This is a genomic window from Loktanella sp. D2R18 (assembly GCF_003318235.1).
GTDB lineage: Bacteria > Pseudomonadota > Alphaproteobacteria > Rhodobacterales > Rhodobacteraceae > Yoonia.
Map to the genome: position 1 here is coordinate 114063 of NZ_QOCG01000032.1, position 109752 is coordinate 223814.

Genomic DNA, 109752 nt, shown 5'->3' on the forward strand with positions numbered 1-109752 from the left:
AATAAACCGATCAAGTTCGGATACGATTTCGCGGGGGGTCAGGTCTGTCATGTCAGTCCTTAAGCATGAGATGGAGGAAGACGATGCAGCGGGATAAATCCGGGCATCAGTTTAAGCACACGGGCACGGATCCGTTCCCAGAGCGCACCAAGCAATAGCAGCACAATTCCTAGGATTAGAACCGTCAGGGCGGCCCCGTCCCCATCAAGGATTGTGGCGGCCAATGCAACGATATAGCCAATTGCGGCAATCAAGAATGACCGTCTGTCGATGACAATGGCGACAATTGCAAAAAGCGCAAGGAATGCAAGAAGCACAAGATTTGCCCCCGATGAATCGCGGTCCAACAGTGAAAGCGCGACAGTGTTTACCAGCGCGGGCGCTGCAACAACATGCAGCCAAAACCCATTGGCGCTGCGCCGGGTGACCCGGTGCGGGTCGCTCATGTCGAATATCATTGCGACGGCAAAGACCAGTAGCCCCAACGCAAGCGTGATCCATGCAAACGGGCCGCCTGCGGACAAAAGGAAGAAATCACTGATGTCATTAACCTGCCCACCGCGGCTGGCTGCATAGACAATTGCCACTATAAACAATCCGACGGCGATCATCGCCATCGCAAAAGGCACGCGGAAACGCCTCCAGTAGATAAATAGTGCAAGCGTCGCGATAAACAGCGGCAAGGGCACGCTAGAATAATCATTCTGCGCGATCATAAACGGTTCGGTCATCACGGCGATGAATCCAAAGGCCGCGTTTGACGCAAACATAACCGACAGCGCGATCGCCGGGGCAACCATGCGGCGTTTGCGCACGAAATATTCAGACAGCAACCACAAAAGCCCCGCGCCAATGAGCGCAACAACTGCAGCGTATTCCTGCAGGTCAACGATACTGTCACCAAGCGCGAGCGAGACAACACCCATCCATCCAACCGATAGGATCAGCATCCCGATCACTATGAAGATTTCGTTGAAACCTTTGAACAGCTCAAACGGTTCATCACCGGGATCAAGATTTTCTCGCGCGCCACGACGGCTATCAGTCAGTGTAATGAGTCCCGCGGCCTGCTTTTCATTGATCAGTCCGCTTGCTACGGCAGCGCGAATATCATCATGTTCAATCATCGGCATTCCTTTGGTTGGGCCATACCTAAGCGTTGTGATGGATAACGCCAAGTGTGCCGCGTTTCTTTTGCTGTAAATTGCAAAGCTTCACAAACGCGTGGGGGTGATTGTGTGAAAGTCTGGGGTCTGTACGATCATGCGAAATTTTGATGGGAGAACACCAATGAACAGACGTCACTTTATCGCCGCCCTCCTTAGCACTGCCGCTGCCCCTGCTTTTGCGGGTGGTCATGGCCGTTTGGGCACATGGGAAGGGATCAACGGGCATACGGTCACAGGTACGGCCGAGATTGCGGGTAGTTCCGTGAACCTTCTTTCTGATTTTGTCTTTGATGGCGCGCCTGATCCTAAAATAGCGCTGGGCAAGGATGGCGTGTTTGACCCGGCAACGATCATGGGGCCGCTTGAAAACTTTGCTGGCGCGTCGCAATTCACGGCACCAGAAGGCATCAATACTGCAGATTACAACGAAGTCTGGGTTTGGTGCGAAGAATTCAGCGTCGGCTTAGCAATCGCGCCGATCGGTTAACCGATGCTTTCGACCGTCAATTTGCCGTTGGTATAAACACAAATATCAGCGGCAATTGCCATCGCTTTGCGGGCGACCTCTTCGGCGTCTAGATCGGTATCCATCATCGCGCGCCCTGCTGCCAAAGCAAAGTTTCCGCCTGATCCGATTGCCGCGATGTCGTGCTCTGGTTCTAGAACATCACCCGCACCCGTGATCACAAACAGATCTTTGCCATCGGTCACGATCAACATTGCCTCAAGTTTTTGAAGGTACTTATCGGTGCGCCAATCCTTGGCCAAATCGACACTCGCACGGGCCAATTGACCGGGGGTCGCTTCGAGCTTCTTCTCAAGCCGTTCTAGCAGGGTAAATGCATCGGCGGTGGAGCCTGCAAAACCCGCAATTACATCCTGGCCACCGGGGGACAGGCGGCGCACCTTGCGTGCTGTGCCTTTGATTACAGTCTGACCAAGACTGACTTGCCCGTCGCCCGCGATCACAACTTTACCATTCTTGCGGACGCCAATAATTGTGGTGCCGTGCCAACCGGGGAATTCTTCGCGGGTCATAATCGTCTCCTTGCGGGTTGGCTTCTATATGGCTGCACGTGTTCATGCAGACAACCCCAACAGCTTGTTCAGATGATGATGTGGTTGTAGCGTCGGGATTATGAGCGATGAAAAGACCGTCACATTTTATTTGAACGCAAAAATGCGCCGGCAAGCCGAGCGTGGCACCCAGAATTTTATTGGCCAAATCGGTGCAGTGCTTACGGCAGCGGGTTTTGATCTGGCTTATGATCACAACGATGAATTGGGGCGGCTGCAAGCGATGTCACGACCGGGGCGCAGTTTGTTTTTAATGGATGATCCGATCGACGCGCGTGGGCTGACGCTGCGCAAAACTTACGTGGGTCCCTTTTGGCATATTGAAAAGCAAAGCAAACGTTGGGATTGGCCTGTCGTGCGCACCGCATTTGACGGCTCTCAGGTGGATCTACAAAGGGCGCAGAGGTTTTACCGGCGTTGGCGCAGCAAACTATTTTGGGGAGAACCAAGGCGGGGTGGGTTTGTGTTTATGCCACTTCAAGGGCGGCTCACCACCCGGCGTTCGTTTCAGTTTTGCAGTCCTATCGACATGATCAAAGCCACCCTGCAACATGAACCAAAGCGCGGAATCATCGCGACGCTGCACCCGTCAGAAACCTATAGCGACAGTGAAATGGACGCGTTGACAAAGCTGACTGAAACTTATGATCAGCTTTCAGTGCAAACAGGCGAAACAGATGCGTTGCTACGGGATTGCGATTACGTCGTTACCCAAAATTCGAGCCTTGGGTTTCACGGCTATTTTCTTGAAAAGCCGCTGATCCTATTTGGAAAAACTGATTTTCATCATATCGCATTGAATGCGGGTCAAATGGGCGTTGCAAATGCTTTTGCCGCGCGCGCTGGGCATGCGCCTGATTACGCTGCCTATCTCTATTGGTTTTTGCAAAAACAAGCGATCAACGCGGGCCGTCCTGAGACGCAAACGATCATCCGTGAAGCGCTTCTTCGGCATGGCTGGCCCGTTTGAAACGAAAAAGGGCGCCACGATGGGCGCCCGATATTAAATATTTTTATGCTTAGATGGATTCGTCGATCCAGCCTTGCAGGGCCGCTTTGGGTGCTGCGCCTGTTTTGTTTGAAACGACTGCGCCCGCTTTGAACATGAACAAGGCAGGAATGCCGCGCACGCCCAGCTGTGACGGGGAATTGGGGTTTTCGTCGACGTTGACTTTGACGATTTTGACCTTGCCATCATACTCGGCAGATAGTTCTTCAAGCGCTGGGCCGATTTGTTTACATGGGCCACACCATTCTGCCCAGAAGTCTACGACAACGGGGATATCTGATTTAAGGACTTCGGCATCAAAAGTTGCGTCGGTTACTGCTACGGTTGCCATTGGGCTGCTCCTTGGCGAATATCATTGGATTGTGAACCTATGTACCTGCTCTGCTTTGGTCAAGGGACGGTAAGACCGTTCAGGGTTTCGTGAAGAAGATCGTTTGGTAGTTCAGAAAAATGCGCGGTTGCCGTCCAAAGGATGCCCATTTTTATGGCGCGATCGGGATAGATTTGACGCAACGCTGCAAAATAAGCTGCCATTTGCCGCAGGACACCAAGTGGCGTTTGTGAGGGTGTGTCCGGAACGACATGGTTTGACTTATAGTCAATCGCCAAGACTTCGGTCTCGGTGATGATCAACCGATCAATTGTGCCGTGGATACGGCCGATACCGGGCAAATCAGCTGTGATGTCGATTTCTGTCAGCGCGTCAGGATGCCAGAGCACCGCAAGTTCTGGGTGTTCCAAAAGCGCGATAACCTCGTCCACGAGATTGGTGTCTTGGTTGTTCAGCATCCGCAGCCCCAATGCATGGCGTGTGTTTGGTGTGGCTTGCGGCAAGTATTCAAGTAGACGGTGAATTTTAGTCCCGCGTTCTAGCGCGTCCTCATGATCCATCGCTGCTGGATCGCCGGGCATGACTTTGGCGCCTTCAAATTCAGATGGGGAAATCGTTGTGCTTATCTTTGGTTCGGGGATGGCGCCGAATGTGGGCACAGCGATTTCAACCATTGGCTTCGGATCAGGCAGATACAGTTCGCCGCCATCCCAGTCTAAATGCGCGACCCGGCGCACGTCCATGTCATCAATTTGCACTTCGCTATCGCCACGCGCGGCCATGCCATCGCCAACGATATTGTACCAGCTGTCATCCCCGTCACCGACATCGCCAGCGGCACCGATAATCAGCCATTTTTCAGCGCGGGTCATTGCCACATATAGCAGCCGCATGCGTTCACGGACCTGTTTGGCGACAAAATCTTCGCGGATGTTTTGCATCACAGTGGCAGAGCCTTGCGCCGGGGTTTTCCAAACAACGTGATCGCCAACAGGCAGCAATTCGTCTCGCACATCCACACGGCGCTTTGCGGTATCGGGCAATATAACGATCGGCGCCTCAAGCCCCTTGGATCCGTGTACGGTCATCACCCTGATCTGGTCACCTTGGCTATCCATCTGGCGTTTGACTTCAAGATCATCGGTTTCCATCCAGGTAAGAAAACCAGTCAAACTAGGCACGCCTGTGCTTTCGTAGGCAAGTGCCTGCGACAGCAATGCATCGATCCCGTCTTCGGCCTCTGGCCCCAACCGCGCGAGCAGTTTGCGGCGTCCGTCATGGCGGGTCAAAATGCGTTCAATCAAGTCATAGGGGCGCAAAAAATCCGCTTGCAGGCGTAGATCGCGCAAGATTTCGAGTGTCTTCACATGGTCTGAACCCCGCAGCGCAGACCAAAGATACCCTTTTTTCGGGCGATGGTAGGCCAATGTGAACAAATCCTGTTCGGACCAATCAAACAACGGCGAACGTAGCGCCGCAGCCAATGACAGGTCATCTTCAGGTAACGCAAGAAAGTTCATTAAGGCAGCAAGGTCTTTCACGGCAAGTTCGGCACCAACCCGCAAACGGTCAGCCCCTGCAATCTTGAGCCCAGCAGATTTACACGCACGGATGATTTCAGAAAACAGATCGGACCGACGTTGCACAAGGATCAAAAAATCCCCTTCGGAAATCGGACGACGGCGATAGGTGCCGCTATTGCCAATTTCATCAGGCAAAGTTTCTTGCGCAATCATACGTTTGATTTGCGCAGCCACACGGTTGGCCAGCAATACGTTGTGATCCGTGTCGGACGGAAGATCGACAGGATCAAACCAGTTACGCGGATCATCGACGGCGGCTTTTTCAACGACGGGCCACAGATCAACGCGGCCGGGAATGTTTTCTTTGAACGCGATATGGGTCAGATGGTCGTCCATGCCATCGGCGCGATCACCAGTAAATGTCGCGTCAACGACGGATAGGATCGCTTGCGACGACCGAAAGGAATGGTCAAGCGACGTGATTTCAAACGACTTATCCACCGCCCGATGTGCGCCGTGAAAGTGGGACTTCATCGCGTCAAACGCAGCGGGATCAGCGCCTTGGAACGAGTAGATCGACTGCTTTTTATCGCCAACAACAAAAACAGTCCGGGCGCGATCTGGGTGCGCACCTTCGCCACTGGCGAATTCTTGGGTCAATTGTTCGATCACGGCCCATTGGGTTGGGCTGGTGTCTTGGGCTTCGTCGACCAGCACGTGGTCAATTCCGCCGTCAAGCCGGAAGAGAACCCATTGCGCGACATCGCGATCCGTCAAAAGTGCTTTGGCTTTGCGGATCAGATCATCAAAATCAAGCGCGCCCATCATCAGTTTCCGCTGTTCGTAAGCGGGTACAAACACCGCGCCAAACCGGTGAATCGTGCGTGTGCGTTCCAACGCAAGTAGGTTCAGGCGGTCTTCGCGTGCGTCCTGTACACCCAACATGATGGGCTCAAGCTCGTCCATCAGTTCGGGATTTGCTTCGCGTGTGCCCTTTGTCGGGAAACTGCCGATCTTTGCACCAAACGGGATCTTTGCCGATCCACCAAACAAAAACACGCTTTCAAGCAACGCAAGATCACCTAGTTTCGCGGGAATTGTTTTGCTGACTTTATCAAGCTGCGCTGCTGCTTTGGCTTCGGTCGCGCTACCCTTGCGGCAAATCGCGGCGAGTTGGTGAATTGAATCCAGTGCAGATTGGCTGAATACCTGCGAAGTCAGCGTGTCGGCGGTGAGATTGGCATCGATCCCCAAAAGATCGCAAAGCGCATCATGCGGCATGTCGGTCGCAAATGCCTCGCGTTTCTGCGCGACCTCAGCGGTAAGTTGAGACAGTTCGGCGCCTGTGAAATGATGTAACAGGTCGTCGATGACCGGGGCGTGTGTGCCCATAACCAATTCATCCATGACGTCTGCACGTAACAATTCGCTTGCACGGCCTTCCATCTCGCGAAATTGCGGGCTGACTTGGGCTTCAAGCGGGAAACGTCGCAAAACGCCGGCACAAAACGAATGAATGGTTTGAATTTTCAGACCTCCGGGCGTTTCAATCGCGCGGGCAAACAGGGTCCGGGCCTCGCGCAACTGTTGGTCATCAATCGTGCGGTCAACGCCAAGCGATTGCAAGTCAGCGCGTAAATCTGCATCGGCCATCATCGCCCATGCACCTAGCCGTTTAAACAAACGGTTCTGCATCTCGGCCGCGGCGGCTTTGGTATAGGTCAAACACAGAATGTTTTGCGGGGATACTTTTTCAAGCAGCAATCGCGCCACGCGGTCGGTTAGCACGCGGGTTTTGCCGGACCCAGCATTGGCAGAAAGCCATGTGGATGTTTGCGGGTCGGCAGCATCTACTTGGCGTTGTGATGCAGCATCGCGGATCATGTCAGCACCTGCGGTTTTGGGTCGTCACTTGTGTCCCATTCACCAAAACGCGACAGGTGATCATAAGGGCTGTAGTCGGTTTTCGAAAACAAGGCGATGCGGGCAGTATACCCACGGTCGATACGCTGCCAATGCGCAAAAAGCGTCTCTAACTCTGCCCAAACTTGATCAGGCGGGTTTTTCGCGAGCGGCGCGGCGCTGGTTTTCATTGTTGCATTCACCCCAATAAATGTCGCCGCTTGCACAGGTTTTATCCCGATATCTGCAAAGGCCCCGCGTTCCACCATCGCGGCCTCTAGCAGTAGCTGTTTATCAAAGTTTTCTTGCTGCTTTTCACTTGGGACGACGCCGGTTTTATAATCGTAGATCAACGCCTGCCCGTCTGGCGTTATGTCGATCCGGTCGGCCATGCATGTCAGTTTTACCCCGACGTTGGGGACCATAATTGCACCCCGTTTTTCGATGACGTGGCTATCAGAAAGAGTTTGGCGTGTGACTTCACCCGCCAAAAACGCGTCGGCGGATTTATCCATACGGGCGATCCATTGCGCGCGGATCGTAGGCCAAGGGCAGCAGGCGGTGAAACAATCGCGCGTAATCGTCATCAATGCTTCCCGATCATCAGGTGCAAAGCCGCCCGCAATAAATTTTTCCAAAACTTCATGCACAATCGTCCCACGCAGCGGTGCGTCAGCCGTGGGTGCAAGCGGATCAAGCGGATTAAGGCGGAGCACTTTGCGCGCATAAATCGCAAAAGGATCGCGGATCAGCGTTTTAATCTGTGTGACCGAAAGCTGATCTGGTCGTGCGTTTAAGGGTGGGCAAGGCGACGGACGCGATGCTGGTTCACTACGGTGATCTGCGCGTGAAAGAGCGGCGGCCATATCGGACCATTTGTGTCCACGATCTAACATCGCTTCTAAAGCGACCACACCGTTCTGCTTCGGTAAGCCACGCAATAGGTTGGTTAATCTGTTGACCCACCGGGATGGCACGGTTTCGGCATCCGACGACCGTTTTGCGCGGGTGATCCAGACTTCGTTGCCAGCGATTGCTTGTTGATAGTCATGCGCGGATAGGCCAATTCGGCGTTCGGGCAACAGCAATCCGGCCTTTGTGCGCATCACCCGGTTCAGCCACGGATCGGGTTCGGGGGCTTCAGGCCAAGTCCCATCGTTCATCCCGCCTAAAATGGTCAGGTCAACACCCTGAACGCGGGCTTCGAGCGTGCCCCAAATCAGAATTTGCGGATGGCCCTTATCGCGGTCGCGCACAGAGCCTTCGGAAAGGATAGCGCCAAAAAGCGCAGCATAATCTTTGCTTTGCATTTCGCCAGCGAATGCTGCGTTTTGGGCAATTTCATCGCAAGTCTTACGCGCCGCGCGGCCAGCGGCCTCTAGCCATAATGCACCGGCTTCGCCGCCCGCAGGCCCCGCGCATAGGCGTTGCGTTAGGTCAATATGCGTTGCAAGGTGATCGGCCAGCGGCACATCGCGCGGCGTGGCGAAATCGAAAACCGTATCGGCCAACCACGTGGCCCAATCGTCGCGATCTTCGCCAAGCTTTGCCCAATCCTGGAGCGTTTCAGGCGTCGGAAAAGGTGGACCGTTGCACCGTAGATAGAGTTCGAGTTCGCGCGCGTGGCGCAAATGCGGCCCGCGTTCGGCATCGGTCGAATTGCACAAAGGATGCTTGAGCAAGACCAACAGCATCTCACCGGTCAGTGGTTTACCCAGCATATCCGCGACATGGCGCAGCATTCGCCCCGGTGGCGACAATTGCAACGGCGTGCCGGCACTGTCGTCTGGGCGGATATCCCAGCGATCCAAGGCGGCGGTCACCTGTCTGGTTAACATCCGATCAGGCGAGATCAGCGCAGCGGTGATTCCATCCTCGACGGCTTGGCGCAAACGTAGCGCGATTGTCTCGGCCTCTGCACGGGGTGATGCGGCTTCGACCAGGGTTAATCCTTTGGTCGCTACCGAAAGGTCGCCAAGGTCCGGTCCCTCTGTCAGCCATTGGCTGGTGACGGGTGCGGGTCTTAATGACAGTGAAATCAGCTTGTTGCGTTCAGGGTGCGCGGGCGCAACATCTGACCAGCTGCGTACATCTTCACGCTGAAACCCTATCAAATCCATCAAACGCCGGAACCGAAATTGGGGGTGATCCTCTGCGGTGATTTCATCGTCCATTGCGTGCCAAACCGGGTCTGGCAAGTCAAAATCAAACCCGGGCAGGATAATCGCCCCTTGGGGCAATGCAGCGACCGCTTGCATAAATAGCGCGGTCGCGCCACGCGAACCGGTTGAACCCGCCACGATAATCGGATGCGTTGGCGGGTTCTCCGCCCAATTCTGTGCAAGCGTTTCAACAACCAATCTTTGGCGGGCTTCTTTGTCTGGGGTGTCCTGCGCGCTGCCAAAATACGCTGAAATAATCTGAATAAACGCAAGCGAGCGGGCCCAGTGCCCAGATTGATCCGAGACATCAAGATTGGCAATTGTGTCGGGGCTAACGCCCTCCCCCTGCATTTCGTCCATGAGCTTTGCAAGACTATCTGACAGGTCATAAAGCGCGGCGCGCGGCGCAATATCGGGTTGTTGTTCGATCAGCTTTGCGACGGCTTGCAACAATTCAAACCTGCGGCGCAAAGGGGCAATCGCGGGCGGGATTGCAAGCGCGATGGGATGATCCGCAAGATCAGTGATCAGTTTAACGCGTGGCAAAAGCCGTGCCGGGCCTGCGTCAAACACCGCGCGGATGCGGCGCTGCATCCGCGCGGTGTTGACGTAAATTTCGGTACGTGCCCATTGATCCGGGGGCATATCGCGCCCGCGTGCCATTAGCCCATCGACCAATGATTGCGCGAAATCCACGCCAAGCGCGCTGCCATAAACGCAGGGGCTGTCGGTGGGGTTAAACATACAACATCGCCTCGGCGATCGGGATGCTGGACGGTTGGCCGACGTCGCACCATTGGCCGTCATATTTTACGCCATAAAGCCCGCCGCGCGTGGCGATATCATTCCATGCAAGATTGAGCGAAAAGCTAGGGTCGTCAATGTGATCAATCGTTTCTGTTCGGATCATTTGAACCCCAGTATAAATCATATCAGGGGCGCGGTGCAGCCGGCTTTGATCATCTATTTGAAAATCACCTTTGCCCAAATGACCATGAACATTGCGTTTTTCGACCACCAAAAGCAGCGCTTCCATATCATCACGCCAAGCCCCCAGAACAGCTTCGATTGGATTGGGCCCGCGCCAGACTGCGTCGGTGTTCATTGTCAGCGCGGGGCTTGCACCCAACAATGGCAGGGCATGGCGTAATCCGCCGCCTGTGTTGCGCAGTAAGTCAGTCTCATCTGAAGTAGCGATACCTCGCCCGGCCAAATGCGCGTGCATTTGATCGGCACAGTAGTGCACATTCACCACTTTGTTTCCGATCGCCGATATCTGAGTGAATGCGAGCGCGTGATCAATCAACGGCTTACCTGCGACCTTTACCAGTGGCTTTGGCATGGTTTTGGTCAATGCGCCCATACGCGTCCCCAACCCGGCTGCGAATAAAAGAATGGGTGTTGTCATCTGCGCAACCTGATCAATGTGGCTTCATCTGGCGTGGGAAGCGTATCGCGTACCGCTTGCTCTAGTTGTTTTAACGCGGGATGTCGAAGATCAGCCATCAAATTCGTCCAAACGCGTGGGATCAAATCTATATAGCGTTTTTTTCCCATGACCTTTGACAGGCGGGCAAACACGCCCAAAATGCGCAGATTTCGCTGGGCACCAAGACATGCTAATTGTGCTGGAAAATTGCGACCTGCTTTGGTCTTGGCCATAAAATATGCGGTGATCCCTTGCGCGAGCGCTGGGTCAATATCGCGCCGCACATCGCGCAAAAGCGATGCTAAATCATATCCTGTCGGCGCAACAAATGCGTCTTGATAATCAAGCAACCCGACCCGTGCGAGGCCGTGTTGATCTGGCCGCCAGATTAAGTTTTCCGCGTGGTAATCGCGCAGAGATAGCGTGTTGGCGACAGGGGCAAGAGCTACCATTGCATTTTGCACTTCTTGGGTTAGGTCGGGTGTCGGCTTTGATGCGTAGAACTCGCCGGTGATTTCGACCATTTGTGCACCTACATCTGGCGTCATATGGATAAGGTCATCGGGCGCCTGCGTGTTTTGCAAATGCACCAAAACTTCTGTCGCGGCGCGGTAAAGCCCCAAAGTTTCTGTTGGGTGTTGTGTCAGCCAACCCGCGAAATCAACCGGCCCCAAGTCCGATAACACCATGATTCCAAGTGTTTTATCGTGTGCTAATACGTCAGGCGGGCTTAGATTTATATCATGCAATAGTTTCGTGATGTGTGCGAAAGGTTCCGTTGATACGCCGTTTTCGGGCGGGGCATCCATCAAGATCACTTGAGATCGACCATCGGTTAACCGTTCATACCGGCGGCTTGATGCGTCGCCGGCCAGTGCGTGGCGCTGCCAATTGGCCCACTCAGATTCCGCAAGAAATCTGTCGATGATATCTGCACGTACTGTCATAATACGCCCTCTAATCGGTCGGCCCAAGCGGGCGTTGTGGTGATTTCAACGCTATGCGCAGTATCGCCTGCGTGAAATTTCATCTGCAAGGCGGTATTTGGCGCATCTGGACCTAACCGATCCGGCCACTCAATGAGGCATATTGCGGTGGTAAAGGCTTCGTCCAGACCAAGTTCAAAAATTTCATCTGGGTGGGTTAAACGGTAAAGATCGCAATGCCAGATGTCGCCTGACGGATCATCATAGGTTTGCACAAGCGTAAATGTCGGCGACGGCACGTCTTCCATACGGCCAAGTCTGGCACGGATTAACGCGCGCGAAAAAGCGGATTTTCCAGCGCCGATTTCGCCGGATAGCAATAAAGTATCGCCGGGAGACAAAATGCCCGCGATGCGCTGGGCGAGTTTTACGGTCGCCGTTTCGGTAGGAAGTCCAATAGTAGTCATGCCGAAACACTATTGCTTGTCACCGTGTCTGCAAGGCGAAATCAGCGTTTTCCAATCTGGATTGCAGGGTCGCGCATCATCAGTTTCTGAATTTCTGGCTTCACCTTGGCGGTTGTTGTAAACCGAACCAGTGTTTTGCCAGCGGCAATTGGGTTGGTGTGGCAGGTTAATTCGCGACCATCATCTAGAAATGTTGTATCGCTCCATGGGTCACGCGGACCCGTCTGGTAGATGAAATTTCGAATGCGCGACCAGACTTGCGTCGTTGCGCTGTGGTTTTTCCAAACTTTCATTTCAGTCTGTAGTGCGCGTTGTTCATGGTAAACGGCCGGATTTGTTTGCCAAAGATCGGTGTAAGCCTGATTGCAGATCAGCAATGTTCCTGCGGCTGAAAATACAGCAACTGCATCCGGCATAGCATCCAACACCGCTTGCCCCGTTTCAATGTCGTCACGAAACCTGCGAGCCAGCGAAACTTCGGCGCTAATATCCTCGAACATAAACGCAAATGCCCCGTCAGGATGTGGTCGCCCAGAGACCCGGTAAATTTGCCCATCCGGAAGCGCCCATGTTTCGCGATAAGTGCCGTCTTTTGCCGCCTCCTCGACGGCGGTGAATTGCGCGCGCCAATTCGCGTAATTCTTAGGTTCCGGTAGCATCCGTTTTTCGCGTAGCCTGTCTAAAACCGTGTCAAGCGTTGGTCGATTGCTTAGAAATTCGAACTGCAACCCAGTGAGATCAAGGATCGCAGGGTTAAACGTGGTCAACCGACGGTTCTTGTCAAAAACGGCTAGTCCACAAGAAAGCTCTGCAAATGTTTTCCCTAAGGTTTGCTTGAAGTTCTGTCGCTCGCGTTCGGCGCGCACGATCCCATTTGCGTCGCTCGCATAGTGTAAAAAACCCGCGTTAAACGGGGTGCTAGTGATGTCAAACCAATGCTCAACTGGTTGGTCGTGTGACTTTACCGAAAGGCGACGCACCCCCGTTGTGCCCGCCCCAAGCGTTTCGTGCAGGTCGGGGAAAATTGACGTGCTAGGCCAGGTTTTTTGGGCGTCCTTGGGGGACGAAAGCATGTTATCCGCAAATGTAAGGTAGGTTTGATTTGCCCATAACAGCCTGCCATCGGATGTTTCCTGCCAGATCAATTGCGGGCTGTGCTGGGTCAGGTCGCGCAGCATCGCAAGTTCGGAAAGCTGCACATCTTGTTCTATCGTCGCCGGTTTTCCAATGCCAAGTTTGCCTTGGGCTCCGTTGACTGCAATACGCGTGCGGCCACCAATTTTGTTAATTTCGATCCAGATCGAATCAGCAGTCACTCCATTTATTCGCGTTTTCGTGGCGGGCGGATTTTCAGTGATCTGGCGTAGATTGGGGACATGCGGGGCAAGCAGTTGGACAAGTGCATCCAGCTCTGACAACCCGTCGGCGCCGCCAGAAAGCAATGCTGTGGCTTGGGGAGTCGCATCAACTAAATTGCTATCATGAAAAAGAAATATAGCTTTGTCATCGTAGGGGGGCGTGGATAAATCAATTTGTCGATTGAGGTGCTGCAGGTCACGCCGCGACTTGAAGATAACGGCACAAAGCAGCACCAAGCAGCAGCCCATAACTGTGATCTGGAAGAAGCTAACGACCATCTGACAACGTCCTCAATTTAAATTAAAATTGAACATCGCTATTTGAGGTTAATGCGAGGTTAAGCTTAACCTCGGTCCTAGGTGTCGGGGCTGTTTTGTTGGTTTTCGCCCAAGGGTGTGCTCGCACGGTCTCCGCTATTTGGTAGTGAGTCGCGTGTCCACGTGACATCGATGACTGCCCCACCTTCGCCTAAGCCAGCCCTGCGACTGTTTGCAAAGGCAAGCCGCGCACCGGAGCGTTCCAATAGTGTCTTGGCGATAAACAACCCAAGCCCCATCCCCTTGTAGCCGGGACGCGCTGCATCATCAGTCTGCCGCCGTTGCCGCACATAGGGGTCACCGATCCGTCCTATGACTGATCCTGGAAACCCCGGCCCGTCGTCTGAAATACGGACATTTAGCGTGGTGTCTGTCCAGGTTAGCGCGACGCAGACCTCGGTTTGTGCAAAATCAACGGCGTTTTGGATCAGATTGCGCAGACCGTGAATGATTTCAGGGCGCCGTGCGATGGTCGGTTGATCTTGGGATGTATCAATTTGGAATTGCACATGTTTACCTCGCTCCATATGTGGCTCCGCGGCTTCGCGTACAATGGCTTCCAGCGGTGCGTGCCGCATGTGCAGATCGTCTTTTCCGGCCCGCCCCATCGAATGCAGAATGTCGCGACATCGGTCGGCCTGTTGTCCGATAAGGCTGGCATCCTCAAACAGATCGGGGTGATCGCCTAGGTCTTCTTTCATTTCGCTGGCGACAAGTTTGATTGTGGCCAGCGGTGTGCCAAGTTCATGCGCTGCGGCCGCGACAACGCCCCCAAGATCCGTGAGCTTTTGTTCACGCGCGAGCGCGAGTTGCGTGGCGACCAAGGCTTCGCGCATGGCATGCATTTCGGTGGTGACTTGGCGCGCGTAGACCGACAAAAACACGATTCCAATGACAATCGATGCCCAAAATCCGAATTGAAAAATCATCGGAAGCACTAAAACGGTGCCGTCATGCATCGTGATTGGCATGTGGACTTGGCTGATCGATGTGATGATTGCGATGGCCGTCAGCCCTAGAAACACTGTGGTGCTCAGGTGCAAAACAGTGGCCGCGATTGTGACGGGCGCCAACATCAACATTGCAAACGGATTGTTCAGCCCGCCTGCGATGGCGAGCAAAAGACCAAGCTGCACCAAATCAAAAACCAGCCAAAGCGACGCGCCACGTTCAGAAAGCCGTGTGTTCTCTGGATATCCAATGGTCGCGACAAGATTGGCAATAACAGAAACCCCGATAAATAGGGTGGCAAGCCCAAGGTTAATTTGAAGACCGTAGATCAAGCTAGCCACTAGAATTGCGGCGGTCTGTCCCATCGTCGCGGCCCAGCGTAGTGATGTCAGGGTACGCAGCCGTATCCAATTGCTACGTTGCTGTTGTTGAAACTGGCTAAAGTCAGAAACGGACATATGCTGTGATCCCGTTGGCAAGGTAGATCATTGATAAGCAGCGCCGCTTGGGGGATCAATGCGCGAATAGGGAAAGGGACGTAGATGTCTAAATTGATTGCAGTACTTGCAGGAACAACGGTTGTGGTCGCGCTTGGCACGACTTTTGCGATCACTCAGTTTGTTCCAGTGCCCGATTGTGGTGCCACGGTTGGTGGTGATATCGGCGGGTCGTTTACCTTGCGTAGTGAAACCGGGGTTATTGTGACGGATCGCGATGTGATCGTTGAGCCTACATTGATCTATTTCGGTTATACGTTCTGCCCCGATGTTTGCCCGCTCGACAATGCGCGCAACGCAGCGGCAATTGATATTTTGGCTGACCAAGGGCTGAGCGCGACGCCAGTTTTCATCTCAATCGACCCCGATCGCGATAGCGTGGATGTGGTGCGTGACTATGCCGATAATTTTCATCCTAAAATGATTGGGCTCACGGGGACTGGCGCACAGGTTGCAGTTGTATCGCAAGCCTATCGCACATTTTATCAAAAAGAGGACGGTGACCCGGAGTATTACCTGATCGCCCATTCGACATCGACCTATTTGGCCCTTCCGGAATCCGGTGTTGCAGCCATATTCGGACGTGACGACAGCGCAGAACACGTTGCTCAGGTCGCCGCGTGCATGATCACAGGTTGACGAAGGGTGCTATAAACCTACACTTAGGCGCACACTAGCGAGGAATGCACCATAATGACCGAGCCATTGGATCTGGGCGACGATAAGAGCCTTCTTCTTGTTGATGATGACGAAGCGTTCTTGCGGCGACTGGCCAAGGCGATGGAAAAACGCGGATTTGCTGTTGAAACGGCTGAATCTGTGGCGGCTGGCAAGGCAATCGCAAATGTGCGCCCGCCCGCCTATGCCGTTGTCGATTTGCGGTTAGAAGATGGGAACGGGTTGGATGTAGTTGAACTGCTGCGTACAAAGCGCCCCGAAAGTCGGATTGTCGTACTGACTGGATATGGTGCGATTGCGACAGCGGTGGCGGCTGTAAAAATTGGCGCGATTGACTATTTAGCGAAACCTGCGGACGCAAATGATGTGACAAATGCATTATTGGCAGGTGATGCGGCCCTTCCTCCACCACCAGAAAACCCAATGAGCGCGGACCGCGTGCGTTGGGAACATATTCAACGGGTGTATGAGCTGTGTGATCGCAATGTGTCTGAAACGGCGCGCAGGCTTTCGATGCACCGTCGGACGTTGCAACGGATTTTGGCAAAACGTAGCCCGCGCTAAAGCGCTTTCAACAGCCATTTCTTAAATGTCTTGACTTTGTCCGATAGAACACCGGGCGGATGAATGATGTAATACCCAATGCCTTCAGGTTGGGTTTGGCTTAACGCGACAAGCCGCCCGTCCCTAATATCGTCGCTTACCAATGCACTGGCTGCGATTGTCATTCCGCCGCCTGCCCGCACGGCCGATAAGGCCATACCCAATGTGGAAACGGTGACAGATTTTTGTGAGGCTCCTATCAATCCAGCCTCGCGGACCCAGCGCTGAGATTCCTGATGGGCGTCTTCGAAAAACCATGTTGCGCCGGATTGTGCTATTTGATCGGTTTTGACAACGCCGGGCGCCGCAACAACCGTATAGTCTGCGGCCAGCAGATGCGTTGTCTCAAGGCCTGGCCAGTTCCCATCACCGTATCTGATGCCAACATCAAACCCGTCCTTGCGCAGATCGACCAGCTTGTTGCTGGGAACAATGGACAAAGCGATTTCAGGGTATTTGGCCCAAAATTTCCCGATCCGTGGCATCAACCAACTTTCCGCAAAGTTATGGGTTGCGGTGATCGACAGCGGTCGGGCGTCCACGTCGGCGCGCACGGATTTTACACCTGCAATAATTTGCCCGAACCCATCCGAAAGCGCATCAGCCAAACGCGCACCCGCATCCGTTAGCACCACTCCGCGACCCTGACGTACGAGCAATGACGTCCCAAGATCAGATTCGACCGACCGCACGTGTTGAGCGATTGCGGCGTGGGTGACGTTTAATTCGCGGGCGGCTTGCGAAAACGACCCTGCCCTTGCCGCAGCATCAAATGCGCGCAGCGCGGCAAGTGATGGGATATCACGCCAATTCATATGATAGTTCAGCTAACATAATGAAAATCTTACAGAGTCGCATTAACACTGCAATCCTTTTATTTGTTCATTATCAACATTCAGAAAGGAATAGTCATGCTATCAATACTTTCCAACAGCTTCCTGACCGCAACACGCAATGCCCGCTGGGATGCGCCAGACAATTGGGTTCACGATGGACGTCCGCGCAAAACCTATGAAATCGAACGCAAAGAGGCCCAATTGCGCGCGCATGCACAAAGATCAAGCAAATCGTGACGAAACCAAGCTTTGCCGCCATGCTACATACGATGGCGGCAAAGCTGCGATGTTTTGATGCATCGCAGCGCAGAATAATTGCCTTTAAGGTTGGTTTAGACTGCCCAGCACACTATATTTTATGCGACTGGGGCAAACAGTCATTGATCAGATCGAAAAAGGACAACGATCATGAAAACTATTACACTCGCCGCGACCTTGGCCGCACTTGCTTCTCCTGTGCTTGCCGAAGGTGATGCAGCAGCTGGCGAACAGCAATTTAATCGCCAATGCGTTGCGTGCCACGTTGTGCGTGACGATGCTGGCGAAGTGCTTGCTGGTCGCAATGCGCGCACGGGTCCAAATCTTTACGGGATAGATGGCCGCGTATTGGCCGCGATCGAAGACTTTCGGTACGGCGATGCGTTGGTTGCGCTGGGCGAAACAAGCGCGACATGGGACGAAGAATCTTTTGTTGCCTATGTACAAAACCCAACAGCCTATTTGCGCGAAGCAACTGGCGACGGCCGTGCCCGCGGTAAAATGGCCTATCAAGTCCGCGATGCACAGCAAGCGGCTGACATTTACGCGTTTTTGGGGACACTTTAACGCCACCTAAATACGGATTGTTGTAGGGGCTGCATTGGATAATCCAGTGCGGCCCCTTTACCTTTTTGCGGCCCATACCCTCTTGAAACCGGCTAAAATCGGTGAAACCATTGGGGATGGAATATCACATCAAATCTTGGGCTGAATTGGCCCCCCGTTTGGTCGCTGTTGCCGCAGGGCGCGCGCATGCTGACCTTATCATTTCTGGCGGTAAGCTAGTTAACGTGCAGTCCCGCGAAGTGCTAGACGGGTGGCAAGTCGCCATTGCGGGCGGGCGCTTTGCCTATGTGGGTCTGGACGCTAGCCATTGTATTGGGCCAGATACAGAGATCATTGATGCGACGGACCGATATTTGATTCCGGGTCTCTGCGATGGGCATATGCATATTGAAAGCGGGATGCTGACCCCGGCTGAATTTGCCGCCGCCGTGATACCCCATGGTACAACGACGATGTTCACCGATCCGCACGAGATTGCCAACGTGCTGGGCTTGCGTGGCGTGCGCATGATGCATGACGAAGCGCTGATGCAGCCCATCAATATCTATACGCAAATGCCATCCTGCGCCCCCTCGGCTCCGGGGCTTGAAACGACGGGTTTTGAAATATCCGCCCAAGATGTGGCCGAAGCCATGGCATGGCCCGGTATTATAGGCCTTGGTGAAATGATGAATTTCCCAGGTGTGATCAACGGCGATCCACAGATGTTGGCCGAAATGGCTGCGACGATGAATGCGGGTAAAACGGTTGGTGGCCACTATGCCAGCCCAGACAAAGGAAACGCCTTTGCCGCCTATGTTGCGGGGGGGCCGGCCGATGATCACGAAGGCACCGCTGAGGCAGACGCAATCGCGCGTGTTCGTTTGGGGATGAAGTCGATGATGCGGCTTGGGTCCGCGTGGTATGATGTTGAAAGCCAGATTACCGCGATCACTGAAAAGGGGCTTGATCCGCGCAACTTTATCCTTTGTACAGATGACTGCCATTCAGGGACGCTGGTGAACGATGGCCACATGAACCGCGTTGTGCGCCACGCGATCGCGTGCGGTTGTGATCCATTGATCGCGTTGCAAATGGCGACGATCAACACGGCTACGCATTTTGGCTTGGAACGGGAATTGGGGTCGATTGCGCCGGGGCGCCGGGCGGATGTGATCTTGACGTCTGACTTAGTAACGCTGCCGGTAGAACGGGTGATTGCACGTGGTCGTACGGTTGCTATTGATGGTAAGATAGCCGTCGAATGCCCACATTATGATTGGCCCACCGACGCGCGCCAAACCGTGAATATGGGCAAGGCGTTGGGCGGCGATGATTTCGCGATCACTGCCCCTGCTGGCAAGAATGAGGTTAAGGTCAAGGTGATTGGAGTCGTCGAAAACCAAGCTCCGACCGAAGCACTTACCGCTGAACTTCCCGTTGTTGATGGGTTGGTTGAAGGTACAGATGACACTTACCAGATCGCACTTGTTGAACGGCATCAAGGTACAGGAAAAGTCGTGAACGCCTTTGTCTCTGGCTTTGGCTACACGGGTAAGATGGCGATGGCCTCGACTGTGGCGCATGACAGCCACCATATGATCGTTGTCGGCACCGACCGTGAAAATATGGCTGCTGCGGCCAACCGATTAGGCGAAGTTGGCGGTGGTGTCACCGTCTGGAAAGACGGCAAAGAACTTGCGCTTGTTGAATTGCCGATTGCAGGGCTTATGTCGGATCAACCCGCTATTGATGTCGCGGCTAAGGCCGATGAAATGGTCGCGGCGATGATGGAATGTGGCTGTACATTAAATAATGCCTATATGCAGCATTCGCTTTTGGCGCTTGTTGTCATCCCATCGTTGCGGATTTCTGATCTGGGCTTGGTAGACGTAGAAAAATTCGAATTAACTGAACTATTTGAGGACGACCTATGAATGTAGAAAATCAGGTCACGATCCGGACACCCGATGTGCCCGGCCACGAGGCATTTACAGACGCAAAAGCCGCCGTCGCGCGATTGCTGAGCCTTTATGAAACTGCGGCGGGTTTTTTGTCTGAACGTTTCCAAGAAGCGATGGACAATGGGCAACCGGAAACGCGCGCGCGTGCGTATTACCCAGAAATTCGGCTCACCACGACAACCCACGCAAAGATGGATAACCGTTTGTCGTTTGGTCATGTTGCTGAACCGGGTGTATATGCGACAACGGTCACGCGACCGGATTTGTTTGAATCCTACCTTGAACAACAGATCCAGCTATTGCTGAACAGTCACGGCGTGCCCGTTATCATTGGGGCATCTGATACCGTGATGCCAGTGCATTTTGCGGCGGCAAATGACCCAAACCTTACAGTGCCCCAAGACGGCACGTTAGACTTTAACCTGCGTGACAATTTTGACGTGCCGGATCTGTCAACGACCCATGATGCGATTGTGAATGGTGAGGGGTTTGCTTATCCCGATGGCGCACAGCCACTCGCGCCCTTTACAGCGCAGCGCGTGGATTATTCGCTTGCACGATTATCGCATTACACGGCGACTGCTGCCGAGCATTTCCAAAATCACGTGTTGTTTACGAACTACCAATTCTATGTCGAAGAATTTGAAAACTACGCGCGCAAAATGCTGGCTGATCCGAATAGCGGCTACACAAGTTTTGTCAGCACCGGGAACGTGGAAATCACTGATGCCGAAGCGGTAATTCCGACACCTGCAAAGCTGCCACAAATGCCGACCTACCACCTGAAACGCGAAAACGGCGGTGGGATTACCTTGGTCAATATCGGTGTTGGTCCGTCAAATGCGAAAACCGCGACCGATCATATTGCCGTCTTGCGGCCACACGCATGGTTGATGGTTGGTCACTGCGCAGGGTTGCGCAATTCGCAGCGATTGGGTGACTTTGTATTGGCGCATGCTTATCTGCGCGAAGATCACGTTTTGGATGATGATCTGCCGATTTGGGTCCCAATCCCGGCGCTAGCAGAAATCCAGATTGCGCTGGAAACAGCGGTGGCCGACGTGACCAAGCTTGAAGGATACGAACTGAAGCGGATTATGCGGACCGGCACCGTTGCGACAATTGACAACCGCAATTGGGAACTGCGCGACCAGTCGGGCCCGGTGCAACGGCTATCGCAGTCACGTGCCGTCGCCTTGGACATGGAAAGTGCGACCATTGCTGCCAACGGATTTCGGTTTCGGGTACCCTATGGAACCCTACTGTGTGTAAGCGACAAACCCCTTCATGGAGAGTTGAAGCTGCCGGGAATGGCATCTGGTTTTTATAAAACGCAGGTCGCAGCGCACCTGATGATCGGTATTCGGGCGATGGAACGGTTGCGTGAAATGCCGCTGGAACGCATTCACAGTCGCAAATTACGCAGCTTTGAAGAGACCGCATTCCTCTAAAGTCGAAAAAAACGGGCGAAATGTCGCTATTTTCACTTGAAAGCGCACACTAATCGTTGTGGTGTGCCACAACATACCGTTAAATGCGCGGGTAGAGGCCCCATAGGGCGGGCAATTAAGGGAGACCAGAAAATGGCGACTAAACCACTAACGAAGGCGCAACTTGTTGCTGCACTAGCCGAAGAACTTGGCACAGATAAAAAAGCAGCAGGCGCTGCATTGGACGCCGTGACCGGCATCATCACCAAAGAAGTTTCCGGCGGTGGTGCTGTGACGCTTCCAGGTGTTGGCAAAATTTATTGCCGTGAGCGCCCAGAGCGTATGGTCCGTAACCCTGCCACAGGCGAACAGATCAAAAAAGAAGCCGATAAGGTTGTCAAAATGACAATCGCCAAAGCGCTGAAAGACAGCGTGAACGGCTAAATCATTTGGCCTTGTGCTAAATGTACGGTTTAAAGGGGTCATCCAGATTGGGTGGCCCTTTTTTGCGGGCTCGAACAATCGTATTGATACAATGTATTTATGATCTTGGATTGACGTTTCTTGGGTGTTCAGCAAACGTCCCGCCATGGATATCAAAGCAATTCTTATGGGGCTCGCCTTTGCCCTTATGTGGTCCTCGGCCTTCACTTCGGCGCGGGTGATCGTGGAATATGCACCACCGCTTAGCGCACTTGCGCTCCGATTTTTTGTTTCGGGTGTGATTGGCGTTGTGATTGCGTTTGCGATTGGGCAGTCGGCCAAGTTGACGCGCCGCCAATGGATAGGGGTGCTGATCTTTGGCCTGTGCCAAAACGCGCTTTATCTGGGTATGAATTTTGTCGCGATGCAAACTGTGCCTGCGTCGTTGGCCGCGATTATTGCGTCGACGATGCCTTTGCTTGTGGCGCTTGTCGGTTGGGTCGTTTTTGGAACAAAGGTAAAGCCGCTTGGGCTGACCGGGTTGGTCGCGGGTGTGATCGGCGTCGCCTTGATCATGGGTGCGCGGCTGCAAGGCGGTGTTGATCCGTTTGGCTTGGTCCTTTGTTTGGTTGCGGTCGTATCGCTGACCATCGCGACATTGGCCGTCATGGGCGCGGCGTCGGGCGGGAACGTGTTGATGATTGTCGGGCTGCAAATGCTTGTGGGGGCAACGATCTTGGCTGGCCCTGCCATCTTGCTTGAAGACTGGGTGGTTACTTGGAATTGGCAGTTAATCGTGGCGTTTGTCTATACAACGCTGATCCCCGGTTTGGCGGCCACATGGGTGTGGTTCATGCTGGTGGGACGGATTGGCGCCGTAAAGGCGTCGACATTCCATTTTTTGAACCCATTCCTAGGCGTGGCCATTGCGGCTGTGCTGTTAGGCGAAGCGATTGGGGTGTTAGACATCATCGGCGTTGCGATTATCGCAGGCGGGATCTTGGCGGTGCAATTGTCAAAGCAACCGGTTGCGCCTTAACTGTTTGGTCTGACGCCATCAGGCGACCCTTGAACACTTGCGCCATAGCCGACGGGTAACATCCCGAATAAAAACGCCCCAAGGGCTGCCGCGACAACGCATCTTTCGATCCCGAGACCGATTAGTTTCTGACCGTCGTTACGCTTGAACGGAACGGTCACGGCACCAAGCAGAAGCGTGCCAATGCCGTAGACAAGATGTCGGTTCGTTTTTAACACCACACGAAAACCATTGTGAATGGCATTGCCATAGAGCCCCAGCCGCCGGTGTCGCCGCAGGATATGGTAGCCCGCCACTTGATTGCGGAGGCACCGTTTTAGATGATAGCTGAGCGTCGCGCGTTCGCCATCCCAAGCTTCGTAGACAATTGAACCGGGGACAGGTGCGGCAACATAGCCGTGGATGTGTTGAATGCGCAGAAAAAAATCAACGTCTTCGCCCCCGCTTTCGTTAAAGAACGGATCAAAGCGCATATTCAGCCCGTCGTCGTCTGCAAAAATGCGGCGATGGATGGCGTAGTTGCCGCTGGAAAGAACCGAAGGGCGTTTGCCTTTGGTCAGCGATTGGAGTTGTCTTGCCTGCCGGTAGGGGCTGAGCGTGTCGTCATATTCATAGATACATTGCGCGATCAGCACCGGAGAGCTGAGCGTCTCAAAGCCATCAACCATTTCCGCCAGCCAGTTTTCATCGACCCATTCATCGTCGTCGACGCCGATAAACCAAGTTGCACCGCGTGCAGTAGCGGCATCTAGCGCATGGTTACGCGCAAAAACCAGACCCGCTTGCGGTTCATGTTCGACAGAAATGGGAAAGCGGGTTGCGGCGCCATCTAGCGCAGGTTCTGCTGTAGGAACATTGTTGTTATCAATAACAACAATCTCAACGCTATACCCTGCGGGCACAGGTTGGTCTTGGATGCCGTCAATCAAACGACGCAGCAGCGTGTTCCGCTGCCGCGTACATATACCGATCACAATACGTGGCTTTTCACCGATCATGATCGTTTCCTAGACCAATTTCATAAGATGTAAATTGGTACTAAAAGCCTTAGTATAGGCCTCCGTTGTCATCATCATCGTCGTCACCAGACAATGCTGCAGCGCCAACGAGGGCTGCGATGATAATCACTGGAATAACCCAGCTAGGGGCGCTTGAACCGACTGTTTCGGTGGGTTCCATAACGACAGGAGCGGTTTCAACGATCATATTCGCAACACCACCTGCGTAGGCAGAGATGGCGGCAACAGTTGATGTGCCAAAGACGGCGGTAAATAGTTTCATTTTATATGCCTTAGGTTTCGAGCTCTATCACACATGGCTTCGATAGAAACCACGCGCTGAATTTGTTGCCTATTGACGAAAATAAGTCAATAATATCTGGGCATTTTTGGTCGCGAGGGGCTTTTTGCAACAGGTCTCACTTTGGCGCTCAGGCTTAGTTACCCGATTTTTCCGCGCGTGCCGCCTGTATGACCGCGATCCAAGAGCAGGTGATCCAAGATTACACAGGCCATCATCGCTTCGCCCACAGGCACTGCGCGAATGCCGACACAAGGATCATGGCGGCCTTTGGTGATGACTTCCATCGGGGACCCATCCATGCGGATGGATTTGCGCGGGCTGAGGATAGATGATGTTGGTTTGACCGCAAAGCGCACGACGATGTCTTGCCCTGTGCTGATCCCGCCTAGAATGCCGCCTGCGTGGTTTGAACTATACTCAGGCCCGTTTGGTCCCATAAAAATTTCATCCGCGTTGTCACGCCCTGTGAGCGATGCGGCGTTCATGCCTTCGCCAATCTCAACGCCTTTGACGGCGTTGATGGACATCATCGCGGCGGCTAAATCAGTGTCTAACTTAGCATAAACCGGGGCGCCGATACCGGCCGGCACACCGCGCGCGACGACTTCAATAATTGCACCAACAGAGTTGTGATCGTCTTTGCGTAGCCACGCCAAATAGTCGTTCCATTCTGCGGCGGCTTGTGCGTCTGGGCAGAAAAAATCATTTTGATCGATCTGGTCCCAATCGATATTGGCACGATCAATGGCTTTGCTGCCCATTTGGGTCATGTAGCCTCTGATCTGGACATCGGGCGCGATTGCTTTGATCGCTTGGCGCGCAACCCCGCCCGCAGCAACACGTGACGCTGTTTCGCGCGCCGAAGACCGACCGCCGCCACGATAATCGCGGATGCCATATTTCTGGTGGTAGGTGATATCCGCATGGCCGGGCCGAAATGTGTTGGCAATATCGCCGTAGTCTTTGGACCGTTGATCGGTATTCCGGATCATCAGCTGGATTGGGGTGCCGGTTGATTTACCCTCAAACACACCGGACAGGATTTCGACCGCATCAGGTTCATTGCGTTGGGTTGTATTTTTGTTCAGGCCCGGGCGACGTTTATCCAGCCATTGTTGCAGCATCGCCGCGTCAATTGGTACGCTAGGAGGGCAGCCGTCAACGGTCGCACCTAAGGCGGGCCCGTGGCTTTCGCCCCAGGTTGTGAACTTAAAAAGGTGACCAAAACTATTCATCGACATATGCGCGCCCCATTGATTGGCCTTGGATTACAGGAACATCGCACCACATTCAATCACGGCTGCGGAGCTGATTTGCTACCAGCCAGAGACGGGAAAATTCAGCTCATGTGCGAGGTCGTTCAGATACGTGCGCAGGATGTCAGCACGTTGCGCGGCAAGATCACGGCCCGCAGTCGTTTTCATGGTTTCGGGAAGGCGCAGCAGTTTTACTGCAAAGTGGTCTATTGCAAAGGATTGGTCGTCCAGCGCGCGGGTCGTCGCAAACGGGTCGGCAGGATCAAACAACGGACGCCCCAAAGCGCCCGACACGGCAAAGCATCGGGCTAAACCCACCGCGCCTAGCGCATCGATCCGGTCCGCGTCTTGGATAATTTTTGCTTCAAGCGTTTGCGGGGTGACATTGGCCGAAAAACTATGCGCAACAATCGTATGGCAGGTCGCGTCGATTTGCGCGCTGCTAAGCCCTTGATCACGCGAGAATGGTTTGGCCTTTTCGGCCGATCTTGCAGAGGCATTGGCGCGGTCGGGGTGCGACTTGGGCAAATTAACGAGGTCGTGCAAATAGGCGGCATGCAGCAGCACAACCCGGTCACTAGGCGGTTCTTGGTCTGCAATGATCTGTGCATTTCGCCAAACGCGGTGCAGGTGTCCGATGTCATGGGCTGAATCTTGTGTGGTCGTGCGAAGTAGAAATTGTGCGAGCGCGTCGTGCATTTATATCCCTTAAATTTTGCCTGAACCTGCGGCTTTCGAGGCAAGATATAACGAATGATCAACCCTGATACCCGCATAGTTTCATGTTCTTTGCATTTTGGTGAAACATGCGTATGTAGGCCGCACCTCGGGGGGCCATATCGGCTGAGATGCGCAAGCGGACCCGTTGAACCTGAACCGGTTAAGACCGGCGGAGGGAAGGTATGGCAATCACGCTATCCCCCATTCCGCCCGTCGCATTTGGAGGATACGATGCAAAAACCAATCTATCTGCCAGTTGTCGCGGGACTTGCCCTTTGTGCCACTAGCACGTTGGCTGAGACCCCGGTACTGCAAGTTTTGACATATGACAGCTTTGTTAGTGATTGGGGTCCCGGCCCCGCAATTGAAACCGCATTCGAAGCGGAATGCGCTTGCGATCTTGAATTCGTTGGTAGCTCTGATGGGGCGGCCTTGTTGGCCCGCATTCAGCTAGAGGGACCACGGACAGAATTTGATGTGGTACTAGGGCTCGACACGAATCTGACCGCTGCGGCGCGTGAAACGGGCCTATTTGCGCCGCATGGTGTGACCGCCGATCTTGATTTGCCAATCGCATGGGATGACGCAGATTTCTTGCCTTTCGATTGGGGCTATTTCGCATTTGTTGGGAACGCAGACGCTGAAGCAGCTGTTTCACTGCGCAACCTCGCGGTTAGCGATCTGAAAATCGTGATCCAAGACCCGCGTTCATCAACTCCAGGATTGGGGCTGCTGATGTGGGTCAAGGAAGCCCATCCAGACGATGCGGCTGCGATTTGGGAAGCGCTTGCTGATAACATCGTTACAGTCACGCCCGGTTGGTCCGAAGCTTACGGGATGTTCCTTGATGGCGAAGCTGATGCAGTGCTGTCCTATACGACTTCGCCTGCATATCATCTCATCGCCGAAGAAGACGCCAGCAAAGTGGCATGGCCCTTTGAAGAAGGTCACTATATGCAAGTGGAAGTTGCCGGCAAACTTGCCAGTACGGATCAACCCGAACTTGCCGATCAATTCATGGCGTTTATCGTGTCTGAAGGTTTCCAATCGATCATCCCGACCACAAATTGGATGTATCCGGCGATAACACCAGAAGCTGGTCTTCCTGATGGGTTCGAAACCTTGGTGACGCCAGCCGTATCGCTGTTGAAATCACCCGAGGATGCTGCAGCAATCCGGGCGGAAGCGTTAGAAGAATGGCGCAACGCGCTATCACAATAAGTCCACGCTGGCCCGGCGTCCTTGCGGGGGCGCTGGTGCTTGTGTTGACGCTTGGGACGCTCGCGGCGGTGGCGCTGCGAGCGGAACTGACAACGGGTCTTGGTACGGCGGATTGGGCCGCGATCCGGTTTACCGTCGTACAAGCCTTTTTGTCCGCGCTGATTAGCGTTGTTCTTGCGATCCCGGTTGCGCGGGCCTTGGCGCGACGCCGATTTTGGGGACGGCAGGCTTTAATAACCCTGCTTGGTGCCCCATTTTTATTGCCGGTGATCGTGGCTGTCGTGGGATTGATTGCCGTCTTTGGGCGCAATGGAATTTTGAATTCTACACTGATTTGGGCTGGAATAGAGCCTATTTCGATCTATGGATTTCACGGCGTCATTCTGGCACATGTATTCTTTAACCTTCCGCTGGCAGTGCGATTTATCCTGCAAGGCTGGCTTGCGATCCCAGCAGAGCGGTTTCGATTGGCGGCCAGTTTGAACGCATCGATTGGCAGGGTTCTGGAAATCCCGATGTTACGCGCCGTGGTGCCCAGCACGTTTTTGGTAATTTTTCTGATTTGTCTGACCAGCTTTGCTGTCGCGCTCACCTTGGGTCGCGGCCCAAAAAGCACAACGGTGGAATTGGCGATCTATCAAGCGCTGCGGTTTGATTTTGATCTTGGGCGCGCGGCACTGCTGGCGTGTATTCAGTTTGGCCTTTGTGCCGTGGCCGCAGTGATCGCGTGGCGCGTGACCGGGGTTGATGCAATGGGTGCGGGGTTTGATCGCACAGTCACACGCTGGGACATGCGTCGCCCGTTTTGGGATTACCTGGCAATCGTTTTGGCAGCCCTGTTTCTTTTGATTCCGCTTGCGATGGTTGTGCTACGCGGCCTGCCTGGGTTGCTGATCATGCCAAGCTCTGTCTGGTTGGCCGCTGTGCGGTCGGTTTTGGTGGCTATCGGCTCAGCTACGTTGTGTTGTACGATGGCGATTGCACTGGGCCTGTTGGGTGGGCGCGTTGTTGCGGTGGTCGGTGTGTTGCCTCTTGCTGCCTCTGGGCTTGTCGTCGGGACGGGGGCATTTCTCATCGTATATCCTTTTGTCAGCCCAAGCGATGTTGCCTTGGTGATTACGATGTTGGTGAACGCGACGCTTGCCCTGCCCTTTGTCTTGCGCGCAATTGGTCCGGCGATTGTTGCGGTGCATGATGATTTCGGACGGCTTGGTGTTTCTGTTGGGCTGACGCGCTGGAGATGGCTGCGGATTGTAGTTTTGCCGCGGATCAGGCGGCCTTTGGGTTTTGGTGCAGGCCTATCGGCGGCACTTTCGATGGGTGATCTGGGGGTGATCGCCCTATTTGCTGGCAAGGCCGAAGAAACCCTACCGCTTGCAATGCACCGGCTTATGGGTGCTTACCGGATGGATGCCGCAGCAGGTGCGGCAGTGCTTTTATTGGGGGTAAGTTTGCTCATTTTTTGGATTTGCGACCATTGGGGACGTGGCGATGTTGATTTGTGAAGATCTTGAACTGCGGTACGATGATTTTTCTCTGCGGGCCGATCTGCGATTTCCGACGGGCGCGATTACCGCTTTAATCGGACCATCGGGCGCGGGAAAGTCCACGTTGCTTGCAGCAATTGCCGGATTTTTGGCCCCAGCGTCAGGGCGCGTGTCCTGGGCGGGCGCGGATATAACAACGCTATCCCCTGCGGATCGCCCGATTAGTATGCTATTTCAGGACAACAACCTATTTCCGCATCTGACGATTGCGCAGAATGTTGGGCTTGGGTTGCGGGCCGGGTTGCGCCTGTCTGCCAGTCAGATGTCGCAGGTGGAGGCGGTGCTTGAAAGCGTGGGTCTGGAGGGGATGGGAACACGCAAACCAGCCGCGCTTTCGGGCGGCCAACAAAGCCGGGCTGCATTGGCGCGGGTCCTGTTGGCGGATCGTCCACTTGTGTTGTTGGATGAGCCGTTTGCAGCACTTGGGCCAAGTCTCAAGGCTGAGATGCTTGATCTTGTAAAACAGCGATTAGCGGATCAGGGGCGCACCGTGATTATGGTGACTCATGACCCGCATGACGCAAAACGCATTGCAGATGCGGTTGCGGTTGTGGAGGATGGAGTTGTCACGGACCCTGCACCAACAGCTGGGCTGTTTGATAATCCGCCGCCTGTGTTGGCTGCGTATCTTGGCATGTAAGGTGGATCATGATCCACCCTACGCCACGAAAAAGGCCCACCAAATTGGTGGGCCTTTTGGAATTCACTGACGGATCAGATCAGTCTTTATGTTTGTGCGGCGCCCACAAACGTTTGTTTGTGAGATACAGCAAGACAGAAAGCAGGATCAGCAAGATTACACCAGCAAGCCCAGCTTGCTTGCGTGCCATCATTTTGGGTTCTGCGGTCCACATCAAGAAGGCGGCGACATCTTGTGCTTCGTGGTGGATGTCAGTTGAGTGGCCGTCAGCATATTCAACATCATCACCATACAAGGGCGGTGGCATGCCGATCCAGCTGCCTGGAACTGTATGGTGACCGTGATCATCGATACATTCCTCAGGGAAACCACCGGGCGCAAAGGCCACGTTATAATAACCATCAAAATCTTCGGGTGCGCATTCTGGTGCTTCTTCGTAGCCAGCAAGGATCGACGCAATATATTCGGCGCCGCCCATACCTTTGACGAATTGGTTGATCCCGGTGCCCAACGGGCCATGGAAACCAGCACGTGATTTTGCCATCAATGACAAATCTGGTGCGCCTTCATATGTCCCTGCCGGGAAGTGATCTGCAGGTGTAGCTGGCACATATTCGTCTGTGGCCGCGTCATAGACTTCGTAGAACTCTGCGTATGCGCGCATCTGATCTTCGGGCAGCGCAGGGCCGCCTTCGTCGTGCAATGTGCGGAACGCAACCAGTTCAAGGCCGTGACAGGCAGAACAGCTTTCGGTGTAGATCTGAAGCCCGCGTTGAAGTTGCATTTGGTCAAAGCTACCAAAAGGGCCCTCGAAAGAGAAATCGTAATCATGGACATGCGTTTCGCTTTCCGCGATCGCTTGCCCTGTTGTGAGGGCAAGCGCTGTAGCAGCGGTCAGTGTGAGTTTGCGGAACATATTCATTGGTCCTTTCTCACTCGGCCGATTTCGCTGAGGCGTCGGCCTCGGCTTTCGGCGCGTAGTGCGCGTTAAAGTCGTCTTCGATGGTTGCTGGCTGCGGCAGCGGTTTTTCGATCACGCCAAGCAGTGGCAGAAGAACGAGGAAGTAACCGAACCAATAGGTCGCAGCGATCAAGGAAATGTAAGGGTAGATGCCGTCTGTTGGCATTGCTCCTACCCACATCAAAACCATAAAGTCGAATGCCAGCAGTGCAAACCACCATTTGAACATCGGACGGTAACGGCCCGAACGCACGGATGATGTGTCAAGCCAAGGTGCCAGTGCCATCACAGCGATCGCGCCAAACATGGCAAGAACCCCAAAGAACTTTGCGTCGATGATCCCGAAGCTGACAAAATTCACCAGTTGCACGATCCAAACATCCGCAGTGAAGGCACGCAGGATGGCGTAGAATGGCAAGAAGTACCATTCAGGAACGATGTGTGACGGTGTCGCAAGCGGGTTCGCAGGGACGTAGTTATCGGGGTGGCCAAGATAGTTTGGCATGAACCCGACGATCGCCATAAAGACGGCCAGAACAACGGCCAATGCGAACAAATCTTTGATCACAAAATATGGCCAGAATGGCAGCGTATCTTTGGCAGCGTCTTCTTTGCTTGTCCGGCGGACTTCAACACCAGTTGGGTTGTTGTTGCCGGTTGTGTGGAATGCCCAAACGTGAACGATTGTTAGGCCCAGCAAAACAAATGGAAGTAGATAGTGCAGCGAGAAGAAGCGGTTCAGCGCAGGTTGCCCTACCGCAGACGCACCCAGCAACCATGTTTGGATTGATTCGCCAATGAATGGTATCGCACCGAACAGGCCAGTGATAACAGCGGTCCCGTGGAACGACATTTGGCCCCATGGAAGAACGTAACCCATAAAGGCCGTACCCATCATCATTAGATACATCAGCATGCCGATGATCCATGTCACTTCACGAGGGGCTTTATAAGAACCGTAGTAAAGGCCGCGGAACATGTGCAGGTAAACCGCAACAAAAAACAGCGACGCGCCGTTTGCGTGGAAATAGCGAATCATATGGCCGCCGTTCACATCACGCATGATGTGTTCAACAGATTTAAACGCCAAATCAACATGCGGCGTGTAGTGCATGACCAACACGATCCCTGTTGCGATTTGCAGCACCAGCGTAAATGCGAGCACAATGCCCCAGATCCACATCCAGTTCAGGTTTTTTGGCGTCGGCAACATCAAAGTGTCATAGACAAGCCCAACAATCGGAAGGCGCGTGTGCAGCCATTTTTCGATGCCAGTCTTTGGTTCGTAATGGTCGTGGGGAATACCAGACATGGTGCGCGCTCCTTAACCGAGTTGAATTGTTGTTTCGTCTATGAAAGACGCAACAGGGACGAGAAGGTTGCGCGGTGCAGGACCTTTACGGATACGGCCGGCTGTATCGTAGTGCGACCCGTGACATGGGCAGAACCAGCCGCCAAAGTCACCTTGTTCGCCCAAAGGCACACAGCCAAGGTGCGTGCAAATGCCCATCTGAACCAGCCATGTCCCATCTTCGGACAATGCGCGGTTTTCGTCAGAGGCATCTTCTTCACCAAGAAGGTTTTCGTTTTCGGCGCCTTGGTCAGGCAGGTCCGATACATCTACAGCGCGGGCAGCAGCGATTTCTTCTTCGGTCCGTGACCGGATGAAAACAGGCTTACCTTGCCACAGCACAGTCAATTGTGTGCCTGGCGCAACGGCGCTGATGTCGACACGAATTGACGCAAGCGCCAAAACGTCAGCTGAAGGGTTCATTTGGTTGACCAGTGGCCACACCGCTGCACCTGTTGCAACAACGCCGGCTCCGGCGGTTGCATAGTATATAAAGTCGCGGCGTGTGCCCTGATGATCGTCTGCATGTGACACGGCTTGCATCTCCGATTCTTTGGTTGGGCCGATCGCCCACGGGAAAGACGGGCAAAAATAAATTTAGCCCATTCTGGCGCTGTTTATCCATGAAAACATGATCCGTCCAGCGGACAATAGGGCGCAGGCGCCATTGTCGTCTTTATTGTGGCGAAACAAACAAGACTTCGTAAACATGATCCAAAGAATCACTGCACAAATTTTCACGATTTGAATTGCACTGAGGCGCGCCAACTGTCGCCGAAGATGATCGGATTTCCGCCGACGCATCGCTGAATTATATAGTTTTTGTGTCGCGGTGGACACATTCCACTTTGAACATTTAATACTCGCTTAATGGTGACTTGTTAGTGATGGGTACGCCGCATAGTTCGGTTTTAAGAACTGCCACTCTCTCGTAGGAAAATCTAATGTCTCGCGCGCTCACACTTTTCGCACTCATTTTTATGACGCCAGTTGCGGCTTCCGCACAGGTTGAGTTGAGCTTTTATGGCGGCGTACAGTCTGCACCTTCATCAGATGTCTCTGTGCGTGACGACGTGATTGGCGACGATGATTTCTCAATTTCATGGGAAGGACGGTCGTCTTCGGCCCCTATTTATTATGGGATTCGTGCGACCCGTTGGCAAAGCGATACATTCGGATATGGGCTCGATTTTGCACATAATAAAATCTACCCGGAAGATGGCGAACTGCCAGCAGGCTATGAGGTTCTTGAATTTACAGACGGGCTAAATACGCTGACTGTGAATGCTTACCACCGTTGGAATGGCGCGTTTGGTGACCTGTCACCCTATGTTGGTGGCGGGATTGGCGTTGCGATTCCGCATGTAGAGGTCACGAATGGCACGTCAGAAACATTCGGTTACCAATTGACCGGGCCTGCTGCCACATGGATCGCGGGCGCGACCTATCCCATCAATGACCAATGGTCCGTTTTTGGAGAGTATAAGGGCACGTTTTCGTCTAATAAGGCTGATCTTGATACCGGCGGAACAATCGAAACAGATGTGTTCACCAATGCGGTGAACATGGGCGTCAGCTTTAATTTTTGATTATTGCGGCGCGGTTGCTATCATGCTGTCGCGCTGAATAAATGCGGCGTGCCATTCGGCGAGTGCTGCATTTCCATTCCGCCAACCGCGCGCGTCGTGGCGCAAATCAACATATGATAATGCGCAGCCAATCGCGATTTGCCCGATATTTAGCGGGCCGTTTAGATGGCTCATCCACATTTTATTCACAGCACCGATCCCGCGATTCGCCTTGACCCACTGGGCTTCTATCCATGCGGGTGACTGTTCATTTTCGGGGCGTAGGCGCAGTTCGTAGGCCATCGCAACGGCTGCCTCCATAATCGCGTCGGCGGTTGCCTCAAGTGTCAGAAGTTCCCAGATCTGGGATTGTGGATAGAGCGATCCGCCTGCGTGATCGTTCAAGAACCGGGTGATGACGCGGCTATCATAGATCGCAGGCCCATCGTCACGCACCAGCGCAGGGATTTTGCCAATGGGGTTGGCGGCTACAATCGCTGGATCGGATTTCAGGGCGTTTGTGCTGATTGGCACCTCTGAAATTTGATCTGTCAGACCAAGTTCACGCATAACAACACGGGCCTTGCGGACAAACGGAGAAGCGGGCGACATCAGTAATTTCATTGTATTCCCCATGAGTTACGAATTTGGAAACAAGACATTATCTTGCCCGTCTTGCCAAGGTGCATATTTGGTCATGATGCGTGCGAACCGATCAGAGCCAAGAAACTCATCCAGCCATTTGGTCAGCGGCCCCAGTTTTTGCGCATCAAACCATACACGGTTCGTGTTTGCGAATTGCCGCACAAATGGCAATATCGCCATATCTGCCAGCCGAATTTGATCGCCCATCAAATAGCGCGTGTTGTCAAGCCGCGCGTTCAGGACGCGCAAAAACACCATCGCCTTTTCGCGCTGCTCTGCCTCGTCTAGATCGGGGAACCGCACGGCGTATTTTGTATGATCAAGCGCTTGTTTGAAGGGGCCTTCACAGGTTGCGATCAGGTCCATGCCTTCAGCCGGCATATCCAGCCACCCTTCGGGATCATTTTGGGTCAGCGCCCAAATCATGACATCGCGGCTTTCATCGATCACGCGGTCGGGCAATTGCAGGACCGGCACGGTTCCCTTGGCAGAGGCCGCCAGAAATGGTGTTGGTTTTTCGCGTAACAAGATTTCGCGTAGCGCAACTTCTTGCTGGCTCGACTGAACGGCTAGGCGCGCACGCATTGCATAGGGGCAGCGGCGAAAAGACCAAAGAATTGGGCGCGGTTCCACTATGTTACCCTGCCCTTAACTGTGTGCCGTCAACGCCTAAGATCGCAGCGGTGACGATCTGGCTTTCGGCTTGATCGTTGTCAAAAAGGACCTCGGCAAATTGTTCGGTCCGGCCCATACGTGGGTTCTCCATTAGAATATGATGCGTCGCACCAACCTGTGCCTGCAAATGCGCGGCTACCTTTGCGTCTCCAGCGGCGCGTAGCTGCGCCGCGCGGGCTTTGATGATGTTGCCGTTCACCTGCGTCGGGATTTTCGCAGCGGGTGTCCCTTCGCGTTTGGAATATGGAAAGACGTGCAGCCAAGTCAGGTCGCAATCCTCAACAAGTTTAAGCGAGTTTTCAAAATGCGCGTCCTTCTCGGTCGGAAACCCGGCGATAATATCGGCACCAAAGGTCATATCGGGGCGCAATTTGCGTGCATCCTCGCAGAACTTGATTGCGTCGTCGCGCAAGTGGCGGCGCTTCATCCGTTTTAGAATCATATCATCGCCATGTTGCAAGGACAGATGCAAATGCGGCATCAACCGCGGTTCGGTGGCAATTGCTTGCATCAGATTTTCATCAACTTCGATACTGTCGATCGAACTGATCCGCAGCCGTGGCAAATCTGGCACCAGTTTTAGAATACGCATCACCAGATCGCCCAGTTTTGGCGCGGCTGGCAGGTCAGCACCCCAGCTGGTCAGGTCGACGCCGGTCAGCACGACTTCGTTATAGCCGCGATCAACAAGCCGTCTGATTTGGTCGACAACAACGCCCGCAGGGACCGATCGCGAATTGCCACGTCCATAGGGAATGATGCAAAAGGTACAGCGGTGATCGCAGCCATTTTGAACCTGCACATATGCGCGGCTCCGGGTGCCGAATCCGTCGATCAGATGGCCAGCAGTTTCTGTGACCGACATGATGTCATCTACTTGGACGGGTTCGGTCTGGCCGATCAAATCGGGTGCCATATTCACCCAAGTCGTCGGGTTCATTTTTTCGGTATTGCCGATGACAACGTCGACCTCGGCCATGTTTGCAAAAGTATCGGGTTCAGTCTGCGCGGCACAACCTGTCACAATCAATTTTGCATCTGGATTTTCACGGCGCAACTTACGAATATCTTGGCGGGCTTTGCGCACGGCTTCGGCAGTCACGGCGCAAGTGTTTACGATCACAGCGTTTTCGACACCTGCAGATGTGGCGAGTTCCTTCATCGCCTCAGATTCATAGGCGTTCAACCGACATCCGTGGTTGGAAAATTTGGGTGCCTTGCCGCCCATCAAAGCCGCCATTGTCCGTCAAAGACATGCGCAGTTGGCCCAGTCATCCAGACGCCATCGTCGCGCCAGTCGATATGCAGCGTTCCGCCGTCCAGATCGATCTGGACCTTGCGCCCGGTAATCCCACGCCGTGCCGCCGCGACGGCTGTCGCACATGACGACGAACCAGATGCTAGCGTCACGCCAACCCCGCGCTCCCACACCCGCATCCGCAGGTGATCCGGCCCAATCAGACTGGCGAATTGCACATTTGTACGTTGCGGATAAAGCGGATCGTGTTCAACCTCGGCGCCACGGGCCGTGAGATCCACAGCCTCCGCATCGTTAACGAAAAACGTGCAATGCGGGTTGCCCATGCCTGTCGCAGCAGGTGCGCCTTCAATAGGCAAGGAAAGTGTATCAACCTCATGCGCCAGCGGGACCTCATCCCAGCGCAATTGCGGATGCCCCATATTCACCGAGGTCAGCCCATCGCCAGCCTCTCGTGCATAAAGCGTGCCGCGATCCGTTGTGATTGTCAGCGTATCGCGCCCTGTCTCGTCGATTAGGAACCGCGCAATACAACGGGTCGCATTCCCGCAGGCCGCCGACAGTGACCCATCACTGTTCCAGAACGTCAGATGTACGTCGGCCTCCGGAGTATCGGAGAGGACGGCAAGCTGATCAAAACCCACACCGCGGTGCCGATCCGCAATGGCGATTGCCAAGGCTGCGTCAACGCGCGGGGTGATTCCCCGTTCGTCCACAACAACAAAGTCGTTTCCCAGCCCGTGCATCTTCATGAAGGGCAAATATGCTTGGTTTTGCGTGTTCATTTGGGCGATATAAGCCAAGTGTTTGGACTATTCCAGATAAGATGACATTTGGGGGTTGACCCCAACGCGCCACCTTCCTAATACGCCCCCCAGTGGGCCGTTAGCTCAGTTGGTAGAGCAACTGACTTTTAATCAGTAGGTCGATGGTTCGAACCCATCACGGCTCACCACTTTTTCAATTATAAGATGACACGTAGTTTGTCTCTTTTGACAAGAGTTCGTCGCTTTTTCTGGAAAGTTTGACGGCTGCCAAGTTCCAGATCGTACAACTTTTGATCGGGACGTTTGTCAGCAGACCATAAGAGTGCAGATTTGGAGCATTAGCATTCAGATCTGCCCTAGAGGTCAGCTTCCGACATCCTCTTGAGACTGAAATCGAACTGATCGATCGCTTTGGACTAACCGGGACAATCTCGGCGGATTGTTAGGTTGATACTCGCCTTTCGATAGCCTTCGGCAGACCTCTCAAGGGTCAAAAAAGCCGAGCACACACCCAGACTCTTACTAATTATGTTCTGATGCAGTTCAAAAGCACTTGCTTCTCAATCTGGGAGTAGTTGTGGTGCTCGTGAAACCCGTGACTTGCTTCAATTAGAAGGGATCTCTTACCAAGAACTGCGGCTGTCTTACGTTCAAAATTCACCCAGGAAGATTGCTTGCTCGCTTCAGAGGTGATGTAGAGTACCAATGCCGATCGCTCTATCGCAGAGAATATTTGAGTTTTTAAACAAAAACCCAAATCGAGATCATTGCGGTCGATCCAATACGCGAGGTTCATGCGCGCAATCGTGGCCTCGATGGAACGAGCTATCGGCTGATCAACCCATGAGTAACTTATGAATATCATTGTTTTACGATCTTGAAGGCGTTTTCGTCGGTACCTTCTAGTTTTACGTTAGGTACGAAAACAACTGCTTCAGCGTTAGCCCAATCTCCGTCCGCGCTTTGCCGCTCTGTCGTAACTTGCACGATACAGCCGTTTGGCATCTCCAATGCCTTTGTGCTCTTTTTCCAGCCCTTTCCTTGCGCTTTGAATAGCAGTTTCAGTTGGTCCGGATCGCCGAATGTTTTCACTTCATCCGGTAAGTCAGACGTTTTGGTGACGAGTTTTCCTACTTCGAGACCTGCTATCTTGAGTTCCGAGCCACTTTCGATGCGCTTCTTAAGAATAACAAAAACCCCAGTTACTTGCTTACGAAAAAACAAACCAAGGATCAGCAGAAAAAAGATCCAAGCTATGGACTGTACCAATGGCACATAGCCGTCCGCGGCTTCCAAAAACTCTGTAGTTTTCAACCGTTTTCCTCCAAATCAAAGCAAGAATAGGCTTGAGACGTTTCGCCTTGGTATCCTATCCGGCCTTATTATCTCCAAAAGACAGTATATATTTCTTAGTGAAGTCATAGGGGTCGGAGACGTAACCATTCGCAATCTCCCCAGTATCATCGGACCAGGAATGATGAGACCACTTCCACTTTTTGGTGCCTTCAAATTCGTTGAACGAGCCCCAGCCAGAGCGTCTTTCTTTTGTATTACACGTCAGAATCAGACATTCCGTCAATCTCGGCAGAAATACGATCTCAGAAAAAACACGATTCAACGCCATAAATTTCGGCTCAAAGTAAAGACCAACATGGACAGACTCCAATCGACAATGATTGAACAAGTTGTAAGTTTCGTCATACTCGTCTGGCACGCTCATTGCCGCTAGCATTGCAACAGAACCAATCCCACCAAACGGCTGACGACGTCTCTTCCTCTCAACGTCACTTTCCACAAAAACATCTGACCCGCCACGCCGGTCCAAGAGGCTGATGACAGATCGCTTATTCTGGACATATTCAAAGTCATCATACTTGACAGTGCGAACCTCAAAAAAGTCAGCGATCTCGGGCGTCATACTCGAGTCATCTAGAATAGAGGCAAATACTCCGTCGATGAACGCTTGTGCTTCATCTTTTGAAGGAACCTTTGTTTCAATTTTCTCTATTGCCGTCTTTGCTAAGGCGAGCGCAGTGGCAGGAGGTGCGCTTTCTGCCAGCGTTTCATCCGTATCTGGCGGACGCAAGAATACTGTACGCAAGTCGTTCAATCGTGCCGCATCATTGCAAAACTTCTCTTGAGAAGTACCTTGTCGAATGAAATGTGGCGTTTGGCCATCATGCTGCAAGAACGCGTCTCTCAATGCGTTCTCGACATCCGAATAGTAGACGGGTCCCTTTTCTTTTTGAAGGCAGGCCTTGATAAACTCATCGGTGAAAAGACTTATTTCATCGCCTGCCAAAGAAAACTGACTCTCGGTGCATGATGAAAACTGTACGAAGTTCGAAAACCCAGACTTTAAGGCTCTTGCTAACGGCGGAGCGTCGCTTTTGATCAAGTTGCGTCCTGCTTCGCAAGCGTCAATCACTACGACTGACATGTCAGCGTCGAACTGGCGAATTAGTTCAAATGCGTCAGTTCGTGACAACCCTGTTGAGTTTGGTGACACTTCCTTGAAGCTTTCGAAGCACATGTAGAAGTCGTCCGCATTAGAAAGCCCATGCCCTGAAAAATATAGGAACATTTCTTCGCAGCTGTCTTCATTTTCTGTCAGTTTCCGAAGCTCATCCTTCACAAACGAAACAGGTTTATCGACGAACTCGACAATCTGAGTGAACTTTTGAGTTTCCGACAATAGTTCGCGCATTTGAACGACATCGTTTGCGCAACACTCAAGCTCAGACAGATCGTCATATTTCGTGTTACCAACTAAAACCGCGATGCTTTGACTCAATTCCCTACGCCTCTATCTGCCTGCCAGCTTTGCAGCTTCCTCGATGTGCTTTGCTAGACTTTCTTTGCTTGAATACTTGTAAGTTTTGAAGCCATTCTTTGCGATTTGGGCGGGTGCAGCACCTACTCGATCATCAGGAAAACTTGGGTCTGAGAGGTGATGCAACTGGATGCCAACAAGTCCATTGCCGCTCTCAAGAGATTGGTTTATCTCGTAATTTATCCATTCTCGATTGCTAATGCCATGAGTGATGCAAACAATGGTGACCGATGTCCCTTTGAGCGCGTCGTCGATCATTCTCTTGATGTGCGCCTCGCTCTTCTTGGCGTCTTCCCAGAGCGATCGATCTTTAAAACCTGCAGCAGTAGCGCCAACAATATTTGGCATTGACCGAATTTGATTTACTCGGAAAACATTGCGGTATCGAAAGCTGAAAAAACATGTTCTTGCCATTCCCAGAATGTCCTTTTCTGAAAAATATTTGACGTCTATGTTACCATGCTTAAAACGGGTGAAAAGGTCGAAAACGATAAGGACAGTAAACGGAAATCTCACGGGCCGTCTGAGGAATTGGCCTCAACTCTTGGATTGTCTTTTGCTCTTAGCCCACCATGATCCTAGTTCCAGACTTCGGTCTTTGCCCAATGAACACACCAACATCGAAAAAGTCATCGATGTCTGAGCTGTTAGCGCGCAACAGAAGCCCCGGTCCCCCTGTCACCCAATGAATATTATGCGAGACGGCAGCGAAAATATCATCCGAATTCAAAGGTTCCTTTTGCGGAAAAAAGAACCCAGTTTCAAATTCGAGATGTTCGCCACATCCACTAAAACCTAAAGTGCGTAGCCTATTGAGGATCTGTCTTGCGACGTCATTTGGTGAGCTAGTCTCGCTCTTGTCTTCCACGAACCAGCGTGCTGCGCTTATCCCATCCAATGTGATCGTACCTGAGACTAAGCGATACATGCTGTCTAGTTGGAGATGTGTAAGTTCCCTTCTCCCTGCCTGAGAGCTTCCAAGCGTGATCAGATCTGGCAGCAAAGCAGGAAATCGTCCTTCTATTGGTCGCCACCCGCTCGCCACCTCCTCACTGCGAGGGGCGCCGCAATAGAGAAACGAAAAGTCGCCCTTCCGCTCACAACTCCGCATGAAGAACTCTGATGGCTCAAGCGTTTCATCACCTTCAACCCGCTCTGTCGTGGTAGTGATTGAGCCAACCATCGCGTAAAAATGGTCGTCCACTCGCTCTGAACAACGGTTCTCCATCACAGACATGACTTGGTACGCGGATCGCGTTGCGAAGTCTGCCATCATATAGTCGGCGAGAAGCCTTTCTAAACTCCTTAGCTTCGGACTCTGCTTTTCCCACGCAAGTTTATCGAGGTTATTGTCCGCTTTATAGACTTCGATTGCGGTCATAATCATGTTCAAGAATTCGTTCCCTGACACTATCGCGTCTTCGTTACCCTCAACCCCAAAATACAAACGACTGCTGTTTACAGCCTCTTGATATGTCCAAACACGGCTGACCCAGTCTTCTTTCTCAAGTATACTAAGATCAGAAGATGTTAGCTTTTCAGTCTGACTTGCGTTTTGGATAGCATCCGAACATTGCTCCCTTAAAACAACCAGCACTTGATAGGCGGAACTGAAAATTTCACCCATTCTCTGAAGGCAAACGGTACGTCCCGGTTCGTCAAAGGGAACACACAGTGCATCCACCCAGAACGCCTGCGACGCATTGACTGCCGCTGCCTGCCCTGCGGCTTCTTTAAGTGAATTTCCATCGTGACTAAAACTGATGTTACGGCCCCAGTTCTCCTTTGACTGCGAAACGTTAATTGCCGTCTCTAAAGCCCGAATTGTCCGTATGGACATATGTTGCTCAACACAGACCGGGTTTTCTACTTTTCCTTTGCCCCATGCATATGAAATGCATGTGAATGCTGGGGCATCTGATACTTGGGCGTATTCTTTAATCACCCACTTTTTTTCGAATAACTCAATAAACGATGCATCTGGAGGCGTTAAGTGGTTTGCTGGCTCAAGCAATCTAAACATACACAATTTCTTCTACATAAAAATGGCTTCACTAGTTGAGACTAAGCTAGCCAAACTGATGTTTAGGTTCAAGAATTGCTCTCGGATATGCTGTCATCTTTGATTAAGCACAAATTTGTGAAATGATGTGCGTGTGCCTGAGATGTGCGGGGAGTTCAAATGTCAACATATTCGTACCAGATCATTCTTATGGGCGGAAAAGACGCTAGGCTGGCTGCCCTTAAGGCTGCTGTTCATGCGCGAGCCACGGATTTAGGAATCGACGCAAGTGAGATCGCCTATCTCGATGAAAGCACTTTTTCCGATACCTACGACAGGAAGAAGCCGGCCTTCGGGATCTACTTTGGCAATCAACACAAAACCGTCCCGCTGCCGTTAAACCAACTAGAACAGGACTCCATCATTATTGCTCCGATCGTGACGTCAAAAACGATGGTCGCATCTGAAATTCCCAGCGAACTTCAGCATATCAACGTGGTCGAAGTCGGCATGGATGGCGACAACATCCCAAGGCTGGCGTCTCTGGTCTTTGAGACTTTCAGACTTCTTCGAAGAGAACGCGGAATCTTCATCAGTTATCGGAGAAAAGGCTCACAGCCATTGGCCAACCGGCTCTACGAAGAATTGGACAAGCGAGGGTTCGATGTATTCATCGACGTTCGATCGGTACCACCTTCCGTCGACTTCCAGGCCGAACTTTGGCATCGCATGTCGGACGTTGATACCATCCTTTTGATAGATACTCCAGGGTTCAGAGAAGGCCGCTGGACCAAAGCAGAGCTTGCGCAAGCAAATCTACTAGGAATACAGACCCTCCATTTGCTTTGGCCCGGCCAAATAGAGGATCGTAACTTCGCGTTCAGCCGCTTCGTCAAACTTCTCGAAACGGATTTCAGTGGCCCGTCGCCAGGTCGCGGAGCTACGATAAAGGCGACGGTGATCGATAGCATCTGCGACCTGGCAGAAGAGCTGCGAGCAGAAGCTATGGCGTTCCGGCATGCTCATTTGGTAGACAACTTTTGCGATGCTGCCCGGGATTTGACACTCGTTCCCACTGTTCAACCTCAGCGCTGGATTTCGGTTGAGCTAAAAGACGGTGGCTCCTTAGCTGTGGTTCCCGCCGTTGGCCGTCCAACGTCCGATCGCATCAACACCATTTTTGACGCAATCTCCAACCACACATCTGCAGGCACCCCTATCTGGGCGATCTATGACAGTCGGGGAATGCATGACAATTGGATCAAGCACCTAAAATGGCTTGATGGACACTTACCGATCAAAACTGTCCCAGTAGGCGACTTGCCAAGCGCGCTAAAAGGGCTGCTAGCATGACCAACATTTTTCTCTCCGCAAGCGTCCCGCTGCCAGATAGAGACCGTAGATTTTTCGAAACAGCGGACGTGTTTCTGATACGTGAGGCCATCCGTGCACTGGTAGAGGTCATCTTGCCCACAGGACACATCACTTTTGGTGGCCACCCAGCGATCACACCTTTGATGTCGCTATATGCGAATACTGCCAAACTCGGCGGTGAACGCATTACGGTTTACCAAAGCGCGTTTTTCCTCGGTCAGTTTCCGCGCGAGAACGATGATTTCGCAGACATTCGGTACACTGAGGCTGTTCAAGACGATTTGAGCGGAAGTATTGATCTTATGCGTAACGAAATGCTCACCAGTCGTAGATTCGATGCAGCTGTGCTCATCGGAGGTATGGACGGCATCCTCGATGAGGCTCGACTATTCCGAGAGTACAATCCGACTGCTAAGGTCCTTCCGATTCCCGCAACTGGTGCTGCTGCGGCTATCGAATACAATGAAGGGAACTATTCGAGAGATTTGGCGAACGAAATCTCGTTCGCTAGCCTCTTTCGCCGCAAATTGCTGCCCAACCCGCTGTTGTAAGCAGGCAATAACATTCACAAAAACTTAAGCATTGGTTGAGAATCTTTCGCAAGTTCTCCCAATTCCATCGTGTGGCCGAAGACATCGACACTACGATGTCCGCCAGTCACGACTTAGAAGTTGCCTAGGAAACCATCTCTTTCTTCTTTATGCTGAAGTCATTTATGACTCTACATTTGGGTGCCGAAATGCCGCTTGGATATTCTGAAACATTTCTCGAAAACGGCTTGCGAGTGCCGATCCCGAAACCAAAACACCCTGATCTGATCTCGCAAATGTTGCGACGAGAGGCACTGGATGAAGGAATCTACTCTCATCACACCAATTTCACCCTGACAATGAATGGTCAGCACCGGCAGTTGATAGTTGCGGCCCATAATATTGACCAAACGGCATATAAAAAGGCTGCCCGATCGGGCTCGTGGTCTTTCGATGACGCGGTGGGGAAGGACAATCAGGTACCTGCTGTTTACTACGACGAAGATATTGTGAGCTACGGGCAATCTGTTCCGAACGACTTTGACAAAGGGCACATGGTTCCCTTCGCGAACGCGCGTCATGGGCCCGATGTGGATGCTGCCCTACTTGCAGCAAAAGAAACTTATGTTTGGTCCAATTGCTCCCCACAGCATCGCAATTTGAACCAAAGTGAATGGGTATATTTGGAGCGGTATATCGTGCGCCCCTTAAAACTTGATAGCAACGGCAAGCTATGCGTCTTTACCGGACCGATTTGGGGCGCATTGGATCGGACGATTTATGTATCAAGTCGGAACGATCCCGTACGAGCGCCTGCTGGATTTTTCAAAGTCATTTGCTTTCATATGGCAGAGGCCGTCAGGGGCAGCCACCTGGGCGTACTCACATTTGCGATTTTTCAGGATAAAGAAGCGCTGCGGACCAAAGCCGGCGGTGCGGTGATCAAAACAGACCGAAAATATCAGGTGACCATCGCTCAATTGCAGGAGTGGACGGGACTTGATTTTGGCCCGGAGATCGCAGACGCGAACCCCATGATCTATAACCCATCCACTGCACGGCGCATCAATCCGCCAGTCCGCACGCCAGAAGTGGTACCTATTGGCAATTCCAGCGATGTAATGACGCATTTAGAAAGCACTCGAAGTGGGCAGCAAATCTTGGCGCAGCGGGAGATTTCAATCTCATCGGCTATGATCCGACCACGTAGCCCCGAGAAGGGACACGAGTGGGTGTCATTGTTGAACCGTACCGAGCACGAAATCGATTTGACCGGTTGGGTGCTGCGGAGCAAGTCAGGCCGCAGTGCGACCTTAAATGGAAGTGTCGCAGCTGGTCGGGTGCATGTGATCGAGGGGAAGAAAATGGGTACTTTGCGCTTGGGAAATCAGGGCGGGGATTTGATGTTGCGAAATTCCAATAACTTAGTTGTCGACCATGTGACGTGGACGCGCAAAGCATTGCTTCATGTTGGGCCCGGCATTTCCTACGAGTTCGAGTTGGGTCGTTAGAAGGTATCGCCAGATCGGGAACTTTTTTAACTACTACTCAGCCCTCAAGGCACAGGTCATCGTCAGGCGAGAAACAGCCATATTATGCTGCCGATCTACCACTACTTGCCGCAATCGATTAGTAAATTCCACGTCGCGTGTTGTTGCTATTTCTTTACAACCTAGCAACTCGGATCAGGATATCAATCCTGACCCCAGTCGTTGTAGGGTTTCTAACGCTTTAATCGCGGCTCAACATCACCCCAATGCATACACGCGTTACTATTATGTAAGTCCTCTTGAAGGAAGCCGAAACTCATGTGCTGGCTAACTCGGCCTGCTAACTACCAACGCCAAAACCTAAAAACTCAGCTGGTACCGTGTCCGTCAACCAAACACCGTTGTCGGCGCGATAGAATTTATATCACGCTTCGTGCATCGCAATGCAGTCGATACGAAGAACGGTTGGCTTGCCATGTCTTTGGCCAACCCGTTCTGCCGTACTGGGGTCGGGTGATAAATGAACCTGCTGACGTTTCCCCGGGATGATCCCTTGGTTGAAAATCTCATCAAGTGTTGCGCTTGCCGTGCCATGGTAAAGCTCACTTGGGGGTACTTTAGGCTCGAGGCCGAGATTGACCTTGATCGAATGTCCCTTCGCCGCGCGAATTTTTTGGCCGTCTTCAGAGATGGTGAACCGTTTTTTGTCGTTTGTCGCAACAATCTGTTCGAGTTCTTGACGTGAGATTTTGCGCCCAGCCTTTTTTATTTTTCTCAACAGATCATCAATCGGAGCCCAACCCTGTTCGTCGAGTTGGAGATCAATCTCTTCCGGCTTGTGCCGGAGGACGAGTGATAAGAACTTGCTTTCTTTACTCATGGAACCATCCAGAAATTTCCTAGTTTTCGCTCGTAGCGAAATTCGGATGAGGAGCATGGGTTACTTGCCAAAGCTGGCAAGGCCGCTCGCAGTAGCAAAAATTACTGTATTTTGAGGTCATGCAGCTAGTAAGTTTCGTGTTGGCATCCGTAACACGCCCCATCAATCAAAGGAAGCTGTTTGAGCGAAGTGGTCGAGCACGAGACACAACATCTAGAGCAAAACAAATTTTATCCGTGTCGCATTTCACGGAGCATTGATCTCAAACGACTTTTTCGTTGAATTGCTAACACATGCGTTAACAACCTGATGTTAGCATTTAACTCACTGTTTCTGCTGAAGGATTTTACTTCCCATAAGATTCTACAAGACCTATCAATTAGGTGTGTTCGCAAGCCCGATGATTCGTTTTCGGTCTTTTCTTGAAGGGAGCAATAGATCGTATGGTACTAGATTTAGAGCTGCACGATGACATCCGCTATCGCTTGAAAAAGCGGGGTGTTACGCTGTCTCAGATTTCTCGTGAACTTAAGAAGTCGCCAAGCACGGTTACTGCTGTTTGTCAGGGGCGTGTCAAATGGGACCTTATTCAACGTGCGATCTGTAAGCACCTCGGGAAAAAACATCCTGCAGAAATCTGGCCAGATCGCTACCCTGAATTTCAATCTGAACAGGAGGACACTGAGATGTCGAGTCCACAATAAAAAAGAGCTGAGGGTTGCACCCCTCAGCTCTTCTTATCTCAGGTATCAAAGACACCGTCTATTCTTACCCTTTGATCCCTGTTTTCGAGAAAAAAGTCAAGTGTTTGGCGTGAGATACCTCGCCAAACCAATAATTCTGACCAATCGAAAGGGTGATCATGACCAACATGACACACGCCAGCCGCGCGAGCGTTTGTGCTCGCGCCCATGCCGCACACACCAACAAAATGGGGGTGGGTCAATGATGGAGGTAGAACAACAAGGCTTTATCGTTCCAGACCCTTCCCGAAGTTCGCGGAAAATCAATTGGCGATCTAGAGCAAGTTGCCGTGGAACGCTGGTGCTATCGTTAAACAGCCGTCAACAGGTTGTCGTTTACGAGAGTTTGTTCGAACTGATGTGCATTTTACTGATCAGTTCCCGAGGCGATCTGGCCGATGTTTGGGACCAACCTGAACCAATACGGTTTACTCTTCCTGATGGCAGCCGTCACGAACATACGTTCGACTATCGTGTGACATTGGCCGACGGGCTTCGGTATGCCGTCGCCATCAAGCCCATCCATCACGTCGAGAAATACGACTTCGATCTGAAGTTAGGCTACATCCGCGCCGCATTGCCAGGTGCTTTCGCCGATGAAGTCATCCTGATGAGCGAAGCAGATTTTACACGTGCGCAAGCACTCAATGCTCAACGCTACCACGAGTTTACAAAGAAGCCTGACACAGATGCGGACGACCACATTGTTCGCGTTGCATACGAGCAGCATGAACCCACCGTTCTGGAGGATTTGATCGCAAAAAGTGGACTCGGCGGTCGCGGTTTTCGAGCGGGCTTCCGCGCCATCGTCGAAGGAAAACCCAAGCCTCTGTCTCCCGGAAAAATCGGACTTCAGACCTTGGTGTCTTCCGAGGTGCCAATATGATTTTCAACTATGATCCCACAGACACATTCTTCATCTATGGCGAAGCGCATTGGTGTTCTTACCAGACCGACACTCTTTGTATCTTCGAGCCCAAAGAAAAGGGTGCTGGTCCACCGAAGACGTTTAGCCGTAAGGAGATTGGCTTTCTAAGGGGAAGCAATCACTGGCGTTACGTTCCGGGACCCCGAACATATGAGCGCCTGAAAAAGGCAGCCAAATCGGGAAGCAAAGATCTGCAAGGTGCGTACCCTGAAGATTAGGACGCAGCATTGTTCGCCTATATGGAATGCATGAATTTGGAAGCATTTCGCAACGCAGGTGCAGTCTCACTGACCCTTAAAAGTCTGACCTCGAAATGGACGGAGATCGTTGGCGCATTCCTTGAACAAGAGGCAACACGGAATCTTGGCAATGGTCCGCGTCGTGGTGGGAGCAAACTACCAGAGCAGAGAAAACCACATGCCGCCTCAACGTTACTCAAACTTTATCGCAGACTTCGACAAAGTAACTATGATCCAGGTGTTTTGGTTCCGCACTATCGAACTGGGAAGGAACGGAGTCTAGGTTTTTGCGATCAGACCGAAGACTTCATCAGACGTTTCGTCAAAGCATCGATCAATAGAGAAGATCCCTATGCAAACGCGATTGCAAAAGATGCTCGTGATGCGCTTGTGGCAGAGAATGAGCGTCGTTCCAAAAATGGGGAGAAGCTATTGGGTGTCCCATGCGTGCGCACGATTGAGAGGCGCATAGAATGGCTTGACCCTTTCGAAGTGGCTGTTCTTCGTCATGGTATCGACAAAGCACGAATGGATCATGCAATTTCGTCTGGTGGCCTTGATCTTCTGTATCCTCTGGAGCGGGTCGAAATCGACGAATGGGAAGGTGATGTTCGAGTAAAGTTCAAGCGGTTGGGAATTTGGGATTCACTTCCTCAAGACATCCGAAATGACGTACCCGATGGCCGTAAATGGATTTATGTAGCAATCGACTGCGCGACGCGCTGTATCCTCGCGATGTCTGTCTGCTCCCAGCCCAATAGCGACGCGGCACGACGAATATTGGGGCAAATTGTTAAGGACAAGACGGATCTCGCGCGGTTGGCGGGGGCGGAAGGAACATGGGATTTCTTCGGAACCCCACATCTCATTTGCACAGATACCGGCTCCGCGTTTCGGTCCAACATGTTCATACTTTCTGTGAACACACTTGGGTCCATCATCCTGTTCCCGCCAGTGAAAATTCCAGAACTTAGAAGCCGTGTCGAACGCTTGTTTGGCACAATGGCGCGGATAATCATGCCGCTATTGCCCGGTCGTACGTTCAGCAATCCTATGGCACGAGGCGATTATCCATCCGAAGAACGCACGGTTCTGACGGATGACGACCTAACACGCATTTTGACGATTTGGGTGGTTGATCACTATCATCAACAACCGCACTGTGGCCTCCCAGGCGCGCAATCACCAGCAAGTCGATGGAAAGAGCTGGTCAACAAATATGATGTCACCGAGCCGCCTGACTTGAACACGCGTCGGGTGGCACTCGGTTACGAGTATGTTCGAACTCCTTCCAAACAGGGCGTCGTCTTGTTCTCCAATCATTACGATTGCAAAAAGCTGATGAACTACCGACAGGCCCGTAAAGGCAAGCCTGTACGTATTCGGATTGATCCAGACAACATCGGTGCTGTTTCAGTGGAAATAGGTCGGGTTTGGCACCAAGCGAATGCGTTGAACGGAGAGGAAATCGAAGGTCTTTCGATGGATCATTGGACGCGTGTTGTGCGCGAGTTGCGCCAACGTAACTCGGCTGAGGCGGAACTCACGCTACCGCAGCGAAATAGGGCGATCCAGAAAGTACGAAAGATCGTCGATGATGCGCGTGATCTCGGTGGGCTGGTTGATCCAGAATATACCGCCGAGCGTCTTGAGTATCTGGCAAATAATCTTTGCGCAGGTTTGATTTTCAATCATCCCGATACACCGCCTGTGAGCGACAAGGACGTACCGTTCGGTCGCAAAATCGAACCTATTTTCCCGACACAACCGGACGTTCAATCCTCAGAAATTGAGCAAATACAACCCAATTCTGGGGATGAAGAAGAATGGAAACTGGAGGAATAACCATGGCCAAAGTAGGGCAACTCTCACCCGAACTTGAAATTCTCCTCGTTCGGCTGAGGGACAGATTTGTTCCACGTCAATGCTACAATGTTTTTGCCGATTCTATGGCAAATTTTGAGGCTCGCAGGCGTGCTGAAATTGCAGAGGGTCTAAACCCGGAGGCTCGAGGAATTGCGGTCATCGGAAACTCGGGGAGCGGGAAAAGTGAGGGCGTCGGGCATTACTTGAAGACAAATGAAACTATGTCTCTACTAACCGAAGATTGCGAAGCCGCAGATGCCGCCAGCTTCGTTGTGCCGTCACCTGCTTCGTTGAAAAAAGTTGGGTACTCATGTTTGGGAGGACTTGGGTATCCTCTGTCTCGAGATCGTTTTGCCGGCATCATTTGGGGGTTGGTGCAGGGCCATTTAAGCGAGCTCGGGGTTATGTTTCTCCATCTAGATGAGGCACAGGATCTATATTCCTCTCAAAGTGAGCGGGAAATGTTTGCCGTCGTCAACACATTGAAGTCGATGCTGCAAAACAAGCGGTGGCCAGTCAGCATCATCTTGAGCGGCCTCCCAGACCTTTTGACCCTCTTGAATCTGGATCCCCAACTCGGTCGTCGCTTCATCCCAATCAGCTTTTCTCAGCTTGATGTGATCGAAGATGGCAGAAACGTGCGTTCACTAATCGGACAATACAGCAGGGCAGCCAATCTCGAACTCGAGGCCGAGCTACAATCAGACGATTTCATAGCTCGCCTCATCCATTCTGCCGCCAACGAATTTGGCATCCTGGTTGAACTTATCACCGGGGCAATAGAATTCTGTTTTCGCGGGGATGAACCCAGATTGACAAAACAACATTTTGTGGCTGAGTTTCGACGTCGTACCGGTTGTGTCAACGACTTGAATCCCTTCGTGAGAGGGGATTACAGCGCAATTGACCCAAAACTCTTGTTGCCCGACAGAAGAGACGTTTCAGCACAAACCGGAACACCCCAGAAGCGGGGGCGGCAGAAATGATGCGGCTCCGGCTTACAGTTGCGCCCTTCGAGGGTGAGACAGCTAATTCGATCATAACCAGGATTGCCGATCGAAACGGGGCCAGTTTTGCCCAAGATTTTTGTGCTGATATGGGTGAGCGATGGAGAGGCATCACCGGCGGTGATGACATCGCAATTGAGGCGTTTGCTGATCTGACCGGCATTCCTCATGAGAAACTGGGTCGGTACGCTGTACGCGAGATTGGTCATCGCACCTATGGTTTGAATGGGCAATTTCTAACGCCCAAGACGATAGACCGAGGTCGTCTCAAGGTTTGTCCAACGTGCCTTTTCGAAGATACAAAGGTAGGCGGTGCCCGACATCGTCACTGCCGAGCAGAATGGCTTTTGAGCAGTTATCTGGTTTGTCACGTACATTGCGTACCAATGCATGTGCTTCCCAATGCGGAATTTCCAAGATCCCCGTATGATTTCTACCAACGCATCAAAGATTGCTGGAGGGAGATACAGCGTGCCGCGGAATTCCGCGAAGATTTCTCAGGGGATGTTGCGTGGGGAACGTATCTGGCTAACCGCGTGAGAGGGCACAAGACAGACACATGGTGCGACCGTTTCGACTTGGATCTACTCTGCCACATCGTAGTGAACTTAGGCACAGTCTTTCGTTTTGGATCGGCACGAAATCCATCGGACTTGAGGTCCGATGAAAAGCCATATGCGGCATCGCAGGCCTTCCGTGCTGTTAGGGTCGGACACAAGTCCTTAGTTGATGCTTTTCGCTCAGTTCGTGACGCCTCGAATAGCCCCAAACCTGGGTTCCAAGCAGATTTTGGCGCGTTTGCTCGTTGGTTGTATCGTGTGGATTGTCGCAGCCCTAGATATGCCGAACTCTTGGATCTTACTGCAAAGTTTGCGTTTGAAAATTACCCGTACGGTAAGGGTGATGCGTTATTTGGCCGAACGTGCCAAGAGCGACAGATCCACAGCATCACATCAGCTGCCAAACAGCACGGTTTGAAACATCCTAGAATGACAATCTTGGCTGTCGGCTTAGGATTGGGCTCCAAGGATCGGCACGAGCGTATAGAATTCTCAGCGAAGAAATATGATCCCGTTCTGGATGAATTTGCGCAATGTCTGCGCCCTAAACCGGCAGCCGCCGAGTTGGGTATCCGAGTAGAGGCCTTACAACGATTGGCCAAGGTTGAGATCCTAAAGCCTCGGTTTGATATGCCGTCCATGGTGCCAGTTTATCATCCCAGCGATCTAGAACTGTTTAGGTCAAGCATTTTGAGACAAGCTACGGTAGTCGACAAAATTCCGACCGACATGATCCCGCTGTTCAAACTGTGCAACCATGCTAAGTGCCATTTTGAGGAAGCGATCGATCTTGTGCGATCAGGCTCTCTGAGTTCCTTTTGTAGGCTTCATTCATCGTCAAGAATTCATGATTGTTTTGCAGATCTAGAGGATCTGCGTGATCATCTGCAGGGACCCAAACATCAGGGCTACACTAAGCAAGATGTAAAGCGCTTGCTCCGCGTCAATGATCCAACGGTGACCTTGCTGGTGCGAAACTCGATGCTTCGGGCCCGCATGGTTCGACATCACCGATCTCGCCGCCCGATGGCACTGATCGGTTCAGATGCAATGTCAGAATTTCTTGGTAGTCATGCAACGCTAGGTATGATGGCCTACGCTGCGAGGACTCAGGCTAAGCACGTCGCTACCAAGCTCGATAAAGCGGGTTTTGAGCCTCTGCCTCTAGGTGAGCGGTTCAGCAAGATCTACCGCCGCACCCCCGAACTCGAAAATCTGTTTCATCCGGGAGAGATAGCATGAGCTGTGTCGTCAAGTTTACTCGCTTCAGCATAAATCGAAACCAGCCCAGGTTCACGGTCATCAATCAGCAAAACGCAAAGGTACTTTCGCCATGGCAAGCATAACAGTGAGAAACCTCCCCGATGAAGTGCACCGCGGACTCAAACAACTAGCTGCTCAAAACAATCGAAGCACAGAGGCAGAAGTTCGTAACATTCTTTCGACTGTGGTTCGGCAACAAACCGGCGGTGGATTGGGTGCGACGCTTCACAAGCTGTGGGGTAATAACCTTGGCGGCGACCTTGAAACTCAACGCAGTACAGATGGTCTTCGCGAGGTCAATTTTGAATGATTATCCTTGATAAAACGGTCATCCTAGAAACCCGGCAAAGAGAGCCTGATCCAAACGTAATCGCGTTCTTGGACGATCTTGATCCGACAACAACCTATACTACTGCGATTACCGTCACAGAAATCATGCGCGGAATTGGTTTGTTGCCCCCTGGGAACCACAGGAAGGAGCTTGAGAACACAGCAAACACGCTGCTCCAAGAAGCTTTTGCTGGGCGTATTCTCCCGTTCAACGTTGAAGCGGCGCGGTTTATTGCAGTTGATGCCGTCCGAAACGAACATCCCAGATTGGCAGTTTCTTTTGCCGATCGGTTGGTCGCTGCGATTGCCAAATCCAATAATGGCGCAACCATTGCGACACGTGATGTTCCCCGATTTGAAGCTTTAGGTGCGCAGGTCGTTAGACCGTGGAAGTGATATCGTGGGCTGCTGAGCCGTTAGTTGTCGGTAGTGGCTTAAGATAACCTTGGGCCTTAGAAATTGAGAGCATTGTCCTTATTCTCACAAAGACTGTCTGCTTGAACCCTAACAGCATCAGTGGTGCAAACAGACAGTCATGTAGGTTAGTGCCGGACATGAGGCCCGGCGGGATGGGCTTAAACGGGATCGCCGCCATTCCCATCGCCGCACTTGATCCGCCCCACAGTGCGGCGTCTCCTGCGGTCCCCGCGCTTCATGGGTCCGGGTCCCCAATAAAATTTTTCGATTGATACGCCTAGGACGCAAATGCCTCCCGCTCCGTGATCTTCTCAAACTCGGGCAAAAATCCCTCATGATTTAGCGCGAGGTATTTGGTGATCCGCTCATTGCTCACCAACCGCGTGACGTAGCCACGCGCCAAAACAAGATCGAGATGATCAGTGCCATAACTGTCTTCGACCAAACGCACTTCACGTTCAAGGTTGGCGGATTCGCGTTCCATCAGATCAAGCTGTTCACGTGATATGCCTTTTATCTTCTTCGGTGTCGCGTCAGAGACCAGTTGGCTTTCAGGCGTCCCTGCCAAGAGAGATTGGGCGTAGTTGACGGTGTATTTGTTCATCGTCACCATAAGCTGTGCCGCTTCTATCTGGCGCATCGGTTTCATTTTCTTGAGAATACGAAATCCGGTCAATGCAACCTGCTTATCTTTCAACATCTCGGCTGCTTCAGGACAGATGCCATCAAGCAAACGCCTTTTGTCTTGCAGGGTTTTGATGTTCACATTCAGTGCTTTTGCTAAGCGTTCTTCAGATGCACCAAGGGTCAGCGCGCGCAAAATCATCTTATGTTCTTGGATGGTGGCAAGCCTGCTGATCCGATTGTTATAGGTGAAGGCTTCATCGTCGGTGGAAATGATGCAGGGCGTGTCGGTGGCACCTTGACCCTTCAACACTTCCAAGCGCAGATGCCCGTCAAGCAACGTGTACTGGGTCGGATCTTGTTGATCGCGGGTCACAACGATCGGCTCGACAAGGCCAATCTCTGCAATGGATGCGACAATCCGTTTGAATTTGACCGTCTCTTTCGTTTGCGGGGTCACGACATAAAGCGGTGCGATCTGATCGAACGCGATGCGTCGCAAGTCGCGCTCGAATGCTGCGACAACGATCTGTTCTGCGTCCCCAGTTGTCATGTCATGGCTCCGTCAATGCGGGTCAATCGATCTGCGATCGTCTTGGGAATGTTGGACAGGCCTTCTGCGCGCAAAAGCGTGACAAAATTTTCGTCTGAAAACAGCGTCTTCAAGGACTGGGTCAGAAACATGATTTCGCTTCGTGTCGCCCCAGCCTTACGCAGTAGGATTTTCTTCTTTTCCACATCGTTTTGATACGTTCGCAGCAAAGTCTCGACGGAAAGGTTTTTACGTGATCGCCTGTCTGAAGTGCCACGGCCTTTGCCGAACTGTTTGCGCGCTTCAACCAAACGCTTCGCCGCCATCAGACGACCGCCGCGCAAAACCTTGCTTTCATAGGCCTGCCGCAACACCGTCTGTACGCCAACATCATCGGCCTCGGCGATATCAACGGCGACGCTGACCGGAATTTTCCCGCTTTCGACGGCGCGCAAAAGCCGGTGTTCATTGCTTTCCAACAAACGAATGACACCGTGCACGTATTTGGCCGATAGCTGGGTCTTCGCGGCGATCTCCCGCTCAGAGTATCCACTGTCTTTGAGGCGTTTGATGTCCCTGAGTAGATCAAGCGAATGGTGCTGCCTGCGCGCAAGGTTTTCGACCAAGCTCATCACAAGACAATCCTCAGAGCTGGCGGTGATGACTACCGCGGGTATTTTGTCTTGTTTTAATACCTTGAAGGCCTCCAATCGACCTTGGCCACAAACCAATTCATATGTCAGGTCACCGCTCTCATCATCTTTGCGCGCGGCAACAGTGATTGGACGCTTTAGGCCGAGCTCAGCAATATTTGCGACGATACCATCAAAGACCTTTTGATTGCGGATACGCGGATTGACCACGGTGATGGCATCGACGGAAATGAGCTCGGTGTGTTCTTGCGGGGCGTCAGACATCATGCGACCTCCAAGATTGAAGTGCGCTTACACATGGCAAAGAAATGGGTAAGGTCATCAAATCGGTAAGCGTCGAGCGACAGGCCATTGCTTTCCGACAGGCGTAGTTTGGGAAGTGTCATATCGGCGGTTGGCAGCAGGTAATAATCGAGCGGCGCTTCGTTTGCCTGATCCATGCGTACGACAACCGTGATGTCTGGCAAAAGACCGGTATCTAACCTGATGTTCCATCGATACGCACCAGCATCGGTCTGTGTACATCTGGCGATAACAACAGAGGCTGAAAATTCTTGATTGATGGTCAGAAGGCCGGCCTTGGTATCCTGCTGAACCAACCCGCCAACCTGTTCGATCGCACCTACCGTCTCATGGATGATCCGAGCATGGATCTTCCGCAGACCTTTGTTGATTTCGATGTAGCGATAATCCCTATCCGGGGTGAAACCGACCAACTTATACGCTCTGAGTAAGCTGCCAAATCTACTTTGATATGCGCCACTGGACGGCAGTGCGCTGGCTTCGTTGATGACGATACCAGATAGAAAGCCATGCGTTTCCAGCGCGTCCCGCAATCCGTCCAGCATTTCTTCGTCAGAATATCGGTGTGCTTTGGCAGCAAAGATGGCTTTGGCGGCGGCAAATAACCCAGCATCGACAATCGCTTCAAAAGCACCTTCGGATCTGACCCAGTTATTTGGATTATTGCGCACATGACGCTTTTTCAATTTGAAGGAATGGCGGTTCCAGATGTTGTTGCCGATGTACTTTTCGTTTGAGAGCAGTTGGCGCACAACAGACGGTGTCCAGTCCCGATCCAAATCTGTTTTAATACCCTTGGCGTTAAGATCGGCCGCGATCACAGCCTCGGATTGATTGTCATCGACAAAACTACGGAAGATCTGGTTCACAACTGCGATTTCGTCTTCAGGCCCCGGAACGAGCGTTATGCCGTCAGTTTGAATACTCTTATGTTCGCCCCGCGTCAGAATGCCTTTCTGGTTGCCAGCTTCATCGATCAGCATCCGTCGCAGGCCGTACCCGGGCGGGCCGCCTTGTCGGTAGCCCATTTCAATCAACCGAGATTGACCCGCAAAGACCTTTTGCGAAAGCTCGCGGCTGTACTCCCCCGCCATCGCACGTTTGACGCCCTTAACGATCGTGGAAACTGGACTGCCGTCATTCTCAAACTGTTCAGCGCAATACTCGACTGCGATGCCAGCACGTTTGCAGGTATATTCGTAATACGCGCTCTCATCGGCATCCTGAAACCGACCCCAACGGCTGATGTCATAAACGAGAACAGTGTCGAAATCTGTCTTCCCAGCTTGGATGTCTTCGAGCAACTGCGTGAGGCCATCACGTCCTTCGATGCGCAAACCACTTTTACCTGCATCGGAATATGTCTCAATGATATGGTAGCCGCGTTCATCGGCATACCGCAGAATGGCATCGGACTGGTTTTCCGTCGAGTACCGCTGATGCTCAGTCGACATGCGGACATATTGTGCAGCCTTTCGACGGCTGCCTTGTTCATTGCTGTCTTCCGGCCAATTCAACGTTGCGGCCCTCCACATTCAAATTTGCAATTCTGTACTAAGGCTTAGCGATTCTCCCTTTGATCTTAGCGAGGGAGAGACGGAAACATGTTTCATAAAAAGGGCAACATCTTTCATAGGACGCGCCAAGGCACGATTTCTCAGGCAGAATACCGAGAGGCGATCAGTGCGGCATTGGTGCATGATTTGGGCGGCGCAGGGCGTGCTGCCAAAACGATAACTAAATGGACCGGTGTGAATGATCGAACAGCAAAAAACTGGATTTTGGGATACTGCGGGCCCTCTGGAGAGCACTTGATTGAATTGATGAGGCATTCCGACACTGTGCTTGCGGTAGTCTTGAAGTTGGCTGGACGAGATAGTGCGTTGGCGGAGGAACAGGTTAAGCACTTTAGGCATGAACTGAGAATTGTTTTGGACAGCCTAGACGCGATTTACGGGATTCAAGACGAATAGGCGCACATTTTAAAAAGCGTCAAAGTAAGTGTCGAAAAGCTCCAATATCGTGTCAAAATGAAATGGATTTACCTTGTAATTTCAAGTAGCTTATCAATTTATAGGCGACAAACTTGCTGTCATCTTGCATCAATTATGATGTCAGGCGTCACGAGAGTCTTCCACAATTGGCAGGTTTTCTGCCACAAATGTCTTTTACTTCTTCCACATGCACATATTTTGTCGATCAGCATGACGGACGGGAGAGCATTGTTGTCAAAAATTCGGCTTAACAGCTCCGTTCCTTGGAAGGTCTATTGCGATTTGATGTCATTAAGCACGAGCTTGCGCAGCAGCGTAGGCTTACAGAGCTTTCAAATGCTGAAATCAGTCGCATGTCTGGCGTGCATCAAAGTCAGGTCGGAAGAATCTGCAGCGGCCAGTTTAAGACTTTTAGCTTCAATGTTGTGCAAATTTGCAAAATTTTGGAGGTGGGCTTGCCAAGCACGGACGTACCAACTTCGGGAGAAGATCCTTCTTGGGCCCAAGTGCAGTCCAGCATAAGGAATTTGTGGGACGAGACGCCGGAGGGAGCAAAGGCAATAGCTCAAATGATAGATGCTGTTGCAAAGTTAGCTCCGCCGAAGAATGTCACAAATTAAAACTGGACCTGTCGCGGTTTGATGCCGCTCCTTTGATAGCATTTATTGTAGCAAAGGATACTGACTATGGGACTGAAACGGACGGATGAATTCCGCCAAGATGCGGTGCGTATCGCGTTGACCAGTGGGCTAACGCGTAAACAAGTAAACGAGCAATTGGGGCGGCACGAAAGCGGGACACGTCCACATTCTACAACAACGAGAAAGGATCAAACGAAAGACACTCGAAACGCGACGCTTGCATCACAGACAACGCGCCGCATTATGCAACCAACCAGATGAGCCAAACTCTCTCTTAGTTTAAGCTACCATTGGTTCCAAAAACCCTGACGACGGACAGGCGCGCAGGTCATAGGAAATGCAACCGCATAAAAGTATTCTCAAATGGTAACCGTCATTAAACGTTTTCTTTGTGGGGACGGATTCTGACGTAACCGGCAACTCGTTACACTGGTGCAAGGGACGGGTGGACAACCCGCCCCTCGATCACTGGTTAGCGTGCGACGTGCCAGACGCCACCGACACCATCACCGGTGGTATCACCAGGCGCGCTATCGCCCTGCCAGAAATAAAGTGGTTCGCCGTTCTTGGCCCATTGGCTAGTGCCATCACGGCGCTGTACAACAGTCATACCTGCGCTCGGTGCCGCTGCGCCAGCTTGGGCCAGATATGGCGGCCAGCTGACGGCACAACTGTCATAGCAATTGGATGTATTCGCGCTGTCGTTGTCGAATGTGTAAAGGGTCATGCCGTTCGAGGCGGCCAATGGCCCGTGCCCGTCGGCATAAGCCTCATCACAGGCTGTGATCAAAAACCCGGTGGCCAGTACTGCAATTAGTTTCATTGTAAACTCCTATTGTTATCTATCAGAGCCGCCGCATCGGGCGCCCTTGATTGCAAGTCGTACAAGTGAGTGTGCGGTAGCACGCAAAAGGTTCGAAATTTTTGAATTTTCTAACACTAACGATTTTCTGCAAGAAAATCATGGATTTCGTCCATGCAGACTTTCCAGGCCGGTTCGTCCCCAAGGATGATATGACTGCGGCTTTCCAGCGTCACGAGCCGTGCGTTGGGAATTTCAACGGCCAATTCGCGCCCATAGTCCAGCGGGATCCGCTGGTCTTTGCGTGCATGAATCACGAGCGTTGGCGCCTGGACCTGTGACAACAGATGCCGCACATCGATATCACCGAAGGCCTGCTGAAAGCGCACCGCGTTTTCGGGCGACGTGGTTTGCCGCTGGAAATCATCAAACCACGCCAAACGCTCTGCGTCAGCATCAGGCATGAAAGTCTGCGAAAAGATATGCCGATAGGCCGGATTGGACGTACCCCACCCAAGTCGCGTCAGCGTTAGCACTGCCTCGCGTTGTTCCTGATCTTCCTTGGACATTCCAATCCGCCAACCGCTGGCATAGCCACCAATCAGCACCAATGCAGACACTCGTCCGGGGTGGCGCACGGCATAATCGATGGAAACGGCACAGCCCTGCGACATCCCTAACAGAGGGAATCTATCCAAACCTTGGCTATCCACCACAGTTTCAAGATCATTCAGGAAAGACGGAAAACTGATCTCCGGCACCTCCCAATCCGACAGCCCATTGCCCCGCTCATCATAGCGAATGAAGGTGTGATTGGCCGCGAGGGCTTGAAACGTATCCCCCCAAATCGGGCTCTCCCAATCAAGTTCAAGATGGTTCAGCCAATTCGCCGCTTTGACCAGCGGTGGGCCGGATCCGACAGTGGCATAAGCAATTCTGACGCCGTCTTTGGCCTTGCAAAACTCAACTGACTGGCGTTGCTTAAATGCTGCCCCCGACAATTGGGGTTGGGTCGGTGCGGATTTTGTCCAGTCATTGGCATCAGGCCCCATCAGATCGACATATTCGGTCAAAACGGTTGAGGCCTCGTACTGACGCTGCAACTGGATTAGCTTCTGCCAAAGAGCGTATGGTGCGTCGTGCGAATAGGGTTCCAAACGGCACCACAGCCGCAGCCACTTCAACGCTTCATGGTCCGCGAAGTCATCAGCATTGATCAGTTTTTGAAAGATCCCCCCGCGCAGATCTTGCAATTCATTCCTGACCCCAAGCAACCAAACATCATAATCTGCCGACGCGGACGTCTCGAGGCTTGCAAGCGGCTTATGCGACAGCAGCTCGGCGGCTTGGCGCAAATGTGCAGTCGTTGCCCGAGGGTTGCGATGGACCTCGCGGACAAAACCCGCATCCAGATCAATAGTAGTCAGGTCAATCTTGATACTGTCTTTCGTTGCGATCAACCTTTCATGTGCGTCATCGTTTAGTGTCTTGCGTAATTTGCTAAGCGACCATCGCAATCCAGCGCGTGGATCGCTGGTGCGGTCAAAAAACATCTCGCACAGGTGTTCTCGACGTTGGGATTGACCTGTTAGCAGCAGGTAAGCCAACAGTGCACGCGCTTTGCGCGATGTGACCAGGGCCACTTTTTGACCGTCGCGATAGACGGCCAAATCCTCGATAGCATCCACCCTGATGTGATCAGTCATCGACATGACCTAGCGAGGAACACGCGGCGTAAGAATTGGTCATTGGAGATGGGTTCATGTCCTGTCTGTTGACCATCGTGACTATTCCTCTGCGCATATAGATCGCCCCTACTTACAGCATTGAGTAGGTCAACTCAGGAATAATGCGCACGCCTCCGGGTTGCAATTGCATTCGTCAATGCTGACCAACGATCAGGCCAGGTGGATCAACGCAATTCGTTGGTATAAAGGCCGCAACCTTCACTAGGGTCAGGGGTTCTGTCGCAAATTCACCCAAAAACGGAAAGACGGTAAAAGTTTGCGACAGACCCACCAAAACGGACAACCATCATCTCCTTCAAGAGATGCCCCGCCCCAAGTTCAGCTTGCTGAGAACGGGGCGGCCTCAGATCACACCGAGACTAATTCAGTTTAACGAAGCCTGGAATTACCGTTTTGCCGGAATATTCTTCCACGCGCGCGTGATATCGGGTCAGCCTTGAAAAATAATTCTCAATTCGATTGAACCAACTTGCACCCTCATGAGCACTCACTTTGTGAATTTTGACGTTTGACCCCATTGGGGACATCACGTGGCTCATCTTGGAGAAGTGCATTTGACGTATCAGGACATTGATATGGTCGTCCGCTGGGATGGCGCCGCTTTGTGGGGTCAAACTCTGCGTAATGCCAAGACTTTCCCAAGGGCGTGGCCCGACATCTGGCCCCGAGGAGCGATGCTATGGAACACATAGGCACCCTGCGCACCCGTCTTTCCGATCGGCTTGAGACACCCGCGATCAGCGGTCTGATTATTGGTGTTATCTTGTTTAACGCTTTGATTTTGGGGTTGGAGACGTTGCCGGGCGCAGTGGCTTTGGCGGGCCCGGTTGTCTCTTTGCTTGATACGGCCTGTCGTGTGTTCTTTGTCGCCGAAATTTCCATCAAGTTATTTGCGACAGGGGGCCGGTTTTTTCGCGGTGGTTGGAATCTGTTTGACCTGTCCATTGTTGTTGTGTCGTTGCTGCCTGCAACCGAGAGCTTTGCGGTGTTGCGCGCTCTGCGCATCTTGCGTGTTCTGCGCCTGATTTCGGTCGCCCCCCGTATGCGCCGGGTTGTCGAAGGCTTTGTGTCTGCCTTGCCGGGTATGGGGTCTGTCTTTGTTTTGATGGCGATCATTTTTTACATCGCTGCCGTCATGGCGAGCAAGATTTTTGGCACTGCGTTTCCTGAATGGTTTGGCAGTCTCAGCCTGTCCGCCTACACGTTGTTTCAGATCATGACCCTTGAAAGCTGGTCGATGGGTATCGTGCGACCGGTGATGGAGGTCTTTCCATATGCTTGGGTCTTTTTCGTTCCATTCATCGTGATTACAACCTTTGCTGTTGTGAACCTCTTGGTTGGTTTGATCGTCAACTCCATGCAGGAAGCGCATTCAGAAGAGAGCAATGCCGCGACGGATGAATATCGTCTGGAAATCATAACCCGCCTCAAAGCGATTGAGGATGCGTTGGCCGAGAAACCCTAGGACCAAGACCAGTATTTCGGCAAGGCAGGCCAGGATATTGCCAAAAAAATCGAATGCTGTGAACCTTATTGGGATCCGGGGTCACCCACCTAGTGACACGACGTGCAGAGAGTCGCGAGGGGTTTCACACCCAGAATTCGAAACGTGAGGAGCGTGGTTGATGCGTATTTTTTCCGGAATTTTGATTGCTGTGTCGATCACCGCTGCGCCGATTGTCTGGCAGCTTGCAGAGCGTCACTTCGCGCCGGCTGAACTGCTACCCGCTGTGGACATCGCCCCGCTTGCGCAGGATGTCGCAGCCTTGCAGGATGAGATGGCTCGGCTGCGCAGCCGGATTGATGGGCTCGATGCCCGTACATCAATCGGGCTGTCTGCCGCCGCTGCCTCCCCAGAACCAGAACGCCAAAACCCAACCGCCTCCGACACGTTGAGAGATGCGTTTGCTCAGGTTGTTCTGATTGCGGATCGCAGATCGGCAAATGATGGGCTGACCGTAGCTTCGCCGTCTTTTCTGAGAGATTTGATTGGTCTGCCGCGCAATGATCTGACAGATGATTGCCAGCCAGCGACCAATTCTACGCTGACTGATTTGTTGGTAACTGAAAATGTGGGACCGATCCGCGCTCGTATGGTGCGCCCAGCGATCAGTTCAATCCGGCAGGTTTTTGCGAATGTTCAGGTTTTTGAACCCGAGCTCTATGACCGTATCCAAAGCGCAGGGTCGCTTTGTGTCCGTTTGATCCGCGGATCGACCAGCTCGGCCTCTGCCCATGCATATGGGTTGGCTGTCGATATCAATATTGACGGCGTCCTTGATGGGCTGGCAGATGGCAAAACCCAGTTGGGATTGATCCTGCTTGCCGATTTTTTCAAGAAGGAAGGCTGGATTTGGGGTGCTGGCTTTAGCCGCGAAGATTCGATGCATTTTGAAGTGAGCCGAGAGAAGCTTTTGCAGTGGCGACGCCAGGGGTTGATTTGATACATCTACCCACTGGCCCCAAAAAACCGATGTTTTTATCTGCCAACGTGCCTTATCGTGCAATGCTTGGCCAAGCGCCCGGCTTTGTGCATAGTGAGGGTTGTGGCGCTATCGTGACCGAGTCAGATTTGCATTTTTATATCGCGACAGATTTTTTCTTAATATGTGTGAACCTTTTTCCGGGCGCACGGCACTTATTTAACGAAGTAAGAAAAAAAGAAGCCGCACCATGCGAATACTTAAATCAATTCGGAGCCGGGCTAATGATCCCGAACCGCAGTCGGATGAAGCCCTTTTGGCTGCCATCGCGAAGGGGGATATGACTGCCTTTGAGCGGTTACATCGTAAGTATTTTCCAAAGCTGATGCATTTTGCCAAGCGTATGACTAATAGCCCCGAGGCCGCTGAAGAGGTAGCAAATGATGTCCTGATGACGGTCTGGCGCACGGCTGACCGCTTTGAAGGCCGTTCCAAACCGTCGACATGGATGTTTGGTATTGCTTACCGCATGGCCCTCAAGCAGCGCGAGAAAATAGGCAAGCGTCGGGGGGATGTTGAGTTAGACGAGGGTATGGTCGCCGATGACAAGGACACCGCAGAAGCTGTGATATTGTCCACAGATCTGTTTAATGCGCTGAAAAAGCTGACCCCAGAGCTACAGGCGGTGGTCGAACTGACTTATTACAACGGCTATCTTTACACCGAGATCGCCGAAATTCTTGATTGCCCTGTTGGGACGGTCAAGACACGCATGATGACAGCGCGGCGCCGCTTACGCACAATGCTGTCAGATACGGACATAACGGGTACTGAAAATGAAGTCGCATAATACAAAATTTTCCCGGGACGCCGGATGCCCGGATCACATATGGGAGTTGATCCCGTGGTACGTCAATGGATCGTTACCTCAAGAACAGGCGGAGGCCGTCGAGTTGCATGGTGAAACCTGTCCGGCCTGTGCGGCCGAAATCGGGCGTCAGCGCACGTTAGCTAAGGATGTGGTCAAAGTTGACCCTTTTGAAGTTCCCCTCTCGCGGAGTTGGGAGACTCTGCGGGCGCAAATCGAAGCGGAGAACTGGGCGATGACGCCGAAGGTTGAAAAGCGCCGCTTTGCTGGATTGCACGGGGGTATTATTGCCTTGATCGGGACCGTTGCTGTTGCGTGTTTGCTCGTTGTGGCCATGCCCGTACAAACCGATTTTGACATGCTGACATCTGCACCAGATACGGCGACGGACGTCATCAAATTACAGCTAGCTCCCAACATGGTGCAGGCACAGCTGGAACAGGTTCTGTCCGAATTCGGTTCAACGCTGATTGCGGGCCCGTCTGAGAATGGCGTTTACACAATCACAGTGGAAGGCGACGCCGATTTGCAGGCCGTTGCCGACGCATTGATGTCTACTCCTGAAATTGCCTTTGCAGCGCCGGAGTTGGCAGAATGAAGAATTATCGTCTCTATATTACGGTGATTGCTTCGTTGTTCGTCGCCTGCGCACATGTCGCGGATGCGCAAGAATGGCGTCTGGTCGACGCAGACCAAATCGTAGATCCGACCTATCTGATCCTGACGATACCGCTTGATGAGCCTGATGCGATGGAGCAGGTGAGCGCCGACATTGCGGCTGATTTTGGTGTGCCATTGTCGGCAGAGTGGCCGTTGCAATCTATTGTGGTGCTGTGCCTGATCTATGATGCCAGTAACGTGCAAGATGTTGACGCGATGATCGCCGATATGGAAGCCGATGGACGTATCCGCACCGCCCAGCGGATGCAAACCTTCGGTGTTTCAGAGGCATCGTACGCCGATCCGCTGTTCCCGACGCAATGGTCGCTGGCACGTATGAACGTGGCGCGTGCGCATGACTATTCGACCGGTTTGGGGGTCAAGGTGGGTGTTGTTGACTCTGCGATTGACAAATCCCATGCGGATTTAGCGGGCCAGCTTGTCGATTATCTTGACTTTGTTAAAGTGACCAAGGCCGACACGGCCGAAGCCCACGGTACAGCCGTTGCCGGTATTATTGCGGCTGACGGAACAAATGCCATCGGTATGGTGGGTGTCGCCCCGCGAGCCTCTTTGGTAGGTTTGCGGGCGTGTTGGCAAGACCCCGGTCAGGCCGGTCAATGCAGCAGTTTTTCTATCGCACGTGCACTGAACTTTGCCATTCTGAACGATATTGATGTGATCAACCTTAGTCTGGGTGGTCCACAAGATGCCTTGATCGAGGAATTGGTTCTAACTGCTATTGAAGCGGGTTCCGTTGTCGTCGCCGCGTCTGGAGAAACAGATGTCGTGGCATTTCCTGCGTCTGTGCGCGGCGTTATTTCATCCGGAATTGGGCCGAGCGGGCGTATTCCAGCACCGATGATCGACGTCATTTCGACGGCACCGGAAAACCGTCATCGCTTTGTGTCAGGATCGTCGATTTCGGCGGCACATGTATCTGGCGTTGTGGCGTTATTGCTGGCCAGTGCGCCTGACTTAACTCCGGCAGAGGTATCCGCGGCCCTGCAAGCGGCTGTTTCAATTGATGGAGATGTTGCGATGTTGGATGCATGTGGCGCGCTGATTGCGATTGGCGAACAAGCGGGCGGATGTGTGCAATGAAACATCTGTTTTCTACAGCGACCCGCAGCCTGTGCCTTGCACTTGGGCTGACCGTCATTGTGCAAGCTGCTAACGCGCAGTCGGACCGGACCGTGGCCTTGGTTGTGTCCGTTGGTGAAGGCACTGCGCGTGCTGATCAGGTGCAATCGCAGCTACAGGAAATCGGGGCCGAGACCCTGCGGGCGGTTAATCCTAACAACGCAGAGGTCCGGTCAGTTCTGCGCCGCTTTGCCGATGAGTCCGAGGATGCACGGGCTGCGTTTGTTTATCTTGATATGCCTGCCGTCACCTTTGAGGGGCGCGAATATGTGTTATCGGACAGCGCCGGATTGCTGGCCTATCAGGAAGAGCTGGGTCGCGGCACTGATTTGTTTACACAGTCCATTCCGCTGCTGGCTTTTGCCCGGACGGCTGCTTTGGCGGAACAGGGAGGGGCGGTTGTCATCGCGGTTAATGAACCTGAGACTGGCTTGCCTGACGCAGTAAGCGTTGTGACAGAGGCCCCCACTACGGTGCCGGGTGCAAGTGCCATCGTCGTTGTTGATGCCGCCAACAGTGAACCTGTTCTGCAAACGATTGCTGCCGCGGCCGTTGGTGACACCGCCGTCGAAATCGGCGCATTGCTGCGTCGGATGGTCGTCCATGACGGTGTCACAGTATCCGCGATGCCGCCGCTGCCGATCATGTTGCGCGAACCGCCGGCCTCGGTGGTTGTCCCGGAACCCCAAGTGCCGGTTACTGCCCCGGTACCGGAACCAGAAGACGTTGAACCTGTTGTGGTAGCTGTCGCAGAGCCTGAACCTCAGGTTGCGCAAGAAACACTCGAAGAGTTGATCATTCTAGAACAATCACTGTCACGCGGCGCCAAACGTAACCTTCAGCGCAGGTTACGAGATCTGGATCACTATAAGGGATTGGTTGACGGCATATTCGGGCCACAAACCCGGACGGCAATCACTGAATTTCAAACGGATCGCACCGACCCACCAACCGGCGTGTTGACCCGACGACAACTGCTTGATCTTCAAGCTTCCGGGTAGGCACTGCAAGCCACCCGACCATACCACCACAATCTAGCTTATTGTCACTTGACCGAAGGATCAGGACCGATGGGATTACGTCTAAAATACAACGCTGTTCTGGTATCCGCCTGCCTGATTGGGATCGTTGCAGCAACGGCTGTGTCATACGAAATCGTCAAGATTTCAGCGACAGCAGATGTGCAGCGTGAAATTCAATTATTGCGTGCCAACGCCACAGCGGTCCGGTCTTATACATTGAACAGCATTGATCCTTTGATGTCTGATGACAATGACATCCTGTTTTTACCGGAAACTGTAACCTCTTACGCCGCACAGGCCGTGTTTTCAGGTTTTCGAAACCAGTTTCCCCAGTACAGCTATAAAGAGGCAGCACTGGATCCGACCAACCCGGATGACCTGCCGACTGATCTTGAAAAGTCGATGATTGATCAGTTTCGGGCGGATTCCGCACTGACTGAATTGTCCGCCGTTGTTGAAGATGACGGTGCGCAGTTTTTGACCATGGCGTTCCCGGTGACAATAACGCAGCAAGGTTGCCTGCGCTGTCACGGTGATCCGGCAGCGGCCCCGCCTGCCATGCTGGACCTTTATGGGTCTGAAAACGGGTTCAACTGGAAATTGGGTGAAACGGTGGGGGCTCAGGTCATCTCTGCCCCCATGACATTAGTCGAAGACCGGGCAAAGGAAACCGGCCTGATCCTTGTCACTGCGCTGGTGTCGGCATTCCTGCTTGTGCTGATTGTGACCAACGTCATGCTCAGCCGGATCGTTTTGCGCCCTGTCGCCCGGATGTCGGCAGTGGCCGAACAGGTCAGCATGGGTGACTTCACAATCCCTGAATATGCCAAGCCGGGCAAAGACGAAATCAGTTCACTTTCCACATCCTTCAACCGCATGCGGCGCAGTCTTGAAAGCGCCATGAAGATGATCAATGACGGATGAAACGATCATAACGTCGCGTGCCCCCAAACAGATCGGTAAATACCGTGTCGATGGGGTGTTGGGGGAAGGTGCGATGGGTGTCGTCTATGCCGCCCATGATCCTGATATTGATCGCGAGGTTGCGATCAAGACGGTGCATATGCATCTGATCTCGGCTGCCGGCGGCGATGATTGGTTGCAGCGTTTCGCCCGCGAGGCGCGCGCGGCGGGTCGTGTCTTGCACCCCAATTTGGTTACTATCTTTGAATATCTTGAACAGGATCACGTGCCTTATCTCGTGATGGAGCGTTTGCGATCCACCACGTTGGAGGATCGGCTTACCGCACCCGAAGGGCTTGATCTGCAAGAGGTTCTTTCGGTCATGACGCAGATCCTTGATGGTCTGGCTTGCATACACGATGCGGGCATTGTGCATCGCGACATGAAGCCAGCGAACGTCATGGTCACAGAAGCCGGTGCAGTGAAACTGACCGACTTTGGCATCGCTCGCATTACAGCCATGGACAAAACCGGGGCGGGCATGATCGGCACCCCGTCCTATATGGCCCCCGAACAATTTTCTGGCGGTGATGTTGATGCACGCGCTGATATCTATGCTGTGGGCGTTCTGCTTTATGAGTTGCTTACAGGCAAAAAACCGTTTGCCGGTGGCGGGATTGAGGCGCTTTTGCTGGCGTCCCGATCGGGCGATGTGACCCCACCCAGTGCCGTGGTGCCTGACCTATCAGCCGCGATTGATGCGGTAGTTTTGCAGGCGATGAATGCCGATGCTGATGCACGGTTTGCCTGTGCTGCCGACATGCGCACTGCGCTTGCTGTGGCTGTGGGTGGGTCAGGCGGTGTTGATCTGTCCGCTGTCGCGCGCGCTAAACCCGCGCCCGGACCTGCCACAATGCTGGGCCGTCTTTCGGCCAGCACCATGAGCCAGGTTGAACGCAACCTGATCGCCAAAATCGGTCCAATCGGTCAGGTCATCGCGCGACGCGCCGCCGCCACTGCCACCAATACTGAAGAACTGCTGGATATAGTCCTGAAAGAGTTATCCCAGACAGATGAAAAGCAAGAGTTGCGCGACACCATGCTGCGCCTGTTGTCCGACAACCTAGGCCCCGCCAATAGCGATATTCCAGAAGACGATCTGCGCAAACTAACCGATCTTTTGAAACCACATATGGGTCCGATTGCAGCCGTTCTGGTGAAGCGGCAAGCCGCCAAAGCGGCCTCCTCGACCGCGCTGGTACAGGCTTTGGCTGACGACATCACGGACCCTGCCGAAAAATCCCAATTTCTTCACGCCGCCGAACTGATTGGCGCAAAAGGAGGCACAGATGCTTGAATTAGAGACGCTATTGCAAAGCTTTGATGGTGATCAGCCGTGTGGCGAAGATCTGGAATATGATCCAGATTTTGTTGCCCTGGAGATGGCCAATCAACCCGGCGAAGAACGCGTGATCGGTGATGCCGTCATTGCCGCAGAGCCGCCCGACTATGACAACGTGGCTGAACTTGCCACTGACCTGTTGGGCCGGAGCAAGGATTTACGTGTTGCCGTAATGTTGGCTGATGCGGCGTTGCGTACCCGCGGCCTGACGGGGTTCGAAGATGTTTTACGCTATATCAGTGATTGTTTGACAGATCACTGGGACCACGTTCATCCGCAGCTTGACGATGAAGATGATGATGACCCAACGATGCGGGTTAACGCGATCGTAGGGCTGACCAATCGTGCTACGATATTACGGTCCTTGCGCGTCGCCCCGTTGGTTGAAAGCCGTGCATTCGGACAGTTCGGCCTGCGCGATATTGAAGTCGCAGCCGGCGAGGCCACACCGCCGGCAGACATGGAAAATGTACCGACCCAACAGACGGTATCAGCGGCATTTCAGGATGCTGATGCAGATCAACTTTCTGAAACGATGGATGCTGCGGGGGCTATTGTGGATCATATCAGCGCGATCTCTGATGTATTTGACGCCCAAATCGGGAGTCTTGGCCCCGATCTGGACCCGCTAAAGAAGGTGGCGTTTGATATCAAACGGCGTTTGCAAACCTTTATCGGGGGCACCCCCGAGGAACCGACTGATAGTCCTCAAACACCAGACAGCACAGCCCCGACCGCGCACGTCGGGGGGCAGGCGGTTGGCGCAATTAATACACCAAATGACGTTGTGAACGCGCTGGAGCGGGTCGTCGATTACTACGCCCGCAACGAACCTTCCAGCCCGTTGCCGATCTTGCTGAACAGAGCCAAGCGGCTCGTGTCTGCGGACTTTGTGACGATCATGAAAGACATGGCCCCTCAAGGCGTCGAAAACGTCGCGCTGATCGGCGGGTTGGAACCTGAAGAAGAACAATACGAATAGCGCGTTCAGGGATCTGAAGGCGTGTAACATACTATATCAAAAGGAAAATTATCATGGCCTCAAGTAGTCAGAAATTCATTTCTCGCAATCGGGCACCTCGGGTTCAGATCGAATATGATGTAGAACTTTATGGTGCTGAAAAGACGGTTCAACTGCCATTTGTGATGGGTGTTATGTCGGATCTGTCGGGTAAGTCCGAAGAACCGCTTCCGTCGGTTGCGGATCGCAAGTTTTTGGAAATCGACGTCGACAATTTCGACGACCGGATGAAATCTATGAAGCCGCGTACCGCATTTTCAGTGCCAAATACACTGACCGGTGAGGGCAACCTCTCTGTCGATATGACATTCGAAAGCATGGATGATTTTTCGCCGGCCGCAATCGCTCAAAAAGTGGCCCCATTAAAAAAACTGCTCGATGCGCGAACCCAATTGGCAAATCTGACCACTTACATGGATGGAAAGACCGGAGCGGAGAACCTGATGACCGATATCATCAAGGACCCTGCGCTGCTGAAAGCCTTGGCCGCTGCGCCAGCCGAAGATGAGGAATAGGCCATGACAAAGACAAAACAAGCGACTCCAGATTCCGTAAGCGAGACGATCTTTGGATCCGATGAGTTTGCGACGCTGTTGCAAAAGGAGTTCCGGCCCAAGTCGGATCAGGCCAAGACCGCCGTTGAAGAGGCTGTGAAAACACTGGCCGAACAGGTTTTGCAGAACGAGGCATTGGTGTCTGATGATGCATTGCGGTCGATCGAGAGCATTATCGCAGAGATCGACAAGAAGCTGACCGAACAGGTCAATCAGATCCTGCATCACGCCGACTATCAGAAGTTGGAAAGCGCATGGCGTGGATTGCACTTTCTGATCAACAACACTGAAACCGATGAGATGCTCAAGATCCGTGTCTTGAATATCTCAAAGAAAGACCTGTCCAAAACCCTGCGCAAATTTAAAGGTACTGCATGGGATCAATCGCCCATCTTCAAAAAGCTATATGAAGAGGAATTCGGCCAGTTTGGTGGTGAACCCTATGGCTGTCTTGTTGGCGATTACCATTTTGACCACAGCCCACAGGATGTCGAAATTCTGGGTGAAATGGCCAAGGTCGCTGCTGCCGCCCACGCTCCATTCCTGACCGGCGCAAACCCGTCGCTGATGCAGATGGACAGTTGGTCAGAACTGGCAAACCCGCGCGACCTGACCAAGATTTTCCAGACGCCGGAATATGCAGCATGGCGCAGCCTGCGCGAAAGCGAAGACAGCCGCTATCTGGGCCTTGCGATGCCGCGTTTTCTGGGCCGTCACCCCTATGGTGACAAGACCGACCCGGTGGAAGAGTTTTCGTTCGAGGAAGATACCGAAGGTGCCTCGTCTGATAAGTATTGCTGGGTCAATGCCGCCTATGGGATGGCCCGCAATATCACCCGGTCGTTCAAGGAATATGGCTGGTGCACCCGGATCCGCGGCGTTGAATCTGGTGGCACGGTTGACAATCTGCCAACCCACACCTTCCCCAGCGATGATGGTGGGGTCGATATGAAATGTCCAACCGAGATTGCCATTTCGGATCGTCGTGAAGCCGAATTGGCCCACAACGGGATGATGCCGCTGATCCATCGCAAAAATACAGACACGGCCGCCTTTATCGGGGCGCAGTCGCTGCAAAAGCCAGCGGAATACGATGATCCCGATGCCAGTGCCAATGCCAGCCTGGCGGCGCGCATGCCTTATCTGTTCGCGACCTGCCGCTTTGCACATTACCTCAAATGCATCGTGCGCGATAAGGTTGGATCCTTCCGCGAACGCGACGAAATGCAAGAATGGCTGCAAAACTGGATAAACAACTACGTTGACTACAACGCCGAAACTTCACCTGAAGAGGTGAAAGCGCGTCAGCCATTGGCGGCCGCAGAGGTTCAGGTTGAAGAGGACGAGGGCAACCCCGGTTACTACACCTCGAAGTTCTTCCTGCGCCCGCATTACCAGCTTGAAGGTCTGTCCGTATCACTGCGGCTAGTGTCCAAGCTGCCTTCTCAAAAAGGGGAATCCTAGGCGCAGTCGTCATGCCCTTCCCACCAAAACCATTGTAAATCTATATCAAAAAGGAGCCCAAGATGGCCTTCGATACCTTCCTATATTTCCCAAATCAAAGCCTTGTTGTTGGTGAGTCTCTTGACGCCGAGATGTCGAAAAAGAAAGCGTTTGAAATTTCCGATTTCAGTTTCGGCGTTGAAAACACTGTCAATCTCGGTTCTGGCAGCGGCGGCGCTGGCTCGGGCAAAGCAAACTTCTCTGAGTTCGAAGTCAATAAGCTGACGGATACTGGATCATGCGGATTATTCGCAACATGCTGTACCGGCAACCACTTTGATGAAGCCATCGTTGAATTGCGCCGAGCTGGCGGATCCAACAACAAATCTGGAACCACCTTTATCAAGATACATTTCAAGATGGTCATCGTTACCGAAATGACGTGGAACGGTGCCGACGGCGAGGACGGCCTGAACGAAAGCGTCAAGTTTAAATATGGCGCGCTGCGCATTGAATACTTCAAGCAGAACGAAAAGGGCGTAATGAGCAAAGCGCCCGGCGGTCAGGGCGAAGCAAAATGGAGCCAGATCCTGAACGAGGCCAATTACTCGGTCAAGCGTTAAGCAGTCAGTCTGGGCGCGGATCACCTGCGCCCAGACCAGAGTCGCGAATGAAAGTCATATACAATGCGTGCTGAAGAACTGATCAAGTCTGGCGATGTCGATGGCGCGCTTGGCGCGCTACAAGAGAGCACCCGCAAGAACCCTGAAGACGCCCGTTTGCGTATCTTCTTGTTTCAGGTTTTGTGCATCAAGGGTGATTGGACCCGCGCCATTCTGCAACTGAAAACCTGTGCTACGCTGGACCCTTCTGCGGGCACTATGGCGCAGATGTACCGCGAGGCGATCCGTTGCGAAATGTACCGCGACCAAGTGTTTGCCGGTAAAAAGCCACCGCTTATTTTTGGTGAACCTGTCAACTGGATGGCGATGCTGGTTGAAGCATTGAAACTGCAAGGGCAGAGCGACCTGCAGGCTGCGGATGATTTGCGCGCCCAAGCTTTTGATAGCGCATCGCCCACAACGGGCGACATCAATGGCACCCCTTTTGCATGGATCGCAGACGCCGACCCAAGGTTGGGTCCGGTGTTGGAAGTCATCATCGAGGGCCGATATTTCTGGGTGCCGTTTTCTGCAATCACGCGCATCACAATTGAGCCTCCGGCTGATTTGCGCGACGCCGTTTGGACGCCGGCGACGATCACTTGGACGAATGGCGGTGATGCCATCGGCCTGATCCCGACCCGCTACCCCGGCTCTGCTGCTGCGGGCAATCCCAGCCTGCAACTGGCACGCGGGACCGAATGGACCACGGCTGCTGATGTCGTGATTGCCGGTCTTGGGCAACGCATGTTTGTCACGGATACACTGGATGTGGCTCTGATGGATATCCGCACGCTGACACTGAACACATCGGACCCGTCCGAACATGGCTGAACGTATTTTACAGGAAAGACTACAACCCTCATTGCTGGATCGGCTGACCGATGATGCACGCGAAAAGACGTCTGAAACTGGGTCAGTATGGATCATTGACGTCAGCCGGTTACGACAGATCATTCAGCGTGACCTGGGCTGGTTGCTGAATACGTCCAACCTGGAGGCCACGCACGATCTTGAGGCCTATCCGAATGTTGCCAACTCAGTTTTGAACTATGGTGTTGTTGACATCTCAGGCTCTGTTGCCACAGCGGATCGTGCCGTTGAAATCAGGCAAGCCATCCGCACCGCGATTGAGAATTTTGAACCCCGCCTGCTGCCTGAAACGTTGGAAGTTGAGATGCGTCAGGAAAGGGTCGGCAGCGGTGCTGTGATTTCCTTTGATATCCGTGCCGAGCTTTGGGCAGAGCCTGTTCCTGTCGATCTGTATCTGCGCACCGCGCTGGATATCACGACCGGCGAAGTCACCCTGAAACGGCAAGGTTAACCGGTTATGGATACTCGTATTCTGAAGCACTACGAACAGGAATTGTCGTTCATCCGTGACATGGGCGGCGAATTCGCCACGGCTTTTCCCAAAATCGCAGGTCGTTTGGGGATGGAGCAGTTAGAGGTGCTTGACCCCTACGTCGAACGCATGCTGGAAGGATTCGCCTTTCTGGCCGCGCGCGTGCAGCTGGAACTCGACCAGCAATACCCTGTCTTTACACAAAACCTGCTTGAAATCGTTTATCCGCACTTCCTTGCCCCCGTTCCATCAATGATGATCGCCCGGCTGACGGCGGATGCAACGCAAGGCAACCTGAAAGATGGCTACACCCTGCCGCGCGGCACACAGTTGCGGGGTCAAGTGCGCGAAGGCGAGCAAACCGCCTGTATTTTCACAACGGCGCATGATGCGACCCTCTGGCCGATTGAGGTCGCAGAGGCCGAATATATCGACGGCCGTAGTGATCTGGTTGTTGCCGGGCTGGCAAAACATTCCCCGGCCAAAGCCGCAATACGTCTACGTTTGCGTCGAACTGATGGTGCACCACTGTCGGAATTGCCGCTGGATAGGCTGACGATGTTTTTGTCAGGGACTGCCGCGCAGCCCTGGCGGCTTTATGAGGCGATCATGGGGCAGGGTATCGGTCTTGCAGGCCGGTCAACGGACCGGCGGGCTGATTGGGTGCAATATCTGGGAGATGCGATCCATCCGCGTGGTTTTGACCCCGCAGAGGCGTTGCTGCCCACCCCCGGTCAATCCTTCGATGGCTACCGCCTGTTGCAGGAATATTTTGCAATGCCGCAGCGGTTCTTCTTCTTTGACCTAGATGGGCTTGGCCCTGCGATCCGTCACACGGCAGACGATACGGTTGATCTATACATCCTGCTACGCGAGGGCGATCCGCAGCTTAAATCGGTCAATGCCGATAGCTTTGATCTGGGCGCTGTTCCTGCCATTAATCTATTTCATAAGCGATGCGATCGTACCCATGTCACGGGCACAGAGGTTGATCATCTGATTACTGTGGACCGTACCGCGCCGCTCGATTTTGAAATTTACCAGTTGGAAAGCGTCACTGGCATCAGCGCTGAGGGCGAGGATGATGTTGCTTTTCGTCCCTTTTATAGCGCGCAGGACTTCACCCCATTGGGTGAGACGCATCAGGCCTATTACAGTCAGCGGCGACGGATGCGTCAACGATCTGAAAAACAACGGTTGAAAGGGACCAGGACGTCATATCTTGGGTCAGAGATGTATGTGTCGCTGACAGACCGCAAGCAAGCACCCTACCCCAGCGATATCAAGCAGTTGGCCGTCACTGCCATGTGTACGAACCGCGACATGCCAATGTTGACTGCGGTTGGCACACAAGACACTGACTTCACCTTGCCCGAAGGCGGGCCAATTTCAAGAATCCGTGCGATTGTGCCCCCTACCAAACCGCGTCCGCGTCTGGCCGAAGGGCATCAGGCCTGGCAGTTGATCAGTCAATTGAGCCTGAATTACCTGTCGATCGCTGATGCGGACCGTGGCAAGGCCGCCGCTGCCTTGCGCGAGGTTATCAGTCTTTACGCACCTTCGGGCGATCCCGGTCTTTCCAAACAGGTCGAAGGGCTTTCATCGGTTGTATCCCGCCCCATTGTGCGCCGCATGATGGAAGACAGCCTGTCAACGGCAGTGCGCGGTATCGAAATCAAAGTCGGCTTCGACGAAAGCTATTTTGAAGGCAGCGGCTGTTATCTGTTGGGCGCCGTGCTTGAGGCCTTTTTCGCCAAATATGTCACCATCAACAGTTTCACTGAAACTGCCATTCATTCACAGCAACGCGGAGACATCAGACGATGGCCAGCCAGAAGCGGGAGGCGGATTCTGATCTGACGCGTCTTGCAGCGCTGCGTGATGAACCGCATGCATACCATATTTTTCAGGCCCTTCGGCTGATTGAGGCCACCCACCCGGACAAGCCCCGGCTGGGCCGGTCGCAACGTCCGTCCGAGGACCCTGTCCGCCTGACCCAAGACGTTGATCTGGCGTTTCCAACGTCGACTATTTCGGATTTTGCAGAAGACCCCGAAGGTGGGCCAGATCGACTATCCCAGCGCATGTTTGGCCTCTTTGGCCCCAATGGTGCGCTACCTTTGCATATCACCGAATATGCCCGCGACCGGCAGCGCAATGATGATGACCCCACATTTATCGCGTTTGCGGATATGTTCCATCATCGGATGATGTCGCTGCTGTATCGGGCTTGGGCCAGCGGGCAGCCGGCAATATCTTTTGACCGCCCCGATGATGACCCCTTTGACGACAAGGTTGCCGCATTTGCCGGATTTTCCGGTCAGGCCTTTGAGGATCGCGACGCAATGCCCGATTTGGCCAAGCGCCATTTTGCGGGGTTGATGGGTGGCGGTCCACGTCACGAAGCGGGGCTTCAGGCGATTATCGCGCAGTTCTTTAATGCGGATGTCAGGATCGAAAACTTCGTGGGTAGCTGGTTGGTTCTTGAACCCCATGATCGTGCCCAATTGGGTGGCGTCGCCCTTGGCCAAAACACCACCCTTGGTGAAAAAGTATGGTCTCGTGAAGCCAAATTCCGGGTGCTGATCGGCCCGTTGGATCAGGCCGATTATGACAGGCTGTTGCCTAATGGCGCAAGTTTCAAGCGGCTGACAGCGATCATTCGGAACTACGTCGGTGACATGTTGGATTGGGAGGTCAACCTGATCCTGCGGGCCAGCGACGTTCCACCAACCGCATTAGGGCAATCCTGCGGTTTGGGTCTGACCAGTTGGATTGGTCAACGCCCTGACCGCGACGCCGACGATCTCTCACTCTCACCCCCGGTGCAGCATGCGTTGTGATCCGGGCCCGAAAACAAGGTAAAAACAATGTCTCAGATTAGCCGCGTCGCTCTTTTTGGAAAGCTGAACAAACCGGGCTTTCAGGCCGTCGAAAGCGCCACCGTTCTTTGCAAGATGCGGGGCAACCCTTATGTCGAATTGGTCCATTGGATTCATCAGATATTACAGTTGCAGGATTGTGATCTGCATCGGATCATACGACAATTCGACATTGATCCATCGCGGATTGCGGCTGATGTTGTGCGCAGCCTAGATGGTTTGCCGCGTGGGGCTACGGCCATTTCGGACCTGTCCGCGCATCTGGAAGAGGCCGTGGAGCGTGCATGGATCTATGCTTCGCTTAAGTTTGGGGAGGGGCAAATCCGCACCGGCCATCTTTTGATCGGGATGCTGAAGACGTCAGGGCTCCGCAATGTGTTGACTTCGATCTCGGCAGAGTTTGGCAAGATCAAAGCAGACGATCTTTTGGACAATTTCGCCGATATCGTCGCAGGCTCAACCGAGGATGGATTAGGTGCGCAGGATGGGTCTGGGCTGGCGGAACCGGGCGAAACCTCGGCTGCGATGCCACCACAGATGCAGGAAGGTGCGTCGCTCGCCCAGTTCTGTACGGATCTGACAGCAAAAGCCCGTGATGGCGATATTGATCCGATCGTGGGCCGCGACGAGGAAATTCGCCAACTCGTTGATGTGCTGATGCGCCGTCGCCAGAACAACCCGATCCTGACCGGTGAGGCAGGGGTCGGCAAGACAGCAGTGGTCGAAGGTTTTGCCCTGCGGATTGCGCGCGGCGACGTACCCCCCGCCCTGCAAGAGGCGCGACTGCTATCGCTGGACGTTGGCCTGTTACAGGCAGGCGCATCCATGAAAGGCGAATTTGAAAACCGGTTGAAGTCCGTGATCGAAGAGGTGCAAGCCAGTCCGGTCCCGATCATACTTTTTGTTGATGAAACACATACATTGGTGGGTGCGGGTGGTGCCGCAGGCACAGGTGATGCGGCCAACCTGCTGAAACCGGCGCTGGCGCGAGGTAGTTTGCGGACGATCGGGGCAACCACATGGGCCGAGTACAAAAAACATATTGAAAAAGACCCGGCACTCACCCGTCGGTTTCAGGTGGTGCAAGTTGCCGAACCTGATGACGACAAGGCGCTTTTGATGATGCGGGGCATCGGGTCGATGCTAGAAAATCATCACAAGGTCCAGATACTGGACGAGGCGTTGGAAGCGGCTGTGAAACTGTCGGCGCGTTACATCCCCGCCCGCCAATTACCAGATAAATCGGTCAGTGTTCTGGATACGACTTGTGCGCGGGTGGCGATTAGCCTCCATGCGGTTCCGGCAGCAGTGGATGATTGTCAGCGCCGGATTGATAGCTTGCAAACTGAATTGGGCATCATTGACCGGGATGAAAGCGCTGGCGCAATTGTTGCAGAGCGCCGTGCCGCGGTACATGCCCAAATGGATACAGCTGCCGGGCAGTTGGCCGAGCTGACGGCGCGGTGGGATGCCGAAAAGCTGTTAGTTGAAGAAATACTTGGCTTACGCGCCGGTTTGCGCGCGGAAAACCAGCCGGTGGATAGTGATGTACCCCAGCGGGACGCAAACCACGCCACGACACTGGCCACATTGCGCGCCAAGCAAGAAGAGCTGGCCGTATTACAAGGTGAAAACCCGTTGATGCTGCCCATTGTGGATGCGCAGGCTGTTGGCACCGTCGTGGCAGATTGGACGGGTATCCCCGTCGGGCGCATGATGAAGGATGAAATGCGCACTGTTTTGAACCTTGCAGATCATTTGTCAAAGCGGGTGATCGGGCAGGATCATGCAATGGAGATGATCGCAAAGCGGGTGAAATCGTCCCGCGCGGGGTTGGATAACCCCTCCAAGCCGATCGGTGTGTTCATGCTTGCAGGGACATCCGGCGTAGGGAAAACCGAAACTGCCCTAGCTGTGGCTGAAACGCTTTATGGTGGTGAACAGAACGTCATCACGATCAATATGTCCGAATACCAAGAGGCGCATACCGTCTCTAGCCTCAAGGGAGCACCCCCCGGATATGTCGGCTACGGCGAAGGCGGTGTGCTGACAGAGGCCGTGCGGCGCAAACCCTATTCGGTGATCCTGCTGGATGAGGTCGAAAAGGCGCACCCTGACGTACATGAGATTTTCTTTCAGGTCTTTGACAAGGGCGTCATGGAAGATGGCGAGGGTCGGATGATTGATTTCCGCAACACGCTGATCTTGCTGACGTCGAACGTAGGGTCGGATGTGATTATGGATCTTTGCGCAGACCCTGAACTGATGCCCGCTCCCGAAGGTGTAGCTAAAGCGCTGCGAGATCCCCTGCTTAAGGTGTTTCCAGCGGCCCTGCTGGGCCGGATCGTGACGATCCCGTACTATCCACTCAGCCCTGATATGATTGGACAGATCACCAGACTGCAACTGGACCGGATCGGCAAGCGGGTAGGGGAAAATTACACCGTCCCCTTCACCTATACCGACAGTGTGGTCGATACGATCGTGTCGCGTTGTCAGGAATTAGAAAGCGGCGGACGGATGATCGACGCGATTGTCACCAACACGATGTTACCTGAAATATCGACCGAATTTCTAACGCGGATGCTAGACGGCGGTGTGGTGGAACGCGTGTCGATTGATATAGCGAACGGTGATTTTATTTATGAATTTTCGTAAAAACGTACGCTAGATCAAACCTTTCCCGAAACCTGAGTCACTCACTAGGTGACCATTGTTAATAAGCAATTAGCACCTATCGCTAAGGCACAACGGCAACCGGTTTATCAGTATGGCGTCCGGTTTTCAAAGTTTTGACCGAAGCGTCGATAATTCAAAACGCATCGCCTTGGCGATTAACTGCATGATTTATAGGAGAACGATAAAATGGTAACGGTAAATTTGATCAAGAGCGATCTTGCGAAAGTCGTGACCGATAAGGCCAAACCCAAAGGGATTAATTTCAAGAAGAAAATACCTGTCCTTATTAGCTTGGAGATGGACAAGGCAGGTGAGGCAGCAGTAGCAAAGGACCCATTGCTGCAAACCAAAGCGCAGGAAGCTGCGAGCAAGGCCTACAAAACGCTGGTTATCAGCATAAGCAGCGACCTTAAAGATGCAGACAAGCGCTTTATGAAATCCACCGATGAGAAAGAACGTGAAAAAATTGCGTCTGATTTCATGGCAACGACAAAGGCTAAGACACAAAGACTGGAAAAGCAGGGCGCACATTTTGCGCAGGCTGCCATTAAAAAAGTTCAAAAAGATATCGATGACGACCATAAATACAGACTAAGCGTAGGTATTGAGCTGGCCAGTGATGCGGTAGAACTGGCCTTGAGCGCCGCATCAATGGCGGGCTCAGGCGGGCTGTCAGCGATTTTTGTTGGTTACAAGACTCTCAGAATTATTATGAAAGCGGCTCTCAAGATTTATCAAGAAGCTTTGAGCGCCCAAAAAATGCAGAAGAAAGTCGCCAAGCATTTGAAGACCATTCAAAAGGATTATGACAAGAATAGGAAAGAACTAACCGGCGCAAAAGACACAGGTAAGGTACTTCTCAATAAAATTTTTGGCGCTAAATTTGTTACGACCATCGATTCCGTCAAATCGGAAAATGTCATTTGTCACGCCAAGATGAGGCACATCACGGTCAAAACACATGAGCTGTCCAAGCAGCTCAACAAGCTATTGGAGTTCAACGAAAAGGCCAGCAAGCAAATCGATGCGAAAACGGCAAAGAAGGCTGCTGATGCGGTCATTGCGATGAACAAATCGATCCGGAAGATGATTGAACGGATTATCACAATGGGGGCCCAAGCTAATAAAGGCTTAGAGTTTTGTGAGAACACGACGAAAGCCATCAACGAGATAGAAACCCAACAGCCCATGAAATGGAAATGGATGAAAAGGGGGCTTGACGTCTTTGAAATTGTCATTGCGCCTGATGAATATAAAGATTTCGGAAAAGTAGTGACAGACATGGCTCAGGCAGCTGTTGGAGAAGTGACTAAGGAGCTAGCCGCCCAGAAGCGTTAACCGACGTCAATTGATTGCCATTACCAAAATTAACGTAGTCCAAGACATGGGGCAGAGGTTGATCACCTTTGCCCCATCCGTTTTCTACTAAAATTTCATATTTCTTCCAATCTGGTGAACCCTGCGCCCGTTTCTCGGCACTAACTATCGAACCAGAAGCGATAGATAGGCCTTTACCCGCCTTTCAAACCACCCAGCAGGGGACCCAAGATGTCCAAAAGCGGTCAGAAATTCATAGCACGCAACCGCGCACCCCGCGTGCAGATCGAATATGATGTCGAACTCTACGGTGCTGAAAAGAAGGTGCAACTGCCCTTTGTGATGGGTGTCATGGCTGATCTATCGGGCAAATCGGCAGAGCCGCTGCCAACTGTGAATGACCGCAAGTTCCTTGATATCGACGTGGATAACTTCGATGACCGGATGAAATCGCTCAAGCCGCGCGCTGCCTTCACTGTGCCAAACACTCTGACGGGCGATGGCAACCTATCCGTCGATCTGACTTTTGAAGAAATGGCCGACTTTTCACCAGCGGCGGTTGCCAGAAAGGTCGCCCCTCTGCAGCAGCTTTTGGATGCGCGCACCAAGCTTGCCCATCTCGCCACTTATATGGACGGCAAGACTGGCGCAGAAGAATTGATCGGCAAATTGATTGCAGATCCCGCATCCTTTGCTGCGATGGCCGGAGTTGTTGCTGACAAGGATGATAGCGCAGCGTTTGATGCCGCTTTGGACGGCTTGCGCACCGTAGATGTTCCCGCGCCTGAAGCGGATACCGCAACACAGGCTGCCTTGGATGCATTACGTGCGGTTGAAGTTGCAGATACGCCGGTGGCGGCACAGGAAGACTATGCTGACATTTTGGCTGATGTGGTGGATGCGGCGAAAGAGGCCGATACATCTGTTATTGCAACAGTTGCGGACATTGAGTTTGACGGCGCAGAAACTGATCTCAACGATCTGCTGGACGCGACGGACGCCGTAGAGGCGGATGAGCAGGAAGACGATACCAACCTCGGTGACCTGTTTGACGTTGATGACAATGATGTGTCGGACGATGCCTCAGATGATGCGACGTTAGACGGTGAGGGTGATGTCGAAACGGCTGTCGATCTGGACGATCTACTGGACACGATGGACAACGCAGAGGCGGAAAAGCAGGAAGAAGAGGAAGACCTCAATAACCTGTTTGACGCAGACGATGTTGCGTTGGGCGAGGACGAATACGAAGATCCCGCCCCGATCCTCGATCCATTCGGTACGATCTCGGCCGAACGCCCTGACGATGGCGCAGAAGGTACTGGTAAATTCCGTATAGCGATACTTGGTGATTTCTCCGGGCGTGCGGCCCGGGGCGATATGGCGATTGGCGACGATCTGGCGAACCGCAAGCCGATCAAGTTTGATATTGATAATCTTGATGATATAATCCGCCGTTTTGCGACCACACTTGTCCTGCCTATTGGCAATGATGGCGCAGGAGTTGAGGTCAAGCTGGGCGAGCTAGATGATCTGCACCCCGATGCCCTGTACGAAAACGTAGAAATCTTTGCGGAACTGGCTGCCTTACGTCAACGCATTGCGATGGGTGATGGTGCAAAATCCATCGCGGATATGCAAGATTGGGCTGATATCTTCGGTGATCTGAAGCTGGCGTCACATGCCCGCGCCAAAGGCAGTGCCGTACCCGCAGACCGCAAGCTAAGCGCGTTTCAATCCCTGATTGGTGATATGCAAGGACAGCTGACAACGGCCAGCCCTGCTGCTGATCTGATCGGGCGTATCGTCGGCCCTTATGTGCAGGCCGCCCCGAATCCGGCGCAGGACAGCATGCGCGCTGCTATTGATGAAGCGCTGTCAGGTGCCATGCGTGCGATCCTGCATAATCCTGATTTTCAGGCGATTGAAGCCACATGGCGGTCGCTTGAACTGTTGGCCCGGCGCATCGACACCGGTGCAGGCCTTGATATCACGCTTTATGATGTGTCCGCCGAAGAATGGGCTGCCGATCTGTCAGTACAAGATGACCTTGCCGAAAGTGGCTTATTCCAGATGCTGGGCGAGGCGCCACGATTGGATGCAGCGCAAGGTCCGATTTCGGCTGTCTTTGGGCTTTATACTCTGGAAGAAACACCGCCGCATGCTGAGCTATTGGCGCGGATGTCGAAAATCTCTGGCTGGATGAATGCACCTTTTATCAGTGCGATTTCGCCCAAGTTTCTGGAAACTGCAAAACAGGACCGGCACCCGCTGATCAGCAAGACATGGGACGCATTGCGCGCTTTGCCTGAGGCAAAATACATCGGATTAGCAGCCCCACGGTTCCTATTGCGTCTGCCCTACGGGAAGAAAACCGAACCTGTCGATCCGTTTGATTTCGAAGAATTCAGTCTGCGTAGCGGCCTGCAAGGCATGCTTTGGGCCAATCCGGTTGTGCTATCCGCGATCCTGATGGCTAAAACGGTGGCCCAACAGGGCAAGGATATGCGTCTGGGCGATGTGATGTCGCTGGACGATATGCCCTTCCATTATATGACTGATCAATACGGTGATCAGGTGGCGCTGCCTTGCACGGAACGCTTGTTGAACACACGCACTGCCACAGAGGTTGTTGCGCGTGGCTTTATCCCCGTTTTGTCGATGAAGGGCCAGAATGTCGTCCGGCAGGGATCATTCCAAGCGCTTGGCGCGGGCGAGCTTGCCGGCCCATGGGGGCAAGGTGCTGCTGCCGAGGAGGCCCCGGCCACAGCCGCCAAGCCAGACGAGAGCGATGCCGCGACCGATGATGACGATCTGTTCGCAGACGGTGATCTGGACGACTCTGGCGATTTTGACAGCGACACAGACGATGATGACGGTGGTCTCGACGCGCTTTTGGCTGGTTTCGACGATGACGATGACAGCACAGACGATGATGATGACGAAATGGATCCTGAATTAGCTGCCATGTTGGAGGGCCTGTAATGGAAAACGCGATCGAGACTTCACAAGCTGCGGATGATACCGGCATCATTCTGGTTCAGGCAGAGGACGCCTATTGGCTGCTTGACGGCGAAAGCCACATGTCCGCGCTGTTATCCGGAAAGGCGCATTATCCCACGCCGGTTCGGATGGTTGCGTTTGACGATCTCATGGCGCTGCATGCCTTTCTGACCACGAAGAACCATCAGCTTGCGTCATTGTGGGCGGTTCATCCCGGTATTGTTGACCGGCTGAGAGAAGACGATGAACTTGTCACTCTGACCGCTCCGCGCGCGGCATAGGGATCAGGCAAGATGGCAAAGGAAATCATCCGTGAAGGGCGTCAGCTGCGGCTTGAACTGCCCAACAAGCTGAAAGGCTACTTGATACGTGCGCAGGTGGATGACGGCCTTAGCCAGATACCCGAAACCATCATCGAATTCATGTCCACAGATCTGGATCTGGATCTGCAAAAGCTGGTTGGCGAACGCCTTCAGCTGGAAGTCGATGCACCCAAAGATAAGGTCCGTTATTTCCAAGGGCGCTGCGTTGCGACGCAGTATCTGGGCGCCCATGCGGATCAAGGCTATTTTCGCGCGACCGTCCGACCCTGGCTTTGGTTTTTGACGCGGACATCCAACTGTCGGATTTTTCAGGACAAGTCGGTCGTCGACATCATCAAAGACATCTTTGGCCAGCACGGCTTTTCCGATTTTAAGGATCGGACCAAGCATCGCTATGCACAGCGGAAATACTGCGTTCAGTTTCGCGAGAGCGATTTTGATTTCATTTCGCGGCTGATGGAAGAAGAAGGCATTTACTACTACCACAGCCACGACAAAACCAAGGAAACCCTGATCCTTGCCGATGAGGCCAGCAGCCATAAGGCTGTCGAGGATCAGACCGAGATTGATTTCTACCTCCGCTCGGGTGACTATCGCCGCTCGCATGATCATGTATTTGAATGGCGCGGCGGTGAAAGCATCCAAACCGGCAAGGTCACGTTGCAGGATTATGATTTCGAAAAGCCGAAGTCTGATCTGAGGTCCGTCAAGGCGCTGAGCAAAGGCCGCCATTCGTTCAATAAATACGAGCATTACGCCTATCCCGGTCGCCATGATGATGTGAAAACTGGTGAACATCATGCACGGGTCAAGGTCGAAGGCTTTGCCGCTGCCAGCCAACGGTCGCATGGGGTTTGCAATGTCCGCCAGATGACGGCTGGTGCCAAGTTCAAGCTGAAGAAACACCCCAGAAAATCCGAAAATGCCGAATATCTGGTTGTTGCGGCCCGTCATCAGTTACAGATCGACAGTGAATCTGAGGATGCCGATATCGTGAACGCCATTCTTGGCCCGCTCCTTGATTTCGACAGCAACACTAGCAGCGACATGTATCGTTGCGTGATCGAAGTGCAGCCGATCAAAGAGCCGTTTCGCGCGCCTCAGGTTACCTCACGTCCCGACAACCCCGGCGTGCAAACGGCCGAGGTTGTCGGCAAGCATGGGGAAGAGATTTGGACCGACAAGTATGGTCGCGTGAAGGTGCAGTTTCACTGGGATCGAGACGGCAAGAAGGACGAAAACGCGTCATGCTGGGTCAGAACAGCCGTCCCATGGAGCGGCAAGAACTGGGGCATGATGGCTGTGCCGCGCGTTGGTCAAGAGGTCGTCGTACAGTTTGAAAATGGCGATCCTGACCGCCCTATCATAACAGGTATGGTGTATAACGGAGACACGAAGGTTCCGCATCCGCTTCCCGCAAATCAGACCCAGATGGGTTTGAAAACCAACACCTCCAAGGATGGTGGTGGTTTCAGTGAATTGATCTTTGAAGACAAGAAAGACGCCGAATTCGTCCGCCTGCAATCAGAGCGTGATTTTAGGCAGATCGTCAAAAACAACGCCGAAATTACGGTCGGCCTTGAGCATAAGAAGGAAGGGTTTTTTAAACAAACCATCCACGGCAACAAGACCGAGACAATCAATGAAGGCGACCATCAATTCACCGTCGCCAAAGGCGCCGAAAAGATCGACATCGCCAAGAACCGCGATACTACCATTGGTGGATCGGATGCGCTGACCATTGATGCCGATCAAAAAATGACCATCAAGGGCGGGCAAACCACGTCAATCACCAAAGCTTATGAAATCGACGTGGGTGCCGCACTTGAAGTCTCGGCTAAGTCCAAGATCACGCTGAAATGCGGCGGCTCCAAGATCGAGATGACACCGACCAAGGTCACCATCTCGACCACGCAGATCGATATCAAGGCAGAAGCAACCGCCAGGCTGACAGCGAACGGCCAGCTTAAGATGGAAGGCAAAGGCCAGGCCGCTTTGAAAGGTGCTGGCATGCTCAAGCTGGAAGGCGGCGGCATGACCCAGCTGAAATCTTCTGGCCTTTTGAGCGTCAAGGGCAGCTTGACCATGATCAATTGAGGTGCCTAGTATGATCAATCCCAGCTTTGACGCGCTTAAGAAACTCCCAACAACGCCTGCGGCCAAAATCATAGCCCAGAACAATGTGGTGTTGCAGACAAGGCCCGGCACGCCAGCCAATGCGAGTGTGGCTGAGGTCCTTGCCGACTTGGATGCCAAGGGTGCGCTGATCGACATGCTGCAACTGCTGTCACATGCGCTGCCGCCGCGCGAGGCGACGTGGTGGGCCTGTCTGTCTGCCCGGGACATCGCCACCGATAAGCTGACCCTATCTATCAAAGCCGCCGAAGCGTGGGTTCTGCAGCCGGGTGAAGACACCCGCACGCAGGCCCGTGCGGCCCTTGATGCCGCAGATAATGAAGATGAGACAGTGTTATGCGCCATGGCTGCAACCTTTGCGGATGGCACACTTGGCCCTGGCGAACACGAAGATTATGACGCCCCCCCGGGTGCTGTTGGCGGTGCTGTCTTTGCGATGGCGCTGATTTCACTTTTTGCCGACGACGATACCGTTGTCATGCGTGGCCAATGGTTGCTAGGTCGGGCCTTGGATATCGCGCGTGGTGGCAATGGCCGGATTGATCCACCCATCAGCGAAGCGGTGACAGCATGACCTTGCCTGCTGCCCGCGTTGGCGACAATCATGTCTGCCCGATGATGACTGGCCCCGTCCCGCATGTGGGCGGTCCTATCGTTGTGCCGGTTCCGACCGTTCTGATTGGCAAAATGCCTGCTGCGACCGCCACGGCGATGGTTGTCTGTGTTGGTCCCCCTGACACGATCGTTAAGGGATCTGCGACGGTGCTTGTCGGCAAAAAGCCACAGGCGCGTCTTGGCGATACCTGCGCTCATGGTGGTGCGATCGTCATGGGTTGCCCGACCGTTCTGGTGGGAGGATAAGCCATGCCGCTGGTATTACGCCTTCAAAACCCTGACGCTTTGCCCGGCCTACCCAAAGAATTTGCGATGGTGGGTAATACGCTGACTATCGGGCGCGGGTCTGAGAATGATCTTGTCTTGCCTGATCCGGAGCGGGAGCTATCAAAACAGCATTGCCTGATCGAAGACCGCAATGGTGACTATGTGCTGCGAGATACCAGCACAAATGGCACCTTCCTGAACTATGGGGCTATGCGGCTGGATGATACCCCAACCCCATTGAACCAAGGTGATGTAATCGGTCTTGGCCCGTTCGAAATTGTTGTGGAAATTACCACGCAGGTGCTGGATCAGCGCGCGGGTAATGCGCCACCTCTGGACCCGTTCGCACCCGCACCTACGACACCTGATCCCAACGCGCTGATGGCCGTTGATGATATGGCGGATACGGGTGCGGATTTTCTGGATGATCTTCTAGGTGAACCCACAGGCCTACGGCAGACGCTGCCACCAGCGTCACCCATGGACCCTTTTGGTGTAAGCCAAGAACCGGGCTTGGTTGATGGTAGCAGTGCGCCAAACCACACGCCTGCGGCCCAGGATCAGTTCACGCCGCCGCGGTCGCAAGGGGCGATTATTCCTGATGACTGGGCGGATTCGTTTCTGCAACCTCCAGAACAATCCACCCCACCTACAGCCGCTGTGTCAACCACTCCGCCGCCTGCGCAATCAAGCGGTGGCAGTGATGCAGCGTTGCAGGCTTTCCTGACAGGTGCGGGTGCCGGTCATATCAACATCTCAGAGGCAGAGATGGCCGAAACAATGGCCCGCATGGGTAAGGTTATGGCGGCCATGATCACCGGCATGCGCGAAATCTTGATGACCCGTGCGGCGTTGAAAAGTGAAATGCGCATGGACCGTACAATGATCAATGCGGGCGCGAACAATCCGCTGAAATTCTCGATCAGTCCCGAACAGGCGATTGAGGCGATGATCAAACCCTCTGTCCCGGGCTATCTGGATGCAGACGCGGCGGTGGCCGAAGCGCTGAATGACGTCAAGGCACATGAGGTGGCCACCATGTCAGGGATGGAAGCAGCGCTGAAAAATCTGCTCGCCCGACTGGGCCCCGACCAATTATCTGCGCGGATCGAGGCGGGTTCGTCGCTTGGCAACCTGCTGGCCAACAAAAAGGCCCGCTATTGGGAAGCCTACGAAAAAATGTACGCCCAAATCGCGAAAGAGACCGAAGACGACTTTCAGTCGACCTTCGGCAAGGAATTCGCCCGCGCGTACGAACAGCAGGTGAAAAAACTATGAAAGGACGATCCATGATCCCCGATATACGTAAGTTGACTGGTGCCGCATTCTTGGCGGTTGCTGCATGTGGTGCCGGCCCGGAAATTCAGCCGCCCGCACAAACCGGCGTGCAGCTTTCCATAACCGGTGCAGCCAATATGAATGGCGGTGCGCCTGCAAAGGTAAAGGTTTACTACCTGAGTGATGCTGCTGCATTCCGGGCGGCAGACTTTTTTGCCGTCTTCGATACGCCTGATGTGACATTGGGTGCTGATCTTGTTGCTGTGAGTGAATTCCAGCTGGCACCGGGTCGCACGGTGACTGACACCAAAACATTTGCCACCCCCCCCGCGGCCGTGGGTGTTGTTGCAGCCTTCCGCGATATCGACGGCACATTTTTGGCAGTCAAGCCGCTGGTGCCTAATGCCCTGAACCCGACGCGGATCACCCTGTCTGGCAACAGCGTCACGATCCGATGAACGCGATCAATAAAGGAGTGCTTTGACCGTGTCCTGGGAAAGCAAAGTCGTCTGGCAAGAGGGGCTGTTTCTACAGCCGCATCATCTGCAGCAGCAGGATCGCTATCTGGAATCGCTGGTTGCAGGCGTTGCCGCAAATGTCGCGCCCTATGCTTGGGGTTTACGTGAATTGATGCTGGATGACGCGCTTTTGAAGCTTGGCAAGATTGCGGTCAAATCCTGCGCCGGACTGACACCTGATGGGGCCGCATTTCGGATACCGCAGGTTGATGACCATCCGCCCGCTTTGGACGTGCCAGAGACCGTCAAAAATTGTGTTGTCTATCTGGCGATCCCCATCCGCCGGGATGGCACGGTCGAGGTTGACTTGTCCGGTGCTCCGCAATCTGCGTCACGCTATATGCCGGCGGAAGTCGAAATCATGGACAGTATGGGCCGCGGTGGGCGCACCGTGCAAATGGCTGTGGGCAAGTTGCGGTTACGGTTTGCGCTGGATGTTGATGACCTTGACGATCAGGTTGTCATCCCAATCGCGCGTATCGTCGAGGTGCGGTCAGGTAAGGAAATCGTCCTTGATCATAGTTTTATCCCAAGCTGCACGGATGCCCGTGCGGCAAGCCCGCTGCACAGCTTCCTGCGCGAACTTGAAGGGTTGCTCAGCCACCGGGCCGAGGCGCTTGCGGGCAGGCTCAGCCAGAATGGTGCAAAGGGCGTTGCTGAAATATCGGATTTTTTGCTGCTGATTGCGGTGAACAAGGCACTGCCTCAGGTGCGCCACCTTCTGGCGATTGAAAATGCGCACCCGGCTGTGATCTTTCAATTTCTAGTTGGGTTGGCTGGTGAGCTGTCCACCTTTATGACGTCTGAAAAGCTGTCATCTGAATTCCCGATTTATTGCCATGATGATTTGACGCGTATCTTTCAACCGGTGTTTCGTGAACTGCGCCAGCACCTAAGTGCGGTTTTGGAGCAAAACGCCGTCTCGATCCCGATTGCGCCGCGCAAATACGGGATTTCTGTCGCGATGATCGAAGACAAATCATTGCTGACGTCAGCCAATTTTGTGTTGGCCGCCAAGGCAAGCGTTCCGCCCGAAAGCGTGCGCCGCCATTTCCCAGCCCAAGCAAAATTGGGTCCGGTGGAAGAAATCCGGCAACTTGTCAATTCTGCCTTGCCAGGTGTGGAGCTTCGACCCTTACCCGTTGCGCCCCGTCAGATCCCTTATCATGCGGGTGTCGTCTATTTCGAATTGGACAGCAAAAGCCCCTATTGGTCGCAGATGAAGACCTCTGGCGGGCTAGCCGTGCATGTCGCTGGCGACTTCCCCGATCTTGAAATGGAGCTGTGGGCGATCCGCTAAAGCGGACCTCAGGAAAGAGCTAGATTATGACCCATGATGACCCATTTGCAGAACCGACTGACACCGACAAAACGGTGATCCTGCCCAACCCGGGGGGCCGTCGTCCTGTGACGCCAACACCACCTCGGGTGGCGCAACCCACGGGTCGGCCGCCCGCGTCTTCGACCACTGCGCCAGCCGGTCCGCAGGTGGCGATTGGGTCGGCCGCAACGGGGATGAATGTTCTGAATGCTGCGGCTTCGTCTTTGTTTATGCTAGTAGGGCGGATGCGCAACCGCGCACAGCATGACAACCCGGCCCAGTTACGTGACAGTGTCGTCGCTGAAGTGCGCGCCTTTGAAAACAACGCCCTTCAGGGCGGTGCCCCCGCCCAATCTGTTAAGATTGCTCGCTATGCGATTTGTGCGACGATTGACGATGTGATCCTGAACACCCCGTGGGGCGGACAAAGTAACTGGGCCCAACAAAGCCTTGTGGGTACGTTTCATAAAGAAACCCACGGTGGTGATCGGTTCTTCGATCTGCTCGAACATCTGGAAAAGGAACCGGGCACGAACCGCGATCTGCTTGAATTTATGTACATGTGTCTCAGCCTTGGGTTTGAAGGCCGTTTGCGGGTCGAAAACCGTGGCGCGGAAAAACATACGTCAATCCGCAACAATCTAGCGCGCCTGATCCGGACGCATCGCGGCCCGTTGGAACGCGACTTTTCACTGCGTTGGAAAGGGGTGACCCTTGCGCATCGGCCATTGTCAGCATGGATGCCTGTCTGGCTGACCGGCGGGTTCACCATCGGGGCCACCTGTCTGGCATTCTTTGGATTTTCCTTTGCGCTGAGCGTTGATACCGAACGTCTGCGGGGCCAGTTGGCTGGTTTGAATGTCAACGGTGTCGTCACCTTGGCCCGGTCCGCACCACCGCCGCCGCCGCCGCCACCCACGGTGCAAGAGGTGGAAGAGATCACCGAGGTTGAAACTTTTCTTGAAACCGAAGTTGCACGGGGTCTGGTCACGGTCCTGAATGAAGGCAACGTGCTAACGGTGCGGATTTTGGGGACCGGTATGTTCGGATCAGGTTCCGACGTCTTGGCCCCCGAGGCCGCCGCGCTGATTGACCGGATCGCAGCTGCCTTGAACGAAAAACCGGGCCGCATCCTTGTCGCGGGTCATTCGGACAATGTTCCTATCAATACGGCCCGCTTCCCATCCAATCTGTTTTTGTCGTTGGCGCGGGCTACATCGGTCATGGATCAAATGTCAGCCACCTTGACGGATCCGGACCGGATCAGTGCCGAGGGGCGCGCTGACGCCGAACCCATTGCCACAAACGACACAGCCGAAGGGCGCGCTCAGAACCGCCGCATCGAAGTCATTCTAGTGAAAGCAGGCTAACCCATGTTTCTCCGTGTTATGCGATCTGTCTTCTTGAACCCCATCGGGGTCTTGATCCTGTCCAGCCTGCTTTTGGGGGCGGCCATATGGTATCTCGGGCCGTTGTTATCAATCGCCGATGTGCGCCCGTTCGACACCGTCACTGACCGGGTTATCGCGACGGCAGCCCTGACAGCCGGCACGATTATCGCGATCCTGATCATCCTGCTCGGCCGCCGCAGCCGCGATAGCGAAATTACCGAAGCCATCACCAGCAATGTGACGGAGACACCCGGCGATGACGTGGTCACCGCTGAGTTGAATGAAATGCGTGGCCGTATGAAAGAGGCACTTGGGTTCCTGCGCAAATCCCGTGGCGGGATGCGGTTCGGGTCTCGGCGTCTTTATCAACTGCCGTGGTACATCATCATCGGCCCACCGGGTGCTGGCAAAACAACGGCCATCGTGAATTCGGGGCTAAAGTTCCCCTTGGCTGAACGGATGGGCGCTGGTGCAATTGGCGGCATCGGTGGCACCCGCAACTGTGATTGGTGGTTCACCGATGATGCGGTGCTGTTGGACACCGCCGGGCGCTACACCACGCAAGACAGCGACAAGGATGCCGACGCCAAGGCTTGGACCGGCTTTCTGGATATGCTCAAGAAGCAACGCAAACGGCAACCGATCAATGGCGCGATGATCGCAATCAGCTTGTCCGATCTGTCATTGCAGGATGCAGCAGCGCGCGATGTACACGCGCGGGACGTGCGCACCCGCTTGCATGAATTGCGCGAACGGCTGGGGGTGCGTTTTCCGGTCTATGTTCTGTTTACCAAAACTGACCTGATTGCCGGGTTTCAGGAATATTTTGACAACCTCGGCAGTGATGAACGCGAACAGGTCTGGGGCTTCACACTGCCTTTTACCAAAGGCAGCCAAGACGCGGCCCCAATGACTGCTTTTGACGGAGAATATGAGGCACTTTTGTCCCAACTGGGGGACCATTCTCTGGAACGGATTCAAAGCGAAACGGACTATCAGCGGCGCAGTCTGATTGCGGGCTTCCCGGCACAGATGGCATCCCTGAAATCCGTCGCCAGCGATTTTCTGGGCGAGGTGTTTCAGGACAGCCGCTATGAAGAAAACCAACTGCTGCGGGGTGTCTATTTCACCTCTGGCACGCAAGAAGGAATGCCCATTGACCGGCTGATGATGGGAATGTCGCAGACCTTTGGGATCGGGCGTCAAGCCATCGGTACGGGTGCTGGCCAAGGGCGCAGCTATTTCCTGACGCGTTTGCTGGACAATGTCATTTTCAAAGAAGCGGGCTTGGTCTCTGCCGATGACGCGGTTGAGCGGCGCTATCGTTGGACCGCGCGCGGTGCGATTGCGGCAAGTGTTGTGGCGCTTTGCGGTGTGATAGCTGTGTTGACCAACAGCTTTCGCGGGAATGCCAACCTGATCGCGGATGCCGCAGGGCAGATCACGACCTTTCAGGAAATTGCAGCAAACATCCCCGGCAATCCGATTTCGGATCAGGATATTGCGTCGGTCGTTCCTGCGCTGAATATACTACGCGAACTGCCGGGCAACCCGGCGGCGACGGATCCCGAACCGCCAACATCGCTGACATATGGCTTGTATCAAGGTGACGCCATCGGGTCGGAGACAGCACAAACCTATCGCGGTGCGTTGAACACATTGTTGTTGCCGCGTCTGCTGTTTCGGTTGGAAGAACAAATGCAGGCGAACCTGAACAACACTGACCTGTTGTTTGAGACGCTGAAGATTTATCTCATGTTGGGGTTGCAAGGGCCGATGGATGCCGCACAGGTCAAGCAATTTCTGACAGTGGACTGGCAATTGGCGTTCCCCGGCCAGGAACAATTACAGGCCGACTTGGCGCGCCATCTGGACAAAATGATTAGCCAACCCATGCGCGACATCGCGTTGAACGGCCCATTGGTCGAACAGGTGCAGGGCATTCTGTCCGAAACGCCGCTGTCGGAACGTGTCTACCGCAGCATCGTTGCTTCGCCAGCGGCGGACAGGCTGGCCCCGTTCCGGATTACCGACATCGGCGGCCCAGCTGTGTCACGGGTGCTGTTGCGCCCCTCGGGAACACCACTCAGCGTCGGGGTCGATGGGGTCTATACCCATGAGGGTTTTCACAACTATTTCCTTCCCGAGGTTCTGGTCGTCTCAGAACGCATTCAGCGCGAAAGCCAAATCCTGGGGCAAGCGGGTCCGTCAGACGCATCACCGCAGGCGCTCGCCCAAATCAGCCGCGATGTACTGGCCCTTTATGAAAACGATTATGTCAGCCAATATGACCAACTATTGGCCGACGTCGACATCATTCCGATGGAGAGCCTCGGACAGGCCACGGATGTGATTAACATTCTGTCGGGACCGACATCACCGCTGCGCAACATTCTCAACGCGGTATCCGCGGAAACCAAGCTAACCCAGCTGCCGGACGATCAGGCGCTTGCAGACACCGCCGCATCCGGTCTTGCTGGTTTTGCGCAGGACGAAATTCTGTCATCGCTGGATGCACAGGGCGAGGCATTGGCCCAAGTCTTGGGTTCGGTCGCGGCATCCAGCGGCCAAGGTGCGACGCGTGCTGAACCGGGCCAATTTGTTGAGGATCGGTTCAGCGACCTACATGCATTGGCCGACGGTTTTGACGGTGGCCCATCGCAACTGGATCAGGTGCTTGTCACCATGACGGATGTGTATGACGAACTGAACCGTCTGTCGTTGGGTCAAAATCTTGGCGCGGCGGGCTCTGTTCAGGGCACCAGTGCAGCAGCGCGGCTACAGGCCGAAATCGGACGATTGCCCAGCCCTATGCAACGATGGGCATCGCAAGTGGCTGATGCATCATCTGGGGCTGCGATTGGTGGGGCGCGGGCCGATTTGAACGCCAAGTGGCAATCGCAGGTCCTGCCATTTTGTCAGCGTGCCATTGATGGGCGGTATCCATTCAATCGGCAGGCGGCAGCTGACGTGGCTTTACAGGATTTCGGGAGGTTGTTTGGGCCCACAGGACTGATCGACGGATTTTTCAACGAGAACCTGATCTCATTCGTCGATACGACAACCAATCCATGGCGAAGTAAACGCATCAACGGGGTGGATATCGGGATATCCAACGCGGTGATTGCACAGTTCCAGAAGGCCTCAGAGATTCGTGACAGCTTCTTTCTGGCGCCGGGGCTGCCATCGGTGACATTTGATCTGACACCGGTTGCACTTGACCCAAATGCCGAGCAGGTGACCCTGGATATTGAAGGGCAACCAGTGATTTACGCACACGGCCCCCCTCAGGTCACAGCAATAAATTGGCCCGGTCAGGCCGGGGGACGGACGCGCGTTGCATTTTCACCAACACGTTCTGACGTCGAAAGCTCAATCAGCCGCGATGGCCCTTGGGCCTGGTTCCGGTTACTGGACACAGCCGAAGTACGGCGAACCAATGTATCTGACCGCAACCGGGTGATCTTTAACGTTGGTGGGCGGATCGCGATTTTCCAGATGCGGGCAGGATCCGCGCTGAACCCATTCACCATTCCAGCGCTGGACAGCTTTAGCTGCCCAAGTTCTCTGTGATGTCTTGCCCGGCGACATATGGGTTCTATGGCAAGCTGCCTTGCGCGGGTGATTTCGTGCGGCGCGGGCTGTCACAGGGTTTTGTCGCGGCTTGGGATGGCTGGATGCAGAAAGTGCTGATGAACGGCAAGGATGCGTTGGGCGACCGTTGGAACGACTGCTACATGTCTGCGGCGCTCTGGCAGTTTGGGATCTCAGCCGGGATTTGTGGACAACATGCGGTTGCCGGTGTGATGATGCCCAGCGTTGACCGGGTGGGGCGCCAATTTCCACTTTGCATCGGTCTGGAAATGAACGGGTCAGGCGGGGCCGCATTTGTCGCGCTGCAACCGATTTTTGTACATTTGGAAACGGCTGCATTGGACATGTTGAACGACAACGCGACCTTGGCAGAGCTTGAACAACGCCTGGCGCAGTTGCCTCTACCCGAAAAATGCGATTCGATCGGTAGCGACGTCCTCGACGCGGGGTCGATCTGGATGGCAAAATGGGATGACCGACAGCGCAGCGTGCACAGTGCAGACCTACCGCTAGGCGACCAGCCCGTGGCAACTCTTTTTGACTGGTCCACCAAGGGGTTGGACGACAAGACAACACAGCAGCCAAGGCCATCATTATGACTCAGAATGCGACAACCGCTTTGCGGCGCTACAGCGCAAAAACCGATGTTGGTTGCGTGCGCGACATAAACGAAGATGCATTAGTAGCAGTCCCTGAACTGGGGTTGTGGGCGGTTGCCGATGGGATGGGTGGCCATGTCGGCGGTGATTTTGCAAGCAAGACGGTGGTAGACGCGCTGGAGGCCTTGCCCCATGATCTTACGCCGGTCGATATTATGCATGCCGCCCGAGACACACTGCAAACGTCCCATGCGGCGATCCGACAAGAAGCCGCGCGCAAGGGAAACGTCACTATCGGCGCAACCGCCGTGCTGTTGGTGCTGTCAGAGGCGCATTTCATGTGCCTTTGGGCAGGTGATAGCCGGCTTTATCGGCTACGTGACCGGAAGCTGGTGATGGTCAGTCATGATCATTCAATTGTGGGTGACATGGTCGAAGCCGGACAAATGACGTGGGCTGAAGCCGAACATCACCCGCACAGCAATCAGATAACGCGTGCCATAGGCGTTGGCGATGTTCTGGAGATCGACAAACGCCGTGGAGATGTGATGCCGGGGGACAGGTTCCTTTTGTGTTCTGACGGGCTGACCAAATACGCGGATGACACGATGCTACAGGATATGTTGTGTATGTCGCCAATTGAAACTGCTGCTGAACATCTGATGCAAATCGCCCTTGATGGCGGCGGGCGCGACAATGTTTCCGTTATCGTGATCGAGGTTTAAGTACTGCCATGCCATGTTTTTGCACTGTTTCCGCAGCAGCACTTCCAAACACCATAAGGCCGGACATCATTCCGATCCTGCCAAGTATCCCGTTATCGCTCAAACTGGCAGCGGCGCTGCCAACGTTGGGGCCCGCAACACGGACGGACATGCAATTAGACGCGGCAATCAGCGATGTGGTGATGCCGAACGTGGAACTGTTCGGCGGCACAAAGGGGATGATGCAACTATCCTCGCAATTATCCATGATATCGGGATCGTTCACACTGACTGATTTGCCGCAGTTCGAGTTTGAGATGCAGCAAGCGGCGGAAAGCTTTAATCGCAATGTCTGGCCGCGCCTCGATTTCCTACCAAAGTTCAGCATGCGGCCGCTACTGAACTTTGCCTTGATCGCGCGGCTGGTCATTGATTTACGCGCCCTTGAAATTGACCCGTTTGACGTCGATTTTTTTCCAGGGGGTGAACCGGTACATCCTGGCTACCATGATTTTCGGTTCAAGTTGAGTCCACCGAAGTTGCATCTGGCTCGATTGATGGCGGGGTTGCCGAACCTGCTGAACCTCAACCAAACATTCGAACTGCCACCCTTGGGCGATCCTGGCGCGCATAGCGCGATGTTGGCAACCTTAACGCCAATGGCGCACCTGACCTTGCCAAAACTGATCGTGCCGCTGCCGGTGATTGCCAAAATGGCGATGGTGCTTGAATCGCTTGCGACCATACAAGAGGCATTTGGACCGGACGGCTTTTCCCCAATGGGGTTGGGCCGTATTCAACGAATGCTAAGGCTATGGGGGGGGGTTCCCGTTTCAATTCCAATGCCTGCGCTGGCACTGAAGGCAAAGTTGGATGTATTGCCCTCTCTGGAAGATGTGCAGTTGGGTCTGGACATGGCGGGCGATGCGGGTTCAAGTGCGCTGGTTGGGGCGATGTCATTTTCGCCGCCAAAGCTGGCATTCCTACCGATGTTGAACCTGATCATGGCCTTGAATGCATCAATGGAAATGATGCTGGACATTCCCGCCTTCGACATGTGCGGATCGTGTAACTGCTGTTGAGACGGCAAAAACGGCTTCGATCAGCTGCCATTGAAGCAATCTCATGCAAGCGATCGAAGAGTGGTGAGGGGCCGAAGCCAAACTGAAGGGTCTTGAGCGGCGTGATGAAGCGGTAGCGACCGCGTTCTTCGCTAATGCCATCAACAACAATGGCGGGCCGGACAAGGTTGTCATCGACAAAAGCGAATCAAACGCTGCGGGGCTGTTCAACATGAATTGCCTGCTGGTGATAAATGGCTGGTGTTGGTTGATCGACATTCTGCAGGTGAAATATCTCAACAACAGTATAGAATAGGACCATCGTTTCATAAAGAGGATCACACGCCTCATTCAGGCCTTCAAATTGTTCAACTCAGCAGCCGCGACGTTGGTAGGCATTGAGATCGCGCACATGATCCGCAAAGGACAATTCGACCGATCAGGAGTGTCAGGCTTCGCCCAGTTCGCAGGATAACTGTGCCCAACCCAAGCGAACATCTCGCTTCAAGAAAAACTCTGCGACACAACCGTTTTTCATGCAACTTCATTCTCATTACTCATGTCTTCATCAAATGACAGCGTCTCCCGAAGCCTGCTCCGTGCTGTCATCATGCGTGTCTTGACCGTCCCGACGGGACAATCAAGGATTTCGGCAATCTCGGTATAGAGATAGCCATTGTAATAGGTCAATTCGACAACTGCGCGCAACTCTGGCTTGAGTTGCTGTAACGCCTTCGTCAGATCGGTCGACATAGCGACCTGTTCAGCCGTGTCCTTGCCATCACCGATCAAACTCTCGTCCAGTTCAACGTCACCTTTACGCAGGCCGAGCTTTTGACGCTGCTTGATCGCCATGCGGTAGGCGATGCCGAAAATCCACGTGGCTGGCTTTGAGCGTCCCTCGAACCGATCCGCTGTGCGCCAAACAGTCATCAAGACATCATTGGCAACTTCCTCTGCCACCTCGGCACTATCGGTGATCCGTCGAGCAAAATGCATCAGCTTGGGAAAATACTTGCGATGCAATTGTTCGAACGCCTGAACATTGGCTTTTGCGATAGCAGCCAGCATGTCGTTGTCCGACATTGGTGGCGGCGTTCCAAGGCCGGTCCGAATGGATTCGAGTAGTCGCATCGCGACTGGTTTCTTTGTGCGCTCAGCCCTGAGTGCCGCCTCTTGATCAAAAGGTTCAGTCTTGGATCGGTTCTTTTTGCGGGACGTGAAGTTGTTTGCAGGCTTGTCACAAATTATTGCGTGGCCCCCTCCATCCAGACGCATATTTTTTGGAACATCTTTGAACGTTGGCATTCTGTAGACCTTCTTTTTTCGGGCCCATTGTGCAGGAGCCGCTTACATCATTGGACGGCAGAAACTGACTGGGTCGACCATTGCGATGTTGAAACGCCTGTGTTGCGTGTAGCGTTGTAGCATCCGTTGTAATGCGCGTTTTTTCTGTCATTTCAGAGCTGAAATTCCCGGGTCCGTTGTTACGTTGAGGGCCAGTGGCCTATTGCTCATTCGTCCACGAAAAAGGGTCGAGCAGATAGGCAGTACTCTGGCTGAATTTTGTATCATCGGCGGTTGAAAGATGAAAACTGCGCGCCACAACAATCCTTGCAGAGAAAGACGATGGACAAGATGGCCGCCTAACGCCAAAGATTTAACCCCAAGGACGCCGCGCAAAAATGGAGGGAACTTGGGGCTCAGGTCAGTGACCAAGAATTTTTTTCAAGGTGAAGGGATCAATTCCGTCCTTCATTGCGACTGACGCGTATGTATGCCGCAGATCATGCATTCGATCGTCTTCGATTTCTGCACGCTTGCGAATGCGGTTCGGTCCCAACGCCAAGAATCGATCCGCCAAGAAGGGCCGTAATGCCGTCTATTAAGCAGAACGTAGTGAAAAAGATGGGGCTGTTTCGCTCAAGCAAATGAAAAAATTGGCGACGGCTATGGGCCGCAGGTTTGTATCTGCGATCCTTCCGAACAATCGCATTGATGATATGAAGTATCGGCAAGCGAAACTGAAAGGCACCCAACTGCTAAACGATATTGAGTCCGCGTCAAATTGGACAAGCGACGACAAGCAAGACTGGGTTGATGATAAAGCGGCAGAGCTGCTTCACGACATGCCAAGCCACTTTTGGGAAGAAGTAAGCTGACACAATGCCAAGCAAAAACCAGCCATACATCGCAGTACGGCTGGTTGGAGAACTTTGAGATTTATTTGCAAGCGGCCAGAGACGACGCGAGATTTTTGATCAGCTGGGGATAAAAACCTGCGCCCAGTTCTAGATCAGACCCAAGTGGATCAATGATACCTGTATGCGCTTGGCTTCCTTCGAGAACAGTTGCGACAAGACCTTGGTTGAATTGCGGCTCTGCGAGAACGCAAGCGATCCCTTCGTCCGCGACCCGTGCTTGGATTTCGGCAATGCGCGCGGGGCTTGGATCAGAGGCATCACCGATTGAAATCGCGCCAGCCGCGGGAAAGTCGAAGTCGTTTTCGAAGTATTGGTAGGCGTCATGGAAAACGATGAATTTTTCGCCACGTACAGGGGCAAGCGTTGCGTTTACTTCGCCTATGACGGCTTCGATTTCCGCACGCCCCGCAGCCGCATTTGCAAAGTACACGCCAGCGTTTTCGGGGTCCGCCGCCGAGAGCTGACCGGCGATTACATTCAGCCAGTTCATAGCATTGTTTGGCGATAGCCATGCATGCGGATCATGAGCACCATGGCCGTGGTCATCATGATCATCGTGGTCGCCGTGACCTTCATCATGATCGCTGTGATCGTGCTTTTCAAATAGCGCGCTTTCACGGAATTCGAGCTCGATTGTACCGTCGGTTTCCAGCAATTCTGTAACAGATGCCTCTGACGATAGCGTTTCGATTGTGTCCTCTAGCCAGGGTGTCAGCCCTGCACTGACCCAAAATACGACATCAGCATCTTGCAATGCGCGCGCTTCGGATGGTCGCAGGCTGTATTCATGCGGGCTCGCACCCAGTTGAACGATGAGATCAGGAGAGCCGACACCATCCATGACCCGTGTAACCAACGAATGCACTGGTGCGATATCAACGGCCACCTTAGGCACATCAGCATATACCGTTCCGCCCATCAACGCGGCTGTGAATGAGAGAGAAAGAAGCTTTCTGGACATCGGGGTCTCCGTGTGATTTTATTACATTATTCATCCACGTAAATGAAATGTTATAGCATGACAAGAGAGCCCGCGAATAGCGGTACATATGGTGACCCCTCAGGTTTTTCGGATCACGATCACACTATATGTGTGAGCGATGCGCTGGCTGTTGCCGAAACGCGCTGTAAGCAGGAAGGGCTGCGCTTTACAGCTGTGCGGCGTAAAGTGCTCGATATTTTACTACAAGAACACCGCGCACTTGGCGCATATGCGATTCTTGATCGTTTGAAAGAAGACGGGTTTGGGTCGCAACCCCCTGTCGCCTACCGCGCGCTGGACTTTCTTGTCTTGCATGGGTTCGCCCATAAAATTGAACGGATGAATGCGTTTACCGCCTGCACAGATCCTGAACACGCGCATACACCTGCGTTTATGATTTGCCGGCTTTGCGATGCCGTGGCTGAAACACAGTCTTCGCCTGCGAAAGGTGCGCTCGAAGATGCCGCCCGCACAACCGGGTTTCAAATCGAACAGACCACGGTCGAAGCCGAGGGGATTTGCCCCGCCTGTGTCGAGAAGGCTGACTAGCCATGAATCTTGTAGACGTCGAAGGTCTGAGCGTCCGCTATGGCGCCCGAACGGTTTTGTCGCATGTTTCGCTTGGTGTTGCGAAGGGCGAAATCGTCACGATCGTTGGACCCAACGGATCAGGCAAAACGAGCCTTTTGCGCGCAATCATTGGTGCGGTAAAACCTGCGCAGGGCAAAGTGACCCGTGGGGCTGATGTCAAAATCGGCTACGTGCCGCAAAAGCTGCATATTGACGAAACGCTGCCAATGACGGTGACGCGGTTTCTTAATCTGCCTCACAGCGTCGCGGCAGAAGATATCCAGGCGGCCCTAACACAAGCTGGCGTGCCAAACCTGTCCAAATCGCAACTGTCACAGCTTTCAGGCGGGCAGTTTCAGCGGGTACTGTTGGCACGCGCGTTGATTGGGAACCCTGATTTATTGCTTTTGGACGAGGCGACACAGGGGCTGGATCAACGCGGATCGGCGTCTTTTTATCAACAGATCGAAGCAGTGCGGCAGGAAACCGGCTGCGCGGTTTTGATGATTAGCCACGAATTGCACGTGGTCATGAGCGCCTCTGACCGCGTGATTTGTCTGAATGGGCACGTCTGCTGCGAGGGAACCCCTGCCGTGGTTGCCTCTGCCCCCGAATACCGGGCGCTGTTCGGGACAGGGACCGGGGGCGCATTGGCGCTTTATCAGCATGACCACGATCACAACCATGACCACGCAGAGGCCGCTGAATAATGTTAGATGATTTTATGGTGCGTGCTGCGTTGGCGGGTATCGGCGTCGCGATTGCGGCTGCGCCTTTGGGGTGTTTTGTGGTCTGGCGGCGCATGGCCTATTTTGGCGATGCAACCGCGCATGCGGCCATTCTGGGCGTTGCCCTGTCGCTCGCGTTTTCGATGTCTGTTTTCATCGGCGCAATGGCAGTTGCATTGATAATGGCCTTAACCGTCAACCTGCTGTCCGGACGCGGCTATGCAATGGATACGCTTTTGGGTGTCTTGGCGCATTCGGCCCTTGCGTTCGGTTTGGTCGCGGTGTCGTTTTTATCGGGCATACGCATTGATCTGATGTCCTATCTTTTTGGTGATATCCTTGCGGTTTCGCGTGGCGACCTCGGCGTGATCTGGAGCGGCGCTTTGCTTGTTGTGTTGCTGATCGGGTGGCGCTGGTCTGCCTTGCTCACATCGACGCTGAACGAAGACTTGGCCTATGCCAGCGAAATTAATCCCAAACGCGAACAGCTTGTGTTGACTGTAGCCTTGGCGATTACGGTCGCCGTTGCGATTAAAGTTGTCGGGGTGTTGCTGATCGCGGCGCTACTGATCATCCCAGCCGCCGCGGCCCGTCCGCTATCGCGTACCCCCGAAGGCATGGCCGTGGCCGCCGGTGCAATCGGTATGCTCTCGACGGTCATCGGTCTACGTGCAGCCTATGTGCTGGATACGCCAGCCGGGCCTTCGATTGTCTGCGTTGCCGCGATAACGTTTCTCATTTCCAGCACGTTAAAATCAGCGTTGTCCACGAGATCATAAAAAAGGCCCCGCTGAATTCAGCGGGGCCCTTTCTTTGTTGGATATAAGGTGCAGCGCCTTTAGAAGTGCGCTGACAACGCGTCGAGTGGCGCCTTCTTAGGTGGTGCGAACTTTGTCAGGTCGATGCCTGCCACAGCGGTTTTATACTCTGCCAATGTCGGGGTGCGGCCCAAGATCGCGGAAAGCACAACAACTGGCGTAGAGGCCAGCAGTGATTCACCTTTTTTCTCGTTGGAATCTGCAACTACACGACCTTGGAAAAGACGGGTCGAGGTCGCAAGCACAGTATCCCCTTTGGCTGCTTTTTCTTGGTTCCCCATGCACAGGTTACAGCCGGGGCGTTCAAGATACAGAATGTTTTCGTAATCCGTGCGGGCCGTAACCTTTGGCGCGGCATCGTCGAATTCAAACCCACTGTATTTCTGCAAGATTTCCCAGTCGCCTTCTTCCTTCAACTCATCAATGATGTTGTAGGTTGGGGCGGCCACAACAAGCGGCGCCTGAAAGGCAACTTTGCCTTGTTCAGTTTCGAGGTTGCGCAGCATTTGCGCGACGATTTTGATGTCGCCTTTGTGAACCATGCAAGACCCGACAAAGCCAAGATCGACCTCTTTTTCAGCCTTATAGTATGAAATCGGGCGGATTGTGTCATGTGTGTAGCGTTTTGAGACGTCGATGTTGTTGACGTCAGGATCCGCGATCATTGGCTCGACGATCGCATCCAGATCAACCACAACTTCGGCAAAGTATTTTGCATTATCGTCAGGGCGCAGCGCTGGTTTTTCACCAGAGCGGATTTCTGCGATCCGCTGATCCGCCTTTGCGATCAGCCCGGCCAGCATGCCGTTTTCATGCTCCATGCCTTTGTCGATCATGATTTGGATACGTGATTTCGCCAGCTCCAATGACCCGATCAGCGTATCATCATCAGAGATACAGACCGAAGCTTTCGCCTTCATTTCAGCGGTCCAATCCGTAAAGGTGAACGCTTGGTCTGCCAGCAATGTGCCGATGTGGACTTCGATCACGCGGCCTTGGAAAACATTATCGCCGTGCTGTTCAAGCATCTGTGCTTGCGTTGCGTGCACAACATCACGGAAATCCATGTGCTCGGCCATTGTGCCTTTGAACGTCACCTTCACCGATTCTGGGATAGGCATAGAGGATTCACCCGTCGCCAGCGCAAGCGCCACAGTGCCAGAGTCAGCGCCAAAAGCGACACCCTTGGACATACGTGTGTGGCTGTCGCCGCCGATGATCACATCCCAATCGCTGACCGTTAGATCGTTCAGCACCTTGTGGATTACGTCGGTCATTGCGTGGTAAACGCCTTTGGGGTCACGTCCTGTGACCAGGCCGAAATCGTTCATGAATTTCATCAGACGCGGGGTGTTTTCCTGCGCTTTGATATCCCAGACAGACGCCGTGTGGCAGCCCGACTGATAGGCCCCGTCAACAGATGGTGACACGGTCATTGCGGCCATCGCCTCGAGCTCTTGCATTGTCATCAGGCCGGTGGTGTCTTGCGACCCCACGATATTGACGCCGACGCGCACATCCGAACCAGCGTGCAAGACAGCACCCGGCGTCACACCGCGCGCGTTTGTGTTAAAGATTTTTTCAACGGCGGTAAGACCTTGGTCATCGTTGCTGATTTCTTTGGACGGTGCGAAGACAAGCGGCGCTTCGACACCAAGCGTCTCAGCAGCAAATGTCTGAAGCTTTTTACCAAAGACGATGGCATATGAACTGCCCGCCTTCATGAACTCCATCTTTTGCGGGGTAAATGACGCGGCCATACCGACCAGCTTTTCACCATCTTCACTATAAAGCGCTTTTTCTTTGGTGTTGATTTTCAGAACAGTGCCTGTGTCGACCGAATATTTTTGCTCAAGAATGGCGTCGCCATCGTTATTCAGAATCGGGTTACCGTCTTCATCAACTTTCTTGACCCAGTTTTTCAGATCCACACCGATACCACCGGTCACGCCAACGGTAGTCAGGAAGATCGGTGAAATACCGTTGGTCCCTGCAACAACGGGGGCATAATTCACAAATGGCACATAGGGTGACGCCTGTTTCCCGGTCCAAAGGGCCACGTTGTTCACACCAGACATCCGCGATGAACCGACGCCCATTGTGCCTTTTTCGGCGATCAGCATGACGCGCGCGTCAGGGTGCTGCACTTTCAGTTCTTCGATGTGCTTTTGCGCCGCTTCGTCGATCAGGCATTTGCCGTGCAGTTCACGGTCTGCGCGCGAGTGCGCTTGGTTGCCCGGCGACAAAAGGTCTGTCGAAATATCGCCCTCTGCTGCAACATAGGTGACAACTTTTACTTCTTCATCAACCTCGGGCAGCTTTGTAAAGAACTCGGCTTGTAGGTAGCTTTTGATGATATCAGTCGCGATTGGGTTTTGCGCCTCGTGGGCAGCTTTCAGACGGTCGGTGTCAGCTTCGTACAAGAACACTTGTGTCTTCAGCACGTCAGCAGCTTGCCCAGCCAAATCCAGATCATCGCCAAGGGCGAGATCGATCAAGACCTCAACAGAAGGGCCGCCCTTCATGTGTGACAGCAGCTCAAATGCATAGGTTGGGGTGATTTCCGCAACCGCTGCCTGCCCCAGAATGATCTCTTTGAGGAATTGCGCCTTTGCGCCAGCCGCGCTCGTGGTGCCGGGCAGTGTGTTGAAGATGAAATAGTGCAATGAATCGGCGCGATGCGCGTGATCGACATCTTTGATCTGCGCGATAATTTCTAGCGTCAAAGCTGCGTCATCAATTGGTTTCGGGTGCAGCCCTTGCTCTTTACGGGCTTCGATTTCAGCTAGGTAATCGCTATACAAGCTCATTGGCTATCCTATCATTTTGTTGAGTGCCTAAGCGGCAAAAAGGAAAAGCTTCGGCCGCACACGTTAGTTGTATGCGGCGGTATACCAAAACCCAACTCCATTCAAGCCTCGCTGACCCACCGATAACAACAGTTTCATGAAATTTCTTAAAAACTTCTAACATCTGTCGGTGCTAAGGTCGAAGTTCTTATTTTGTGTGCCTACGGTTTCGGGGAATCCCTTAACCGGAAACAAAAGCCTTGATGCGTTGTAAGGCGGCATCAAACGTCTCGTCGTCAATGGTCAAAGCAACCCGCACCCAGTCTTGCAGGCTATCCCCAAAGGAGCTTCCGGGCATGACGGCCACCCCTTGTGCATCCAAAAGCGCGCGTGCGAAGGCTTCTCCGTCTAGGCCGGTTCCCGACACATCAATCATGCCAAACATTCCGGCTTGTGGACGGTGGACTTTGAGGCAAGTTTGGTTGTTCCCCAAAACTTCGTCCATACGCGCGGCCCGTGTGGCAAAACGTGCCCGCATGCCCGCCGCGACCGACGATCCCGCGCGCACGGCATGCACGGTCATGTCTGCGATGAACGGCTGATTACCAAAAAGCATGGCCTCTGCCACGGGCAAAATGGCTGCAACTGTTTCGGCGCTGGCCACGCACCAACCGCTGCGGAACCCGGGGGCTGCGTGTGACTTCGAGATAGAAGACACCGTAACGACCCTGTCGCGTAGATCTGCAAAATCTAAAGGGGAGGCAAAGGTTTCACCTTCGAAAATCATTTCGGAGTAAACCTCATCCGAAATGATCCAAAAATCATGTTGCTTGGCCAATGCCCCGATGGCGGCAATGTCCTCGCGGGTTAGAATTGCGCCTGTTGGGTTATGCGGGGTCGTCAATAAAACCGCGCGGGTGCGTGGGGTAATACATGCGGCTATATCGGCGGCTTGCATTCGAAACCCATGTTCAGGCCGCAATGGAACGGGCACCATGTCGGCCCCGCTAGCCCGCACTACAGCTTCGTAAGTGGCATACATCGGATCGCCGACCAGAACCTCATCCCCCGCCTCAACAAGACCGGCGAATGCAGTGTAGAGTGCGGTTTGTGTGCCCGGAACACAAAGAATGTTTTCTGGTCCAATCTGCGCGTTGCTGCGTTTGGTGTAATATTCACCAAGCGCTTCGCGCAGGGTTTCTTCGCCCTGCCCATCTGAATATTTGGTGCGGCCTGCGTGGATGCCATCAATCGCCGCACTGCGCAGTTCCACAGGGACATCGACATCGGGTTCGCCGATGGTCATCAGAATGATGTCGTGCCCCGCATCCGCCAGTTTTTTTGCGTCGAAGTGGACCTGCCATTTCGCCCCGCCCAGACCTTCGAGCCGTTTGGTGATGCTAGCGTATTTCATAATAATTTCTTTCGGTAGTCGGCTGTGGCGTTACGGGGTTTTGAAGTCGATCAGATACGGCTGACGTAAGGCATGTGCGCGTTTGATGGCAGGGACTAAATCCGCAATATCGGTGATGGATTCTGCACCCATGCCATAAGCAGAAGCCAATGTCACAAAATCTGGCGGAGTTGGGGTGACACCAATGGGCGCGACATCCGCGCTGACCATATAGCTTTCGATTTCTTGATAGCCGCCATTGTTCCAAACAAGGAAAATGACTGGTGTTTTTTCATCCATTGCAGTGCCAAGCTCAGATAGGCAAAACTGGAACCCACCATCGCCCGTGATGCAAACGACTTGGGCATCAGGTTGCGCAAGGCTGGCACCAATGGCCGCAGGTGGGCCATAGCCAAGCGACCCATAGCCGACGGACGAATTGAACCATCCACGCGGTTTGGCAATATCGGCATAGCAGTTCCCAGCGTACACCAGCTGCGTTGAATCCCCAATAAGCAAGCAACCGGGCAATGCGTCACCGATGGTTTTGATCAAAGCGACACCATCTTGATACGCGGGCCCAAGGCAGGCGAGCGCAGCAGAGCGGGTTGTTTTAGCGCGTGTTGCACCGTCACAATTCAGCTGTTCGTCAATCTCTGCTAAGATAGCGATTAAAGCCTCAGAGGCATCGCTGACCACTGTCATATCTGGCAAGGTCCCACGGGTGGCTTGTAACGCATCCACATCGATACGGATCAGCTGCTTCAGTGCGGGAAAACCGCCATCGTAGTTCATGTCATAATCGGTTGGTCCAAACTGCGTGCCAATGGCTAAAACCACATCAGCATCCGCCAGCATTTCCCGCACAGGTGCCAAACTTGGGCTTGCGGGAACCTCCAGCGGGTGGCCGCCAAGAATGCCACGTGCATTGATGGTTGTGACAACAGGCGCATCCAATTGTTCTGCAAGTGTTTGAACCGACGATTCTGCTGCGATGGCGCCACCACCAACCAAAAGTATGGGCCGCTTTGCCTTTTTTAAGATGTCGGTGGCGCGCGCAATATCCTCTGGCAGCGGAAGACGTCGCTGCGTCTGTACGACCCTTGGTTTCGGGACCGCGACTATTTTTGACATCACGTCCAACGGGATTTCAATATGCACGGGGCCAGGACGTCCGGCTGTCATTGCGGCAAATGCGCGATCCAAAACGGGCTCTAGATCGCTCCCCGAATGAACGGTCTGGGTAAATAGCGCGATGCTGCGCATCATGCCGACTTGGTCCGGCAATTCGTGCAAATGCCCGATTTCATGCCCGTGCGTTTTTACAGGGTTCACGCCCGAAATGATCAACATCGGGATCGAATCTGCGCGCGCCTGCGCCATTGCAGAAATCGCATTGGTCAAACCCGGCCCCGTAATCAGTAAACACACACCCGGTTTGCCCGAAGCGCGCGCATAGCCGTCGGCCATGAATCCAGCGCTTAATTCGTGGCGCGGTGTAATATGTCTGATACTGGACCGTTCAAGACTGCGGTACATTTCCACAGTGTGTACACCGGGGATGCCGAATATCGTGTCGACACCGCGCCGTTCAAGCAGATCCACAAGAACCTCGCCGACTGTTTTTTTCTGGGTCATGTTAGGCTGACATTTCTGTGAGAATTTTGATTTTGCTATACGTGTGTATAACAACAAGTTCAAGAGCTGTCACGTCCACAAGACAAAGCTGACGATGAAAAACCGGGCCTTTGAAATTAGCCGGACAAAAAGCGAAGTGCGATAGGCGGCCTAACCCGCGATGGCAGATTGTAAATCCAGGTCCAGCAGCACACCAATGTCGCGCAAGCCAATATTGGCGATCTCATTCGGTGCGAACTTTGAATGCAGCGCGGCACCTTCAATCCACAAACCGTCAATCATCGCATTGCAACTGATTGCCAATTCGCGGCACACATCAGGATCAGGTAGACGGCCCACCTCTTTCCAAGCCTCAGCGATCTGCACTGCAAGCCCATCGCAAAACTGAAGATAGGTCCGTTCATGCGTCTCTCGGATATATGCTTCTTTCCGGAGTTTACCCAAGAATGACGCCCATAGCGTCAGATTGCGTTCGCTCATCACCGGCGCGGTCAAACTCGCCTGTACCGTAGTTGCCAAATGGCAAACAGCGGTTGCATTCTTGGGCAATTCCGGGTGCAAAGACAGTTCGGTCATCTGCGACATATGATAGGCATACGCCGCATTTAGTAACTGGTCCTTTGTCGTGAAATGATGCCTCACAAGACCTTGGGTGACATTTGCCCGTTTGGTAATTTCACGGACCGTCGCGCCGTTAAAGCCAAGGTCACCGATCACATCTAACGTTGCTTCTATCAGCGACTGCCTGCGCGCATCTGCAGTTTCCCTTTGAAAAACGCGGCGTTCCTTCTGCACCATCTGTAACCTCGCCAGCCTAATAGGCGGCCCCAAATACGTCAGGGGCCAATCATCTTATCTTAACATATGCCCGCGGGTTGGCGAGGGCCACGAACGCAATTCAACTATCTGCCATTTCCATGATGGCATATG

At 53.3% G+C, this 109752-nt stretch carries 102 protein-coding genes, 1 tRNA gene, 2 pseudogenes and 1 riboswitch (1 of these 106 cut by a window edge); of the genes and pseudogenes, 64 read left to right on the forward strand and 41 right to left on the reverse strand.

The genetic code is table 11. The features are described 5' to 3' along the window. Together hslU and DS901_RS17925 are read right to left on the reverse strand one after the other, a co-directional pair. Positions 1-51 carry the start of an ATP-dependent protease ATPase subunit HslU gene (hslU, locus tag DS901_RS17920; protein WP_113778307.1) on the reverse strand. Its footprint begins 1257 nt before the window's first position, so 51 of the gene's 1308 nt are visible here — the first part of the coding sequence; its start codon is at positions 49-51; its stop codon lies beyond the left edge, outside the window. A gap of 8 nt (positions 52-59) precedes the next feature. After that, on the reverse strand, positions 60-1127 hold the full coding sequence (locus tag DS901_RS17925) for a hypothetical protein (RefSeq protein WP_113778414.1): 1068 nt from the start codon (positions 1125-1127) through the stop codon (positions 60-62). Between the two features lie 163 nt (positions 1128-1290). Between DS901_RS17925 and DS901_RS17930 the strand changes: the two genes are divergently transcribed. Continuing rightward, positions 1291-1656 (forward strand): DM13 domain-containing protein, encoded by a 366-nt coding sequence (locus DS901_RS17930; RefSeq protein ID WP_181820927.1) that lies wholly within the window; start codon positions 1291-1293, stop codon positions 1654-1656. Here the strand turns inward: DS901_RS17930 and hslV are convergent. After that, positions 1653-2207, reverse strand: a complete 555-nt coding sequence (gene hslV / locus DS901_RS17935) for an ATP-dependent protease subunit HslV (RefSeq protein ID WP_113778309.1) — start codon at positions 2205-2207, stop codon at positions 1653-1655. The two genes, DS901_RS17930 and hslV, sit on opposite strands and share 4 nt — an antisense overlap. A gap of 142 nt (positions 2208-2349) precedes the next feature. Between hslV and DS901_RS17940 the strand changes: the two genes are divergently transcribed. Then, positions 2350-3216 carry a capsular polysaccharide export protein, LipB/KpsS family gene (locus tag DS901_RS17940; protein ID WP_258546792.1) on the forward strand — a complete coding sequence of 289 codons (867 nt, stop codon included), beginning with the start codon at positions 2350-2352 and terminating at the stop codon, positions 3214-3216. Between the two features lie 49 nt (positions 3217-3265). Here DS901_RS17940 and trxA read toward each other — a convergent pair whose 3' ends face one another. From trxA to regB, 8 genes are all read right to left on the reverse strand, one after another. Continuing rightward, the gene (trxA, locus tag DS901_RS17945; RefSeq protein ID WP_113778311.1) at positions 3266-3586 is read right to left on the reverse strand and encodes a thioredoxin; all 321 of its coding nucleotides are present in this window, start codon (positions 3584-3586) and stop codon (positions 3266-3268) included. A 59-nt stretch (positions 3587-3645) separates the two neighbouring features. After that, positions 3646-6993, reverse strand: a complete 3348-nt coding sequence (gene addA, locus DS901_RS17950) for a double-strand break repair helicase AddA (RefSeq protein ID WP_113778312.1) — start codon at positions 6991-6993, stop codon at positions 3646-3648. Beyond that, entirely contained in the window at positions 6990-9917 is a 2928-nt protein-coding gene (gene addB, locus DS901_RS17955) for a double-strand break repair protein AddB (protein WP_113778313.1), read from the reverse strand. Before addB ends, addA begins: the two co-directional genes overlap by 4 nt. Further along, positions 9910-10581: a nucleotidyltransferase family protein gene (locus DS901_RS17960; protein WP_113778314.1), complete on the reverse strand. Its 672-nt coding sequence runs from the start codon at positions 10579-10581 to the stop codon at positions 9910-9912. Before DS901_RS17960 ends, addB begins: the two co-directional genes overlap by 8 nt. Beyond that, entirely contained in the window at positions 10578-11549 is a 972-nt protein-coding gene (locus DS901_RS17965; RefSeq protein WP_113778315.1) for an aminoglycoside phosphotransferase family protein, read from the reverse strand. The genes DS901_RS17960 and DS901_RS17965 overlap by 4 nt, the downstream gene beginning before the upstream one ends. Beyond that, complete coding sequence (gene tsaE / locus DS901_RS17970; protein ID WP_113778316.1) at positions 11546-11995, reverse strand: tRNA (adenosine(37)-N6)-threonylcarbamoyltransferase complex ATPase subunit type 1 TsaE; 450 nt, start codon at positions 11993-11995, stop codon at positions 11546-11548. The genes DS901_RS17965 and tsaE overlap by 4 nt, the downstream gene beginning before the upstream one ends. A gap of 41 nt (positions 11996-12036) precedes the next feature. Next, positions 12037-13632 carry a PAS-domain containing protein gene (locus DS901_RS17975; protein ID WP_113778317.1) on the reverse strand — a complete coding sequence of 532 codons (1596 nt, stop codon included), beginning with the start codon at positions 13630-13632 and terminating at the stop codon, positions 12037-12039. Positions 13633-13709: 77 nt separating this feature from the next. Then, complete coding sequence (gene regB / locus DS901_RS17980) at positions 13710-15080, reverse strand: sensor histidine kinase RegB (RefSeq protein WP_113778318.1); 1371 nt, start codon at positions 15078-15080, stop codon at positions 13710-13712. Positions 15081-15164: 84 nt separating this feature from the next. Here regB and DS901_RS17985 point away from each other — a divergent pair, with 84 nt between their 5' ends. Both DS901_RS17985 and DS901_RS17990 read left to right on the forward strand, forming a co-directional pair. Next, positions 15165-15758 carry an SCO family protein gene (locus DS901_RS17985; protein WP_113778319.1) on the forward strand — a complete coding sequence of 198 codons (594 nt, stop codon included), beginning with the start codon at positions 15165-15167 and terminating at the stop codon, positions 15756-15758. Positions 15759-15812: 54 nt separating this feature from the next. Then, positions 15813-16361, forward strand: coding sequence for an ActR/PrrA/RegA family redox response regulator transcription factor (locus tag DS901_RS17990; protein ID WP_113778320.1), 549 nt, complete (start codon positions 15813-15815; stop codon positions 16359-16361). Here the strand turns inward: DS901_RS17990 and DS901_RS17995 are convergent. Beyond that, positions 16358-17215: a LysR family transcriptional regulator gene (locus tag DS901_RS17995; RefSeq protein WP_113778321.1), complete on the reverse strand. Its 858-nt coding sequence runs from the start codon at positions 17213-17215 to the stop codon at positions 16358-16360. The genes DS901_RS17990 and DS901_RS17995 overlap by 4 nt on opposite strands. Positions 17216-17311: 96 nt before the next feature. On the opposite strand from DS901_RS17995, the gene DS901_RS18860 reads away from it, so the two are divergent. From DS901_RS18860 to DS901_RS18020, 6 genes are all read left to right on the forward strand, one after another. Next, complete coding sequence (locus DS901_RS18860) at positions 17312-17473, forward strand: hypothetical protein (protein WP_181820928.1); 162 nt, start codon at positions 17312-17314, stop codon at positions 17471-17473. Positions 17474-17644: 171 nt separating this feature from the next. Further along, positions 17645-18061: a c-type cytochrome gene (locus DS901_RS18000; RefSeq protein ID WP_113778322.1), complete on the forward strand. Its 417-nt coding sequence runs from the start codon at positions 17645-17647 to the stop codon at positions 18059-18061. Between the two features lie 116 nt (positions 18062-18177). After that, entirely contained in the window at positions 18178-19977 is a 1800-nt protein-coding gene (gene ade / locus DS901_RS18005) for an adenine deaminase (RefSeq protein ID WP_113778323.1), read from the forward strand. Then, positions 19974-21455, forward strand: a complete 1482-nt coding sequence (locus tag DS901_RS18010) for an AMP nucleosidase (RefSeq protein WP_113778324.1) — start codon at positions 19974-19976, stop codon at positions 21453-21455. The genes ade and DS901_RS18010 overlap by 4 nt, the downstream gene beginning before the upstream one ends. 132 nt (positions 21456-21587) lie before the next feature. After that, a complete protein-coding gene (locus tag DS901_RS18015) occupies positions 21588-21878 on the forward strand; it encodes an HU family DNA-binding protein (protein WP_113778325.1) in 291 nt (96 codons plus the stop codon). 145 nt (positions 21879-22023) lie between these two features. Beyond that, the gene (locus DS901_RS18020) at positions 22024-22896 is read left to right on the forward strand and encodes a DMT family transporter (RefSeq protein ID WP_113778326.1); all 873 of its coding nucleotides are present in this window, start codon (positions 22024-22026) and stop codon (positions 22894-22896) included. Here DS901_RS18020 and DS901_RS18025 read toward each other — a convergent pair. The 4 genes from DS901_RS18025 to DS901_RS18040 all read right to left on the reverse strand — a co-directional run bounded on the left by DS901_RS18025 (position 22893) and on the right by DS901_RS18040 (position 26153). Further along, positions 22893-23894, reverse strand: coding sequence for a glycosyltransferase family 2 protein (locus DS901_RS18025; protein ID WP_113778327.1), 1002 nt, complete (start codon positions 23892-23894; stop codon positions 22893-22895). The two genes, DS901_RS18020 and DS901_RS18025, sit on opposite strands and share 4 nt — an antisense overlap. Positions 23895-23943: 49 nt before the next feature. Further along, entirely contained in the window at positions 23944-24177 is a 234-nt protein-coding gene (locus DS901_RS18030) for a hypothetical protein (RefSeq protein WP_113778328.1), read from the reverse strand. Positions 24178-24335: 158 nt separating this feature from the next. Then, positions 24336-25439 (reverse strand): chorismate synthase, encoded by a 1104-nt coding sequence (aroC, locus tag DS901_RS18035; RefSeq protein ID WP_113778329.1) that lies wholly within the window; start codon positions 25437-25439, stop codon positions 24336-24338. Between the two features lie 75 nt (positions 25440-25514). Then, entirely contained in the window at positions 25515-26153 is a 639-nt protein-coding gene (locus DS901_RS18040; RefSeq protein ID WP_113778330.1) for an HD domain-containing protein, read from the reverse strand. 118 nt (positions 26154-26271) lie between these two features. Continuing rightward, positions 26272-26369, forward strand: a riboswitch (TPP riboswitch). 36 nt (positions 26370-26405) lie between these two features. On the opposite strand from DS901_RS18040, the gene thiB reads away from it, so the two are divergent. The 3 genes from thiB to DS901_RS18055 are packed head-to-tail and all read left to right on the forward strand — an operon-like array spanning position 26406 to position 29582. Continuing rightward, on the forward strand, positions 26406-27395 hold the full coding sequence (gene thiB, locus DS901_RS18045) for a thiamine ABC transporter substrate binding subunit (RefSeq protein WP_113778331.1): 990 nt from the start codon (positions 26406-26408) through the stop codon (positions 27393-27395). Next, the gene (locus DS901_RS18050; protein WP_113778332.1) at positions 27371-28900 is read left to right on the forward strand and encodes a thiamine/thiamine pyrophosphate ABC transporter permease ThiP; all 1530 of its coding nucleotides are present in this window, start codon (positions 27371-27373) and stop codon (positions 28898-28900) included. Before thiB ends, DS901_RS18050 begins: the two co-directional genes overlap by 25 nt. After that, positions 28887-29582 carry a thiamine ABC transporter ATP-binding protein gene (locus DS901_RS18055; protein WP_113778333.1) on the forward strand — a complete coding sequence of 232 codons (696 nt, stop codon included), beginning with the start codon at positions 28887-28889 and terminating at the stop codon, positions 29580-29582. Before DS901_RS18050 ends, DS901_RS18055 begins: the two co-directional genes overlap by 14 nt. A gap of 79 nt (positions 29583-29661) precedes the next feature. Here the strand turns inward: DS901_RS18055 and DS901_RS18060 are convergent, their stop codons facing one another. Genes DS901_RS18060 through petA form a run of 3 tightly spaced genes read right to left on the reverse strand, consistent with a single transcriptional unit; the run spans position 29662 to position 32428 of the window. Further along, on the reverse strand, positions 29662-30504 hold the full coding sequence (locus tag DS901_RS18060) for a cytochrome c1 (RefSeq protein WP_113778334.1): 843 nt from the start codon (positions 30502-30504) through the stop codon (positions 29662-29664). Positions 30505-30514: 10 nt separating this feature from the next. Continuing rightward, positions 30515-31855 carry a cytochrome b gene (petB, locus tag DS901_RS18065; RefSeq protein WP_113778335.1) on the reverse strand — a complete coding sequence of 447 codons (1341 nt, stop codon included), beginning with the start codon at positions 31853-31855 and terminating at the stop codon, positions 30515-30517. A 12-nt stretch (positions 31856-31867) separates the two neighbouring features. After that, entirely contained in the window at positions 31868-32428 is a 561-nt protein-coding gene (gene petA, locus DS901_RS18070) for a ubiquinol-cytochrome c reductase iron-sulfur subunit (RefSeq protein ID WP_113778415.1), read from the reverse strand. A gap of 410 nt (positions 32429-32838) precedes the next feature. Here petA and DS901_RS18075 point away from each other — a divergent pair, with 410 nt between their 5' ends. Then, complete coding sequence (locus DS901_RS18075) at positions 32839-33483, forward strand: outer membrane protein (protein WP_113778336.1); 645 nt, start codon at positions 32839-32841, stop codon at positions 33481-33483. Here the strand turns inward: DS901_RS18075 and DS901_RS18080 are convergent, their stop codons facing one another. The 4 genes from DS901_RS18080 to dapF are packed head-to-tail and all read right to left on the reverse strand — an operon-like array spanning position 33484 to position 36825. Continuing rightward, complete coding sequence (locus DS901_RS18080; protein WP_113778416.1) at positions 33484-34086, reverse strand: glutathione S-transferase; 603 nt, start codon at positions 34084-34086, stop codon at positions 33484-33486. It lies immediately after the preceding gene. Between the two features lie 15 nt (positions 34087-34101). Next, a complete protein-coding gene (locus tag DS901_RS18085) occupies positions 34102-34740 on the reverse strand; it encodes a glutathione S-transferase (protein ID WP_113778337.1) in 639 nt (212 codons plus the stop codon). 4 nt (positions 34741-34744) lie between these two features. Next, on the reverse strand, positions 34745-36022 hold the full coding sequence (gene mtaB, locus DS901_RS18090) for a tRNA (N(6)-L-threonylcarbamoyladenosine(37)-C(2))-methylthiotransferase MtaB (RefSeq protein ID WP_113778338.1): 1278 nt from the start codon (positions 36020-36022) through the stop codon (positions 34745-34747). Beyond that, positions 36010-36825: a diaminopimelate epimerase gene (dapF, locus tag DS901_RS18095; protein WP_113778417.1), complete on the reverse strand. Its 816-nt coding sequence runs from the start codon at positions 36823-36825 to the stop codon at positions 36010-36012. The genes mtaB and dapF overlap by 13 nt, the downstream gene beginning before the upstream one ends. 94 nt (positions 36826-36919) lie before the next feature. Here dapF and DS901_RS18100 point away from each other — a divergent pair. Further along, positions 36920-36995: transfer RNA gene (locus DS901_RS18100), tRNA-Lys, on the forward strand. 338 nt (positions 36996-37333) lie between these two features. On the opposite strand, the gene DS901_RS19185 is transcribed toward DS901_RS18100, so the two are convergent. The 5 genes from DS901_RS19185 to DS901_RS18125 form a co-directional block, all read right to left on the reverse strand. Continuing rightward, positions 37334-37672 carry a toll/interleukin-1 receptor domain-containing protein gene (locus DS901_RS19185; RefSeq protein WP_113778339.1) on the reverse strand — a complete coding sequence of 113 codons (339 nt, stop codon included), beginning with the start codon at positions 37670-37672 and terminating at the stop codon, positions 37334-37336. Next, positions 37669-38121, reverse strand: a complete 453-nt coding sequence (locus tag DS901_RS18110) for a hypothetical protein (protein ID WP_113778340.1) — start codon at positions 38119-38121, stop codon at positions 37669-37671. The genes DS901_RS19185 and DS901_RS18110 overlap by 4 nt, the downstream gene beginning before the upstream one ends. Positions 38122-38176: 55 nt before the next feature. Next, the gene (locus tag DS901_RS18115) at positions 38177-39601 is read right to left on the reverse strand and encodes a caspase family protein (RefSeq protein WP_113778341.1); all 1425 of its coding nucleotides are present in this window, start codon (positions 39599-39601) and stop codon (positions 38177-38179) included. Positions 39602-39613: 12 nt separating this feature from the next. Next, a complete protein-coding gene (locus DS901_RS18120) occupies positions 39614-40054 on the reverse strand; it encodes a TIR domain-containing protein (protein ID WP_113778418.1) in 441 nt (146 codons plus the stop codon). A 148-nt stretch (positions 40055-40202) separates the two neighbouring features. Beyond that, positions 40203-41663 carry an HET domain-containing protein gene (locus tag DS901_RS18125; protein WP_113778342.1) on the reverse strand — a complete coding sequence of 487 codons (1461 nt, stop codon included), beginning with the start codon at positions 41661-41663 and terminating at the stop codon, positions 40203-40205. Positions 41664-41822: 159 nt separating this feature from the next. On the opposite strand from DS901_RS18125, the gene DS901_RS18130 reads away from it, so the two are divergent. The 3 genes from DS901_RS18130 to DS901_RS18140 all read left to right on the forward strand — a co-directional run bounded on the left by DS901_RS18130 (position 41823) and on the right by DS901_RS18140 (position 45057). Beyond that, positions 41823-42995 (forward strand): toll/interleukin-1 receptor domain-containing protein, encoded by a 1173-nt coding sequence (locus tag DS901_RS18130; protein ID WP_113778343.1) that lies wholly within the window; start codon positions 41823-41825, stop codon positions 42993-42995. Continuing rightward, entirely contained in the window at positions 42992-43567 is a 576-nt protein-coding gene (locus DS901_RS18135; RefSeq protein WP_113778344.1) for a hypothetical protein, read from the forward strand. The genes DS901_RS18130 and DS901_RS18135 overlap by 4 nt, the downstream gene beginning before the upstream one ends. Before the next feature lie 149 nt (positions 43568-43716). Next, complete coding sequence (locus DS901_RS18140; protein ID WP_113778345.1) at positions 43717-45057, forward strand: DNA/RNA non-specific endonuclease; 1341 nt, start codon at positions 43717-43719, stop codon at positions 45055-45057. A gap of 403 nt (positions 45058-45460) precedes the next feature. Here the strand turns inward: DS901_RS18140 and DS901_RS18145 are convergent, their stop codons facing one another. After that, complete coding sequence (locus DS901_RS18145; protein WP_258546793.1) at positions 45461-45916, reverse strand: RNA 2'-phosphotransferase; 456 nt, start codon at positions 45914-45916, stop codon at positions 45461-45463. Positions 45917-46359: 443 nt separating this feature from the next. Here DS901_RS18145 and DS901_RS18150 point away from each other — a divergent pair, with 443 nt between their 5' ends. From DS901_RS18150 to DS901_RS18185, 7 genes are all read left to right on the forward strand, one after another. Then, positions 46360-46620 (forward strand): helix-turn-helix domain-containing protein, encoded by a 261-nt coding sequence (locus DS901_RS18150; RefSeq protein ID WP_113778346.1) that lies wholly within the window; start codon positions 46360-46362, stop codon positions 46618-46620. 241 nt (positions 46621-46861) lie between these two features. Continuing rightward, a complete protein-coding gene (locus DS901_RS18155) occupies positions 46862-47545 on the forward strand; it encodes a hypothetical protein (protein WP_147249966.1) in 684 nt (227 codons plus the stop codon). Positions 47546-47835: 290 nt separating this feature from the next. Next, complete coding sequence (locus DS901_RS18165; protein ID WP_181820929.1) at positions 47836-49671, forward strand: Mu transposase C-terminal domain-containing protein; 1836 nt, start codon at positions 47836-47838, stop codon at positions 49669-49671. Beyond that, a complete protein-coding gene (locus DS901_RS18170; protein WP_113778350.1) occupies positions 49653-50678 on the forward strand; it encodes a TniB family NTP-binding protein in 1026 nt (341 codons plus the stop codon). The genes DS901_RS18165 and DS901_RS18170 overlap by 19 nt, the downstream gene beginning before the upstream one ends. Next, positions 50675-52501, forward strand: a complete 1827-nt coding sequence (locus DS901_RS18175) for a TniQ family protein (RefSeq protein WP_113778351.1) — start codon at positions 50675-50677, stop codon at positions 52499-52501. Before DS901_RS18170 ends, DS901_RS18175 begins: the two co-directional genes overlap by 4 nt. A gap of 91 nt (positions 52502-52592) precedes the next feature. Further along, positions 52593-52832 (forward strand): FitA-like ribbon-helix-helix domain-containing protein, encoded by a 240-nt coding sequence (locus tag DS901_RS18180; RefSeq protein WP_113778352.1) that lies wholly within the window; start codon positions 52593-52595, stop codon positions 52830-52832. Beyond that, a complete protein-coding gene (locus DS901_RS18185; RefSeq protein ID WP_113778353.1) occupies positions 52829-53248 on the forward strand; it encodes a PIN domain-containing protein in 420 nt (139 codons plus the stop codon). The genes DS901_RS18180 and DS901_RS18185 overlap by 4 nt, the downstream gene beginning before the upstream one ends. Before the next feature lie 298 nt (positions 53249-53546). On the opposite strand, the gene DS901_RS18190 is transcribed toward DS901_RS18185, so the two are convergent. Genes DS901_RS18190 through DS901_RS18200 form a run of 3 tightly spaced genes read right to left on the reverse strand, consistent with a single transcriptional unit; the run spans position 53547 to position 56916 of the window. Then, positions 53547-54446, reverse strand: a complete 900-nt coding sequence (locus tag DS901_RS18190) for a plasmid partitioning protein RepB C-terminal domain-containing protein (RefSeq protein WP_113778354.1) — start codon at positions 54444-54446, stop codon at positions 53547-53549. Continuing rightward, positions 54443-55345 (reverse strand): ParB/RepB/Spo0J family partition protein, encoded by a 903-nt coding sequence (locus DS901_RS18195; protein ID WP_113778355.1) that lies wholly within the window; start codon positions 55343-55345, stop codon positions 54443-54445. The genes DS901_RS18190 and DS901_RS18195 overlap by 4 nt, the downstream gene beginning before the upstream one ends. Further along, on the reverse strand, positions 55342-56916 hold the full coding sequence (locus DS901_RS18200; RefSeq protein ID WP_258546794.1) for a recombinase family protein: 1575 nt from the start codon (positions 56914-56916) through the stop codon (positions 55342-55344). The genes DS901_RS18195 and DS901_RS18200 overlap by 4 nt, the downstream gene beginning before the upstream one ends. Before the next feature lie 69 nt (positions 56917-56985). Here DS901_RS18200 and DS901_RS18205 point away from each other — a divergent pair, with 69 nt between their 5' ends. Together DS901_RS18205 and DS901_RS18210 are read left to right on the forward strand one after the other, a co-directional pair. Then, the gene (locus tag DS901_RS18205; RefSeq protein ID WP_113778356.1) at positions 56986-57354 is read left to right on the forward strand and encodes a hypothetical protein; all 369 of its coding nucleotides are present in this window, start codon (positions 56986-56988) and stop codon (positions 57352-57354) included. 296 nt (positions 57355-57650) lie between these two features. Continuing rightward, a complete protein-coding gene (locus DS901_RS18210) occupies positions 57651-57995 on the forward strand; it encodes a helix-turn-helix transcriptional regulator (protein WP_147249968.1) in 345 nt (114 codons plus the stop codon). Positions 57996-58488: 493 nt separating this feature from the next. Here the strand turns inward: DS901_RS18210 and DS901_RS18220 are convergent, their stop codons facing one another. The 3 genes from DS901_RS18220 to DS901_RS18865 form a co-directional block, all read right to left on the reverse strand. Further along, positions 58489-58839: a COG4315 family predicted lipoprotein gene (locus DS901_RS18220; RefSeq protein ID WP_113778359.1), complete on the reverse strand. Its 351-nt coding sequence runs from the start codon at positions 58837-58839 to the stop codon at positions 58489-58491. A gap of 116 nt (positions 58840-58955) precedes the next feature. Continuing rightward, positions 58956-60524 (reverse strand): alpha/beta hydrolase, encoded by a 1569-nt coding sequence (locus tag DS901_RS18225; RefSeq protein WP_113778420.1) that lies wholly within the window; start codon positions 60522-60524, stop codon positions 58956-58958. 175 nt (positions 60525-60699) lie between these two features. Next, on the reverse strand, positions 60700-60849 hold the full coding sequence (locus tag DS901_RS18865; protein ID WP_181820930.1) for a hypothetical protein: 150 nt from the start codon (positions 60847-60849) through the stop codon (positions 60700-60702). A gap of 396 nt (positions 60850-61245) precedes the next feature. Here DS901_RS18865 and DS901_RS18230 point away from each other — a divergent pair, with 396 nt between their 5' ends. The 33 genes and pseudogenes from DS901_RS18230 to DS901_RS19205 all read left to right on the forward strand — a co-directional run. After that, on the forward strand, positions 61246-62031 hold the full coding sequence (locus tag DS901_RS18230) for an ion transporter (RefSeq protein WP_113778360.1): 786 nt from the start codon (positions 61246-61248) through the stop codon (positions 62029-62031). Positions 62032-62191: 160 nt separating this feature from the next. Beyond that, on the forward strand, positions 62192-63010 hold the full coding sequence (locus DS901_RS18235; RefSeq protein WP_113778361.1) for a M15 family metallopeptidase: 819 nt from the start codon (positions 62192-62194) through the stop codon (positions 63008-63010). Positions 63011-63239: 229 nt separating this feature from the next. Further along, positions 63240-63839: an RNA polymerase sigma factor gene (locus DS901_RS18240; protein WP_113778362.1), complete on the forward strand. Its 600-nt coding sequence runs from the start codon at positions 63240-63242 to the stop codon at positions 63837-63839. After that, positions 63826-64455: an anti-sigma factor family protein gene (locus DS901_RS18245; protein ID WP_113778363.1), complete on the forward strand. Its 630-nt coding sequence runs from the start codon at positions 63826-63828 to the stop codon at positions 64453-64455. The genes DS901_RS18240 and DS901_RS18245 overlap by 14 nt, the downstream gene beginning before the upstream one ends. Beyond that, entirely contained in the window at positions 64452-65621 is a 1170-nt protein-coding gene (locus tag DS901_RS18250; RefSeq protein WP_113778364.1) for a S8 family peptidase, read from the forward strand. Before DS901_RS18245 ends, DS901_RS18250 begins: the two co-directional genes overlap by 4 nt. Further along, entirely contained in the window at positions 65618-66661 is a 1044-nt protein-coding gene (locus DS901_RS18255; protein ID WP_181820931.1) for a peptidoglycan-binding domain-containing protein, read from the forward strand. The genes DS901_RS18250 and DS901_RS18255 overlap by 4 nt, the downstream gene beginning before the upstream one ends. A 69-nt stretch (positions 66662-66730) precedes the next feature. After that, complete coding sequence (locus DS901_RS18260) at positions 66731-67606, forward strand: c-type heme family protein (RefSeq protein ID WP_113778366.1); 876 nt, start codon at positions 66731-66733, stop codon at positions 67604-67606. Next, the gene (locus DS901_RS18265; protein ID WP_113778367.1) at positions 67596-68942 is read left to right on the forward strand and encodes a serine/threonine-protein kinase; all 1347 of its coding nucleotides are present in this window, start codon (positions 67596-67598) and stop codon (positions 68940-68942) included. Before DS901_RS18260 ends, DS901_RS18265 begins: the two co-directional genes overlap by 11 nt. After that, positions 68935-69969: a type VI secretion system protein TssA gene (gene tssA, locus DS901_RS18270; protein ID WP_113778368.1), complete on the forward strand. Its 1035-nt coding sequence runs from the start codon at positions 68935-68937 to the stop codon at positions 69967-69969. Before DS901_RS18265 ends, tssA begins: the two co-directional genes overlap by 8 nt. A gap of 53 nt (positions 69970-70022) precedes the next feature. After that, entirely contained in the window at positions 70023-70523 is a 501-nt protein-coding gene (tssB, locus tag DS901_RS18275; protein WP_113778369.1) for a type VI secretion system contractile sheath small subunit, read from the forward strand. A gap of 3 nt (positions 70524-70526) precedes the next feature. Further along, positions 70527-72026, forward strand: coding sequence for a type VI secretion system contractile sheath large subunit (tssC, locus tag DS901_RS18280; protein ID WP_113778370.1), 1500 nt, complete (start codon positions 70527-70529; stop codon positions 72024-72026). Positions 72027-72088: 62 nt separating this feature from the next. Further along, positions 72089-72628: an Hcp family type VI secretion system effector gene (locus DS901_RS18285; RefSeq protein ID WP_113778371.1), complete on the forward strand. Its 540-nt coding sequence runs from the start codon at positions 72089-72091 to the stop codon at positions 72626-72628. Between the two features lie 63 nt (positions 72629-72691). Then, positions 72692-73501: a type VI secretion system accessory protein TagJ gene (locus tag DS901_RS18290; protein WP_113778372.1), complete on the forward strand. Its 810-nt coding sequence runs from the start codon at positions 72692-72694 to the stop codon at positions 73499-73501. Further along, a complete protein-coding gene (gene tssE / locus DS901_RS18295; protein WP_113778373.1) occupies positions 73494-73991 on the forward strand; it encodes a type VI secretion system baseplate subunit TssE in 498 nt (165 codons plus the stop codon). Before DS901_RS18290 ends, tssE begins: the two co-directional genes overlap by 8 nt. A gap of 6 nt (positions 73992-73997) precedes the next feature. Continuing rightward, entirely contained in the window at positions 73998-75872 is a 1875-nt protein-coding gene (tssF, locus tag DS901_RS18300; protein WP_113778374.1) for a type VI secretion system baseplate subunit TssF, read from the forward strand. Next, complete coding sequence (gene tssG / locus DS901_RS18305; RefSeq protein ID WP_113778421.1) at positions 75836-76855, forward strand: type VI secretion system baseplate subunit TssG; 1020 nt, start codon at positions 75836-75838, stop codon at positions 76853-76855. Before tssF ends, tssG begins: the two co-directional genes overlap by 37 nt. 27 nt (positions 76856-76882) lie before the next feature. Beyond that, on the forward strand, positions 76883-79552 hold the full coding sequence (gene tssH, locus DS901_RS18310; RefSeq protein WP_113778375.1) for a type VI secretion system ATPase TssH: 2670 nt from the start codon (positions 76883-76885) through the stop codon (positions 79550-79552). Positions 79553-79759: 207 nt separating this feature from the next. Beyond that, on the forward strand, positions 79760-80911 hold the full coding sequence (locus DS901_RS18315) for a hypothetical protein (RefSeq protein WP_113778376.1): 1152 nt from the start codon (positions 79760-79762) through the stop codon (positions 80909-80911). A gap of 210 nt (positions 80912-81121) precedes the next feature. Continuing rightward, positions 81122-81622 (forward strand): annotated as a pseudogene (gene tssB / locus DS901_RS19070) (type VI secretion system contractile sheath small subunit); the annotation flags it as partial. Positions 81623-81784: 162 nt separating this feature from the next. Beyond that, positions 81785-83875 (forward strand): type VI secretion system contractile sheath domain-containing protein, encoded by a 2091-nt coding sequence (locus DS901_RS18320; protein ID WP_441328178.1) that lies wholly within the window; start codon positions 81785-81787, stop codon positions 83873-83875. Continuing rightward, positions 83875-84174, forward strand: a complete 300-nt coding sequence (locus DS901_RS18325; RefSeq protein WP_113778378.1) for a hypothetical protein — start codon at positions 83875-83877, stop codon at positions 84172-84174. Before DS901_RS18320 ends, DS901_RS18325 begins: the two co-directional genes overlap by 1 nt. A gap of 141 nt (positions 84175-84315) precedes the next feature. After that, a complete protein-coding gene (locus tag DS901_RS18330; protein WP_258546798.1) occupies positions 84316-86313 on the forward strand; it encodes a type VI secretion system Vgr family protein in 1998 nt (665 codons plus the stop codon). Between the two features lie 10 nt (positions 86314-86323). Beyond that, the gene (locus DS901_RS18335; protein ID WP_113778380.1) at positions 86324-86926 is read left to right on the forward strand and encodes a DUF6931 family protein; all 603 of its coding nucleotides are present in this window, start codon (positions 86324-86326) and stop codon (positions 86924-86926) included. Continuing rightward, positions 86923-87213 carry a PAAR domain-containing protein gene (locus DS901_RS18340; protein WP_113778381.1) on the forward strand — a complete coding sequence of 97 codons (291 nt, stop codon included), beginning with the start codon at positions 86923-86925 and terminating at the stop codon, positions 87211-87213. Before DS901_RS18335 ends, DS901_RS18340 begins: the two co-directional genes overlap by 4 nt. Before the next feature lie 3 nt (positions 87214-87216). Further along, on the forward strand, positions 87217-88512 hold the full coding sequence (gene tagH / locus DS901_RS18345) for a type VI secretion system-associated FHA domain protein TagH (protein ID WP_113778382.1): 1296 nt from the start codon (positions 87217-87219) through the stop codon (positions 88510-88512). Positions 88513-88523: 11 nt separating this feature from the next. Continuing rightward, on the forward strand, positions 88524-88970 hold the full coding sequence (gene tssJ / locus DS901_RS18350) for a type VI secretion system lipoprotein TssJ (RefSeq protein WP_181820932.1): 447 nt from the start codon (positions 88524-88526) through the stop codon (positions 88968-88970). Positions 88971-88998: 28 nt separating this feature from the next. Further along, the gene (tssK, locus tag DS901_RS18355) at positions 88999-90330 is read left to right on the forward strand and encodes a type VI secretion system baseplate subunit TssK (protein WP_113778384.1); all 1332 of its coding nucleotides are present in this window, start codon (positions 88999-89001) and stop codon (positions 90328-90330) included. 26 nt (positions 90331-90356) lie between these two features. Continuing rightward, on the forward strand, positions 90357-91721 hold the full coding sequence (gene tssL / locus DS901_RS18360; protein ID WP_113778385.1) for a type VI secretion system protein TssL, long form: 1365 nt from the start codon (positions 90357-90359) through the stop codon (positions 91719-91721). Between the two features lie 3 nt (positions 91722-91724). Further along, a complete protein-coding gene (gene tssM, locus DS901_RS18365; protein ID WP_113778386.1) occupies positions 91725-95315 on the forward strand; it encodes a type VI secretion system membrane subunit TssM in 3591 nt (1196 codons plus the stop codon). Continuing rightward, positions 95315-95935, forward strand: a complete 621-nt coding sequence (tagF, locus tag DS901_RS18370) for a type VI secretion system-associated protein TagF (protein ID WP_113778387.1) — start codon at positions 95315-95317, stop codon at positions 95933-95935. Before tssM ends, tagF begins: the two co-directional genes overlap by 1 nt. Further along, positions 95932-96660: a PP2C family protein-serine/threonine phosphatase gene (locus DS901_RS18375; RefSeq protein WP_113778388.1), complete on the forward strand. Its 729-nt coding sequence runs from the start codon at positions 95932-95934 to the stop codon at positions 96658-96660. The genes tagF and DS901_RS18375 overlap by 4 nt, the downstream gene beginning before the upstream one ends. A 149-nt stretch (positions 96661-96809) precedes the next feature. Continuing rightward, complete coding sequence (locus tag DS901_RS18380; protein ID WP_181820934.1) at positions 96810-97721, forward strand: hypothetical protein; 912 nt, start codon at positions 96810-96812, stop codon at positions 97719-97721. 94 nt (positions 97722-97815) lie between these two features. Beyond that, a pseudogene (locus DS901_RS19205) lies at positions 97816-98175 on the forward strand (DDE-type integrase/transposase/recombinase); the annotation flags it as partial. 59 nt (positions 98176-98234) lie between these two features. On the opposite strand, the gene DS901_RS18390 reads toward DS901_RS19205, so the two are convergent. Continuing rightward, on the reverse strand, positions 98235-98834 hold the full coding sequence (locus DS901_RS18390) for an RNA polymerase sigma factor (protein WP_181820935.1): 600 nt from the start codon (positions 98832-98834) through the stop codon (positions 98235-98237). Positions 98835-99631: 797 nt separating this feature from the next. On the opposite strand from DS901_RS18390, the gene DS901_RS18400 reads away from it, so the two are divergent. Next, complete coding sequence (locus DS901_RS18400) at positions 99632-99862, forward strand: hypothetical protein (RefSeq protein ID WP_113778391.1); 231 nt, start codon at positions 99632-99634, stop codon at positions 99860-99862. Positions 99863-99923: 61 nt separating this feature from the next. On the opposite strand, the gene DS901_RS18405 is transcribed toward DS901_RS18400, so the two are convergent. Beyond that, positions 99924-100865: a zinc ABC transporter substrate-binding protein gene (locus tag DS901_RS18405; RefSeq protein WP_113778392.1), complete on the reverse strand. Its 942-nt coding sequence runs from the start codon at positions 100863-100865 to the stop codon at positions 99924-99926. 57 nt (positions 100866-100922) lie between these two features. Here DS901_RS18405 and DS901_RS18410 point away from each other — a divergent pair, with 57 nt between their 5' ends. From DS901_RS18410 to DS901_RS18420, 3 genes are read left to right on the forward strand one after another with little or no spacing between them, the layout of a single operon-like run. Beyond that, entirely contained in the window at positions 100923-101435 is a 513-nt protein-coding gene (locus DS901_RS18410) for a Fur family transcriptional regulator (protein WP_113778393.1), read from the forward strand. Positions 101436-101437: 2 nt separating this feature from the next. Then, positions 101438-102166: a metal ABC transporter ATP-binding protein gene (locus tag DS901_RS18415; protein ID WP_113778394.1), complete on the forward strand. Its 729-nt coding sequence runs from the start codon at positions 101438-101440 to the stop codon at positions 102164-102166. Beyond that, positions 102166-102963 carry a metal ABC transporter permease gene (locus tag DS901_RS18420; RefSeq protein WP_113778395.1) on the forward strand — a complete coding sequence of 266 codons (798 nt, stop codon included), beginning with the start codon at positions 102166-102168 and terminating at the stop codon, positions 102961-102963. The genes DS901_RS18415 and DS901_RS18420 overlap by 1 nt, the downstream gene beginning before the upstream one ends. Before the next feature lie 59 nt (positions 102964-103022). On the opposite strand, the gene DS901_RS18425 is transcribed toward DS901_RS18420, so the two are convergent. The 4 genes from DS901_RS18425 to DS901_RS18440 form a co-directional block, all read right to left on the reverse strand. Further along, positions 103023-105812, reverse strand: a complete 2790-nt coding sequence (locus DS901_RS18425) for a bifunctional aconitate hydratase 2/2-methylisocitrate dehydratase (protein WP_113778396.1) — start codon at positions 105810-105812, stop codon at positions 103023-103025. 220 nt (positions 105813-106032) lie between these two features. Further along, on the reverse strand, positions 106033-107205 hold the full coding sequence (locus DS901_RS18430; RefSeq protein ID WP_113778397.1) for a pyridoxal phosphate-dependent aminotransferase: 1173 nt from the start codon (positions 107203-107205) through the stop codon (positions 106033-106035). Positions 107206-107235: 30 nt separating this feature from the next. Next, positions 107236-108822: a 5-guanidino-2-oxopentanoate decarboxylase gene (locus DS901_RS18435; RefSeq protein WP_113778398.1), complete on the reverse strand. Its 1587-nt coding sequence runs from the start codon at positions 108820-108822 to the stop codon at positions 107236-107238. A gap of 150 nt (positions 108823-108972) precedes the next feature. Next, entirely contained in the window at positions 108973-109620 is a 648-nt protein-coding gene (locus DS901_RS18440) for a TetR/AcrR family transcriptional regulator (RefSeq protein WP_113778399.1), read from the reverse strand. Positions 109621-109752 lie beyond the last annotated feature (132 nt).

What these genes read in the sequence shown, in the direction of transcription:
- DS901_RS18315 (WP_113778376.1), top strand. Translation starts at nt 79,760, where the DNA reads ATGGTAACGGTAAATTTGATCAAGAGCGATCTTGCGAAAGTCGTGACC.
- DS901_RS18425 (WP_113778396.1), bottom strand. Translation starts at nt 105,812, where the DNA reads ATGAGCTTGTATAGCGATTACCTAGCTGAAATCGAAGCCCGTAAAGAG.
- DS901_RS18125 (WP_113778342.1), bottom strand. Translation starts at nt 41,663, where the DNA reads ATGTTTAGATTGCTTGAGCCAGCAAACCACTTAACGCCTCCAGATGCA.
- DS901_RS17930 (WP_181820927.1), top strand. Translation starts at nt 1,291, where the DNA reads ATGAACAGACGTCACTTTATCGCCGCCCTCCTTAGCACTGCCGCTGCC.
- tssA (WP_113778368.1), top strand. Translation starts at nt 68,935, where the DNA reads ATGCTTGAATTAGAGACGCTATTGCAAAGCTTTGATGGTGATCAGCCG.
- DS901_RS18190 (WP_113778354.1), bottom strand. Translation starts at nt 54,446, where the DNA reads ATGACAACTGGGGACGCAGAACAGATCGTTGTCGCAGCATTCGAGCGC.
- trxA (WP_113778311.1), bottom strand. Translation starts at nt 3,586, where the DNA reads ATGGCAACCGTAGCAGTAACCGACGCAACTTTTGATGCCGAAGTCCTT.
- DS901_RS18020 (WP_113778326.1), top strand. Translation starts at nt 22,024, where the DNA reads ATGGATATCAAAGCAATTCTTATGGGGCTCGCCTTTGCCCTTATGTGG.
- DS901_RS18025 (WP_113778327.1), bottom strand. Translation starts at nt 23,894, where the DNA reads ATGATCGGTGAAAAGCCACGTATTGTGATCGGTATATGTACGCGGCAG.
- DS901_RS18420 (WP_113778395.1), top strand. Translation starts at nt 102,166, where the DNA reads ATGTTAGATGATTTTATGGTGCGTGCTGCGTTGGCGGGTATCGGCGTC.
- DS901_RS18380 (WP_181820934.1), top strand. Translation starts at nt 96,810, where the DNA reads ATGCAATTAGACGCGGCAATCAGCGATGTGGTGATGCCGAACGTGGAA.
- DS901_RS18155 (WP_147249966.1), top strand. Translation starts at nt 46,862, where the DNA reads ATGATGGAGGTAGAACAACAAGGCTTTATCGTTCCAGACCCTTCCCGA.
- DS901_RS18075 (WP_113778336.1), top strand. Translation starts at nt 32,839, where the DNA reads ATGTCTCGCGCGCTCACACTTTTCGCACTCATTTTTATGACGCCAGTT.
- DS901_RS18325 (WP_113778378.1), top strand. Translation starts at nt 83,875, where the DNA reads ATGGAAAACGCGATCGAGACTTCACAAGCTGCGGATGATACCGGCATC.
- DS901_RS18375 (WP_113778388.1), top strand. Translation starts at nt 95,932, where the DNA reads ATGACTCAGAATGCGACAACCGCTTTGCGGCGCTACAGCGCAAAAACC.
- DS901_RS17925 (WP_113778414.1), bottom strand. Translation starts at nt 1,127, where the DNA reads ATGATTGAACATGATGATATTCGCGCTGCCGTAGCAAGCGGACTGATC.
- mtaB (WP_113778338.1), bottom strand. Translation starts at nt 36,022, where the DNA reads ATGGCGGCTTTGATGGGCGGCAAGGCACCCAAATTTTCCAACCACGGA.
- DS901_RS18400 (WP_113778391.1), top strand. Translation starts at nt 99,632, where the DNA reads ATGAAAAAATTGGCGACGGCTATGGGCCGCAGGTTTGTATCTGCGATC.
- tagH (WP_113778382.1), top strand. Translation starts at nt 87,217, where the DNA reads ATGCCGCTGGTATTACGCCTTCAAAACCCTGACGCTTTGCCCGGCCTA.
- DS901_RS18175 (WP_113778351.1), top strand. Translation starts at nt 50,675, where the DNA reads ATGATGCGGCTCCGGCTTACAGTTGCGCCCTTCGAGGGTGAGACAGCT.
- DS901_RS18430 (WP_113778397.1), bottom strand. Translation starts at nt 107,205, where the DNA reads ATGAAATACGCTAGCATCACCAAACGGCTCGAAGGTCTGGGCGGGGCG.
- DS901_RS18220 (WP_113778359.1), bottom strand. Translation starts at nt 58,839, where the DNA reads ATGAAACTAATTGCAGTACTGGCCACCGGGTTTTTGATCACAGCCTGT.
- ade (WP_113778323.1), top strand. Translation starts at nt 18,178, where the DNA reads ATGGAATATCACATCAAATCTTGGGCTGAATTGGCCCCCCGTTTGGTC.
- DS901_RS19185 (WP_113778339.1), bottom strand. Translation starts at nt 37,672, where the DNA reads ATGATATTCATAAGTTACTCATGGGTTGATCAGCCGATAGCTCGTTCC.
- tssJ (WP_181820932.1), top strand. Translation starts at nt 88,524, where the DNA reads ATGATCCCCGATATACGTAAGTTGACTGGTGCCGCATTCTTGGCGGTT.
- addA (WP_113778312.1), bottom strand. Translation starts at nt 6,993, where the DNA reads ATGATCCGCGATGCTGCATCACAACGCCAAGTAGATGCTGCCGACCCG.
- DS901_RS18150 (WP_113778346.1), top strand. Translation starts at nt 46,360, where the DNA reads ATGGTACTAGATTTAGAGCTGCACGATGACATCCGCTATCGCTTGAAA.
- DS901_RS18180 (WP_113778352.1), top strand. Translation starts at nt 52,593, where the DNA reads ATGGCAAGCATAACAGTGAGAAACCTCCCCGATGAAGTGCACCGCGGA.
- DS901_RS17985 (WP_113778319.1), top strand. Translation starts at nt 15,165, where the DNA reads ATGTCTAAATTGATTGCAGTACTTGCAGGAACAACGGTTGTGGTCGCG.
- addB (WP_113778313.1), bottom strand. Translation starts at nt 9,917, where the DNA reads ATGTTTAACCCCACCGACAGCCCCTGCGTTTATGGCAGCGCGCTTGGC.
- DS901_RS18265 (WP_113778367.1), top strand. Translation starts at nt 67,596, where the DNA reads ATGACGGATGAAACGATCATAACGTCGCGTGCCCCCAAACAGATCGGT.
- DS901_RS18245 (WP_113778363.1), top strand. Translation starts at nt 63,826, where the DNA reads ATGAAGTCGCATAATACAAAATTTTCCCGGGACGCCGGATGCCCGGAT.
- DS901_RS18200 (WP_258546794.1), bottom strand. Translation starts at nt 56,916, where the DNA reads ATGTGGAGGGCCGCAACGTTGAATTGGCCGGAAGACAGCAATGAACAA.
- dapF (WP_113778417.1), bottom strand. Translation starts at nt 36,825, where the DNA reads ATGAACACGCAAAACCAAGCATATTTGCCCTTCATGAAGATGCACGGG.
- DS901_RS17995 (WP_113778321.1), bottom strand. Translation starts at nt 17,215, where the DNA reads ATGAATTGGCGTGATATCCCATCACTTGCCGCGCTGCGCGCATTTGAT.
- DS901_RS18010 (WP_113778324.1), top strand. Translation starts at nt 19,974, where the DNA reads ATGAATGTAGAAAATCAGGTCACGATCCGGACACCCGATGTGCCCGGC.
- DS901_RS17965 (WP_113778315.1), bottom strand. Translation starts at nt 11,549, where the DNA reads ATGACAGTACGTGCAGATATCATCGACAGATTTCTTGCGGAATCTGAG.
- DS901_RS18030 (WP_113778328.1), bottom strand. Translation starts at nt 24,177, where the DNA reads ATGAAACTATTTACCGCCGTCTTTGGCACATCAACTGTTGCCGCCATC.
- DS901_RS18290 (WP_113778372.1), top strand. Translation starts at nt 72,692, where the DNA reads ATGCGTGCTGAAGAACTGATCAAGTCTGGCGATGTCGATGGCGCGCTT.
- DS901_RS18415 (WP_113778394.1), top strand. Translation starts at nt 101,438, where the DNA reads ATGAATCTTGTAGACGTCGAAGGTCTGAGCGTCCGCTATGGCGCCCGA.
- DS901_RS18240 (WP_113778362.1), top strand. Translation starts at nt 63,240, where the DNA reads ATGCGAATACTTAAATCAATTCGGAGCCGGGCTAATGATCCCGAACCG.
- DS901_RS18000 (WP_113778322.1), top strand. Translation starts at nt 17,645, where the DNA reads ATGAAAACTATTACACTCGCCGCGACCTTGGCCGCACTTGCTTCTCCT.
- DS901_RS18340 (WP_113778381.1), top strand. Translation starts at nt 86,923, where the DNA reads ATGACCTTGCCTGCTGCCCGCGTTGGCGACAATCATGTCTGCCCGATG.
- hslV (WP_113778309.1), bottom strand. Translation starts at nt 2,207, where the DNA reads ATGACCCGCGAAGAATTCCCCGGTTGGCACGGCACCACAATTATTGGC.
- tssL (WP_113778385.1), top strand. Translation starts at nt 90,357, where the DNA reads ATGACCCATGATGACCCATTTGCAGAACCGACTGACACCGACAAAACG.
- DS901_RS18195 (WP_113778355.1), bottom strand. Translation starts at nt 55,345, where the DNA reads ATGATGTCTGACGCCCCGCAAGAACACACCGAGCTCATTTCCGTCGAT.
- DS901_RS18055 (WP_113778333.1), top strand. Translation starts at nt 28,887, where the DNA reads ATGTTGATTTGTGAAGATCTTGAACTGCGGTACGATGATTTTTCTCTG.
- DS901_RS18140 (WP_113778345.1), top strand. Translation starts at nt 43,717, where the DNA reads ATGCTGAAGTCATTTATGACTCTACATTTGGGTGCCGAAATGCCGCTT.
- DS901_RS18060 (WP_113778334.1), bottom strand. Translation starts at nt 30,504, where the DNA reads ATGAATATGTTCCGCAAACTCACACTGACCGCTGCTACAGCGCTTGCC.
- DS901_RS18050 (WP_113778332.1), top strand. Translation starts at nt 27,371, where the DNA reads ATGGCGCAACGCGCTATCACAATAAGTCCACGCTGGCCCGGCGTCCTT.
- DS901_RS17940 (WP_258546792.1), top strand. Translation starts at nt 2,350, where the DNA reads ATGCGCCGGCAAGCCGAGCGTGGCACCCAGAATTTTATTGGCCAAATC.
- DS901_RS18410 (WP_113778393.1), top strand. Translation starts at nt 100,923, where the DNA reads ATGACAAGAGAGCCCGCGAATAGCGGTACATATGGTGACCCCTCAGGT.
- DS901_RS18255 (WP_181820931.1), top strand. Translation starts at nt 65,618, where the DNA reads ATGAAACATCTGTTTTCTACAGCGACCCGCAGCCTGTGCCTTGCACTT.
- DS901_RS18040 (WP_113778330.1), bottom strand. Translation starts at nt 26,153, where the DNA reads ATGCACGACGCGCTCGCACAATTTCTACTTCGCACGACCACACAAGAT.
- DS901_RS18015 (WP_113778325.1), top strand. Translation starts at nt 21,588, where the DNA reads ATGGCGACTAAACCACTAACGAAGGCGCAACTTGTTGCTGCACTAGCC.
- DS901_RS18170 (WP_113778350.1), top strand. Translation starts at nt 49,653, where the DNA reads ATGGAAACTGGAGGAATAACCATGGCCAAAGTAGGGCAACTCTCACCC.
- DS901_RS18135 (WP_113778344.1), top strand. Translation starts at nt 42,992, where the DNA reads ATGACCAACATTTTTCTCTCCGCAAGCGTCCCGCTGCCAGATAGAGAC.
- tssC (WP_113778370.1), top strand. Translation starts at nt 70,527, where the DNA reads ATGACAAAGACAAAACAAGCGACTCCAGATTCCGTAAGCGAGACGATC.
- DS901_RS18250 (WP_113778364.1), top strand. Translation starts at nt 64,452, where the DNA reads ATGAAGAATTATCGTCTCTATATTACGGTGATTGCTTCGTTGTTCGTC.
- DS901_RS18390 (WP_181820935.1), bottom strand. Translation starts at nt 98,834, where the DNA reads ATGCGACTACTCGAATCCATTCGGACCGGCCTTGGAACGCCGCCACCA.
- DS901_RS18435 (WP_113778398.1), bottom strand. Translation starts at nt 108,822, where the DNA reads ATGACCCAGAAAAAAACAGTCGGCGAGGTTCTTGTGGATCTGCTTGAA.
- thiB (WP_113778331.1), top strand. Translation starts at nt 26,406, where the DNA reads ATGCAAAAACCAATCTATCTGCCAGTTGTCGCGGGACTTGCCCTTTGT.
- tsaE (WP_113778316.1), bottom strand. Translation starts at nt 11,995, where the DNA reads ATGACTACTATTGGACTTCCTACCGAAACGGCGACCGTAAAACTCGCC.
- tssH (WP_113778375.1), top strand. Translation starts at nt 76,883, where the DNA reads ATGTCTCAGATTAGCCGCGTCGCTCTTTTTGGAAAGCTGAACAAACCG.
- regB (WP_113778318.1), bottom strand. Translation starts at nt 15,080, where the DNA reads ATGTCCGTTTCTGACTTTAGCCAGTTTCAACAACAGCAACGTAGCAAT.
- DS901_RS18145 (WP_258546793.1), bottom strand. Translation starts at nt 45,916, where the DNA reads ATGAGTAAAGAAAGCAAGTTCTTATCACTCGTCCTCCGGCACAAGCCG.
- tagF (WP_113778387.1), top strand. Translation starts at nt 95,315, where the DNA reads ATGTCTTGCCCGGCGACATATGGGTTCTATGGCAAGCTGCCTTGCGCG.
- DS901_RS18225 (WP_113778420.1), bottom strand. Translation starts at nt 60,524, where the DNA reads ATGACTGATCACATCAGGGTGGATGCTATCGAGGATTTGGCCGTCTAT.
- tssB (WP_113778369.1), top strand. Translation starts at nt 70,023, where the DNA reads ATGGCCTCAAGTAGTCAGAAATTCATTTCTCGCAATCGGGCACCTCGG.
- DS901_RS18235 (WP_113778361.1), top strand. Translation starts at nt 62,192, where the DNA reads ATGCGTATTTTTTCCGGAATTTTGATTGCTGTGTCGATCACCGCTGCG.
- DS901_RS17990 (WP_113778320.1), top strand. Translation starts at nt 15,813, where the DNA reads ATGACCGAGCCATTGGATCTGGGCGACGATAAGAGCCTTCTTCTTGTT.
- DS901_RS18120 (WP_113778418.1), bottom strand. Translation starts at nt 40,054, where the DNA reads ATGGCAAGAACATGTTTTTTCAGCTTTCGATACCGCAATGTTTTCCGA.
- DS901_RS18860 (WP_181820928.1), top strand. Translation starts at nt 17,312, where the DNA reads ATGCTATCAATACTTTCCAACAGCTTCCTGACCGCAACACGCAATGCC.
- DS901_RS18080 (WP_113778416.1), bottom strand. Translation starts at nt 34,086, where the DNA reads ATGAAATTACTGATGTCGCCCGCTTCTCCGTTTGTCCGCAAGGCCCGT.
- DS901_RS17975 (WP_113778317.1), bottom strand. Translation starts at nt 13,632, where the DNA reads ATGGTCGTTAGCTTCTTCCAGATCACAGTTATGGGCTGCTGCTTGGTG.
- petB (WP_113778335.1), bottom strand. Translation starts at nt 31,855, where the DNA reads ATGTCTGGTATTCCCCACGACCATTACGAACCAAAGACTGGCATCGAA.
- DS901_RS18285 (WP_113778371.1), top strand. Translation starts at nt 72,089, where the DNA reads ATGGCCTTCGATACCTTCCTATATTTCCCAAATCAAAGCCTTGTTGTT.
- tssE (WP_113778373.1), top strand. Translation starts at nt 73,494, where the DNA reads ATGGCTGAACGTATTTTACAGGAAAGACTACAACCCTCATTGCTGGAT.
- DS901_RS18405 (WP_113778392.1), bottom strand. Translation starts at nt 100,865, where the DNA reads ATGTCCAGAAAGCTTCTTTCTCTCTCATTCACAGCCGCGTTGATGGGC.
- aroC (WP_113778329.1), bottom strand. Translation starts at nt 25,439, where the DNA reads ATGTCGATGAATAGTTTTGGTCACCTTTTTAAGTTCACAACCTGGGGC.
- DS901_RS17960 (WP_113778314.1), bottom strand. Translation starts at nt 10,581, where the DNA reads ATGACAACACCCATTCTTTTATTCGCAGCCGGGTTGGGGACGCGTATG.
- DS901_RS18260 (WP_113778366.1), top strand. Translation starts at nt 66,731, where the DNA reads ATGGGATTACGTCTAAAATACAACGCTGTTCTGGTATCCGCCTGCCTG.
- DS901_RS18130 (WP_113778343.1), top strand. Translation starts at nt 41,823, where the DNA reads ATGTCAACATATTCGTACCAGATCATTCTTATGGGCGGAAAAGACGCT.
- DS901_RS18230 (WP_113778360.1), top strand. Translation starts at nt 61,246, where the DNA reads ATGGAACACATAGGCACCCTGCGCACCCGTCTTTCCGATCGGCTTGAG.
- DS901_RS18185 (WP_113778353.1), top strand. Translation starts at nt 52,829, where the DNA reads ATGATTATCCTTGATAAAACGGTCATCCTAGAAACCCGGCAAAGAGAG.
- tssM (WP_113778386.1), top strand. Translation starts at nt 91,725, where the DNA reads ATGTTTCTCCGTGTTATGCGATCTGTCTTCTTGAACCCCATCGGGGTC.
- DS901_RS18335 (WP_113778380.1), top strand. Translation starts at nt 86,324, where the DNA reads ATGATCAATCCCAGCTTTGACGCGCTTAAGAAACTCCCAACAACGCCT.
- tssG (WP_113778421.1), top strand. Translation starts at nt 75,836, where the DNA reads ATGGCCAGCCAGAAGCGGGAGGCGGATTCTGATCTGACGCGTCTTGCA.
- DS901_RS18330 (WP_258546798.1), top strand. Translation starts at nt 84,316, where the DNA reads ATGTCCACAGATCTGGATCTGGATCTGCAAAAGCTGGTTGGCGAACGC.
- tssF (WP_113778374.1), top strand. Translation starts at nt 73,998, where the DNA reads ATGGATACTCGTATTCTGAAGCACTACGAACAGGAATTGTCGTTCATC.
- DS901_RS18165 (WP_181820929.1), top strand. Translation starts at nt 47,836, where the DNA reads ATGAATTTGGAAGCATTTCGCAACGCAGGTGCAGTCTCACTGACCCTT.
- DS901_RS18205 (WP_113778356.1), top strand. Translation starts at nt 56,986, where the DNA reads ATGTTTCATAAAAAGGGCAACATCTTTCATAGGACGCGCCAAGGCACG.
- DS901_RS18440 (WP_113778399.1), bottom strand. Translation starts at nt 109,620, where the DNA reads ATGGTGCAGAAGGAACGCCGCGTTTTTCAAAGGGAAACTGCAGATGCG.